Source organism: Alcaligenes aquatilis (genome assembly GCF_003076515.1).
GTDB lineage: Bacteria > Pseudomonadota > Gammaproteobacteria > Burkholderiales > Burkholderiaceae_B > Alcaligenes > Alcaligenes aquatilis.
This window is the reverse complement of record NZ_CP022390.1, coordinates 747,687-863,029: the sequence shown is the minus strand read 5'-3', so window position 1 is coordinate 863,029 and position 115,343 is coordinate 747,687. Positions and strand designations below refer to the sequence as shown.

Below are 115,343 nucleotides of genomic sequence, written 5' to 3'. Positions count from 1 at the left end.
TGCTTTACGCCTGCAGATCATCGATCTCGTCTGAAACGGATCTGCGGCCGCTACGGGACACCTACGCACATGACTTGCTCTTCTCTCCCGCCTACCCCGACTCAACTGCTGGATTTACCTGGCGTTCAGGAAACCACACTGGAGACGGTGCTTTATACGCCTCCCAATGACGAGATTTTTGATGAAAACCCCTGTTTAAGCTGCGGCGTGTGCTGTTCACATTTTCGGGTCTCTTTTTACAGCGGTGAACTAAGCGGCGAGACGGGCGGTACGGTGCCGGTCGAGTTAACCACCCAGGTTGGCCCATTACGCGCCTGCATGAAGGGAACCGAGCAAGGTGAAGGTCGTTGTATCGCCTTGCGCGGAACGTTGGGCCAGCCCGGGATTCATTGCGCTATTTATCCGGATCGCCCCACCCCCTGTCGTGACTACCAGATCTGGGAGCTGGATGGCAGCCCCAATGTGGATTGCCAGCGTTTGCGCAGCAAGCACGGCCTACCTTTGCTGCCTAGTCGTCCTTTGCCTGCTCCACCTGCTTTGCCGGAGCATGATGAGGCGGCCTGAAATCGCTCAGTACTACAGCAGTACCTCAACACAAAACCATCGTAAATAACTTGCGATGGTTTTTTTATAAAGAATCAGTTCAATCAGCACACCGGCAAGCAGGCTAAATACGCTACCATGCACGGTTTGTAGGGCCGCCCGGCCCTGCGCTTTCGGGAGTCGAAGTAAATGAAATACCGCAAGCTGGGCAATACAGACCTGGACGTCAGCCTGATTGGTTTGGGCACCATGACGTACGGGGAACAGAACAGCGAGGCCGATGCGCACGCTCAACTGGATCTTGCCCTGGAACTGGGTGTGAATCTGGTGGATACCGCCGAGATGTACCCTGTTCCCCCCATGGCGGCCACGCAAGGTTTGACCGAGCAATATATCGGCACCTGGCTGGCTAAAACCGGCCGCCGCAAGGACATTGTTCTGGCCAGCAAAATTGCCGGTCCCCAACGTGACCCCAAGCGCCCTGGTCATATCCGCAATGGCGGCACCAGCCTGGATCGCAAGAATCTGGAGCAAGCCCTGCATGACAGCCTGCGTCGGCTGCAAACAGACTATCTGGACCTGTATCAATTGCACTGGCCAGATCGCAGTACGGTGACGTTTGGACAGCGTAGCTACCCGTGGAAAGAAGAAGACACCATCCCTATCGAAGAGACCCTCTCGGTACTGGACGAGTTTGTGCGTCAAGGCAAGGTGCGTCACATCGGTGTGTCCAATGAAACGCCTTGGGGTGTCTCACGCTTTCTGGAGTTGTCTCGCTCGCGCTCCCTGCCTTTGATTGCCACCATCCAGAACCCCTACAACTTGCTGAACCGCGTGTTTGAAGAAGGTCTGTCCGAATTTTGCCGTTATGAAGGTCTAGGTCTGCTGGCGTATTCGCCATTGGCGATGGGAGTGTTGACGGGTAAATATGACAACGGCGCTCGCCCCGAAAAAGGACGTTTGACCTTGTACAACCGCTTTACCCGCTACGATGCACCGCGTGCCCGTGAAGCCGCGCTGGCCTACAACGAGCTGGCTCGCGAATACGGTTTGACGCCCACTCAATTGGCCCTGGCCTGGGTGAATCAGCAAGCCTTTACCAGCAGCAATCTGATCGGTGCGACCACACTGGAACAACTGCGCGAGAACATCGCCAGTGCGGATGTTCAACTGAACGATGAGCTGATCGCCAAGATCAACGCGATTCATCACCACACACCGAATCCCGCGCCTTAACAGGATCTCCCCCTGCTTTGGGCACATAAACCCAAAGCAGGGCACCCCTCTTTTTTATTCCTCTGTTCCGTTCTTGCGCTTGCACAATGCTGATTTTTTATTTATGCTCAAAAAAAGCATAACAAGAGAGACATACGACTTCCCGTTCAGAAATTCCCATTTCCCATTTTTTTCATCCATTTATGCTCAAAATGAGCATCAAGGACAAACATGATACAGCGCTATCCCATTGATGTCTGCCAGCCGGACTCTCAGGATGCTTTGAGTCGTCAAATCACCTGGCACGACGTCCCTCCCAAACTCAGCGTGCAAAGCGATAAAGCCGCGCTGAAGCAAGCCTTGGCCAAGCAGTTGAAGGAGCAAGACGCCGTGCTGGTCGCCCACTATTACACGGACCCCGATATTCAGGATCTGGCCTTGGAGACTGGCGGCTGCGTGGGTGACTCCCTGGAGATGGCGCGCTTTGGGCAGGAGCATACGGCCAGCACGGTGTTGGTGGCCGGCGTGGGCTTCATGGCCGAATCGGCCAAGATTTTGAGTCCTGAAAAACGCGTGCTGGCTGTACATGACGAGGCGACGTGCTCGCTGGATCTGGGTTGCGCCCCCGAGGATTTCAAGCAATTTTGTGCTGTGCATCCAGACCGGGAAGTGGTGGTGTATGCCAATACCAGCGCAGCCGTCAAAGCACAGGCGGATTGGGTTGTGACGTCCTCCATCGCCCTGGACATCGTGCGGCATTTACACGCACAAGGGAAAAAGATTCTGTGGGCACCGGATCGTCATTTGGGCTCCTATATCCAAAAACAAACCGGCGCAGATATGCTGCTCTGGCAAGGCTCCTGCCTGGTGCATGACGAATTCAAGGCCGATGGTTTGAAGGCTGTGATGAGTGAGCACCCTGATGCCCAGGTTCTGGTTCATCCCGAATCACCCGCTTCTGTTGTTGCGCTGGCGGATGTGGTTGGCTCGACAACGCAGCTACTGCGCGCTGCCATCAATCATTCTGCCGACACTTTTATCGTCGCCACCGATCAAGGAATCTTGCATGCCATGCGCCAGCAGGCGCCGGGCAAAACCTTTCTGGCAGCACCAACTGCGGGCGAGAGTGCCACCTGCAAAAGCTGTGCCTATTGCCCCTGGATGGCGTTGAACAGTCTGGAGGCTTTGCGTCAACGTCTCAGTCAACCAGGCCCTGGTATTCAAGTGGCCCCGGATTTACGTGAGGGCGCACGACGCTCCTTGCAACGCATGATGGATTTTGCGGCTGCTCAGCAAAGCAATTTACGCGTCAGTGCGGACTTGGCCGAGCACAGCCAGCAATTCCAACATGTAGGAGCCGCTTAATGCTGCAGTCAGGCTCAACACAGACGCAGGTGCTGATCATCGGTGCGGGGCTGGCAGGCACCAGTCTGGCCCTGTCCTTGCCTTCCTCGATGCATGTCACTTTACTCAGCAGCGCCCCCGTTCCTTGCGGGGCCAGCCCGATGGCCTTGGGCGGTCTGGCGGCTGTGCTCAGTGCCCAGGACAGCCTGGAACAACACATTGAAGACACACTGGAAGCCGGCGCTCGGCACTCGGATAAGGAGGCAGTACGCGGGATTTTGCAAGCCGCGCCAGATGCAGTGCATTGGCTACTGGAAAGGCAGGTGCCTCTGGACAGAACCGAAGATGGCCAATTGCATCTGACCCGTGAGGGTGGGCACAGTCGGCGGCGCATCGTGCATGCGGCCGATGCCAGCGGCTACGCCATCATGCAGGCTTTGGCTCCTCAATTGGCTAAAGCCCCTCATGTTCAGCAGCGTACAGACTGTCTGGCATTGACTCTGCGCCGCAACGAACAAGGCGCAGTGGCTGGCGTGGATATTTACGACAAACACACCCACCGCTACGAAACCATTTTGGCGGACCATGTCGTGCTGGCAACAGGCGGGCTGGGCAGCCTGTATGCGCACAGCACCAATCCCGATAGCGCCTTGGGCGAAGGGGTTGCCTTGGCCTGGCGCGTAGGTGCTGCCATACGGGATCTGGAGTTTGTGCAGTTTCATCCGACCTGCCTGCATGCAGAGGGTCCAACCTTTCTGCTGACTGAAGCCTTGCGTGGTGAGGGTGGTCATTTATTGGACAAGCAAGGTCGCCGCTTCATGCCAGCTTACGACGCCAGAGCGGAGCTGGCTCCACGCGATATTGTGTCGCGTGCTATTGCCGCACATATGCGGCAAGAAGGCAGTAGCCATGTCTGGCTGGATGTACGCCATCTTGGTGCGGATACCTTACAGCAGCATTTCCCCAAAGCCCTGGAAGAAGGTTTATGCCGGGGTCTGGACTTACGTCGGGACTGGGTGCCGGTTGCGCCTGCCGCGCACTACAGTTGCGGGGGAATTCAAACAGACATGTCAGGCCGCACGACGGTGCCTGGTCTATATGCCGTGGGGGAAGTAGCCTGCACAGGTTTACATGGAGCAAATCGCTTGGCCAGCAACTCCTTGCTGGAGTGCGTCGTCATGGGGCGGGCGGTGGCCGAGGCGATTGCTAGAAGCAAGAGGACCCAGCGTTCAGCTTTGGTCCCGGAGACAGATGCTGCAACTACAAGTTCGATTTCAAGTTCATGTTCATACACAAACTCAAATCCAAGTTCCAGTTCCAGTTCACAGGCTAGTGTCGGCCCCAATTGGGGTTTGAGTTTGAACTCTAGTTCGCACTCGAATCCACGACCTTCCCTTATGACAGCCACGGCAGCCGATGCAGTGGAAAACGCAATCATCGCCAACAACGACAAAGCTTGCCAATATGACGGAAACAATAGCTATAGCAACGGCAGCCATAAAAACCACAGCTCATCCACCAACAATCCCCCTTCTCTGCCCGCCTTGCGCAACTTAATGCAAGAGCATGTCGGCTTGCTACGCAATCACCTAGGACTGCTTCAGGCCTTGCACACCCTGGACCATTGGCGCGGGCAAATTAGCCTTCTGCCCCCCAGCCTGGATCAACGGACCCTCAGCCTGCAACTGGACACCGCCTGGCTGCTGACTCAGGCCGCCCTGGATCGACCACGCAGTCTGGGTGCGCATTACCGCCTGGACTAAGTCCATAAAGAAACAAGCACCGGTCGGGAATCAACGACATGTCGGGCCCACATTAAGCGAAAAAGTAAGTAATAACTCGGTATCAAGGACCGGCAGTCTCAACAATTTTCCGGGCTTAGCCAACAATTGCATCTATCCATAGAAATCCCCCAAGCGCTGCATGCAGCTCCCGGTTTACCCTGATTGCAAACTTTTGTAAGCACGGCTACTGTAGTTGCGTCACTACAGGCGGTATGAAAGAGACCTGTTCAGTCAGGCGCCGACGGAGCAACCACCCCGGAATCTCTCAGGCAAAAGGATCGTACCAGCCCGACACTCTGGAGAGCGGCGCATGACGCCCACCGAAGGAGCCCAGCCTGAAACATCGGTTGGATAAACTCTCAGGTCACAGGACAGATGGGGTATTGCCACTACTCGGTGGTAATTCACCTGTCAGGAGCCTGTTATGTCGCATATTGCCGTCATTGGCGCCGGTATTTCCGGAATCACCACCGCCTACGCCCTCAGCCTGAAAGGCTATCAAGTTACCGTTATCGACCGCCTGCGCTACCCCGCCATGGAAACCTCGTTTGCCAACGGCGGGCAGTTGTCCGCGTGCAATGCCGAGGTCTGGAACAGCCGCAGCACCATACTCAAGGGCTTGAAGTGGATGATGCGCAAAGACGCCCCGCTGCTGTTCAACCCCAAGCCAAGCTGGCACAAATACAGCTGGATGGCGCAGTTTGTAGGCGCGATTTCCGGTTACGAGCGCAACACCGTGGACACCGTCAAGCTGGCCATTACCGCCCGCGAGAATCTGTACCAATGGGCTAAGGACGAAAACATTGATTTCGACCTGGAACAGCGCGGTATTCTGCACATTTACCACACCCCCGGCGGCTTTGAGTCTGGCAAGAAAGTCAGCCAACTGCTGCAAAAAGGCGGTCTGGAGCGCCGAACCGTTACCAACGAGGAAATCCACCAGATTGAACCTGCCTTGCAAGGCACCTATTACGGCGGTTTCTTTACGCCTTCGGACGCCACGGGCGATATTCACAAATACACACGCGGTCTGGCCGATGCCTGCGCCAAGCGCGGCGTGAAGTTCCTGCAAGATACAGAAGTTCTGGGTATTGATTGTGGCCCACCACACCGTATCCAGCTGCGTACCGGTGAAGGCGCTGAAGCCCACACCCATACGCTGTCTGTCGATTCCTTGGTGGTGTGCGCTGGCGTAGGCAGCCGTCACTTGGCCCATATGCTGGGCGACTACATCAATATCTACCCCGTCAAAGGCTATTCGATTTCGGTGTATCTGGATACGCCCGAAGCCCAACATGCCGCCCCTTGGGTCAGCTTGCTGGACGAAGAAGCCAAGATTGTGACCAGCCGCCTGGGCAAAGATCGTCTGCGCGTGGCCGGTACGGCGGAATACAACGGTGCCAACAAGGACATTCGCGCCGACCGTATCGCCCCGCTGACCAACTGGACCCGCCGCAACTTCCACGATGCCGCGACCGATCGTGTTGTACCGTGGGCTGGTTTGCGTCCCATGATGCCGGACATGATGCCGCGCGTAAAAGCAGGCAGCCGCCCGGGCGTGTACTACAACACTGGCCACGGTCACCTGGGTTGGACGCTGTCAGCGGCCACCGCGCAAATCATTACCGAAGTGATTGCCCAGAACGAGCGTCAGTCCGCACCTGCTCAATTTGCCACCAGTCCGGCAGCAACTGCTGCACCCGCCGCTGCCCATAGCGCTCGTCAAGCAGATACACAAAGCCCTGATCCTGTTCATCGCGAATCACACGACCCGCGGCCTGTGTAATCTTGCGTAGTCCCGGATACAGATAGGTATAGTCATAGGCCCGCCGCTCCCCAAAGAGCCGGGCCATGACTTGCCGCACAGACTCATTGGCCGGGTTGAATTGCGGCAAACCCAGGGTGGCAATAAAAGCACCGATCAAGCGTTTACCGGGTAAATCTACCCCTTCTGAAAACGCCCCTCCCAGCACTGCCAAACCTACTCCCTTTCCGTCCAGCGTAAAGCGGTCCAGAAACTGCGTTCTTTGCAGATCGCTCATGCCCGGCTGCTGATGCCAAAGCGGCATATCCGGCCAGCGCTCCTGCAAGGCCTGGCTAACCTGCTCCAGATAGTCAAAACTGCTCAAGAACAAAAGATAGTTACCCGGCTGTGCCTGATAGGCCTGCCCGACAATATCGCAGACCCCGCTCAGACTCTGGGCCCGGTCAGCATAGCGCGTAGACAGACCGGCATATTGGCGTACCCGTAGTTGCTCGGCCCGATACGGCGATGCCACGTTCAACTCAGCCGTACTTGGCGGCAAACCCAAGACATCACGATAAAACTGTGAGGGATTCATGGTGCCGGAGAACAGCACCACACCGTGCGCGTCGCCATAGCGTTCAGCCAGAAACGGAGCAGGCACAATATTGCGCAGGTTCAGGAGCACACCATCGCGCTGCGCCAAAATATCGAATAAGGAATGCGAGCCGAACTGTCCGGCCAGGTCCACAAAGTACAGCAGCTCAAAATAAAACTGCAGCAAGGGGCTGTCTTGCGGCATGGGATTCTCAGCCACATAGGCCCCTAAGCGGGCTGCCAGATAGTCGCACTGTTCAAGCAGATCCTCCGGGATTTTTTCCAGCCCCCATTGATCGCCCCCTTCCTCGGGTATCAAATCCTCCATCAAGCGAGTCAACGGCGTGAAATGACGCTTCAAGACCGAAGGCGCGGCTTTACGCGCCATGCGCAACTGCACTTGCGAAAAGGACGCGGAATACATGGAACGGGCGCGTTCTACCAAGTTGTGTGCTTCGTCCACCAGAACAGCGCTGCGCCATTGCTGAACCAGAGTCTGGCTATACAGCACCGCATGTGTGTCGAAAAAATAGTTGTAGTCACCCACAATGGCGTCCGCCCAACGCAGCATTTCCTGGCTCAAGTAATAGGGGCAGACCTGGTGTTTGCTAGCCACTTCTTGCAAGCGCTGGCTAGTTAGCATGGGTTGCTCCAGAGCCTGCTGACGGGCCGCAGGAAGCCGGTCGTAAAAGCCTTCGGCCAGAGGGCAGGATTGGCCATGGCAGGCTTTATCCGGATTGGGGCACTGCTTGTCGCGGGCCACCATTTCCAGCACCCGCCACGCGCCCTCACCTTCTGGGTTTAAACGCTGCAAGGCGTCCAAGGCCATTTGCCGACCCGAATTTTTAGCCGTCAGATAAAAGAGCTTATCCAGTCCCGCCTCCGGCATGGCTTTCAGGCCGGGAAATACGACTGCCAAGGTTTTGCCGATACCGGTTGGCGCTTGGGCTAACAGGCACTGTGCATCGCGCTGAGCCCGGAACGCGGCTACGGCCAGTTGCCGCTGACCCGCACGAAACTGATCAAAGGGAAATTGCAAAGCAGTACAAGCTTGATCGCGCGCCAGCCGATGCTTTTGCTCCTGCCGCCCCCACTCAAGATACAAGCGGCATTGCTGCTCAAAAAAGGCCCACAGATCCGCGCGCCCCAGGTATTCAGAGACACTGGTTTCTTTGTGCTTGTCCACGTGGTAATACACCACGCTGACGGTCATTCCCGGCAAATCGCGCGCCTGACAAAGCATGGCCGCATAGACTTTGGCTTGCGCCTGATGCAGGCGTCTATGGTGCTTGGGAATGGCATCAAAAGCACCACGATAGGTTTTCAGCTCTTCCAGGCAATTGCTGACGGGATCAAACCCATCGGCCCGACCACGCACCACTAGCCCTTCCATCTCATAGGACAGCGGTACTTCGGCTTCATAGTGGTCGGGGCGACGTAGCGTTAACTGCTGGTGGCCCAGGATACCTTCCTGTGCCGTGGCCGCAGGCGTAAAGCGCAAGTCCAGATCCCCGCTGCGGGCGGTAAATTCGCATAAGGCGCGTACACCTACGGTCCAGGCTTTCATGACGACTCCGGCCGGGTCACATAGCAGACACGCGCAGGGATGGCATGCTGCTCGAAATAACTGAGCCAACGTCGCTGGTTATCCTGCAAGCGGTCTCCGGGGCCTTTTACCTCAATCAATTCATAGCTTTGCTGGGCAGGCATGAAGCGCACCAAATCCGGCAGGCCGGAACGGTTGTCCCGCCAATCCTGCAAGATACGCTTGAACACCAGTTGCAGATGCTGAGCCGGGATGCACTGCAAGGCCTGCTCGATCAAGGACTCGTTCAAAGCTGGCCAGATCAGCAAGGGGCACTGTATGCCACGCTTTTCCTGCCAGCGTTGCCAGATCACGGTTTTATAGTCTGCGCCGTCCAGCACACTCAAAGACTGCTCAAACAAGTTTTGCCTGCGCGATACAAAGTCCGGGTTACCCCAATCGGCCGGACAAGCTTGATAGGGGTGGAAAAACGCACCAGGCAAGGGAGCGAAAATAGCCTCCCAGCTCAACAAGCCTAATAAGGCCGGGAACAAGGCATTTTCTACGTAAAACACAGGTGCCAAGGGGCTGTCCCAATGAGCCAGCACCTGCGATTCGACCCGATTGCCGTCATCGAACAAAACCAGATCACTGCGTTGTGTGCGGCTTGCGGGTTTATTGGAAGGCGAGCTGGGCGGAGCGTCTACCGCCAGTTTGCGACGCATGCGAGGCAACATACGCAGCAACTTCTGGGTTTCGCTTTCATTTTCGGGCTGGTTCCACGCCTGACAAAACAAGGGCCAGGCACCTTGATGATTCTCCTGACGCTCCAATACCCGCAATTGGCGGTAACGGGCTCCCGGCCAGCTTGTCTGCAAATACGCTTGTTCGGCTAAGGCCCACCAATGTTGACGTTCGGCTTGCTGGCCTAGCTGGAACAGGGTTTTTGCCTTACGTCGTTGCAGCCAGTCGCTGTCAGTCTCAACTGCTTGAACGGCGGCAAAGCGCTGTATCCAAAGATCGGGGTCGGCCTCATCCTGTGCGTCTCGCAGCTCGGACAAGGTTTCATACAAGCGCACGTCCTCATTGTGGCGAAACGCCCGACTGGCCTGATCCAGAACCACGGTTTCGTAGCGATACAGGCCCAGATCGCTCAGCACAAACTCGGACCAGTCCTGATAATGGTTGCCAAAGAACAGCAACTGCAAACGCTGTGCCCAATGCATGACTTGCGGTGATAGGCGCAGTGTGGGAGCTTGCAGGACTGGATCGGCACACCACTGCGTAAAAGGCCGAGCCTGTTCGCCGTGAGCCTGCCCAATCCATTCCAGATAGTCCGATTTGCGCCCGGCGGCTGGCAGATCACTGAACAAACGGCGCAGCTCAGGCACTGTATGGACGGCAAACAAGGTTTCCAGATCCAGCTCAGGATCGGTTTCTATTAGCTCGCAAGCAGCCAGCTCTTGCACTGCCGCATCCAGGTTTTCGATCTCGGCATAACGCAACTTGTCGATACGAAACACCGGGCCTTTACGCATCAGCAAGCGCACCAACAGGGCTTGTGCAGGCTGGGAAGCATGCACAAAACGATGGCCGCACTGGACGTGTTGGGGCTCCAGCAGGTCGGAACTGGTGTGTTGTACCCACTGCAAAACCTGATGGAAATTATGCAGATAGTAAAAAGGAGGAAGCTCGGGCGGGGTCATAAGCAGGCTGTGTATATATCCAGCTACTTTAGCATTCCTTCAAGCCTGGCGCGACTCTAACAAGCGCATCCAGTCGCGCAACAAGGTATCCAGACTTTGCCGCTGCGTGGGATCCAGACCTTCCAGCAAATTTTCTTCATTGGTCAAATGGTCCACCACAACCGCATCCACACAGGCCAGACCCGCTGGGCTCAAACGCACCAGAATACGGCGGGCATCTTCCGGGTCGGCAATGCGTTCGATCAAGCCCTGCTTTTCCAGGCCCTGCAAACGATGCGTCATAGTGCCGGAGCTGACCATCAAGGTGGAAAACAAAGCGGTGGGTGCCAAGGTGTACGGCGGGCCGGAGCGGCGCAGGCTGGCCAGCACATCAAACTCGCCCAACTGCAGGCCGTGACGTCTGAAGTTGTCGCTCATCTGTTTTTGGACCAGTTGGAAGCAGCGCGTCATGCGGCCCAGCAAGGCCATGGCGTCCAGATTCTGCAAGTCTGGCCGCTGTTCGCGCCATTGATTGATGATCAGGTCTACCGCGTCGTGTTCTTCGCTCATGATTTCTCGATTTCGATATTTATCTTGATATTAAGATAAATCATCCCTACACTGACATTTATCTCGACATCAAGATACTTTTATCATGAACCGACTTTCTCTCTGGCTGGTGACGGCCTTGACCGCATTAGGCCCCGCCATCTGGGGTTCCACCTACATTGTGACCACCGAAATCCTACCGCCCGATCGCCCTTTCATCGCGGCCTTTTTGCGCTGCTTTCCCGCTGGCGTGATGCTGCTCTTGTGGAGCCGACGCATGCCTGCCCGAGGTGATTGGGGGCGTACCCTGATTCTGGCGGCCTTGAATATTGGCGCATTTCAGGCGCTGTTATTCGTTGCGGCTTACCGCTTGCCGGGTGGTTTGGCCGCCGTCGTAGGAGCAGCTCAACCCTTGGTGGTGATTGCCCTGGCCTGGGCGCTAGAAGGTAAACGCCCTGTCACCCTGGCCTTGGTCGCTTGTGTGATCGGCATCATGGGCATGGGTATTTTGCTACTTTCGCCAGAGAGCCAATGGGATACCTGGGGCATGGTCGCGGCCATTGTCGGGGCCTTGTGCATGGCCATGGGCACCTACTTGTCGCATCGCTGGCGTAGTGGCATGCCGATTCTGGCTTTCACGGCCTGGCAATTGATGTTGGGCGGTTTGATGCTTGCCCCTCTGGCCTTATGGCTGGACCCACCACTGGACAGCTCCTTGAGCGGCGTACAAATCGGCGGCTACCTCTACCTGTGTCTGGTCGGTGCGCTGCTGGCCTATACCCTGTGGTTCCGCGGGATTGCCGTCTTGCCCTCTGTGGCCGTGTCCTCGCTGGGCCTGCTCAGTCCGCTGACCGCCGTGATTCTGGGCTGGCTGATTTTAGGTCAGGCCATGACAGGCTCCAGCCTGCTGGGCATTATTTTGGTGATGGGCAGTGTGCTGGCAGTACAGTGGATCAGCAATCGCCCGGCCAAATAAATATCTTGCGCCCATAAAAATAGCGCCCCTTTTAACGATCTGGATGGGCGCGTAAGAGAGTTCACTATCTTGCTACTCCGTTAGAAGCAGCAAGATAGTGACTAATAGCGTTCTTGCAGGACTTGGGCTAAATCTGTCGCAAAGCGCTGGGCGTCTTTGGCATTCAGATTCGCAAAACTGACACGCAAGCCTTGAGCAGGACTGCTCACACCAAAGACTTGCCCGGATCGCACCAGCCAGCCACGTGCAGCCAATCCTGCCAATACCGGCTCGGCTTCCCGATCCAGCGGAATCCACAGATTGAAGCCTTCCTCGCTATCCCAAAAAGGAATGCTCTGCTTTTTCAAGGCGTGCATCAAGTCGGCGCGAGCCTGCACATAGGCAGCTTGCGCAACACGAGTCTGCGCCTTGATCTCGGCATCCGTCAGCCCATGAACCACCATTTGCTGTAAAAGATGGCTGACCCATTGCGCCCCCGAAGCCAAACGTTGCGACAAGCGTTCGCTGGTTTGCAGATCCGACGCCACCAGAGCCACGCGCAAATCCGGCCCCAGACCCTTGGACACTGAACGAATCAAAGCCCAGCGCAAATGATCGGCAGGAATCACGTTTCGGTAAGGGCTGCTGGCCAGCATCCAGAAGTGGTCGTCAATCATCAACAGCAATTCGGGATACTGCTTCAGAATTTGCTCGATCTGCTTGGCACGAGCACGGCTCAGTGAGCATCCCGTGGGGTTGTGCGCACGTGGTGTCAAGATCAAAGCGCGCAGGCCATCCTCCAAAGCGGCTTGCAGCGAGGCCGGCACAATCCCCTCGCTATCGACCTCAATACCCACTGGCTTGTAGCCCAGCGTATGCACCGAGTTGATGCTGTTCAGATAGCCAGGATCTTCAATCCCGACTTTATCGCCCGCCAGCAAAAAGGCTTGCAGCAAACGCTCGATTGCATCGACCGCACCGTAGCTGACGTGATAATCGGTGTCTGGCGGTGTGTCTTTATGAAACACCTGCTGACACACGGCACGCAACTCAGGCACCAGAGGGTCCGCACCGTACAGAGCCTGGGTTTGACCGCGTACCCCAGCCGTCAATTGGGTGGGCGCAGGCAAATAGCCCAGCGCCGGATTGCCGCTGGCCAAATCCTGCAAGGCCGAGCTGGCGCCATGCCCTTCGCGTGCCAGCTCCCGGATCGCCTCACGGATCCGTGTGCCACGACGTCCTTGTGCATCGGCCACCCCGGCCGAGACCAGGCGCTTGTATGCCAGGGCTACCGTATTCCGGTTCAATCCCAGTGTTTGAGCCAGCTCGCGTACCGGCGGCAAAATCTGGCCCGGAGCAATTCGCCCCAGTGCCACTTGCTGTCGGATATCATCGAAAAGTTCCTTCGCGTTGCTTCCCTGGATATTCATTTTGACCTATGACATAATAGTTTATGCGCGACCCGCAGGGTCGAGTTTATCTTTTTTTTCTTCCTTACTGGTGCGCCATGTCCGAATTCGCCCCTGATCTACTTCACACCGAGCATTATCCCACCTCCACCAGTGTAGAGGCATTTCGGGAACGCATTGCCCTGGTACAACAAAGAATTGATGCTGCCTGCGTACGCTATGGGCGTGCTGCTGGCGATGTCCGTTTACTTACTGTCAGCAAAACCTTCGGGATTGACCGCATCCGCCTGGCCTACCAGGCCGGTTGTCGCTTATTGGGCGAGAACAAGGTGCAGGAAGCCGAAGGCAAGTACGAAGCGCTACGCGAAGAACTGCCAGATTTGGAATGGGCTGTTATTGGACACCTGCAAAGCAATAAAGCCAAGTCCGTTGCGCGCTTTGCCTCTGAATTTCATGCGTTGGACAAGCTCAAGACCGCTGAAGCGCTGGACCGCCGTCTACAAATTGAAGGCCGCAGCCTGGACGTCTTCGTGCAAGTAAACACCTCCAGCGAAGACAGCAAGTTCGGTTTGCCACCCGAAGAAGTACACGCTTTCGTGCGCGAATTGCCACAATTTTCTGCCTTGAAAGTCAAAGGTCTGATGACCTTGGCTTTGATGGACGCCGATCCGGAGCGGGTACGGCCCTGCTTTGCCCTGCTGCGCAATTTGCGTGATCAACTGCGCAACGACATTGCCCACGCTGAAAACATTCGTGAACTATCCATGGGTATGTCGGGTGACTATGAAGTCGCCATTTCCGAAGGCTCCACCATTGTGCGCGTTGGACAAGCCATTTTTGGTGCACGCGCCACGCCCAACAACTTTTACTGGCCCGTCTCCGATACGGCAACAACATCATGAATCCATTACGCCTGATCCTGCGCCAAAACGGTAAAGAAGTCGGACATTTTGAATCCAGCCCCTGCTGCCCGCCCGAACAACTGATTGCCGTGGCTCGCCACCTGATGACGCTGCCTGACAGCGAGCTGGAACTGCAACAAGCCAAAGGCGAGCACCGTATTTTGGATAGCGGCCCGCACGGCTTGCGCGTTCTGAGCGCACAGGTTCTATACGAAACCGCTGATTTGCAAGCCTGGTTGCAGCAAGGCAGCAAGGTTTCTGCCTGATCCTGATCAGTGGTCGGCCACAAACCCGTCACTGCGGTTCGTCAAAGCGGCGTTCTCAAGACGCCGCAACTATAAAAAACCATACCCGGCCAAGAGCCAGGTATGGTTTTTGTGTTTCAGCCTGCAGGAACAAACAGCAACTTAGCGGTTCACCTGCTTGGCAGGCAAGGCGTATGCCAACAAGCAGCTCACCATCAAACTACCGGCAAACAGCCACAAAGCGGCGCTGCCCGAACCGGTCAGGTCGGTAACCCAACCAATCAAGGAGTTACTGACCAGACCGGCAATATTGGCCAAGGAACATGCCAGCGCAAAACCCGTTGCTGCTGCAGTACCTTTCAAGAAGGTAGCCGGCAAGCTGAAAAACACAGGCACAGCACCCATAATCACAGCCGAGGCCACCGTAAAGGCCAGAACAGTCAACCAGGCGTGATGAGCCACAAAAGTACTGGCAACCAAGGCAATCGCACCGATGGTCAGCGGCACGATCAAGTGCCAGCGACGTTCACGGCAACGGTCCGAGCTGGCACCAATCATCAACATGCCTGCTACACCGGCCAGCGAGGGAATCGCCGTCATCAAACCAATCTGGAAGGGGTCTTGCACACCGGCAGCACGAATAAAGGACGGCATCCAGAAACTGATGGAGTACGTGCCTAGCAGAATGGAGAAGTCAATCCCGCCCAGCATCCACACTTTCAGGTTGAAGAAACCATCTTTAAAGCTGTGCTTGACGCCCTTGCCTTCGGCATCGTCGGCAGCCAGATCAGCAGCCAGCCGAGACTTCTCTTCCTTGCTAAGCCACTGCGCAGACTGATAGTTGTTCGGCAAGGCCCAGAAAGTCAGAATACCAAGCAGCACGCTGGGAATCGCTTCCAAAAGAAACAACCACTGCCAACCACGCCAGCCGTTCATGTGATCAAAGTGACCGATAATCCAACCGGACAAAGGACCACCAATCACGCTGGACAGGGGCAAACCGATCATGAACAAGGCAATGATCTTGCCGCGTCGGTAGGTAGGGAACCACAGGGTCAGGTAGTACAGCACACCTGGCAAGAAACCCGCTTCTGCCGCACCCAGCACAAAACGCAGAATGTAGAACTGCGTAGGTGTGGTGACAAACATGGTCAGGCCAGACAAGATGCCCCAAGTAATCATGATGCGGGCAATCCACAGCTTGGCACCGACACGTTCCAAAATCAAATTGCTGGGCACCTCGAACAGGATGTAACCCAGAAAGAACAGCCCGGCCCCCAGGCCGTACGCTGTCTCACTCCATTGCAAATGATCGAGCATTTGCAGCTTGGCAAAACCGACGTTGATGCGGTCCAGATACGCTGCCAAATAACAAAAGCACAGGAATGGGATCAGACGCCAGACGATCTTTTTGTAGAGATCCCCGTTTCCGTCCCGGCCTGCAGGCACCGCCGTGGGACTTTGGATGGATGAATGCACCTTGTATATCTCCAGATAATTATTGGTATGCCTGGTGAACCAGAAAACTGCCTAAAAACAGCGCCTGACAGAACACAGCAGGACCCTGAACACGTCCGCACTCCCCCCATTGGGCTGCAGACTGTTTACGGATGAGAAATGATGTATCAACAGTGACTCCCGACTGCACATGCCCAGCTCTATCCCTATAGAGAGGCCATGCACAGCGGGACCCGATCAGATTGATGCGCTGCACCCGGATCGCTCCCGGGTTCAGCGCAGCGCACGGCTTAGCTGGACTTCAGGTCCTGGCCGTACAGGTCGTAGCCGTAAACCCAGGCCGGATCTTCTTGCGTGCGCAAGAAGGTATTGGCGTTGGACACGGACTGAACACGCGTCGCGCGCTCTTTGCGGTTGAGCTCGTACAGATCGAAGGCTGTGCGGAAATCCGACAAACCGGTCTCTTGCAAGCAGCGAGTCAACATGGCGGCATCTTCAATCGCCATGCAAGCACCTTGGGCCATATGTGGCTTCATGGGATGACATGCATCACCCAACATGACCAGACGACCACGGCTCCACAAAGGCAGCGGATTGCGGTTGCGCAATGGCCACTTGGTAATGCTTTCGGTCGATTTGATCAGGTTCTGAACCGTGGAATGATAGCCTTCAAATGCGGCCAGCATCTCTTCTTGCGAGCTGTCTACGTACGCCCCCTGAAAATCCCAGGCCGGATGTGGCACGCCAGTCACAAAATAGTACTCATCGCGCTTGCCAGTGGTGTAGTACACCATCATGTGACGGTCATCGGTCCACCATTTCACACAGTCCTCGAACTCATCGGCAAAACGGGCCAGATTCTCACCACGGATCAGGGCACGGTGGGCCACCCAGCCGCTGTAAATCGGATCTTCGACACCCAGCAGGGTTTCGCGGATCTTGGAGTGAATACCATCAGCCCCAATCACAATGTCAGCTGTCACGCTGGTGCCATCGGCAAACTCCAGCAGCACGTCGTCACCCCGATCCACCAGATTTTGCAAACGCTTGCCAAAGTGCACGGTGCCGGGCTTGATGCTGTCAATTTGCAAAGCATGCATATCACCACGATGCACGGTAATGTACGACGCACCGTATTCTTTCTTGGCAAACTCGCCCAACGGAATACGGGACAGGTAGTCGCCCGTTTCGCCATCGCGGCTGAACCAGAAGTCCGGGTGCGAGCCCATATCATCCAGCGCTTTTTCCAAACCCATACGGCGGAAAATCTTCATCACGTTGGGGCCCACGTGGATACCGGCACCCAAACGCGAGAATTCTGGCGCCTGTTCAAATACTTCTACCTCAAAGCCAGCTTGCTGCAACAGAGTCGCCGCAGCGGCTCCGCCAAGACCGGCCCCTACAATCGCAATCTTGACTGTTTTTTCCATCGTTAGCTCCAAATCACGGCACAAATTAAAAGTGCTCACTACATGTTTTTTTAGTAGTGTACACACTAAGTTTAAGCATGAAAACAGGTGATTGAGCTAGGGTTTATACCTACCATCAGCTATCGCAAAATTGCTTATAACCTTAGTTTTAAAACCAATTACCAGATTAAAATCAACAGCTTAAAACAAAAATTTAAAACAAAGGCAAGCCTTGACCATCGAAGCATAAAATTTATTTAATTTATGAATTTAACAGTGTGTAGACTTGTTTATTGCGGCGCACACCCTGAAATAGCAAATACTTTATATGCATAGCAACTGATCTGAATCAGGCGTGAACGGCTCCTTGGACAGGTATACTTTGCCCAGTTGTTACGCAACTGGCCTGCCCACTCCACAACAAGACAGAAAGACTATGCAGCCTACCTCCCCCGTTTCTGAGCCTCAAACCTTGTCCTACGATGTCACCGAACAAATCGGCCACCTGCTGCGCAAGGCTGGCCAACGGCACACGGCCATCTTTCAGCATTACGTGGGCGACACCCAGCTAACCGCTATTCAGTTCGTGACTTTATGCGCCCTGCGCGATCACGGCCCCAGCTCGCAAACCGAGCTGGTCGAAGCCACGGCGGTAGACCAGGCCACCATACGGGGCATTATTCAGCGCCTGAAGTCGCGCAATCTGATCGAACTGGCACCGGACAAAGATGACAGACGCAAGGTGATTGTGGAGCTGACCCAACAAGGGCAGGAACTGCTCGATCGCGTCATCCCGCGCGCCCATACCATCAGCGAACTGACCATGGGCAATCTGAACCCTGCAGAACGCGTGGCCATCGTCTATCTGCTGCGCAAAATGATCGATAGCACGCTGGATATGAGCGACAAGGAATAAGGCCAAACATCACTTGAAGAGACTATGTTTTATTCGGCCTTTAAGATATATTTAAAATACATCTTTTAACTGATCTGCCATGACTCCTTTAACTGCCTCCCCCGTCTCTACTCGCCCACAATGGCGCGCATTCCTGGAACTGGGGTTTCGACCCCTCTATCTTTTAGCCACGCTTTGGGGCGCGGCCAGCATTGCGCTCTGGCTCTATGCGCCCGGCTGGCTGGCCAATGCAGCCATCCCCTCCCTGTACTGGCATGCTCATGAAATGCTCTGGGCCTTTATCGGCACCATTGCCGTGGGATTTTTGTTGACAGCCAGTGCCACCTGGACAGGACAGCCCACCCTGCGCGGCTCCTCTTTGGGGGCCTTGTGTTTGATCTGGATTCTGGCACGTTTGAGCCTGTTGCTTCCCAACGGCTTGATCGCCGCCTTGCTGCTGGATGCCTTGTTCTTTGCTGTTGCCGCCGCTGAACTGGCCCGTGTGATTCTGATCGCTCGCAACAAACGCAATTACGGCATCCCCCTTGCCATGCTGGCCTTGGGCCTGAGCCATGCCCTGTTCATGTACAGCCTGCTGCAAGGGCAAGATCCCATGCCCTACTTCTACAGCGGTTTCTGGACCATGGGTTTGATCACCTTGCTGATTGCTCGCCGCATCATTCCCTTCTTTGCCATGCGTGCCTTGCCGGGTTTGAGCCTACCTGCTCAAACTCGTAGCGGTCATTGGCAAATGGGGTTGAGCGCCATCGCCATTGCTTTGTCACTGAGCCCCTGGCGCTTGGCTTTGGCTATGGTTCTGGCTGCGTTGGGCTTGATTGCCTGCTTTCAGTGGGTACGCTGGAAACCGTGGGCCAGCCGTCACACCCCCCTGTTGTGGATTTTGTACCTGGGCTATGCCGGTCTGGCTATCGGCTTGTTAAGTGCTGCTGCCTATGAAGCAGGCTGGATTCTACGCGCTGCCTGGCCGGTACATATTGTGGGCTTGGCCGGTTTCAGCATCATGATTATCGGCATGCTGACCCGTACCGCTCTAGGTCATTTGGGTCGCCCCTTGCGTGCCACGCCCAAAGTCGTGCTGGGTTACGGTTTTCTGATTGCTGCCTGCGTCTTGCGTTTGTTGGCCCTGATCCCCAGCAGTTGGAGCCTGCCTTTGTTGCATGTCTCTGGTCTGTGCTGGATTTTGGCCATGCTCAATTACCTGCATCAGTTTGCTCCCATGTTGATTCGCCCCAGACTGAACTGAGCGCAGCATCGGCGCCACACTTTAAAAAACAAAGCCCCTGGCGCCATGTATCTTTATTTTCTGCCTGACAGTGCCTGCTTATACTAAGCAGGCACGTTGTTTGCATCCTCTGCAAGCAACGCGGGACGGATCGTTCTGATCCTTGTTTATTCCGCGCACTCATCCCATGTTTCTTGCCTGTCTGGCTGGCCCCTTCTTGAAACGCATTCTGCTTGGCGGACTGTGTGCTTTGCTCTGGCCGCTCTCTACCCAAGCCGCGGATGCCTGTCATGGCAGTCGGGACCTGGTCGTTGTTGGCCATATGGATGACGACCTGCTATTCATGAACCCAGACCTGTCCAGCAGTATCCAGGCCGGTGCCTGCATGCAGGTTCTGTACCTGACCGCCAGTGAACGCAAAGGTGGGCTGGAGTATATGTACCGCCGCGAACAAGGTGTACGCGCCGCCTATGCCTTTATGGCCGGGCTGGTCAACGAATGGCAGCAAACCCGCTTGATGGTCGGCAGTGCCTCGATCACGCAATTTACCTTGCGGTCCAGACCGGGTATTCAGCTAAGCCATTTACGTCTGCAAGATCCCTGGCTGGGCCCAGGCTGGGGGAGTCTGACCCCGTTGAGCCGCGCAGAGTCGGTACCTGGCCAAACCGTACAAACACTGGATAGCCCGCAACAGACACTGAACCGCGAGCAGTTGGTCCAAACACTGGCCGCCTTGATACGGCTGTATCAGCCCACCAGTGTTCGCTATCTGGATGACACCAACCCCGTGCCTTACACCCAGCTGTGCTGGCGTTGTACCGGACACGGACACCCGGACCATATCGCCAGCGCCCGTCTGGTTCGGGAGGCCATGCTGGCGGCCCCCGGCAATTACGCACAAATTGGCTATGTGGACTATCCCATTCAAGAGCAGGCTCGCAATCTGACCTTGAATGAAATCCACAGTAAAACCGAGATTTTCCGACGCTACGCCTGGCACGACCAACACGCCTGCAAAGGCCCCGCTGTGTGTCAGGAACCCGCCGGCCCCGCCGCCGAATGGGTACAGCGCAGTTACTACACCAGCCGTGCCGACTATCCGGCCAGCCTGTTAAGTGACAAGGAAGGCAAGCTCAGCTTTTTCGCCTCGGGCGAACAAAACGACGCCATCAACCAATGGGATGTGCAAGAACAACGCTGGATGACCTTGGGCGGACGCACAGCCGAAGCCTTAAGCGCCTTTCACTACGCAGACGGGAGCCCCGGTCTGTTTGCGCGTGATGCTACCGGACAGGTCTGGTTCAGCCGCTCCCCCGATGAGAACGATTGGCTGGCCTGGCAAAAAATACCCGGCCCTCGCATGTTGCATACCCCTATCGTCAGCCGCCGTGACAGTCAGGCGGTCGCCATGGGAACCGATGGCCTTTTTTATTGGAGCGCCGCGCGCCAGCCCGACTACGGTTGGGGGGCCTGGACAGCACTGCCTGCGCTGGAACATGCCGCCTACCCCGCCACTCTCAGCCTGGATAGACAAGGGCGCCCCCATATATTTGCCAGCAATTTGCAGGGCCAGTTATTCCAGACCTATCAGCAAAGCGACTTGACATGGCAGGACTGGCAAGCGATTCCTGCTCCTGCCAGTAGTGGCGGCTTGGCTTCTATCCTGAATGCACAAGGGCATATTGAGTTGTATCTGCGCGACCGTCAAAGCCAGCAGTTGCAGCGTCTGATACAAGGCAGCCAGCAAAGCTGGACGCGCCCCCAAAACCTGGGCTTGCAATATGTAGGAACGCCTGCGCTTAGCCTGGACGAGAAAGAACAAGTCATTGTCGCGGTTCAGAAAAACCCCGGCGGCGCGATTGTGCTGCTTGATCAAGGGCAGGAACGGGAAGTGGACAAACAGTCTGCCTCTCAGCCTGCGCTATACAGACTGAACGGCACCTTGTATCTGGCCAGCCGCCCGGTCGGTCCCGAGCAGCGCTATCGACTGCTGGAGCGCCGGCACGGCCAATGGGTGCAAGTTGCCCTGACCCAGCCCCCACCACCGGGGGGAGGACAGTCCTTTCGTGAAGCCCCCGCCTTTATCAAGCAGCCTTATGTGCAGCCTTGAGCTCCACGCTGCGTTTTAAAACGTAACAAAGTACGCTAAGACGGCCCTTGCTCCCAAGGGGGGGCCGGGCCAACAAGCGAATCCAGTTATTGATTCACGCCTCAGCAGTCAACCCGAAACTCCGGTCCAGTTCGTAACATATGATTACGACAGTGTGCGCTCATTGTCCTAGCTCCAGTACAATCGCCCGCTAACCATCGCCGGCTTATCGGTGCCTTACTCTTTTAGCTACTCTTCAGAGATCATGAAGCCAACTACCTTATTTGCAGCCCTGTTGGGCGTGGCCATCGGCGCCGGTGGCGCTATTTACTACGCCAAAAACGTACCCGTACCGACAAGCGGCCCGGTCAGTACCCCCAGCACCGTCGATGCTGCCCAAACCCTGGTATTGGGCCAATCTGTCTCTGGCGAACTAACCAGCAAAAGCTTTTTGAACCTGAGCGATGGCGTGCGCAGTAGCCTGTTTGATGTGAAAGCCGAAGCGGGCCAACTTATCAAGATCAGCGTCACCGGTCCCTTACGCCCACAAATCACTGTGCTGCGAAACGGCGAGCTGGTGACACGTACCCAGCGCTGTGAGGACTGCCCAGAGAGCGAAACCAAGGGTCAAGCCACCACACTGGGCTTCAAGGCTGATTTCAACGACACCTACCAGGTGGTGATCAGCGGCTTTAACACCAGCTCCTTCGGCCCTTTCCAAATTATGGCCGACACCTTGAAAGCCTACACAGGCGAGCCTTTGACCCCAGACCAGACTATTCATGACTGGGCATTGGGAGGTCAAAAACGCTACCGCTTGAATATTGACAAAGACGGCTTGTACAGCTTGGCCATGAAGGCCGAGCAAAACAGCCTGGATGCCTATCTGAAACTGATGGACCGTCGTGGCATGGAACTGGCTTCGGACGATGACAACGGTGGCGGCACCGATGCACGCCTGCAGGTTTACCTGAAAGCCGGTGAATACATTGTGCAGGCCAGCTCGGCCATGGGTTCGCAAAACTTCCAGGGTGGCTTCTCGCTGCAGATCAAGCCAGAGGAAATGACTGGCGAGGTCGAGCTGAAAAATGGCGATAGCCTGGTGCTGGACGGCGAAGGCAGAAGCGGCTTGTTTACCGGTGAGACCCAAACCTACAGCTTCACATTGCCCGAACCCAAACTGGTGACGGTGCTCATGGACGCCCAAGGCTTCCAAGCCACCATGGAAGTGGATTCCACCAGCGCCAACCAATACGGCGATGAAGCCGGCCAACAACGCGTCCGTGGCGTACTGGCTGCAGGCGAACACCAGGTGAAGATTTCTGGCGCCAATCAAGCCGGTTTGTTTGCCCTGTCCGCCGTGGCTGATGACGTCCCTGCCAATGCTGGCGGCGGCACCATCCGTGTAGGCGAACCCCGCCAGGCACTGATGCTGCAAGGCATCACCAGCGACAGCTACCAGTTGACCGTGCGCCAGCCTGGCAGCTACATCATTGATATGACTTCGCCTATCTTTGACACCTACCTGGTACTGCGCAAAGACGGCCAAACCGTTGCCGAAGACGATGATAGCGGCGGCGATATGAATGCCCGTCTGGAAGTCCAGCTGGAAGCGGGCGACTACGAAGTCAAAGCCATGTCCTTGGGCAGCTACGAGCAGGATATGGAATATGAGTTGTCAGTAAAACGTCGTTAAGACGATTCAGACAAACTGATATCAAGGCTGAACGCCCCCGGGCTTTCAGCCTTTTTTCTTGTCCTGTAGCCGACGTGAACTTGATTTGGAACAAGCATCCGGGCGCTACAGGGTATACACCTAAACACGTCAACCAAGCCCGAAAAGCCGCAGCACCACTGGCTTCAGCGCCCCCGCCCCGCTCCTTTCCAACTGACGTTTGATCTGCTTACGATTTGCTTTTTGGATTTCCTTGATAATATAAATGCAAATCATTATCATTAATTTCATTATTGATGCGCTACCTTTTATCAGGAGCAAAGCATGCAGACCGTTACCCAACAGCCCCAACACGCTCTTACCCAACGCGACGAGCTCGCCTCTTGGCGTAGTTTGATTACGCAGGGAAACCAGGCCTTTCAATCTCGCAATTACACCGATGCCATCGCGCACTACCAACAGGCCCGCGCCTATGTAAAACCGCTGCTGTTTGGCGCTTGTGAAGGGGCCGACGCCACCATTGCCGCCTGGGTCATTGCCCATTTGAATCTGGCCGATGCTTGCGAACAGCTAGATCAAAGTGACGAACAAGGCCTGCTCTTGTGTACCGCACACGAAACCTTGTGCTGGGCGGCGGCCAACACGCACCTGGCCGATGATTGGCGCATGGCCGCCTGGCAACACAGCCGACGCACCTATGCCGAGCTGGCGCGCTATGCGCGTCGCTACCCCCATCATGTCCCCACCTGCTCTGCCCTTTTCTTAGGAGCCGTCAGCCCGCAGGAACGCTCTTTTTCTCATTAAGTTTCAATCTGTCCCCCAGGCACCGCTGGCCGGGGGTTTATCGAGGAGTGCGTGTTGTCTTACACCTTACCTGCCCTGCCTTATGCCTACCATGCTCTGGAACCCCATATCGACACCCAGACCATGGAAATTCACTACAGCAAGCATCATCAGACCTATATCAACAATCTGAATGCGGCATTGGAAGCAGCCAACTTACCGTACCCGCCTATTGATGAGCTGATTGCTGGGCTGGACACCCTGCCCGAATCCGTACGCAATGTGGTGCGCAACAACGGCGGCGGCCATGCCAACCACAGTTTGTTCTGGACGGTGATGACACCGGATGCCGATACCACTATTCCCAAGGACCTGGCCCAGGCCATAGACCGGGATCTCGGTGGATTCGAACAATTCAAGGATGCCTTTACCAAAGCAGCAATCTCACGCTTTGGCAGTGGCTGGGCCTGGCTCAGTGTCACCCCGGAAAAGAAACTGGTGGTAGAGAGCACCGGCAATCAGGACAGCCCACTGATGCACGGCAACACGCCCATTTTGGGTCTGGACGTGTGGGAGCATGCCTACTACCTGAAATACCAGAATCGCCGGCCTGAATACATTGCCGCCTTCTTCAATGTGATCAACTGGCCCGAAGTGCTGAGACGATATCTGGAAGCCGTTAAATAAGACGGTTCTGCCGCCGGTCGTTTTACCACCAGCCCTAAGCTATCTCCCCGCCCGGAGATGGGCGGTATCAAGCAGTTTGGCTTGCCGCCTTTTTCAAGCAACCCTCCACGTCTGGAGGGTTTTTGCTTTGGGGGTGCATCCATACTCGGAACCACTTCCAAGCCTGGGTTTGGCCCAATTGCGCTCTCAATCACCAAACGCTATGTTGATTGTTAGCGCCCTTACCATACTTATCCTCAGGCCCTGCCATGTTCAGTCTCGGCGATCGTATTCAATCCCTGCGTTCCCTGTTTCACTTCGATGCGGTGCAACTTCTGGGTTGTGCACCTCAAAGCCGTACCCATCTGGAGTTGCATTGCGAAGGCTATAACCTGAACTGCGCGTCGGCCTTGGGAACCGGCTTTCCACAAATCTACGCACCGGGCTTTACAGCACAGGCCTCTCCGCACGATTTGCTGCCGCCTTCTATTTCCGAGTGCTCGGACACCATGGATCCACCCTTTCGCAGTACTGCCATCTATACCGATGCCCTGCTGCGTGGCGGGTTTCAGGATGGGATGACGGTAGAACTACAGCGCGGGGACTCGTATTTGGGAATGATTCACTTCTCTTCCCAACAAGCAGGATGCTTCAATCGCCATGTCCGCACACTGGCGCTGGGCGCGAAAATCTTGCTGGAAGAGGCCATGCAGAACATGGTCTCGCAAAACGGCATCGTCTTGCATCTGGTGCCACAGGCAGGCGGGCTGATCATGCGTGAGGACATGCTCTCTGACGCTTCCCAGTTCAGCCCCGCACTGGCTAAAGCCTTGTCCTTCATGGGCCAGGAAACCTCGACCTTGCAAGCGTTCTGGCTGGAAGGCAAACGAAGCTATCGACTGCAAGCGCAGCGCTTTCCCAAGGGCGATGTTCTGGTGCGACTGCTGCCCGCCCCCTTGCCCGCTGCGCTCAGTGCCAAGGAAATGCAGGTGCTGGGCTGGTTGGTAACGGGCTACACCGACCGGGAAATTGCGGCCAGCCTGTTTTTGAGCGAGCGTACCGTGCATTCGCATGTCACGTCCTTGCTGCGCAAACTGGGTATCACCCGACGAACAGAAGCCGCTGTCACAGCGGCTCTGAATCATTGGTATGTGCCGGATGCACAGGGTGCGATCCTGGCGGCAGTGCCCGGACTGTGCCATTAAGAGACACGATCCGGGACGCCGCTTAACACTGGCACATCAGGAATTAACGCAGTCCGCTCAACAGGGCTGCGGCCTCATCGATGCAGGCGCGTTCCGCGTCCAATAGCGTGTCGCCACCCATCCCGCCCAGGAACTCCGCATAAGGATCAGCCAGCGTACGCACGCCTGTCAGTTCCTCAATCACGGCCTGACCGCAAAATGGCAGATAGTGCGGGCTATAGCCACCCTCCTGCACAAAGGCGATACGACCTTCGCAGACTTCCTCGGCGCAGTCGATCACCTGACGCGCCATTTGCCGGAAACCGGAAGCCGTCACCATCATGCGTGCCAGCGGGTCCATCATGCTGGCATCAAAGCCCGAACCCACAATAATCAGCTGCGGTTTATAGGCGCGCAGCGCAGGTAACACCACTTTTTCCATGGCATAGAGGTAGGCGGCATTCCCGCCGCCAGGAGGCAGGGGGATATTCAGGTTGTAGCCCAGGCCTTCACCCTCACCACGCTCAGTCGTAAAGCCGCTATTGGCCGGAAAGCACAGATGCTGGTGCAGGGAAATAGTCAGAACCGAAGGATCATTCCACCAGATATCCTGCGTGCCATTCCCGTGGTGCACGTCCCAATCCAGAATGGCGACACGATCCAGACCCAATTCCTCGCGCGCATACGCCGCCGCCACCGAGGTGTTATTGAAAATGCAAAAGCCCATTGCCCCGGCACGGGGGGCATGGTGACCAGGAGGGTTCACCAGCGCATAGCCATTGCTGACTTCCCGGCTGACCACTTTCTTGACCATCTCAATGGCGCCACCCGCGGAAAGCATGGCAATTTCAAGGCCACCATTCCCCATGGTGGTTATGCCATCGCCCGTATCGCCGCCGGTTGGCAAGGCGCTGACACGCTTCATGTTTTCCAGATGCTCGGCCGTATGAACACGCAAAATATCCTTGTCGCGTGCAGGCTTGGCCTGGATGCTGGTCAGATGATCAATTTGACCGGAGGCACAAACCAGCTCGTGAAAGCGGCGCTTCGTATCGGGATGAGCCAGGTGGTGGCTGATCGGCTGTAAACGGGCACCCAGATTAGCCGAGGCAAGGCTGCCCGTGCCGGTATCTACCCAGCCGTAAAGAGTGTTCCAAATATATCCTGTTGCCATGTCGTCTCCTTTGTTTTGGTTTGTTTGGCTTAACCATAGTAGGGATCTGGACAACTGAAAGAATCCGTAGGATTGCCGAATTTATGAACTGATCAGGAAACACCCACAAAAAAAGAGGCAGAGGACGCTCGTTTTCCAAAGCGTTCTCTGCCTCTTTCTTGAAGCTGATTGACTGATAGATGAGGGGCACTGCCCAAGGACTACACCAGCTCGGCAATATTGATGCTGTGTGCTCCACAGGCCTCTACCAATTCCGCATCGTGACTGGCAAACAGCACAACACGGTCTTGTGACCAAATCTCGAATTGCTCTGCCAAAGCGGCACGAGCCTGTGTGTCCAGGCCATTGCTGGGGCCATCGGCAATGATCACAGCCGGCGCACCCAAAGCCGCTGCCGCCAGAAACACCTTGCGGCGCGTTCCTGTGGACATCTGCTCAAAACGCTTGTCCAAGTGTGGCTCCAGGCCTAGCCGGTAGGCAAGATCCAGCGCAGTGTCATCAACACGGGTTTTCTTTTCAGCGGCCACTTGCTCCAGCAACTGGCGGCCTGTTTGAGACGGAAACAGCAGGCAGTTATCGGGGACATAGGCCATACGGGCGCGGGCTTGTTGGGGCGCTTTCATCAGCGAATGCCCGTCTATCCACACTTCGCCTGCATCTGGTTCGAGCAAGCCAGCAATAATGTTCAGCAAGGTGGATTTGCCGGTGCTGTCTTCTTCACAGAGCGCCACGCAGCCAGGCTGAAAGGTATGAGTCAGCCCCTTGAAAACGGGGTAGTCGCCATAGTTTTTACTGAGATTGTCTATGCGTAGCATGCTGGAAATCACTGCCAAAGAAGCGCCCGAGCAGACACAAGATGCGCTGACAGGCGGGATAAAAAACAAGTACGGGAGCTACCCCGAACAGGGGCCTTAGTATAGGTCTTTAGAACCTACTTATCCCAATGCCGTATCCAGCAACATCATCAAAACAAAACCGATCATCAAACCGCCGGTCGCAAAGGTTTCATGTCCTTGCCGGTGCGATTCGGGAATGATCTCGTGGCTGATCACAAACAGCATGGCACCCGCCGCAAAGCCCAGACCAAAAGGCAGAAGCACCAGCGAACTGCTGACTGCCACTGCCCCTAGCACCGCACCGACCGGCTCAACCAAACCACTGGCCATGCCCAACACAACAGAGAAAGTACGGCTGTAACCGGCGGCCAGCAAGGCCAGCGCCACTACCAAGCCTTCAGGCACGTCCTGAATGGCAATACCCGTGGCCAGCGCATTGGCGCGCACCCCTTCATTGCCCACATAGCCCACACCAATGGCCAAACCTTCTGGGAAGTTGTGCAGCATAATCGCGATCACAAACAGCCAGGTACGGCGCAGCTTGGTCGATGAGGCATTACCGGGCCCCTCGCGCCCTTTAATGAAATGCTCGTGCGGCAGGATGCGATCGAGCAGCATCAAGGCCGCGGCCCCCAGCAAGATGGAAAAGCCCACTGCTAAGCCCGCCCCCCAGGCACCACCGCCAAACACCTGCTGCTTTTCTGCCGCTTCCAGACCCGGCAAAACCAAGGAGAAGGCACAAGCGGCCAGCATCACCCCTGCCCCAAAGCCATACAGCGTATCCTGGGTGCGCTGCGACATGGTTTGAGAAAACATGACAGGCACCGTGCCCAGTGCCGTGGCCAACGCTGCGATGGAACCGCCTAGCAGGGCCTGCAAGACCACCGGGTGATCTTGTGCATATAGCCAGAACTGATGACAGAGCGCCCAGATGCCGCCCATGGAGATGATCAGTCCAATCCATAGACGCAGGTGTTGGTGCCAGTGAGGCGAAGTCCCTTTATTAGGTAAAAAGTAGTGGCTTGTTTTCGGTTTCATCGCCGTGCGCCCCCAGAAAATTACGCAATCCAGGTTTGCCTTGTACAGACACCAAAAGCCGTAAAACGGCTCTTGGCTAAGGCGTGGATGCTATACAAACCATCATAGCGACTTCACCTTCGATTTAAAACACAAATATCGAAATGCTAACAATTCTCATTAGAATTTCAACAAATAAGCCACAATTCCATGAAATCAGCTTAAAGTTTGACCGCTATCCAGCCGGTTTTCTGTGTTTTGCATGGCAACGAAAAACCGATTTAATGCTACCTCACGCCGCGTGCAATTGACGCTTGATCGCCTCCAAAGCCTGGACCTGATCAGCCACAGCATTTTCCAATTCAATCAGCTCCTGCTTGAGCTGTTCCAGGCTTTGCTCAGCCTGCTCCACTACCTGTTCCGCCAGCTCCTGGGCACCAGTCATCACCCCATCACTCAAGCTCATGTACAGGCGGTTGTAGTCAATCAGCGGCGCTTGCCCTTCCCCCTGCTCCTGGAACACTTCATAGCCAATATGAGCAGGCAGATTCAGTGTCGGCACGTCCGGCTGGGTCAGTTGAAAGTTGACCAGAACCGTCTGGCTTAGATCTGCAAATGCCTTGCCTATGTTCTGGCCAAGCTCGGTACGTACAGCCGCCACATCTTGCTTACCGGCATGCTTTTCCAGCACCTCGGGCAATTGGGGCACCACTCGCCGCCAGGTGCCTTCGGTCAGGACCTGTACAGCGCCTTGCAAAACTACCGTTTGTTCTTCAATACGCTGACGCAATTGAGCAGCGCCCTGCTCCAGCGTTTGCATCAAAGGACTCAGAATCGCCTCTTCAATATGGTGCAATTGCAGTTCGGCAGGTTTGCGCTGCTTGTAGGCCAGGGCAGGCGTTAGCAGGTTCTGCACGGCCAGATACAAACGCTCGAAACCCGCCTGTTCCAAGCCCTGATCTTCGTCCTGCTGACTACGCGCCATATGCACGGACAAGGACAAAGCGGGTTTGAGCAAATCACGGCTCAATCCCCAATGGTTCAGAGCCTGCGCCGCCCGTGTCATCACGTCCTCTTCCTGCAACTGGCGGTTATCCGCTGTCTTGTTGCAAAGCACTTTGACGATCTCGTTGTCGATCTCATCTTCTTCGATGCGATCGCTGCGGGTAATTACCGGCAGCAAGGGTTTGTTGCGGCGCAGTTCCACCAGCAAATCGCCCAGTTCCTGAACCTGCCCCGGTGCGCTGGAGCTGCTCAGCCACAAAAGCGCGTCGGTACTTTCCAGAAACTGCTGTGTCAAAGCAGCGTTATGCGCATTGGCCGAGTGCAAGCCGGGGGTATCCAGCAAAACCAGCTTCTCGCCCAGACATACCCCTTGCAAGGCAACCGTGGTTTCTGTTGCCCCTTCCTGAAAACCTTCAGGCATGGGCTGCATCTGCCCATCGGCCAGGCGAAAAAAATCCACGCTATGACCCTGACGACGAAAACGGTCCGCCAGGAAGTTACATAAGGAGCTTTTACCAGCATTAAAGGAACCAAACACCAGCAGCATGATGCGATCGCGGAAACGATCCGCCAACTCCTGCGCTGGTGCCAATGCCGACCAGGAAGCCGCCCAGGCTTTTCTTTGTGCCTGCAGTTGCTGATTTAATTGTTGAGCACTTTGCGCCAAGGTGCCCTGCTCGACCAAAGCCGTGCCGGACAAGGATTGCGCCACGGTCGTCTGGCCCAAATCCGCCAGCCACTGCTCCATCCTGGCAATAGCAGGCTGCCTATCCTGACTGGCAGGATTGAGCTGCGCAACCGCCTTGATAAACGTGCTTTCCACCGACATTAGGCATGCTCCAATGTGGACAGACTTTCCAAAGCCTGACGCGTTTGCTCAAGCTGGTTTTCAGTCGTTTCGATCTGCTTTTCCAAGGCCACACGGCCATCCGAGACGTCAAAATAATGGGTGAAGTCCTGAACCAGCTTGTCGCGCCCAGCCTGTTCGCAGAAGATGCGGCGCAGGTCAGCACGGTACTTCACCGACACGCCCATCACCGCAATCATGACGGTATCCATGCTGCGCACCGAGGTACGTTGCGCCGCTGGCAAGCCTACGGCACCGTACTCCACCAGGTGACCATTGATCGCAATACACGCACGCGAATAGGCAATCTGCAAACGGGCACGCTCTTGCTTGCCTGCCGTCATCTTGAAACCAAACTCGAAGGTATCCGGCACCAGAGAATGATCCACACCGGGCGCATTGACCACTGGCTCCAGATCCTTTGCGATGCCTTCCAGAATTTTGCGCAGACCTTCAACAAAATCAATGTGCTGCTGCTGTTGCGTCTGCTGCAGGCTGTGCAGGCTTTGCTCTTGCGTTTGCTGCAAGGCATTCAATTCTTGTGTCAGCTCGGTCAGCAAGGCTTCGCGCTCGAACTCGCGGGCTTGCGGCACACGCGTCAAGGCGGCTTCCAAAGAAGCCTGCAAAGCCGGAATTCCGCTTTTCTCCAGCATGCGCTGCTTGCCACCTTCACGCCCCTGGCGATAGCGGGTGCTGGACACCGGATGCAACGTCACACCGGCACACTGCTGCTGAATGGCGCCCAACACTTTCTCTTGCTGCTCGTCATCGGCCAACTGGTCAATCTGGCTGATGACCATCAGGTTCTGACGCTGCGAGCGCTGATGATCCGCAGCCAGCTCTTGCAGCAAATTGCTTTCCAAGGCATCCAGCTCACCTTCTTTGGCAGCGTGGACGAACAGGCGAATATCCGCCTGCAAACCCATAGCTTCACGTGCCAGGGCATCATCCTGCAAGGCCACGTCTGCATACAGACCCGGCGCATCCAGCCAGCGCACGCCTTCATGCACGTGCTCGGCCAGCGCGACGGTTTCGCGACGGTCCGCCACATTGAAAACATCACTGCCCATCAACTCATTGAGCAGACGACTTTTGCCATGATTGTATTTACCAACTACGGTCACCGTTGGCGGCACATTCAATTGCAAGAGAACGCGCAAGCGATCCAGATCCCAACGGCGCTGTGGCAATACGGCCAGCACAGGCTCCAATATGTGATCAAGGGATAGTGCCAACTGATTCATGTCTCTTCCTTTTTTACTTATGTCTGGACCCAAGCAAGCGATACGCCACCAGGCCAAACACCACGCCCCAAAATGCGGCGCCCAGTCCAAACAGGCTCATACCGGATGCGGTAGTTAGAAATGTGATGACAGACGGCTCGATATAGCCGCTTTCGCTGACCATCACCCGCACATTGGCCACAATGGCCCCAATCAAGGCCAGGCCCGCCAAGGCTGCAATCAAGGAGGCGGGCAAAGCGGTGAACAAATACACAATCGAGCCGGCAAAAGTGCCGCCCAACAGATAAAACACGCCATTGGCCATACCGGCCACATAACGCTTGTCCGGATCGGGATGGGCATCCTTGCCCGTACACAAAGCGGCGGTAATGGAGGACAGCACAATGGTGATGCCACCAAAACAGGCCACCAGCATCGAGGCCAAGCCGGTGCCTGCCAACACAGGACGCGATGGCGTGGGGTAGCCCGCCAACTGCAAGACCGCCATGCCGGGCAAATACTGCCCCGTCAAACTGACCAGCACCAAGGGTAAAGTCAGGCTCAATAAGGTCGCGATATTGAATTCCGGACTAACCCAAACCGGGCGGGCCAGCTCCAGCTTGAACGCTTCCATATGCACTTGGCCGGTGAGCATGGCCATCACAAATCCGGACAAGGCCACCAGCACAATCGCGTAGCGCGGCAAGAAACGTTTACCCAACAAGTACACCGCCAACATGAGCAGGACGGTGGCGGGCATGTCACTGCTGGACTTGAACGCAGCCATACCGAACTGAAGCAAAATGCCAGCCATCATGCCCGCAGCAATGCCTTTGGGGATGAAGGAAAGAATCTTTTCAAAACCGCCTGTCAGACCAATGACGACGATAATCAAGGCGGCGCTCAGATACGCCCCCACCACTTCAGGCATGGTGATGCCTGGAAACAGGGTCAGCAGCAAGGCCGTGCCCGGCGCGGACCAGGCCGTAATAATGGGCAGCTTCAGATACGCGCTCAGGAGCAAACCGCTCAAACCGGCGCCTATGGAAATCGCCCAGATCCAGGAGATCAGCTCTGCATCGGCAATTTGGCCTACTTGTGCAGCCTGAATAAAGATCAGCAAAGGCCCGGCATAGGCAATCAACACCGACAAAAACCCAGCCACCCAGACCGACGCCGATCCACTTTTCAATCCCATCGATTTGTCTCCCCAGTCTTGTTGTTTGAACTCTCAACTGTACTCGGTGCTCAGACTGCGCTGGGATCACAGCCTGAGTTTTTTTACCGCTGGACCGCCCCAAGGCTCGGCGCCCCCGGTAAAAAGCGTCCCCTCAAGGATGAGCCGGGACACACAGTAGTCCATTGCGGACTGCTGTGTGCCTGGCGAATCCGAGCGGCATGCAGGCCGCGAGGTGGAGCAGCAAGCCAAAGGCGCAGCGTGGGGGCCCTTTTTACTTCTGTGTAACTTAAATAGCCGACGGGTGTGTCGCCAAGGGAGTCACGGAAATCTGCATATAAGGGAACAAAGGCAAAGCGCTAAGCAAATTGTGCAGCTCTTCATTGCTCTCGACATCGAACACGCTGTAGTTGGCGTACTGCCCCACCACGCGCCAAATATGCGGCCACTTGCCCGAACGCTGCAGATCCTGCGAGTAGGCTTTTTCTTCGGCCTTGATACGGGCAGCCTCTTCGGCAGGCAGGGAGTCAGGGATATCAACAATCATGTGAACCAGATAAAGCATGGTGTTCCTTTCTAAAAACAAGCGCTCGGGCACTTAGGCCTGGGCTAAAAAATTCAGTACGGCGCGCTCGAAGGCTTCGGGCGCTTCCAGATTGGACAGGTGCGAGGCCGGTACAACAGCCACTTTGGAGCCAGGAATACTGGCTTGCATGGCCTGGGCATCGGCCACCGTCGTGACGGGATCCCACTCGCCGGCGACCAGTAAAGTCGGTGCCGCAATACGGCTGATCTGATCTCGCAGATCCGACTCGGCCAAGGCATCGCAGCAGGCGGCATAACCCAGTGGGTTCAGCTTGGCCAGACCATCCTGCATAGCTTTGACCAACTCCGGCGATTGCTGAATGAAGGCCTCCCCAAACCAACGCGAAGGTGCCGAGTCCGCCAGGGCCCGCATCTGGGCGGCACCACTTTGACGCAACGCTTGGGCACGTTCCTGCCAGGCTTGAGCGGTACCAATTTTGGCCGCGCTATTGCACACGATCAGCGCATTCAAACGCTCCGGTGCATTCACCCCCAACCACAAGCCAGTGTGACCGCCCATGGACAAGCCGCAAAACGCAGCGCGTTCAATATCCAACGCGTCCAGAATCGCCAGCACATCACGCCCCAAATCCTTGAAGCGGTATGGGCCGGGAGTAACCGGGCTGCCGCCATGACCGCGAGTGTCATAACGAATCAGACGGTAGGACTGGGCGAAACCGGCCACCTGCGGGTCCCACATTTCTTGGGTGGTACCCAAGGAGTTGCTCAGAATCAAGGCCGGGGCCAGCGGATCACCTTGCACGCTGACGCGAAACATGCCCCGCTCGGTATTCAAGGCGCTGGGGCTGACCGTCATTGGCCCTCTCCTTGCATTGCCACGGCAATGGGCAAACCAATCATTTCTTCCAGTGCTTCATGGGTCAAACCGGGCACCAGATCAATCAGTTGCAAACCCTCTGGCGTGCAAGCCAAGGTCGCCAAATCGGTATACACACGTTTGACGCAAGCCAAGCCAGTCAAGGGGTAGCTGCATTGTTCAACCAGTTTGCTGACACCTTGCTTGGTCAGTACATCCATCATGACCCAGGTCTGTTTCGCGCCAATCGCCAAATCCATAGCGCCACCCACAGCCGGAATCGCGCCAGGCTCGCCCGTGCTCCAGTTGGCCAGATCCCCGGTTGCCGACACCTGAAAAGCGCCCAGCACACAAATATCCAGATGGCCGCCACGCATCATGCCAAAGCTGTCCGCATGATGGAAAAAAGCACCACCGGGCAGCAGCGTGACCGCCTGCTTGCCCGCATTGATCAAATCGTAATCTTCCTGCCCGGCTGCCGGAGCCGGGCCCATGCCCAGAATACCGTTCTCGCTGTGCAGCACCACTTCCACACCAGCGGGCAAATGGTTGGCCACCAGAGTTGGCATGCCAATACCCAGATTCACGTAGGCGCCGTCATGGATGTCCTGGGCGACGCGCTGCGCCAATTCGTCTTTACTGCGGCGCTGATAAGTAAGCGTCATGCTGTCCCCCTTCATGCTCTGTTCGTTCATGCCTTGAACCCACCTGCCTCTGTGCGGCTGCGCGGCACCACCACGACGCGGCGCACATGAATGCCGGGCGTCACAATGGTTTCAGGGTCCAGCTCTCCCAGTTCTGCCAGCTCAAACACACTGGCAATGGTGGTGCGAGCCGCGGTCGCCATGACCGGACCAAAGTTGCGCGCCGCCATGCGGTAGGTCAAATTCCCCCAACGGTCCCCCCGCTCGGCCTTGATCAGGGCGACATCGCCATGAATGGGCTCTTCATAGACATGCCAGCGACCATTGATCAAACGTGTTTCCTTGCCCTTGGCCAGTTCTGTGCCATAGCCTGTGGGGCAGAAAAAGCCACCGATACCCGCACCGGCGGCGCGCAATCGTTCGGCCAGATTGCCTTGTGGCACCAACTCCAGCTCGATCTTGCCGCTGCGATACAAGTCATCAAATACCCAGGAATCAGCCTGACGGGGGAAGCTGCAAATGATCTTGCGTACCCGGCCTGTTTTAAGCAAAGCCGCCAGCCCCACATCGCCATTACCCGCGTTATTGTTGACGATGGTCAGGTCACGAGCGCCTTGCTCGATCAGGCCGTCGATCAACTCCGTGGGTATGCCAGCCGTTCCAAAACCACCGACCAGAATCGTGGCGCCGTCCTGCACATCCTGCAAAGCCTGTGCAACACTGCTTACCTGTTTATCGATCACTCCGTTCTCCGTATAAAGCACTGACGCTACGGATGGGCTTAGCCCTTACGTCAGGCACAGCAAAAACAAGTCAGCCCAGGGCCTGGTTTGACGAGGCAAACACAGGCGCTGGGCTACAGCAAGACTTAGGCAGCCAGACGTGGACGATTCACGATCTGGTTGTCCTTGCCATCGACCAAGGGGGTCAAGGAAATATCAAACACGATCTCTGCAAACGGACCATCCAGGTTTTCGGCAGCGATGCGGGCAGGATCCGTGTGCTCGGTCAGTGGTGGTACCAGACCGTCGCGAGTGGCGTAGGCGAAGTCGTCGTACACCAGCGGATCGCCGTCGATGTTGATCTGCGTGGTCAGCTTGCGGTGGCCAGGAGCGGTCACAAAGAAATGAATGTGCGCAGGACGGTTACCGTGACGGCCCAGCTCGTTCAGCAAGCCTTGGGTAGGACCATCCGGAGGACAGCCGTAGCCCTTGGGCACAATGCTCTGGAACTTGTAGCGACCATTTTCGTCGGTAATGATGGTGCGACGCATATTGAAGGGCTGTTGCTCGCCAGTGGGGTCAAAGTGCGAGTAAAAGCCTTTGGTGTTGGCGTGCCAAACTTCAACCTGGGCACCCGCGATAGGCTTGCCGTCCGCACCAGCCACGACGCCGTGCATGATCAGGGTTTCGCCGGCGGTATCGGAACCATCGTCCAGGCGAACAAAACCTTGGGCCACAGGCGCGCCCGATACGTACAAAGGACCTTCAATAGTGCGAGGGGTACCGTTGTCCAGACCCAGTTCCTTGTCCATGGCGTCCATGCGCATGTCCAGGAAACGATCAAAGCCCAGACCGGGAGACAGCAAACCGGCTTCACTGGCCGTGCCCAAACGGTTCAGGTAAGCCACGGCTGCCCAGTACTCGTCGTTGGTGATTTCCAAATCTTCAATGGTCTTGAACAGATCGCTGATGATGCGGTGCATGATCTGCTTGACGCGTGGATTGCCACCGGGCTGATCCAGGCCAGAGGCCAAACGCAGGAAGTCTTGTACATCGGGGGTATCAAAAATTTTTACGCTCATTCTGTGTCTCCTAATATCCTGAAAAAAGTGTTCCAAGCAAAGCCGTTACGACTGGCTTCTTATTGCGCCTAGGCAGCCGAGCCAACACTAATGTGTGTCTTGTCGCGACGGAAATACTGGACACGATCCTCGTCCAGTACGATACCCAAACCCGGCCCTTGAGGTATCTGTAATTCAAAATTGCTGTAATTCAGTGGCTCTGCCAGAATTTCCTCGGTCAAGAGCAAAGGCCCGAACAACTCAGTGCCCCACTGCAACTGGTTCACTGTGGCAAACACATGAGCTGCCGCAATCGTACCGATCGCGCCTTCCAGCATGGTGCCGCCATACACTTCAATACCAGCCGCTTCGGCAATCGCGGCGACTTGCAAGCCCGCACGCAAACCACCGGACTGTTCAATCTTGATGGCGAACACATCAGCGGCACAGTCACGGGCCAGCGCAAAGGCCGAGGCCGGGCCGGTCAGGGATTCATCGGCCATCAAGGCAATCGGGAAGCGCCCCTTCAGATCGGCCAGCGCATCAGCTCGCCGCACCGGCTGCTCTACCAGGGAGCAACCTGCATCAACCAAGCCCGCCAAACCATGCTGAGCCTGCAAGGGGCTCCAGGCCATGTTCACGTCCACACGCACGTCGGCACGGTCGCCCAACGCCTTCTTGATGGCCGCCACATGAGCCACATCGTCCTTTACCGGGCGGCGACCAATCTTGAGTTTAAAAATACGGTGACGAGCCTGCGCCAACATGCGCTCGGCTTCATCAATATCCTTGGCGGTATTACCGGAAGCCAGCGTCCATGCCACGGGCAGGCTCTCGCGCATGCGGCCACCCAGCAGGTGCGAAACCGGCAGACCCGTACGCTTGCCCAAGGCATCAAACAGGGCCGTTTCCACTGCACTTTTGGCAAAACGGTTATCCTGAATCGCCGTATTCAGGCGGGCCATGATGGCAGGCACGGCATTGGCATTGGCGCCCAGCAACAAGGGAGTGAAATAGGTGTCGATGGCCAGCTTCATGCCTTCGGGCGACTCGGCGCCGTAGGCCAGACCACCAATGGTCGTGCCCTCGCCGACACCCACCGTACCGTCCGAGCAGTACAAGCGCACCAGCATCAAAGTCTGGCCTTGCATGGTCGTCATCGCCAATTGATGAGGACGGATCGTAGGCAGATCCAGCAGCAAAGTCTCCACCCGTTCGATCAGGGCCGGAGTTGCTAATAGTTGAGAAGATCGCGTGTGTTCCATGGCTTGATTGAACACGAAGCAGGCCCGTTATTTCCAAGACTAAATAGGTCTAGTTCTATACCTTATGGGTATAGTTTCTGATATAAATATTAAAAATCAAGAAACTAAACCCCATCAATTCAGACTAGGTATGGTTTTCCCTTATGGATCTACGCCAGCTCAAATATTTTGTGGCCGTTGCCGAAACCCGCAACTTCACCCGGGCGTCCGAGCGCCTGCATATGGCCCAGCCCCCACTGAGCCGACAAATCCAATTGCTGGAAGAAGAGCTGGGCGTCACACTGCTGCTGCGCAATAACCGGCCCTTGCGGCTGACCGAAGCCGGACGGGTATTTTATGAACAGGCCTTGCAGATACTGAGCCGGGTGGATCAGTTGGTGCATACGACACGGCAGATCGGGCTGCATCAACGACAAACCCTGTCGATAGGCTTTGTGGCTTCTACCCTGTATGGTGGTTTGCCCGCCTTGATGCGCAAGCTACGCCACCAATATCCGGAAGTGGACTTGCAAACGGTGGAGCTGACCTCCATGCAGCAGTTGGAGGCTTTGAAGTCGGGACGGATTGATGTGGGCTTTGGGCGAATACGGTTAAATGATGCGTCGGTGCAAAGAACCGTATTACGGGAAGAGCAACTGGCCCTGGCCATTCCACCCAGCTCGGATCTGGCCGATTCGGACACGCCTTTGAGCCTGAAAAAAGTGCAAGGCCAAAAGCTGATTGTTTACCCGAAAGAGCCCCGACCCAGCTTTGCAGACCACGTTCTGCACCTGCTGCATGATCACAGCGTGCGCCCGGCGCAAGTCTATGAGGCCGGGGAAATTCAAGCCGCCTTGGGCCTGGTGGCGGCTGATTCCGGATTGTGCCTGATCCCGACCTCGGCACGCCTGCGCAACGACCTGCACTATCGTTTGATAGAAGAACCACAGGCGACTTCACCGATTATTCTGACTCACAGGATGAATGATCAGGCTTGGTATATCGAGGCGATCAAGGGCTTGGCGGAAGGGATGTAAGGCCTGGCTGCCCCGTTGAGACTGGATTGATTCACTTCTCAGGCCACTCCGATATCGTTAACACCTTAACTAGAACCAGCAACAAGCATTCATCAGGTGATGATTCAACAAGCTGACAAAGCTATAACTCAGAAGGCTGAGCAGCCTGCCTAAGCGCCTGGCCTTGAATGTGGCCCGCACTGATTGGTCGATTAATCAAGTAGCACGGACCACCGCACACCGTTGACTGCTTACGCCTTGACCTCCTCAAATCGCGCCGCCGCATTCATGACCGCCATCACACTGGCCGTGATGATATTCGCGTGTTTGCCCACGCCAAATTTCGATCCAGGCACACCCGGCATGACCGCTTCCACAATTGCCATGGCGCAGGCGTCTGCGCCAGAGCCCAGGCTGCGTTCCTCGTAGCTGTCAATACGCAAAGGCAGATTCAAGGCTGCCACCGTCGCCGCAATCGGGCCATTGCCTGCTCCGGTATAGGTTTCAGTCTGGCCATTGGCATTCACGCATTGCAGCTCTATACCCTGCTGCCCTTGTGCCTCATCGAACAGACGATGCGTACGGTAGCTTATGTTGCCTTGGCGCTGATTGGCTTGCAGATAGGTGGTTTCAAACAGTTCCCAGATCTGCTGGCTGTTCAACTCCGTTTCGCTGGAATCGGCAATCTGCTGAACAATGGCGCTGAACTCCACTTGCATGCGGCGCGGCATCACAATGCCGTAGTCGCGTTCCAGTAGAAAAGCGATGCCACCTTTGCCGGACTGGCTGTTAACACGCACGATGCTGTCGTAGGTGCGGCCCAAATCCTTGGGATCGACCGGCAGATAAGGCACGCGCCACGGGGCATCTTCTTTCTGCACCGCAAAGCCCTTGGCAATCGCGTCCTGATGAGAACCGGAAAAAGCGGTGAAGACCAGATCACCCACATAGGGGTGACGCGGGTGGATGGGCAAGGAAGTCGCCTCTTCCGCAATACGGGCTACTGCCGAAATATCGGAGAAATCCAGGTTTGGCGAAATGCCTTGGGTATACAGATTCAATGCCAAGGTCACCACATCCAGATTGCCACTGCGCTCGCCATTGCCAAACAGGCAGCCCTCAACACGCTGTGCGCCAGCCAGCATGGCTTGTTCGGCGCAAGCAACGCCTGTGCCACGGTCGTTATGCGGATGCACCGACAAGACGATATGTTCACGTCTATCCAGATGGCGATCCATCCATTCAATCTGATCGGCAAAAACGTTCGCAGTCGTCACTTCCACCGTGGTGGGCAGATTGATGATCATGGGTCGCGTTGGCCCCGCGTCCCAGGCATCAATGGCCGCGTTGCAGACAGCCAGCGACACGTCCAGTTCTGCCATGCAAAAGGTTTCAGGCGAATACTGCAACACCCACTCCGTTTCCGGGTGCTGGGCGGTCAGGCGCTTGAACAGCTCCACATGCTGCCGCACCATGTTTATGATTTGCGGCACTTCCATACCAAAGACAATGTCACGAAACGCTGGTGCGATGGCATTGTAGAAATGCACAATCACACGACGCGCCCCCGCCACGCTACGTACCGTGGTTTCAATCAGATCTTCACGCAGTTGGGTGATCACCATAGGCGTGACGTCATTCGGGATCATGCCCTCGTCAATCAGTTGACGAACGATATCAAAATCCGTTTGCGAAGCAGACGGAAAACCCACTTCGATTTCATTGAAACCAATGCGGACCAACTCCTGAAACAGGCGCAATTTGCGGTCGCGATTCATGGGCTCGAACAGGGCCTGGTTGCCGTCACGCAAATCGGTAGACAACCACACGGGCGCCTTGTTCAGGGTACGTTGTGGCCACTGGCGATCGGGCAAGTTGACGACGGGAAAGGGACGGTATTTGTGGGAAGGATCAGTCAGCATGAGAACCTCGAATATAGGGAATGACATACCTGGCTTCCCTGCTCCAAGGAGCTGGCTACAGTCGGGGTCAGGGGAAACCAGGATAGGACCATTCGCACACACAGGCGTACGGACCCCGACCGGATGTCAGGGCTAGTAGGCCTAGCGATAGCAAGTGCAAATAAGTCACAGCAGCTTCAATCCCAAAGTGCTTGATGAAGACGATAAAAGCACTTTAGACTGCAAGTCACTTGGCCTTCTATCAAAAAATAGTCATTTGTTTTATCTTTTTGGACATTTCTGAATATGGGCTACGCATCCCCTGAACGCGGTGGGCGGGCGCTGGACTTGTCGCACTCCGATACCTCGCCCTTGCTGGTCAGCGGGGTGATCGAGCATTACCCGGCCGGGCATGAAGTGCCCCGCCATCGCCACCACCGTGGGCATCTTTTGTATGCCACTGAAGGAGTGCTACTGGTGCAGGCCGATACCGGCCAGTGGCTGGTGCCGCCTACTACGGCCGTCTGGTTGCGCCCCGGTGTGCCGCATCAGCTCAACGCCACCACCGCAGTGAATGTGCATGGTTTGTTTATTGATGAAATTCTGGCCGCACAACTGCCGGACCATGATTGCGTGATCCATGTCACACCACTGGTGCGTGAACTGATTGCCGCGCTGGTGCAGGTAGTTCCGCAAGAGAACCCACCTTTACGAGACGCACTGCTGGGGCAACTACTGATCGAAGAGCTGCGCGTGCTCCATCCCCTGCCTTTTCATTTGCCCTGGCCGGAAGATGATTTGATGCGGCGAATTTGCGAAGACCTGGTGCGCTGGCCCGCCCAACAAAAAACGATGGATGAGGTGGCGCAGCAATATGCCTTGACGCCGAAAACCCTGCATCGGCGTTTTCTGAAAAGCACGGGGATGAATCTGGGGAAATGGCGGCAACAGATGCGGCTGATGGCCTCGATCCAGTTTCTGCTGCAAGGCAAGTCCATCACGCAGGCGGCGTTGGAAAGCGGCTATGAAAGCCTGAGCGCGTACTCAGTGGCCTTTAAAAAGACCTTTGCCTATCCGCCTTCAGAGTTTTTGGCGACCTTGAGCCAGTCTCCTGATAGGGAGCATGATACTGGCATGGTCTGAAGCCGATCTCTACGGCAAGAATGCTTGGCAGACTGCAGTAACTACTCAGTCCGCCAACCTGCTTCCTGCTTGATTGAATGCTCGATGTGGATATTCATCCGACTACCCCTAGGCCCATCTACAAGACCCATCACCCTCTTGAGCACTTCAAAAAACAAACCGCTCAGCAGAGACAAAAGTACGGCGCCAGCAGACTAGAACCGCGATAGCAACCAAGTATCATCAACTCTTGCAGACTTCCTGCCGCAATTGCTCTGCCGAGAGCTTGATCATCTTGCCGTTCTCCACCGACACCACCGAGGTATTGGTTTGCATGGCCACAAAACGTGCCGACTGCGCGGCACGCTCCAAGGCGGCCAGGGACGCCCGCAAGTCCGGGTTCTTTGCTTTGGAAATATCTTCTTTATTCATCTTTCGCTCCCCACTCCAACAGGACTGGCGCACTGCCTGCGTTATCGTACAAAATCCAAAGCAGTTTTTCAGGCAATAAAAAAGCTCCTTGAGCAGGATAAACCTTCCCAAGGAGCAGGCGGGGATGCCCCGCTATCAGGCAATAGGGGCTGACCTACTGACGCTTTTTCAGCGGGCAGGTGCTCAGACCCAGCATGGGGTACAAGGGGCAAAAACCAACCAGGCCCGTGATCAGGGGAATCAGGCCCAGCCAGCCCCACCAGCCGATGACATTCGTGACTGCCAGCGCAATCAGCACCACACCGACAAGGATACGGATAATACGATCTACACTACCGACGTTGCTTTTCATGGCTCATCCTCTCAACAAAAAAGTAAGGAAAAAACGGAGCGGGTGAAGGTACCTACACGCAGGATACTGATGCTGCCCAGCCCCCTAACACCCGCCGGTTCAGGGACAAAAAATATCCTTCAAGGTGCCAATCAACTTGGCGACGTTCGGGTCCTCAATCCGGTAATACAAGGTTTGCGCCTCGCGCCGGTAGCTGACCAAACCTTCCTGGCGCATGCGTGCCAGATGCTGCGACAAGGCCGAAGGGCTAAGCGTCACCATCTCGTTCAAGGCTCCCACACTCATCTCGCCTTGCTGAATCAACAGACACAAAATGACCAGACGCTTGGGATTACCTACCGCCTGCAACAAGGCGGCCGCCTGATCAGCACTTTCTTGCAAAAGCTCGATGTCGGATTTGCGTTGCATCATGGTTTATCCAACTTTTTACGCATTAATTTAGATAAATCTTAATTTAGCATATACTGAATTAATGCAGTCAATAATTTCAGCATTTCTTTGCTTTTATTAAGTACAAAGGACCTTACGCATGAGTGAAACCAGCTACAAACAATTAACCCACGGTATTTCCAGCAATCTGGCGCAACTGCGCCAGACACAACCCGATGTCATGAAGGGCTTTGGGGAAATAGGCAAGGCAGCCATGAGCGGTGGCGCTATTGATGCCAAAACCAAGGAGCTGATAGCCTTGGCAATTGGCGTGGCCACGCGCTGCGAAGGGTGCATTGGCTTTCACAGCAAGGCACTGGCGCACATGAACGCCAGCCTGGAGGAAGTCCATGACGCCTTGGGCGTTGCCATTTATATGGGCGGTGGCCCGTCCGTGATGTACGCCGCCAATGCGGTTGCCGCTTTTAATGAATTCAAGTCTTGAACCGGAAACAAGGAGAACTGTGATGCCTAAACCCGCTGCTTTCGTATCCACGCTGTTTCATGCACAGGGCAATCCCGACAAAGTGACCGTGGCTCTGACCATGGCGGTCAATGCCGTTCAGAAAGGACATAGCGCCTGCCTGATTCTGATGGCTGAAGGGGTCGCCCTGGGTGTACCCGGCGCCGCTGACCCGATCCGTATTGGCGAGCCTTTTGAACCGGCAGCAGATCTATTGAAGAAGTATCTGGAGCAAGGTGGACGTATCGCTGTGTGCAAGTCCTGCATGGTGCATAACGGTCTAAGCGCCGAGCAGATGGACCCACGCTTTGAAATTATTACCGCACCGGATGTGATCGACCTGCTGATGGGGGCAACAGGGTCCTTACAGATTTCCTGATTCGCTGCATCGCCCAATGCCATGCAGGCCAACACCCTTTCTGTGTGTTGGCCTGCTTTTTCTGCACGACAGGATATTGCTATTGCGTACGGCAATCGTGCTTGGCATCCTCGTTTTATGGACCGGCCTTAGGCCAGGAAACGTACACCATCGATTTCGCGGCCCCCTCGATCACGCAAAGGGGCAAGTAACCGAACTATCAGTCCATCAAGCCAAATGCGCCAACAAAGCCTCCAGCAAAAAGAAGCTGGCGCAAGCCGACTCCACTAACTCCGACTGCCCCGGCGCAACCTTATAAAGATGCCCCACAAAACGACCTGTCTCACTTAACTCAGGGGTCAGCAAGGCATCCAGATACAGGCGCGATTGCTCGTGCAGCCATTGTTGCTCCGGCAAAATCTGCCACAGCTCATACATAGCCAAAGAAGCAATCGCCCAGGCCGAGCGGTCCACAGGACTCAGTGGGGACTTCTGCCTCAAAAAACCATGTGCATATTTCCCCCAACGCTCGTGCCAATAGCGACAAGCCTTCAAAGCCGCGTGAGCATAGGACGCTCTGTCGTACAGACGCGTGGCGCTTGCCATGCCCAACATGGCCCAGGCTTGCCCTCGTTGCCAGGTTTGAGCGCCCTGCTCGGCCAGCACATCGTTCCCGCGTAGCAAGACGGTATCGCGCCAGGCTCCGCTACGCTTTTGCAAGTAACGCAGACAAGCATCCACATGCCATTGCCCAAATTGACGCGCCACCGGCCCACCCTGTGCATTCAACACCAACAGCGTCGGCGCCAACGCATCCACATTCAACAAGTGATTACCTGATTCTCCGCCCCCCATCCCAGAACCCAGGGGCCAGAAGCCACTGGAGGCATCGAAACTGTTCAGCAAGGCTTGGGCAGCCAGATCTACATTCGCTTCCGCCTGCCTATTCCCATGCCAGATACTGCCTAAGCCAGCGCCATACCAGAACACAAAGCTGCGATTGATACTGGGCTCTTGCAGCCAGACTTGCAGCTTCTGGCTCCAGCGCAGCGCCTGGCGTTTGTCCTGCTCCCGACCGCTGATCAGGGCACGTCGCCACCATAATCCAGCCCAGAAGCCCCCCAACCAGGATCCACGCCGCGACAAGGTCCATTGCTCGGACGAGGACTGTCTGAACAAGGGAAACTGCTCCCCACATTGCTCGGCAACCTGATCCATATTGGCAAAGATAGCCTGTATGCTGACTGATCCCAAGACATCGACAGACATTGCATCACTCTCCTTTCGCGATGCGACGCACCTGGTACAGAATCAGGCACAATAAGCTGGCGCACACCAAAATACCCATCAAAAACGGCCAGGTGGCGGCAAAACCTTCGGGCGAGCGCAGCAGCACGCCAAACAAGGGCGGGCCAAAGGCGAAGCCACCAAAAAACCCGACGGACAAAAGCCCTGCCGTGCGGGCGGGAGCACCAAAGCGGGCATCACGCAACAACATACTCATGGCAATTGCATTGGTCGCAACCAGGGTCAAGCCAATCACCAAAACCCCTACCCCCAAGGGCCACAGCCTGTCCGCGGCGGCCATCATCATCAGCAACAAGGCCACAATCGGGATCACAAACAGGATGCCAAGCAGCAAGGTTTCATCGCCGAAGCGGGCGGCGATAGGCGTCAAAAGAACGCGGGACACAATCCCCATCACCCCAAAGCCACTGACCAGCATCCCGATCCAGTACGGCGACACACCCAACTGCTGGGCAAAAACGCCCAGAAAAGTGATGAAGGACGACAGCACCAGCCCCGCGCACAACTGAATGGCCATCAACAGCCAAAGCTGTGGGCTGGGCCAAGGCAAGCGCCAGGACATGCTGCCGGCGACGGTATTGGCTCTGGCAGGCAAAAGCTGCAAGGCAAAATAGGACAGGCACAACATGGCAGGCACCCACACCACAAACGCCCCCCGCCACCCCAGCTTGTAGGCCAGGGTGGGCAGGACCAGACCGGCCAGCAAGGCCGAAGCCTGCACGCCGGATTGCTTGATACCGACCAGCCCGGCCTTGCGCTCTGCCGGAACCAACTGGGCAATGGCCTGATTGGTCACCGGGTTCGCCAAGGACTGCGCCAGGCCGCACAAAAGCAAGGCTGTCAGCACGCCCCAGAAACCCGGCAATACCGCGATCAAACTAAAGGACATGGCCACCAGCAGGAACAGCAAAAACAAACCTTGCCGATTACCCATGCGCTGCACCAAGGCCCCCGCCCACGGCGAGAGCAAGGCAGCCAGACCAAAGGTGCTGGTGGTCAACCAGCCCAATTGTTCACGCGAGATGTCCAGATCCTGAATGATTTGCGGACCCAGGACGCCGATAGCGTAAAACACCATCATGGGCATGCCCATCGCCAGCGTCATCAAACTGGCCAGCACCCAGGGTGAACGACCTGCCCGTGTCGATAACATCATGCGACTGCCTTGTTCATCTCTACTGTTTCTTGAATGGCGGAGTGCGCTTGCAGCAAGTGCTTGCCAACCGTGCTGATCAAGGCATCGTCCGCCCCATCCAGAATATGCGTGGTACGCGCTGCCCGGTAGATGCCGGACAAGGGACTCCAATCGGCCAACCCTTCGGCCCCCATGATCTGGATGGCGGAGTCTGCCGCCTCGCTGACCGCATCCGACGCCGCCAGCTTGGCCACATTCACCTCCACCGAATTGGGTAAACCCGCATCGAACTTGATGGCTGCTTCGCGCAGCAAGCAGCGGGCCGAAATAATGGCGCGGTACACCTGATAGACCCGCGCCCGAACCAGTTGCTTGTCCGCCAGACGGGCCAATTCTCCGCGCTCTGAATGAATGCGCTCGCACATGATGTCAAAGCTGCGTTGGGCCAAGCCCAACCATTGCACGGATCGCAAAATGCGGCCCAAGGCCAGACGCTTTTGCATCAGGGCAATGCCCTGCCCGGCGCTGCCCAGAACATAGTCCTCTGGCACGGTCACATTGTTGAACAGCAGCTCGTTTTGCCCCTGATAACGTCCCAGCAAGGGCAAGGGGCGTACGACTTTAAAGCCCGCTGCGTCTGTGGGCACGATCACCATGGACAAGGACTCATTCACTGGGCCATCCGCGCTACGCGCCACCACGGTCGCAAAGCTGGCCAGTTGCGCCCGGCAAATAAACCACTTGCGGCCATTCACATGCCATTGCCCGTCTTTCAGGCGAGCCTGACATTGCATGGTGGCGGGAATCGAACCAATGCTGTCCGGCTCGGACATGGCATAGCTGGACACCGCATCGCCCTTGAGCAAGGGTGTCAAAAAGCGCTGTTTGACGCTGGCCGAGCCATGATGACTCAACATATACGCGTCCAGCGTGGCATCCGCCCCGAAAATACCGGGGCCATATTCAGAACGCCCTTCTTGTTCAGCCACGGGCAAGTATTCGACCAAACTGGCGATTCGACCACCACGATGCATGGGGTAGAAACTGCCAAACAAACCGGCCTGTTGGGCGCGACGCGTCAGGTCCAGGGTCAGCTCGCGGGCCAGATTGTCCCCCTGAGCCAGAATGCCCTCGTTAGGAATGATCTCGGTATCCACAAACTGCCGCAGCTTGCGGCTCAAGGCCGCACTGGAAATAGCAAAGTGACTCATGCGGCCATCCCTGCTGCAGTCTTGGCCCCGGAACCTAAAGCGGCAGCGTCAGCAGCCAAGGCGCGCTTGTCAATCTTGCCCGCAGGCGTCAGCGGCAAGCTGCGGTAAAAACGCAGATACTCGGGCAGCTTGTTCACTTCCAGGCCCTGTTCACGCAAGAAGTCGGTGATCTCTTTCAAGGAGAAACGCGGCACGCCTTCCCGCACCGTCACGCACAAGCAAATACGCTGGCCCAGGTCCGCATCGGGGACCGGCACGCACGCCACGGTAACCACATCCGGGTGAGCCATGACCAGCCCTTCAATTTGCACCGGACTGATATTGGCACCACCACGAATGATGATGTCTTTCTTGCGACCGGCCAACACCAACTGCCCTTGCGTATTGATATAGCCTAGATCACCCGTTTTCACCCAACCCTGCTCGTCCCGATACTGCGCATCCAACTCCGGGGCATTCACATATTGCATGGGGCTCAAGGGACCGCGTGCCGTGATTTCGCCTACTTCACCGTGCGGCACTTCGGCACCCTCGTCATCAATCAGACGGATCTCGCACACTTGCGGATTGGGGGCCCCCACACTGCTCAAGACCACGTCGATGGGATCGTCCAGCGTGTTGTGGCAGTTAACCCCATCAGCCGAGCCGTACAGGCTGATAAAGCCGCACTCAAACGCTTCCACGCAACGGCGCACGGTAGCTTCGTCAATGACGGAGCCGCCCACAATCAAGCCGCGCAAACTGGCTTTATCGGCTTTTTCCAGCTCGGGCGCTGCCGCAATACGCTGGAACATGGTGGGCACGCCCAGAATGAAGCTAGGCTTGAAGGCATTGATGGCGGCAATCGCACTAGGTACATCAAACTTGGGCAAGACCACCAAAGAACCACCTAACCAGCACAGCACGCCAAAGGTGGCCGTAGAGCCAAACGACGAGCCCAGCGGCACCAGATACATGCCCCGGAACTCCACATCGTTGGGGGAAATGCGTTGCAGGAATCGGCCGCGCCCGCCCACCAGGGCATTGTGCGAATACGCCACCAGCTTGGGCTCGGATTCGGTACCGGAGGACACCAGCAAACGTACCGGCGAATTGGGGGACACCTCGGGTAATTCGGACAAGGCCAAAGGCTCGCCCTCGAACAGGGAATCCAAGGTCAGCCAGCCCGGACGCGATGGGCCTTGCACGATCAGAACACGCAAGGACAGCAACGTCGGCCGCAAGGACTCGATCACGTCGCACAAATCAATGCCTGCATATTCATGCGGCACAATCACCGCCCGTGCATCGCAACGACGCACCAGCGATTGAATATCCAGCTTGCCCCGTCCGGGTGGGAAAGGCGCCACAATCGCCCCCAACGCGGCGGCGGCCAGGTCAATGGCGCAGCACACCCAATGGTTGCTAAGCTGATAGGCCACCACATCGCCCGCCATAATGCCCGCACGACGCAGATTAGCTGCCAGACGCAGGGCCGCATCCATCAAGGCGCTATAGCTGATATTGCCTTGTGGCGAGAGCACCGCCAGCTTGTCCGGATGCGCCTGGGCTTTTTCCGCGAACAGCGTAAAGACCGGCTTGTTCGGGTAGGTACCGTCCTCTATCCAGCGTTGGCGCAATGACGCGGGGACCAGATCGATGATGCCAGCGTGATTCATACAAACCTCCAGGGAGAATTAACAGACGAATAGCCCTTGTCATGGAAATGGGACGCCAGGCGTGGATCAGCACGCAGTTGCGCCAGATTGCCTGGGACGTGGCGGGCCGGTATGCCCAGCACATCCAGTTGCGCCTCCAGGCTCAGGGCAGACTGGGACAGAAGACGATCCGGCAAGACCGTCCAAACGGCATCGGGCGACACATTCAGCCACCCGGCCAGCGCGTGCAAATGCGTTTGATCCTGGCAGTCGATGACCATAAAGCCATCGCCCGTCTGGAACACCGCCGACACGCCGGTTTTACTAATAGGAGAGGCGGCCTGGGCCAGATGATCGGCCGTGGCCAGCAAGGAACTGTCTACCCGCAAGCCCGACCCGCTCAGGCCCCGGCGCAGCAAGGCGGCACTGATACCCAGCGCGGCCATCACGCCGCCCAGCACATCCAGCACCGTAAACAAAGACCCACCCCGTGCATCCGAGGTTTGAGAAATGGTGTGAGCAATGCCCGACCAGGCTTGCACCGTGAAGTCCGTGCCCGGTGCGTCCACTTGCTCCTGCCCCCAACCGCCCGCATAGGCGTAGACCAGATCCGGGCGCACCGCATGCAAGTCCTGAGCATCCAGTTGCAGTTCGGCCGCCTTGCCCGGCGCCCAGTTATGCAGGAACACATCGGACTGACTCACCAGCTCGTAAATGGCCTGGCGGCCTTGAGCCGACTTGATGTCCACTTCCTGCACCGTCTTGAGTTGATTGAGCGCATCAAAACGCACCGAACAACCATCCACGCAAGGCGGCATAGCACGCAAGGGATCGCCACCGGGCGGTTCCAGACGGATCACTTCCGCCCCCAGGAGCGCCAGCAAATGACCGGCAATCGGCCCTTGAATCCGGCGGCAAGACTCCACTACCCGCAAACCGCGCAAGGGCAAATCGGCGTTGGACGGCAAGGCGCGCAAGAAGGAGTCAGACGCGGCATGAATCTGATGCTGCCACAGACCAGCCAAGGCCGCGTAATCACTATCGCTCTGGCGTTGAGGCGGTGTACGCACCGGCAAAATGGCCATTCCTGTTTGCACGGCCAATTCCTGCAAGCGGGCAAAGTTCAACGCTCGCAAACGGCGTAAACACGTCTCTGGCATAGGGCACACCGCCTTGGCATAACGCAGCAAAAAGGCTTTCCAGGCCTGACCAGCCAAATCAGCCGGTACGCCCACCGCTTCCCAAAAGGCGCGCCAGGGTCGGGGGTCCAGCGTTTCCAACTCGAAGATCACACCGTCTTGCGAGACAAAGGGCGGCCGCAAGCCGGGATCGTAGCTGCCTGCCAATAACTGCTCGGGATCCTGGGCCGCCGTTGCCCCGGCCAAATACTGACCGATACTGAGCAAGCCACAAGCCAAGGGCGAGACCGACACCGTGGAGAAACGCCCGCCACGCAACTGGCCCAAGGCGGCTGCCAAGGTCGCCTGCAAGCTCATGGCTGAACTGAGCACAGCCAGATAATCCAGGCCCAAGGTACCCGACGGACCACTGGAGCGTCCATGCACGGACAAGATACCGCTGGCAGCCTGCATGCTCAGCTCGCTGATCGCGGCTTGCGTCATGCCGCCCGCCTCGGTTTCCAGACGCGTGCTAATCGTTCCAAAATCAGGCGAATGCAGGCTGAATGCTGCTTCGTCTTGCTGGCCTGCGGCTTGCTCGGACAAACCCAGCAATCGGGCCTGACGGCTCAAGGCAGCGGGCAAGCCCTGCCAGTACGGGGGCGGTGAGCCCATCTGCCAACGTAATCCGCAGCCATGTAGTAATTCAGACATAGTTCCAAACCAGAGTGATGCACACGCCAAGTGCTGATTGCAGAAACCAGCACTTGCACCATGAAAATCCAGACCAGGCGGTCTTAGCCCCCTGCCACGGCAGGCAGTACGGTCAGGCTGTCGCCAGCGCAGGTGGCAGTTTTCAGGCCATTGCTGAAACGGATGTCCTCTTCGTTTACGTAAATGTTCACAAAACGGTGCAGGTCTTCGCCGCTCATCAGACGTGCCTTGATGCCGGGAAACTGACCTTCAAGATGCTCGATCACTTCGCCTACCGAAGTGCCCTGGGCCTGGACTTTCTTCTCGCCATTCGTCAATGGACGCAGCAAGGTCGGGATAGAGACTGAAATGGACATGCTTAAAACTCCTTTGAAATAGTGGTTTCCAACAGCCGGGACGCACGCCCCCTTAGGAGCGACGCTGTTCCCTAGACAATCACAATGGTTTCTTCGGTCACACCGCCATCGATAATCCGGAAGGATCGAACCGGCACCGTGGCCTGATCCCAGGTGGACACGATCAGGTAATGCAGTTCGGGATGGCCCGCAAAATCAATGTCGTCCTTGCTGGGAAAAGCCTGGCTGGCGGTATGGGAGTGGTAGATCACGCAGCACTCCTGATCGTCCTCATCCAGACGGCGGTAGACCTGAAATTGCTCGCGCGAATCGAACTGATAAAACACCTCCGAGGCCGCCCGGTTTTGCATGGGCAGCACACGTTCAGCCACCAGCGAGCCTTCCTGGGCGGCAATCAGTCCGCATGCCTCGATGGGGTGATCCTGCTTGGCATGATTCAGAACTTGTTCCAAGGCAGAACGACGAATCTGCAAGGCCATGATGTGCTCCTTCCCGAACTTAGTAAGACGCCAATTCGGGAGCGACCTGCTCTACCCAAGCCAGCACGCCACCTTCCAGATTGCGCACCTTGGGGGCATTCAACTTGATCAACTCTTCGCACACGGCCTTGGAGCGCGCACCGGAGCGGCACGAGATCACCAGATCCGCATTCGGACCAAAGGCAGCCAGAATCTCGGCAGCGACGGTGGGAGACTTGGGCATCAGAATGGCGCCAGGAATGTTCACGATTTCCCATTCATTGGGATCGCGTACGTCCACCAGGACGGGGGCTTGCGCTTGGTCCAGCCGTTCTTTCAGCTCCAACACCGTCATGACAGGCACGGGAATGGTCATAGCATCAGCAGGTGGGTTCAGGCCGCAGAAGGTTTGGTAGTCACCCAACTCAGTGACCGGCGTACGATTGGGCAGGCGACGGATAGGCAGTTCGCGGTAGCACATATCCAATGCGTCATAAGCGATCAGACGACCGATCAAAGGATCACCAATGCCGGTAATCAACTTGATGGCTTCGGTGGACATGATGGAGGCAATCGAGGCGCACAAGACACCAAACACCCCGCCCTGCGCGCAAGAGGGAGCCAGCTCGGGGGGTGGCGGTTCGGGGTACAGATCACGATAGTTCAAGCCTATTCCACCGGGCGCGTTTTCCCAGAACACCGAGACCTGGCCTTCAAAGCGGAAAATCGAACCCCAGACATAGGGTTTGTCGGCCAGCATGCACGCATCATTGACCAGATAGCGGGTCGCGAAGTTATCGGTGCCGTCCAGAATCAAGTCGTAGCGCGAGAACAGCTCGACCGCCGTATCCGGTTCCAAGCGGTCGGTATAGGTTTCTACCTTGATGTGGGGGTTGAGCTTTTGAATCGCACGCTTGGCGCTTTCCACTTTCAGCTCGCCAATGCTGTCTACGGTGTGAATGATCTGGCGCTGCAGGTTGGATTCATCCACTCGGTCAAAGTCGATGATGCCCAGTGTGCCCACCCCGGCCGCGGCCAAGTACAGCAAGGTGGGCGAACCCAGGCCCCCCGCCCCGATGACCAGCACTTTGGCATTTTTGATGCGGCGCTGGCCTTCCATGCCCACATTGGGAATCAAAAGGTGACGGCTATAACGGTTCACCTCTTCGCGGCTTAAGGGCTCACCGGGTTCAACTAAAGGGGGCAAGGTCATCATGACTCCTGGTTAAATACATATGAATACGAACAAGACTTATTCTCAAATATGACCGAACATGGCACAATAGCCTTCGGGCTCTAATTTCTATGCAAAACGGAGCAAAAACGATGAACGCCAACGCAGCCTATGTACGCCGGCGTTTTCAGCAGAGGATTTACTGGCTGCGCAGCAACACTTCAGTGCTGGCACCAACGCTGTGGCGGACGCGCCAAGCCAGTACAAAGGCGAACAGAACGCCTAAGGTCAAGGCACCCAGCATGACGACTTGCCCGAAGCGGTCCAGCACAATGCCCGCCGCAATCGGGACAGCCATGCGCGCCAAGGTGAAGATGGTCGACTGCAAACCGTAGTCGGAAGCATTGCGCTGTCTACGGGTGAAAAACATAGTCAGGCCAAACAGCAAGGCCGACACCGCCCCCATGCTGGCAGCAATCAATAGGGCACTGCTGATCAGCCACACCGGGCCCAGCTTGGCCCAGACCGAGACCATCAGCAGAACCAGAGACAGCAAAGCCGCCAGCAGATAAATAGGAATGGCACGCGCGGCACCCAGGAATGAGGCCAAACGACCACCAATCAGGCTGAACACGGCACCGGTAATGCCACCAGCAATCCCGACCGTCCAGGCTACCTCTTCCAGGGGCATGCCCTGGTCCAGCATCAAGGGTTTCAAGTAAAACCAGACGGCACCAATAAAGGGAAAGCTGGTCAGCAGCAAGCTGGTCCATTGCTTGGCCCCTTCCTGCCCAAAAAAACTGACCCAATCAGCGACAAAACCAGGCGGCGCCTGCTCGGCCTCTGCCACGTGCAAGCCCGCTTTAGAGCGCAGAAACACAAAGGGCAAACAACCCACAACCAGCCCCAGGCCCATCAAGGCGAACGGTGCCTGCCAACCCCAGCGGGCCTGCACCAGCACCATCACCCCTGCCCCAACAATCGCGCCCAGAAACAAGGCGGCAGAACGAATACTGCCCGCACGCAACTGTTCCTCGCGCGGCAGGTATTGCACGGCCAAGGCATTCAAAGGGATGTCCATCCAGGTCGCCACAATGCTGATGGCAAACGTCAGGGCAAACAGCAGGGTCCGCTGATCAATCAGATTCTCGCGGCCTATGCCTACATACAAAGCCAGCAACAAGACCGCCATCAACCACAGCCAATGCACAAAATGCCCGCCCCCCAGGCGAACGCGCTGCACCGGCATGGCCAGCACCAGCTTGAAAACAGCGGGCAAGGCCGCCAACTGAAACAAGCCTATCTCAGTGCCGGACCAGCCATGCTGGCGCATCACCAGGGGCAGGCCCAGCATCAAATAAATACTGGGGACAGCCAGCACCAGATTCATCCAGCCAAACAGCAACTGTGCCCCCCACGCTTTCCACGTCTTCATTCTCATCACCCTTTGCACGCCTTGCGCGCAATCAATGCAGTGACGGGCGCAACCGGAAAGCGCACCTCATCAAACTGCTGAACCTCATCAAATCCGGCTTGTTCCAGCAACTGGGCCAACTGCCCTTCCGGCAGCACCTGGCGGCCTTGCATACGCATATGCAGGTAGTAATGCAAAATCCGTTTGGCCTTGCTGACTTCCTTATGCACTTCGGCGTGACAGCACACCAGCACCCCACCGGGGCGCAAGGCGCGATACAGACGGGCCAGCAAAGCGGGAATGTCCGGCACAAAATGCAGCACGGAGGAGCACCAGATCAGGTCGTAATCCGCCCCGAAATCGTCCACCAGCAGATCACCGGCCAAGGTGCTGACACGCGTTTCCAGGCCGGCATCAAGAATTTTTTGCTGAGCGACGGCCGCCGCTGCTTCGTACTCGAACACCACGGCATTCAAGTCCTGCTGCTCTTGTGCCAAGGCAATAGCCACCAGGCCCGGCCCACCGCCCAAATCCAGCAAACGTTGCGCCCGCCAGAACTGCGGCACGGCCCCAAAAATCTCACAGGCCACCTCAGCCGTTACCGCCGTTTGCTCCTGGGCAATTTGCGAGCGCGCCGCCGCTGCCCAACCTTGCTGAATCAGGGCCGGATCCGCCGGAGGCGATTTGCCATTACGCAGCAGCTCTTCCAACTGATTGCCCACCTGGCGCAAAACGCCATGCCGAAACAGCAAGGCATCGCCACAATATTGCGCCGAACCCGGATTCAGATAACGCGCCGTTTGGGGCAGGCTGCGATAGCGTCGCGGACAGGTCCACTGACACTCCAGCAATTCCAGACTCCACAACAACTCCAGCAGATAAGCGGTGTTGTCAGCGTCCCACTTGAGCACAAGCGCCAACTCCTGGGCAGCGATAAACTGATCCAGATGCGCAAACACCCCATACCCCAAAGCCAGGTTCAAGGCATCGGCACTTAAGCCCGCCAATTGCGCGTCCCAACAGGCTTGCAGCGCATGCGACTGCAACAATTGCTCCGGCAAAACAACGTCTCCTTGCGATCGATCCAGCACTGTTTTTCCCTCCGTAAATTCCACAATGGCCCTTCCCTCTGCCATGACAGCTAGAAATGATATATATTTAATGAGAATTATTTGCATTAAGATCTATGCTGAACGGAGCAATTCATATGCGAGGCGCTTTTAGCAGGAGAAATGATGAATACGCGCAAATGTGGCTATCGCTTAACCACGGATGAACCCAGATCATGCCGCGCTCTGAGCGATGGCCGAGTCCGGCTGCAACTTCCCGAAGAACTGGGCCACTGCTATTCCGAATGCGTGGAGCTGGAACACGGGTTTTTGTTAGGCCGTTTGCACTATCACCCCAGCCGATCGCTGGTTGAAGAAAGCAACGGCCCTCATGCGGGCCGTGTCATTGTGGTGACCGTGGGTCTGCAAGGACAGTCGGCCTATCAGGGACGGGAGAGTTCAGACCTGCTGTTCAAGGCAGGCCATACCACGGTGACAGCTTTCCGATCTCTGCGGGGGGAACGCCACTATCAAGAGGACCAGTCCGTATCGCAATTACGTCTGGTCATCAGCGAGGCGGCCTTGAACAAATACGTGGGCTCGGAACGCGCCACCCAATTGATGGATTGCGTGGGACTGCATCGTCTGTCTTTTCATGCCAGCAGCCAGGCCACCATGGCCCATGCTGCGGCACTGGCACGCTATATGCAGCCGTGCACCCCGGAGCAGCCCATTCATCACCACAGGCTGAACCTGCAAATCCATGCACTAAGCTTGCTGGCCGAGCAGTTCAACCGCCTGGCTCCGCCCGACGCCCCCAACAGCGCCCCGCTGTCGGTGGATGATATTCAGCGGGTTGAGCGAGCACGCGATTTGCTCAGTTCGCAACTGGACCAGCCAATCACGGTGGAGTATCTGGCTACGACGGTAGGCATTAACGAGCACAAACTTAAAGAAGGTTTTCGCTATCTGTACGACAACACGCCTATCGGCCTGCTGCTGGAACTGCGTATGCGCAAAGCCTATACCTTGCTGGAGTCCGGCCAACAAGTGGCCCAGGCTGCCTGGCAAGTGGGCTACAAATACCCCAATAATTTTTCCGTCGCCTTTACACGCTACTTTGGCCGCTCACCCAAATCCATTTTTGGCAACAAGCGCGCCTAAACCCTTGTATTTCCGCTGTTTTCGGCCTCTTTATTCATAGAGGCCCACCCTTCTTTTCGGGCCGCCCCCTGCGGCCCTCTCCCTGAAAAGTTCCCCTTCTGCTTTGACAAGTTCCTGCCATTGCAGCGGATTTCCGGTTCTGCATAGGAATTGCTCCGTCCCGCATATCAATCTAAGTGATAATTATTCTCATTAATAGGAATAATATCCCCGTGCCATTCCCCACCTTTTGAGACAAGGGGTGAACCTGGCCAACAAACGGGAGCCTTTCCCCACGACAGATTGTTATTTTTCACACGGAGCCCTGGTTCGTTCTATGTCCGCTACCCTTTCCCCCCTACACAAAAAACACGCGCTCAAGCCGCTGGTGTATGCCTTGATTCTGGCCTCCTGGGCCGGGCAGACACAGGCTCAAAGCGTGGGCAGCGCCCCACCCTCTTCCCGTCAGGATGAGAGCCAGGAAGACACGGACCGAGCCACTCGCCTGGACACCATTACCGTCGTACGAGAAACCCGCGATGAGGCGGGTAAAACCGATGTATTCGAGAAAGACGTCTCCAATGTGTACGCCGGCAAGGAGGAAATCGAGCTATACAAGGGCAGCTCCGTGGGGGACTTGTTCAAGGGCCTGAATGGTGTGTATGCGGGGGACTCGCGCAATAGCGGCGCGCTGGACCCGAACATTCGCGGTATCCAGGGTGAAGGCCGCATTCCACTGACGATTGACGGCACGGAACAGGCCACATCAGTCTGGCTGGGACCGGCCGGGGTCGCCAACCGCAACTATGTTGATCCCAATATGATCAGCAGCATTCTGGTGGAAAAAGGCGTGTCGGCAACGTCGGGGGCCAGCGGGATTGGCGGATCGGTGCAGATCCGCACGCTGCAGGTGGAAGATATTGTCAAACCGGGTGAGACCTTCGGGATTGAGCTGAAGGCGGAGACAGCGACGAATTCAACCAAGCCGAATGAGCGGGCTTTTGGGATTTTCGGAAAGGACTATCGCGATATTCCGGGGGCGGTCTTTGATAGAGGAGGCCTCAACAGCGTTGTTCTACCTGAGTACATTTCTGCAGACCGTATGCCGAAAGTCGGGAATAGCGGCAAGAACTTCAACTTTGAAGATCACTCCTATCGTCTGGCCATCGCCACGCAACAAGAACATTTTGACCTGTTGGCCGCCTACAGCTACCGCAGTCGCGGCAACTATTACAGCGGTAAAAAGGGTAGCGAGAAGTACGAGAACGACACTTGGCAAGAGGACGCAAATAGCGACTACAACCCGTCGTACTCCTTCCCCAGAGTGAGCTACATCGCCAAGTACTACCGTCCTGGTGAAGAAGTTCTGAACACATCCAGCGAACTGGAAACCACGCTGCTGAAAGGCACGTTGCGCCTACCTCATGATCAAGCCATTGATATGAGCTACATGCGCAGCAACCATACCTTTGGCGAAAACGTGCCATGGAACGTGGTCTGGGCCATCCACGCCCTGGATGGCTATGGCGAAAAAAATATCCTCCAAACCGAAAACCCGTATAGCAAGGTCAAACAAGACACCTGGAACCTGAACTACTCCTGGAATCCCGAAGGCAGTCGTTTCATCAACTTGAAGGCCGGAGCCTGGATTACCCAAAGCGATAGTGAGCGTCATCAGAATGGCGACGTCATTTATGGGATTCAAGGCCAAGGTCTTAATTACGGACGCGATGGTGACTGGGACAACTACACAAATTGCCATGTCCTGGGCACAAACGGCTCTGAATGCGCTTGGGTACCGCCTACCGCCCCAGAAAAGCTGCCCAATACAGACGGACGTTTCAACATCATCCCCAGAGCCTTGCAAATTACCGACCATAGGCGTAGCGGGCTGAACCTTAGCAACGCCATGACTTTGCACCCAACTCTGGATCTGAGCTTATCGGCTGATTTCACACGAGAAAAGCTCAAGCAGCATGACGCGTCGGAGAAGCTCGAGCACCTGAATGAATTGACCTGGGGCGTGAACCACATGGGGCCTCGCTCGGGGACACGTCAGCAATGGAATTTTGGTTTTAACTTCGACTGGCGGCCTGTGGACTGGCTGCAGGTGAATGCTGGTGCACGCTATAGCGACTACTGGTCGTACGACGACAAGCTGGCCGAAATGCGTAGTCAGCAGCATAAAAACTGGGCAATTCAGCCTGCTCTGAAAGGCTATAACTACCAGGTTCAGCGCTTAATGAGCAACCAAGAAGTTGCTGATTACGAAGGCCAAATCATTGAAAGAGAACTCCCCCTGTACAAGCAATATGAAGAAGACTGGCAGTTCATTTCCGATTTAGATCCGAGCATGCTGGAGGCCGTTTTCGGGCATACAAGCAAAAAATCATTTGAAGAAATACTAGGCGATTCATTTCATAAAGGAAAAATTAACGGCTATCGCTATACCGAAGAAACGGTTTTTGTTCCCTCTGGCGAAAGTCACAAAGGTTTTACTGCCAATAACCCCTTTACCAATGGCGAAATTGACTCAACAGAGCAAGTCACCGATGCGCAGGGACAAAAAGGCACAGTAGACAAATACATTGCCTCGATAAGCAATCGCAAACCTGTTTACCAAGACGAATCTGAAATACCCAACAAATGGGAAGAACCTAAAAAACAAAAAGACCATGCTTGGGTTCCTCACATCGGGCTGACAGCCTTCATTACAGACGATATTCGTCTTTATGCCCGTTACAACGAATTTGTACGCTTTCCAAGCCTGTTTGAATCCTCCATGGCATTGGCTGGCGGCAGCAAGCGCTCGACCGGGGCAGCTACTCGTCCTGAACATGCCTACAACTGGGAAATCGGCTATGTCCACAATCTGAGCAGCTACTTCCCAAGCCTGGAATATGCAGACGTCAAGATCAATTACTTCAACAACCGGATCAAAGACTATATAGACCGGGACTGGGACTTCAATACCGTGCAGTTTGCCGAGAAGAAAATGTCCGGTATTGAACTGCAAGCTCGCGTGGATAGCGGTAAATACTTTGCGAACTTTGGCGGCACATACCGCTTGAAGCAACAGCTCTGCGACGCCGACTACGCCCAGACGTTTATGCCCATCCCTGGAGCCGCAGGAAGCGACAACATTCCTGCCTGCGTTGATGGAGGCTTCCCTCGCACCTTTGCCAGAACCAGTCTGCAACCGCAGTACTCCCTGAATCTGGATGTCGGTGCACGCCTGCTGGAAAAGAAACTACTGCTCGGAGCACGTGCGGTGTATCACAGCGCTGCGAAAAACAAAGATGAAGGCCATTTTGGTGGCCTTGGCTGGGCATTTAACAGAACGAACTACTGGAACCCCATTTTGGTGTTCGATGCCTACGCCAGCTATCAGGTACAGAAAAACCTGAATGTGGACGTGGCAATCAGCAATCTAACTAATCAGTACTACCTGGACCCTATGGCCCGCACCTCTATGCCGGCCCCTGGACGGACAGTGCGTGTCGGTATGACAGCACGTTTTTAAGTTAATCGGTTTTTTTGGTCGTTTTCGTAAAAACGCCCTTTTTCTTCACTTAATGGAGTTCGTAATGAAAGCAAGTCTGAATGTACAAAAACTGGCTATTGTTTCGGCTTTCCTGCTGGCCTCCGCCAGCAGCTTCGCTGCCCCCGTCGCTGGTGGTTCCTCGAAAGCATTTGTAGTGGCTAATAAAGAGTCCACAATGATGGCTCAAGGCGAAGCTGGTATCTCCATGCCAGGTACTGACCCATATGACGCCACCAAACAATCGGGTGTGGTGAGCTTCAAAAGCGGTCCTCTTTGGCAAACCAATCAAGTGCTGGGTGGTGCTGATGGCAACGGATATATTCAAATGCCCTTGGGAACAAACATTGCTGAAACATGGCGCCATACCATCACCAGCGGTGTAGGAACAGGCACTCAAATTTACGCCTATCGCCAACTGAACAATCCTCTGCCGGGCTACCCCCACTTCGGTGGCGAAGTAGTTGCCAAGGTTTCCGGCCAGGAAGTGTATTTTGGTGAGTGGGCTCCCCGCATAGCCGGCACACCTCCAGCAAGCAGCACGGATCTGAACCTGAGCCATGCTGACCGCACGGTGTTCTACACTGGCGAAAACCCAACTACAGCCATGCCTAACCTGGTCAATGCCAAGTACGATGTTGTAGGCGTCAACCAGTACAACCCTGGCACTCAAGCAGGTATCTCCAAAGGCACCCTGACCGCCAACTACGGTGGTGGTACAGGTACCCTGGCTGGTCTGGTTGGTACTGTTTTGTTTAATGGCACAACCATTGCTTCCGATGGCTCTTTCGCTAAAAACTTTAGCGGTAGTACAGCCAAAATTGAGGGCCAATTCTACGGCGCAGCCGCTGACGCCTTGGCAGGTATTTACTACAACCCAGCCAACGGTGCCAATGACATGGCCTTCGGCGGTGCAAAACAGTAATCCGCCTCTGACAACACCCTAGTGTTGCCATAAGAAAAGGGGGATCGACAAGCTCGATCCCCTTTCTCTCCGGACCCTGCGTCCATCTCCCCTTTTTCTTGCAAGGTTTTCATTCATGCATGGGCGAGCCCTTCCCCTTTTGTGCCTGCTGCTGGCCATGGCATCCAGCGCGGTGCAAGCCAACGACGACGATACGCGCCGACTTTTGAATCAAATCGACCGCAATCTGAACGAACGCGAACGCTCCCATTTAGTGGAAGAAACCCCGCCCGATGGGGACCCCTCGGCCCTGATCACCATCAACGGCACAACCTATAGCGTCGATGCCACGCTGACCGATCTGGAACCGGCCATTTATGTCGCCATCAATCTGCAACAGTGGGCCAAGGTGGATCAGTTTGTAGAAAAGTATCAGGAGCTGCCCGGCCACAACCCTGCCCTGGTGCTGATGGCTCAAGGGATGGTGGCCCGTAGCAAGGACAATCACAGCCTGGCGATCAGCAAGCTGCGCCAGGCTCAGGAAAGCGATCCCACTATGATGCGCGCCAAGCTGGAGCTGGCACGCCTGCTGTTCGAGGACTATCAATCCAGCGAAGCCAAGGAACTGTTCAGCCAGATTTCCTCTGCCGGTATTCCGGATGAAGTGCGACCCGTGATCGAAGGCTTTCAGGGTGCCCTGCAAGACCGCAATGCCTGGCACGGTTCAGCCTCGATTGGACTGGGCTACAACAGCAATATCAACAAAGAAAACGGCCAGGAAGACACCTTCTTTACCTGCTATTTCTTTGGGTGCTTTCCGTCAGTGCGCAAGATGCCGGACCCGGTCAAATCCACGGCCATGGTCTACGACCTGACCTTGAACCGGCGTTTCCAGCTAAGCGGCAACCACAATCTGCTGCTGCGCGGCCTGAGCTACGGCAATCTGTACGACAAGCACAAGCAAGCCGAGCCCAAGGACATTTATTACAGCGACAACACCAGCATTATTTACGCGGGCTACAACTATCAGGACGCTAAAAACGACCTGTCGATTACGCCCTTGTTCGAGAACAATTACACCAACCGTCGCACCAGCTATCAGTCCTGGGGTGGGCGCGTGGACTGGAAGCACAATCTTAGCGACAGGCTGCAAGTGGGCGTGAATGCCCAGCACAAGAGCCTGTCCTACAAAGGCGATTTACGGCAGTACTTTGAAGGCGTCAAAGAGAACCAGATAGGCTTGTACGGCTCGTATCTGATCGATGCAAAAACCGTGGTCTACGGGGGCCTGAATTACACCCGTAATCTGCAGTCTCAGCAAACCGCACAAAGCCGCAGCTATATGGCAAATCTGGGAATTTACAGGGCCTTTGATGCAGGCTTGAACATCAACGCCACGGCACTGTACCGGCAGACCCGTCACGATGCCGAGGACTTGTTCTTGGGTGGGCTGCGCAAGGACCGGCAACAGATTTATATCCTGAACGTGGGCATGCCACGCTTTGCGTTCCAAGGCATTACGCCCAATCTGTATCTGAAGCACACCTTCAACAACAGCAATATCGACTGGGCCTTCAAATACAAGCAAACCGAAGTCGCGCTGAAGCTGGAAAAGCGTTTTTAAGCAGGGACTTCTTCGACCTTGGCAACTGATCTGGTGCAGTCCCGTTTTAGCATCAAGCGCCTGAAGCGACAGGTATCTTTTTTAGTGACAGGGGGCGTCGTGTCACTGTTGAGAGAAGCGTTTCCAATGAGCTATCGGGGTTCTGTGGCAGGTCTCCAGGCCCAGCCACAGCTTGTAGATCAGCGCCTTTCTCGGATGCTGATCCAAGAAGCAGGACGATAGGGTCTTGTTCTCCCGATCAAATACCAAACAAGCATGAGACTATGACGAACATGCAGGGCAAACCACCCTGCTGTTGATTTGTCTGCCTGCTCGGAACGCGCTTGGGCGCCCCCAGCCCGGACAAAAAAAACCACAAAAATTGCCAAGTGAAAGCCCGGTTGATCATCAGTCGGGATATAGTCGAGCAATCGATTTTCCTTAGCAGACAGAACACGTATCCCTTGGAGTCTTCACCCATGCTTGGCCAAGAAAAAGAAACTCGCTCTGATACCAGCCCTCAAGATAGCGCCTTTCTGGAAGAAAAAGCCTTCCGCGCCCGTACTGTGCTGGTCTTTGGCACCATCACGGATAAGCTCGCCTCGGAAACCGTGCGCAAGCTGCTGGCGCTGGATGCCGAATCCACCGCCCCCATCACCATGATCGTGTCCTCGCCCGGTGGTCACCTGGAATCGGGCGACGCCATCCACGATGTGGTGCGTTTTATTTCCTCGCCCGTCACCATGGTCGGTACCGGTTGGGTTGGCAGTGCTGCCACCCACCTGTTCCTGGGCGCGGCTCGCGAGCGCCGCGTATGCCTGCCACAAACCCGTTTTCTGATTCACCAGCCCAGCGGTGGCGCCGGTGGTCAGGCCAGCGATATGGCCATTCAAGCCCAGGAAATCATGAAAGCGCGCGAACGTATCGCTCAAGTGATTGCCCGTGAAACCGGCCAACCTATCGAGCGTGTGCGCGACGATATCGAACGCGACAAATGGATGAGTGCCGAGGAAGCCATAGAATATGGCCTGATCTCACGCATCATTGAACGCCGTGACGAACTGCTGCCTGCCAACAAATAATCTGCGCCTCAGAGCCCCCTCATGCTGACCATTCTTGGCAGAGAATCCTCCATCAATGTGCGTAAAGTCATGTGGACCTGCGCGGAGCTAAGTCTGGAGTTTGAGCGGCAGGATTGGGGCCTCGGTTTCAAGGACGTCAACACGGACGAATTCCTTGCGCTGAACCCCAACGCAAAAATCCCCGTCCTGCTGGATGGGGATCGCGTGCTGTGGGAGTCCCATACCATCGTGCGTTATCTGGCCAATCGCCAGTCGTCAACGGCCTTGTATCCGCAAGATGCCTGGCAACGGGCCAAGGTAGATCAATGGATAGACTGGCAGGCGTGCGAGCTGAACCCATCCTGGTCCTATGCGTTTATGAGCCTGGTACGGCAGTCACCCCAACACCAGGATGCGGGGCAGGTCCAGGCATCGTTATCGGCCTGGGCACAGATGATGTCCATTCTGGATAAACAGTTGGCTCAAACCCAAGCCTATGCAGCCGGACCGGCGTTCAGCCTGGCCGATATTATTCTGGGCCTGTCCATTCACCGCTGGCTGAATACGCCGTTTGATCGCCCGAAACTGCAGGCGGCCGAAGACTACTACCACCGCTTGGCCTCACGGCCTGCGTTTCTAGAACAATGTGCCGGTTTTCCCTAAGCGCTGCTTTGTCTTAGCTAACCAAAGCCGCCCCCTGTGTTCGCGGCTTTTTTTACGTGTGATTGACGCTCGGGGCCACTTGACGCCCTTTTAACAAACTAGAGACGTAGACATGGACGAAACCATACGAGTGGGCTGCGGTGCAGTCATTATGCAAAACGAAAAAATCTTGCTGCTCAAGCGCGTACGTGAGCCGGAAGCCGAGCACTGGGGCATCCCGGGCGGCAAAGTGGACTGGCTGGAAACCCTGGAGCAAGCCGTCAAACGCGAAATTATGGAAGAAGTGGGGTTGCGTTTGGATAGCCTGGAGCTGCTGGTCAATGTGAACCAGATTGATGCCAACAAAGGAGAGCACTGGGTTGCGCCTGTCTATTGGGCGACATCTTTCACCGGCCAAGCGGTGGTGCAGGAGCCAGAAAAGCACAGCGGCATGGACTGGTTTGCATTGGACCAACTGCCAGGGCCTTTGACGGTGGCGACCCAGCTAGCCGTCACCGCTATTAAACAGCGTAAAGAGTGAAACACTTAAAGTTTGGCGCCAGATAACTGACAAACACCTCATCTGTCGGCCACCTCTTTTGTAATATACTTTTCCGCATGCGCGCCCTGGGTCCCCATTTCGTTTTTCGCGAAATCCGAGTCTGGCAATTTCTGTTTTGCCTGGCTCTGCTAGCCTACGTCTGTCGCGCCATCGTCCCAGCAGGCTATATGCCTAGCCACTCTGCACAAGATAATGGCTTTGCCATTACCTTCTGTACAGCAGGCAATTCAGCCAATACGCTCTGGATTGATCTGATCGGCCAAGATGGCCAGGCGGATTCCGATACACATCAAAACCAGCAGGATTGTCCCTTTGGTATCGCGGCGTCCCCCGCCTTGTTGCCGACCTTGGATGCGCCTGTCCTGATCAGCCTGATTACATATCGGCCGGTTTTGTTGGCCGAGAGCAATCAAACCCGGCCCCCGCTACCTGCACAAGGCCCGCCTTTAGGTTCACGCGCCCCGCCCTTACTCCTCGCTTGATAGGTCCCCGTCCTTTGACGGTCTCTTTTTTCTTATCTAGCCGAGGTTTTCAATGTCAATTTCTTCTATGTCTTCCCGTGCCATTCTGGGCATGGCTGCTGTGCTGTTCGCCTCTTGCGCTGTTGCACACGTTTCCCTGCAAACCAAGCAAGCCCCGGTGGGCAGCAGCTACAAGGCTGTTCTGTCCGTGCCGCATGGCTGCAAAGGCTCTGCCACCACCAAAATCCGTGTCCGTATTCCTGAAGGCGTGGTCGGCGTCAAACCACAACCCAAAGCAGGCTGGACGCTGGAAACCGTAAAAGGTGACTACAAGCAGGCCTATACGCGTTGGGGTGCCAAAGTCAGCTCCGGTGTTCAGGAAGTGGTCTGGGCTGGCGGCCCTTTGCAGGACGAGCACTATGACGAGTTCGTGTTCATCAGCTACTTAGGCGATGAGCTCAAACCCAATAGCACGCTCTACTTCCCGGTTGTGCAGGAATGCGAGCAAGGCGTGGAGCGCTGGATTGATCAAGCGGCACCGGACACCCAGAAAGCGGCTGACCATTCCGACGCCCCTGCTCCCGCGCTGCAACTGTTGCCCAAACCGTAGACACCCAGGCGGCGGCTGCCCTTGGACATCCGCCTAAAGGAGATCTTATGCAAACCCAGTCCCTGCATAGGCAGGCATGCTGCCACCCATTGCTTGTGCTGCTGATCGCCTTGCTTTTGCTGGCCTGGGTGCCAGCTCTGCATGCTCATGCGTCCTTGGTGGCCAGCAAGCCCGATAGCGGCACAATACTGGCCCAGTCGCCCAGAACCGCCAGCCTAAGTTTCAATGAGTCCGTCTCCCCCTTGCTGATGACCTTGATTCGTCCCGACGGTTCCTCCGAAGAACTGGGGGACGTTTTGATGCAAGACCAGCGGCTGGAACTGGCCTTGCCGCCCATGGAGACCGAGGGTACTTATGGACTGAGCTGGCGAGTCATCTCTGCCGACGGCCATCCCGTCGGCGGAACACTGACATTTGCCATTGGAACGCCCAGCGCAAACCTGATGGACAGCACCCGCAGCAATCCCGTCAGAAACGGCCTGATCTGGCTGGCTCGACTCTTGGGCTATCTAGGTCTGTTTACAGGGATAGGCTGGGTGGTCTATCGGGCGCTGACCTCAACATCAAACCAGACCTCAGCCCAGCAAAGTCGTCTCGCACCGCGCATGCTGGCTTTAGGTGCCATAGCCTTATTGCTAAACCTGGGTTTGGTCGGTGTCGATGCGCTGGACTTGCCGCTGTCCGCCTTGTTCGGCACGACGGCCTGGAAAACGGCTGTATCGACCTCGATGGGCGTGGCCGTGCTGCTGGGCTGGGTCGCCCTGGCCTGTGCCGCCCTTTCCTGGCAGGCAAGGAGTCCCACTAGCCAGAAATGGCTGGCCGCCTTAGCGCTGACTCTTTTGGGGGCTTCTCTGGCTTCCAGCGGTCATGCCAGCACGGCAGATCCCGCCTGCTTGTCCCGGCTCAGTGTCTGGCTGCATGTTGTGGCGCTGGCATTGTGGATGGGTTCTTTCCTGCCTTTGGCCTACGCGCTTGAACAGGCTCAGGAATCCCGCTTGCTGACCCTGTTCTCGCGCTGGATTCCCGCCATCCTGCTGGTCCTGATCCTGAGCGGAGCCGCACTGATCTACGTGCAATTCGATCAGCTCGCCTCGCTATGGGAAAGCCGATATGGGCAAGTGCTCAGTGCCAAGCTGATTCTGGTTCTGCTCTTGCTGGCTCTGGGAGCCTACAACCGCTATCGCCTGACCCAAGCCGTCTTGCAGCAGCGTAGCAATGCTCGGCAAGCTCTGCGGCGTGTGGTTCGTCTGGAGTATGTGCTGGTGGTGCTGATCTTGGCCGTGGCCGCCTTGTGGCGCTTTACCCCACCTCCGCGCGCCTTGGCCCAGCTCGTCTCCCCCACCATTTCCAGTCATATCCATACTGAAGCAGTAAGGGCGGACCTGTTGTACATTCCGGCCACCGCCCAGCGCCCGGCCATTCTAACCGTCTCTTTATACGAGCCCGATTTCAGTCCCTTGAAGGCTCAAGAGGTGGAGGTCATTTTCAGCAACCCGCAGGCTGGAGTGGAATCCATTACCTTTCCGGCGAAACTCACGCGACAGGATCAATGGGAGGTGAGTAATGTCGAGCTGCCGCATCTGGCCAGCTGGGATATTCGTATTCAGGTGCTGATTTCAGACTTTGAACGCATACACCTGGATAGCACGCTGGATTTGCAAGCCAACTAAATCGCACACAAAAACAGGCCGCATCACACGGCCTGTGGTCCCTCTTTTGATCTGACTTCCTCTTTCTGGCAGCCATGCCGCCCGCAATTTAACGGGCCAGCAAACGGCTGGCTTCAAGCCGTGCCTCGCCCTCATCCACAACAAAACTGAATTGCAGGCCCAACACCCGGCCCAAGGTTTGCTGCGCCAAGCGTGCGGCGGCAGGGATGGTCCGCCCCTTGCTGATCACCACCATGCCAGCGCACAACGCCTTCAAACGCGGCTTGTTCTGCTTGAAAAACAGGGCACGTTGCTTGCGATCTTCATGGCTTTCTTCATGAGCAGGATCTTCACCGCCCATTCTGTCAGTCAACAAGACAAAGCGTTGGCCCCGATTCAACAAGGCCTCTAATTGATCCTGCGCCTGTTGCGGTGTTTGCTGCGGGCTGTGTTCTCTTAAAAACACCAATGGAAACTGCGTGTCATCGACTTGCATAAGCGGCTCCTTGCCATCAATAAAGACAGCCACTATCAAAGCGGCGCACGCCTAAATAGGGGATGCCTCCAAAGGCACGCATCAAGCCGCCGGATAAATACAAGCAGGCGGTATCGCGCAGCCAATACGGACGAACCGTTGCGCCTTCACCTCTCATCACAGCCTAGACTCCACAAAATCACGCAACTGAGGGTCCCGAATCTCCAAGGCATCAAACAAGCCCAAGGCTTTCAAGGCTGGCAAGGCCGCCACAATATCGTTCAAGGCACGCTGACGTTGTGCATCGCTGACACCAGGCTGGCGCAACGTCGCTGCATTGGCCAGAAAGGCGCCAACCGTGCCTTTGCGAATAGTGGTGCCAGCAATCTGAACTTCGCTGGCGTGATCGGGAAGAATGTCATGTGCTTGCATGTATCGCTCCTTTGTTCATCAAGGCCTTCAGTGTAAGCACAAAGGTTTTGGCAGATGTACACTGTATCGGTCAATGAATAACAAAATTACGCCATGCCTGAACGAAAAATAGGTCTGCATGATTTTCTGAACTTCCCCGAGCATCCTGTGCTGTTCGCCGTCACCGGTAATCACGACTCGGAGCTATCCTCGCGCCCCCATCAGCACGCTCGCGGGCAGTTGTTCGGTTCTCTGCGCGGCTTGCTTTCCGTCGGGGTGGAAGACGCCGTTTGGGTGGTGCCCGCTATCCATGCCGTCTGGTTGCCGCCGCATGTCCTGCACTCGGGCCAATCGCACGGCCCTTATCATGGCTGGAGCGTTTATATAGACGAAGCGGCCTGCGCCGACCTGCCCGCCCACGCCTGCACCTTGCGTACCTCGGGCCTGTTGCGTGAAGCCGTGCTGCGCGCCTGCTCCTGGGAGTTGATTCCCGCTGCCCCCTTGCCCCAAGAACAAGCGCATATTGCCTCCGTTATCCTGGATGAAATCCGTACCCTGCCCGTCGAGCCTTTTGGGCTGCCGCTCCCCCGGGACCCGCGCTTGCAACGCATTGCTCGCGCCCTGATTGCCGACCCCAGCAACAACCAGGGCATGGAGCACTGGGCGAGCTGGGCAGCGGTCAGTCTGCGTACCTTAAGCCGCCGTTTCGTGACAGAAACCGGCTTTAACTTCACCGCCTGGCGGCAACGTGCCCGCCTGATGCGCTCCCTGGAAATGCTGGCGGCCGGTGTTCCAGTAGCCACCATTGCCTATGATCTGGGTTATTCCAGCCCCAGCGCCTTTATCAGCCTGTTTCGGCGCAGCTTTGGGCATACCCCGGCCAATTACCGTCACCAACTTTCAACCTAGCCCCTTCTGCGCTGTACGACGCATCGGAAATGTCATAAAGTGATTGAACGAAAACCAAAACATCACTTTTAGACATAGGACAGCCGGTATGGAAATGCGCCAATTACGGATTTTTTGTGCGGTTGCCGAGCATGGCAGCTTTACGGCCGCTGCCCAGAAAGTGCACACCGTGCAATCCAATGTCACCATGCGCGTCAAAGAGCTGGAGACAGAGCTGGAACAGCAATTGTTCATACGCCAGAAAAGCGGCGTGGTGCTAACTGCGGCTGGCCATACTTTTCTGGACTACGCCCGCCGTATCTTGCAACTGACCGATGAAAGCCGTGCGGCCCTGCAAGACACGGGCACGCCCAGCGGTCTGCTGCGCCTGGGTTCCATGGAAACCACGGCTGCCATCCGCCTGCCCCAGGTTCTGATCCAATACCGCGAGCGCTACCCCCAGGTTCAGTTGTCCTTGCAAACCGGCACCACGGCAGAGCTGATTAAAGCCATCGAGACCCACCAGCTAGATGGTGCTTTTGTCGGTGGTTTTCATCAAAACCCGGCCCTGATTCAAGAAGAGGTGTTTGAGGAAGAGCTGGTGCTGGTCAGCAGCAAGACGGTGGAATCCTTGTCTGCCCTGATCGAAACAATCCCCCAACAAACGGTTCTGGTCTTTAGAACCGGCTGCTTTTACCGCTCTACGCTGGAACACTGGTTTTACCAGGCCGGGCTGGTGCCCAACCAGATCATGGAAATGGGGACGCTGGACGGCATTCTGTCCTGCGTGGCCTCGGGCATGGGCATTACCTTGCTGCCCAAAGCCATCGCCCAGAACAGCAGCTTGCGCTTGCCCGTGCAATGCCACGCGCTGCCGCCTGAGCTTGCGCGGGTGAAAACCGTGTTTATCCGTCGTGCCGATACCAATCCTGGCTCGGCCCTGCGCAGCTTTGTGGCCCTGGCTCAAGCGCAGTTCGCCCAATTGCCCAAGCCAGATCAAGGCCATGCCGAACTGTCTGATCTCACTGAGCAACCTGTGGATCTGTCCAACAGCGTCGCACAGACCTTGCCACAGTAAGCCATCAAGGCAGCCCCAAAACCAGCTCCGCAACCCGCTCTGCCGCTGGCACAATGCTGTGAATCTTGCCCACGCCCTGACCAGCATACAAAGACAGTTTCCTGGCCATTCTGTCCTTGTCAATCGCCCGCGCCCCGCCCCCGACCCAACGCAGCACATTCCACTTGTCGCGGTTGGGAATCACACGATGCGGGGTGCCATAGGGCCAGCCAAAGGAATAGCCGGTGCGATATTGCGTATCGTCCGTACTGGCTTGCAGAATCTTTTGCTTGTAGAGCGGATGTGCATTGGACTCCTCGCTGGCCAGAAAGGCCGTGCCCACCAGTACACCAGAAGCCCCCAGGGTCATGGCCGCCCTGACATCCTGGCGGGTAACAATTCCGCCTGCGGCCAGTACGGGACGGCCCTGCGCACCGTCCAGAATTGCAGGTAGTAAAGACATCAGGCCAATCGTGCCGCGATTCAGGTGACCACCGCCCTCACTGCCTTGGGCGACGATAATATCAGCCCCCTGCGCCATCGCTTGGCGAGCCAGTGCCACCGTGCCGGTTTGCACCATCACGATCATGCCGGCGTCTTTGGCGCGGGGAATCAGGTCGGCGCAATAGTCCTCGGCATAGAACAGCGACAAGATGCGGGGGCACTCCTGCAAGATCACCTGGAACTGGGCCTCGAACACTTCCGGGCCACCAAACTGCGGCACGATATTCACCCCAAAAGGCCGGTCCGTCAGCGCTTTGGTTTCCCGCAGCCAGTTACGCAGCATCAAGGGAGCCAGACGCAAGCCGCCCAGCACGCCCACCCCGCCCGCATTCGCTACCGCCGCCACCAATGGTGGCCCTGAAATCGCAGCCATGCCCGCCAAAAAGATCGGGTATGGCACACCACACATCTGCGTGATGACATTGCCCGCAAAGACTCGGTTTGCTTCGCTCATGATTTACAACTCCACCTGTTTGCCCAGCATGCGCCGCAGGGCCAGATTTTTGAGCACAATATGGTTTTTGAATGCCCCGAAAAGGTGCAAGGCCAACCCCAGTAAAAAGGCAGTGGCGCCAATATTGAACAACACATCGACCACGGCTTTGAGCTGCTCATTCGGGCTGATCAAGGTCGGCAAGGCCAGACCACCGGGCAGTTCCACCGCCACTCCCGCTGCCGCTCGGGACAGCCAGACAGCAACGGGCAGCAGCACCATCGCCAAGGCCAGGGCTATCGCCACGCAACGGGCCACTATCACCTCTACCGGATTGGGCGAACCCACCGGCAAGGGATGAAAAGACGTCACCCGCGCCCAGAAACGGTAGATGGAGATCAGGAACAGCAGCGTCCCCAGCAGATTTTGCAACAGCACCAGCCGCACCTCACCGGGGCTTTGGGCGATGGCCACCCCCAAACCCAGAATGGAAAACAGCAAGGCCGCAATAAGCCAGTGCAACACAATCGTGATGGGCGAGAACCTGAGTCCGTTGTCTCGCAGTTGCATGATTAGCTCCTTGAAAAGGTCATCGAGGACAAGTCCTTTACCGTGCAATACCCAACGTGATACGTCGTGGGCCGCCTACCCAACACGCACAAGCGGCCAGCTTCGGTCATCACCTTGCCTCCTGCTGGTCTGGGCCTGGGTCACGGTGTTCTCAGAGCCTTGACGATAGGCGCAGTCATCAATCAAGTAAAATGATGAATATTGATAAATAAAATCTTTTTCAGTGATCAATGAGCAGATAGTTTTCCTCATGCCCTTACGCGACAGACGGGCAACCCTCATCATCTCAGCCCTCTGGTACTGGCTCCTACCTGCAGGCCGTCCGCAAGTACGCCTAAAGCTCGTCCAGGCAACACTTATAGGGATCGCCTTTTAATCATTATTAATGATTCATAAATTCACTATTCATCATTTTACTTGATTCATTCAGTCTTCTATCTTCCCTATGGATAGCGCCGCTATCTCAACCTCAAACTAGGAGACTGATACCGTGACTCACCCTGCTGCCTATCTCGTTGACTGCACAAATGGCCACATCTTGCCTGGCTTTTGACTTGTATGTTGACAGACGCTCAACGCGACATCATCAAGGCGGCTGTGCCGCTGCTGGCAAGCGACGGTGAAGCCTTGACCACCTATTTTTATGAATTGATACTGCGCGACTCCCCACCGCTGAGTCCCTTGGCCAGCCAGATCACCAACAATCGCGTTGCTCTCCAAATCCAGTCCGAGCGTGCCCCACATGGGGACACTTTCCTGCTGCAAGCCCTACGCGAAGAGCTGAGCGAGAGGATAGCCAGCAACGAGCTTATCGATGAATGGGCCGCCGCTTACCAGCAACTATCAACCTTGCTCATCGAAGCCGAACGCCTGATGTACGACGATATGGCTATCACTCCCGACGGCCTTGCAGACCGCACTTCCTATCAAGAATGACCCACCATGCCACTACTGAAATTTGACCTGATCCAAGGCCGCAGCGACGACGAACTACGCCAGCTACTGGACACCACGCACCAAGCCATGGTGCACGCCTTTGATGTTCCTGCCAGCGACCGCTACCAATGCGTCACCCAGCACCGTCCCGGCGAGCTGTTGCTGGACGACACCAGCCTGGGTTACCCTCGCAGCGACAAAGTAGTGCTGCTGCATATCGTGTCCCGCCCCCGCAGCGAGAGTCAGAAAGTCCAGTTCTACCGTTTGCTGGCAGAGCGACTGGAACAAAACTGTGGCGTATCGCCCGAGGATCTGATCATCGCTCTGGTCGAGAACAGCGATGCAGACTGGTCCTTCGGGCGTGGGCGAGCGCAGTTTTTGACGGGGGAGTTGTAGGCGAAAGACAGGTATACTCGCCCAGACCGTTTTAACAAGAACGGTCTTTTCACCGAGGGGAGCCTGGCGAGCAGGCTGAGAAACTGCCCGAGCAGATTGCACCGCAGTGACCCGTTGAACCTGATCCGGGTCATGCCGGCGAAGGGACGGGTATGTACCTGCTCGCCGCTTGCTGCCGGATGGCTATCCTTGACTAGGAGTTGCTATCTTGTCGTCTGACCACTCTCCCGCCCCCGTCGGCCCGGTTGCCGCCACCCTGGCTGCCGTCATCCGTCAAGACCAGATTTTGCTGATACGCCGCGCCAATCGGCCCGATGCCGGACGCTGGGCCTTTCCGGGCGGCAAAATCCGCGCGGGCGAAACCATCATGGCGGCGGCCCATCGGGAGTTGGCCGAAGAAACCGGCATACAAGGCCAGGCCTTGCAGGTCTTTGATGCGCTGGATGTGTTTGACCGCGAGCCCAGCACCACACCCTTGGCCTATTCACACTTCATTCTGATTGCTGTGCTGTTTCGCTGGCAGCAAGGTGAGCCACAGGCAGGCGATGATGCCCTGGACGCACGCTGGTTCAGCAATGCGGAACTGAACAGTCTGGATGTGGCACACAGTTTTGACGTCGTCCGAGTTGCCCGTCAGGCATTGGCATTGGCTGCCACTCAAGATCAAGCAGGCCAAGCATGATTCCGAATGTATTGAGTATTGCGGGCACAGACCCGACCAGCGGCGCTGGTATTCAGGCTGATCTGAAAGCCATGTACGCCTTGGGTGCCTACGGCATGAGCGTAATTACAGCCGTGGTCGCGCAGAACACCCAGGGCGTGCGGCGTTTTGTGGCGCTGGAGCCGGACTTTGTGGCGGACCAGTTGGACGCGGTGTTTGAGGATGTGCGCGTGGATGCCATCAAGATCGGCATGGTCGCCAATGCAGGGATTGCGGAAGCGATTGCAGACCGCCTGCACCATCACGGCCTGGACTGCCCGATTGTGCTGGACCCGGTCATGGTTGCCAAAAGCGGGGACCGTTTGCTCAGCCCCGAAGCCGTCTCCGTGGTGCGCGACAAGCTGCTGCCCATGTGTACCCTGCTCACCCCCAACTTGCCCGAAGCAGGCGATTTTCTGCAAAAACCGGAACCCGCCTCGCTGCAAGAAATGCACAGCACTTTAAAGGAGTTGTGCTTGCTGGGCCCTGAATGGGTGCTGCTCAAGGGCGGCCACCTGGACGGCCCGGACAGTGTGGATCTGTTGCAAGGTCAGGGGCAGAGCCATGTTTTTCAGTCGCCCCGCATCCCGACACGCAACACACATGGCACGGGCTGCTCGCTATCCTCCGCCATTGCGGCCCTGCTACCGGGGCGCAGCGTGCCAACTGCGGTGGGTTTGGGCAAGGAATATCTGAATGGCGCTTTGGCCGCTGCCGACCAATTGCAGATCGGCCTGGGGCAAGGTCCGGTGCATCATTTCCATGCTTTATGGCCTCTCAAGTAAGCTCTCTCCCATTACAACTGATCGCTATGCGATGTTCAGTCTGACTGCCCTGCAGTTTTACGAGTGCGAACAGTCAAGCGGCTCCATTGAATGAAACAAACACTACAGCACAGTGGGATTGGGCACATCCCCATACACTTCTTTGGGATCAAAGGTCTTGGCGGACTCCACAAAGACCAGATCCTGACCTTTGCTATGCTCGGCACCCACCGGCACCTGCCGGTAGAAACAGGAGTAATAGCCCACGTGGCAACTGGCTCCGGAACCGGCTACCCGCACACGTAGCCACACCGCGTCCTGGTCGTCGTCGATACGCATTTCCTCTACCGTCTGCACCAGTCCACTGCTGGCACCTTTATGCCAGAGCATTTGACGCGAGCGGCTCCAGTAATGGGCTTGCCCTGTCTGTATGGTTTTTTCCAGGGCTTCCCGATTCATGTAACCCAGCATCAAAACCTCGCCATTGCTAGCGTCTGTCGTGATGCAAGCAATCAGGCCATGCTCATCAAACTTGGGAGCCAGCGCACAGCCCTCTTCCACTTGTTCTACCGAGACTCGACGGCTTATTTGCACCGTCACGTTTTCAGCAGACCTTATGTCTTGTCCTTCAGTCTTCACGTTTTCTCCTTGTCATCATGGGTTCCGGGCGATATTCGCAATCCGGTGTCAGGCAACGGCCATACAGCACATGGCTATGTTCCAGAACCTGAAAGCCCCGTTCTTGAGCAATCGTTTTTTGTCGCTGCTCAATAGCTTGGTCATGAAACTCCTGCACACGTCCGCAGTCCGTGCAGATCAGGTGATCATGGTGTTCGCCGTCATCCAGCTCATACAGCGCCCGGCCAGATTCAAAATAAACCTGCTTTAGCAAGCCTGCCTGTTGCAACTGGGTCAACACACGGTAGACCGTCGCCAGGCCGATCTCGCTGCCTTGTCGTATCAATTGGCGATACACATCGTCTGCCGTCAAATGACGAATACCGGGGGCCTGGAATATCTCAAGAATCTGGATACGGGCTGTGGTCACCTTCAAGCCACGCTCTTTAAGCTCTTTTGAATCCGTCATGGCGCACTCCTGATTGAATGGGCGGCTAAGGGACGTCCAGAAAACGCAGCGGCCTGCCTTGCGCCTGCCCTTCCAAGGCTTCATCACGAACCACACAATGGCCGCGCACAATGGTGTGAATTGGCCAGCCTACAACGGGCATACCGTCGTAGGGAGACCAGCCGCTGACACTGGCAATCCAGTCATTGCGGATACGGCGGCGTGCCTTCAAATCCACAATGCTGAAATCCGCATCAAAGCCCACAGCGATGCGTCCCTTGCCTTCCAGACCAAAAATCCGGGCAGGCCCGGCACTGCTCAAATCCACCAGCCGTTGCAGACTCAAGCGACCTGCATGGACATGGTTCAACATCACGGGTAGCAAGGTCTGCACGCCGGTCATGCCGCTGGGTGAAGCGGGATAGGCTTGGGATTTCTCCAGCAAGGTATGCGGTGCGTGATCGCTACCAATGACATCCACCACACCCGAACGGATCGCCTGCCACAGCGCATCTTGATGAGCTTGCTCGCGCACCGGCGGATTCATTTGCGCCAAACTGCCCAGACGCTCATAGCATTCAGGGGCTTGCAAACTGAGATGATGCGGGGTCACCTCTACGGTCACGCGGTGTTTGTGGGCGGCCAGAAACTGCATTTCCTCTGCGGTGGACACATGGAGCACATGCAAGCGGCGATTCACCTCTGCCGCCAGACGAACAATGCGTTGCGTGGCCTTCAAGGCACTTTCCTCATCACGCCAAACCGGATGTTGGCGCACGTCGCCGCTATCCAGAGCGATCTGTTTGCGTTCACGCAGCCTGGCCTCATCCTCCGCATGCACCGCCAGCCGTCTACGGCCATGACGCAAGATGCGACGCAAGACGTCGTCCTCATCCGCCAACAGGTCTCCAAAAGAGCTGCCCATAAAGACCTTGATGCCTGCGCAGCCTGGAAGCTGCTCCAATTCCTGCAAAGACTCGGCATTCAAGGCAGAGCCACCGATATAAAAGGCGTGATCACACCAGCTACGGCCTTGAGCAGCATCCAGCTTGGCTTGCAAGTCAGTGGCTCCCAAGGTCAAGGGATGGGTGTTGGGCATCTCGAAAACCGCCGTCACCCCGCCCAGGACCGCGCCCCGTGTACCCGCTTCCAGATTCTCTTTGTGCTCCAGCCCCGGCTCTCGGAAATGCACCTGGCTGTCGATTACCCCTGGCAATACGTGCAACCCCGTAAGGTCCAGCACGCAGTCCGCACTCCAGCCGGGCTGCAAATCGCCCAGAGCCATAATCCGACCTTGCACACAGGCGATATCGATAGGCTCGGCCCCGTTAGGGGTCATTACCGTACCGCCACAGAGCAGCAAATCAGCATGGCGCAGATTATGCCGCTTGGTCGTTTCTGCGGTCCGGGAGAGAGGGGCCTTCGGGATTGCTGGTGTCATGGTTTTGCCTTTGCGGCTTCTGCATCCAAAGCGGCTTGCGCCTCCAAACGAATCCGCTCCATCATGTGAAACAGGCCATTGGCACGATTCGGTGACAAGTGCTGCTCCAGTTCAATTGCCTGTAAAAAGTCAGGGGGATGGGACAGGATTTCTTCAGGCAAACGCCCCGAATACACCTTCATCAATAACGCCAACAAGCCGGTGACGATGGCGGAATCACTACGAGCTTGAAAAAACAGCTTGTGATCACGCAATTCAGAGATCATCCAGACCTGTGCCTGGCAGCCATGCAAGCGGTTCGCCTGCGTACGCCATTTTTCTGGGAAGTCCGGCAAGGAGCGTCCCAGATCAATCAGATATTCGTAGCGCGCCATCCAGTTACCCAGGCACTGGAAACTGTCCACAATGGATTGCTGCGCCTGGAGTATGGACTCTTCTGGTACTGCTCCCTTATCCACGGCCATCTCCTGAATGCTTGGGCGTTTGGCTACCCTGATCGCCACGAGCCGGAACAGGATCATGCCCGCCCGGATGCCAGGGGTGACAACGGACAATACGCCGTGCGGCCAGCCAGCTTCCTTTGAGTGGGCCGTGCGTCTGCAAGGCTTGAATCGCATATTGCGAACAAGTCGGATAAAAACGGCAGCGTGGGCCCAGCAATGGGCTGATAAAAAGTTGGTAGCCGCGAACCAGCAGGATCAGGGCAGAGGCAAGAAAGGTTTTCATCGCCGCTCCGATACACGGAAGCGAACCACTCGCTCAGACGGATTAATCGTGATCTGGTTTGCCCTCTCCAGCGGCAAGGACGCCTGAGGGTGCAGTTGTGTTTGGCAAGGATTGATAAATACTAAAACACTCATGGCGCCACGCCCCCGTTCAATCGCGCAAAAGGCGTCTCTGACATCAAAGGCGTTTTAAACGCCACCGCATCATGGGGGTGCAAACTCTCCAGATGGCGGACCTGAATGCCAGCGTTCTGATAGTCCACCAAGGCCGCTTCTATACGACGCGCCGCGTCCTCCACAAACATCAGGTTCTGGCCATTCAAAGCCGCAAAGGCTTGCTCATCGGCCCGTTTGACGGCCGTTTGCAAAGGTGTTGCCAGTGCCTTCTCGACACGATCAATCAAGGCTAAAAATCCGAAATCCTCGCTATCTTCCGATACCTGAACCTGAACCAGAGCCTGACTGCGCTGGCTGTGCGCAGTAGCCAGGCTGGCGTGCTTGTGCAGCCAGGCCGCTACCTCCTCAGCACGCAAGTCAGGCTGCCGTCCAAAGGCCTGCATAAAGCCCTGTTCAATCAATTGCCGAGCCAGCGCAGCGGAACAAGGACAGGTCGACGAATAGCCAATCTGAACCTGCATTTTGCACACAAAACTGCCGTCCACGAGACGGGCTTCCAGCACAACGGGATAGGACTTCCATCCTGCCAAGTCCTGCGTCACCAGGGCAGGCCGTCGCAGCAATAAATCAAAGCTGAAACCCAGTCGCGCACTGCGCGTGCCGCAATCCTCCTGGCTATCCACCATGCTTTGCAAAAGACGCCGCAGCCCCAACAGCGACAAGGCCTGTTCTGGTGGCACGTCATTGAGCAAGCGATACAGCCTGGACATGTGTATCCCTTTCACATGCGCCAGCGGCAAATCAACCTGGGCATCGACACGCGCATGAAGTTGGCGCGTATAACCCGGTTCGACCACGGTAATAGGTAAATCGATTCCCTCCATGCCCACCCAGGACAGCGGAGTCAGGCCATAAGTGGAATCGTTCAAAGCCGGGTCGGGAAGGACAACAGTCATACTCAACATCCAATCAAAAGGTCTTGCCCAAGCCGACAGGGACTAGGCAAGACCTCATTCCATCAAGGCCAGTCTGAGAACGGATTCGTCCATGTTGTCCAGGTGCTGGGACCGCTGGCCATTTCTTCATCACTTAACAGGCAGGCATCGAAACGGGCACGTAATGCGGCCTCGTCCATATCCATGCCAATCAGAACCAGCTCCTGACGCGCGTCCCCGACGCGCTCATCCCATTTTTCCTTGATCAGGGCTACCGCTTCGGGGTCTTCCGGCCAACGTTCGGGCGGCATGGAAGCCCACCAGTAACCCGCCACGTGATAGCGAGCCACCGCACCCGCCTGTGACCAGGAACCGGCCAAGGTCGGGAAGTTCGCCAACCAGAAAAAGCCTTTGGAACGCACCACGCCGGGCCATTCGCTTTCAACGAGCTCCAGAAAACGCTGCGGATGGAACGGGCGGCGGGCGCGGTACACAAAATTGCCTATGCCGTACTCCTCCGTTTCCGGGGTGTGAGTGCCACGCAATTCCTGCAACCAACCGGGGGCTTTGGATGCCTCTTCAAAATCGAACAAACCGGTGTTAAGTACGCGATCCAAGGGCACCTTGCCGAACTCGGCTGTTTCAATACGAGCACGGGGATTAAGGCTGTTCAGAATTGCCATCAGGCGTTCACGCTCTGGTTCGCTGATCAAGTCAATCTTGTTCAGAACCAGCACATCACAGAACTCGATCTGCTCAATCAGCAGGTCCACGACGGTGCGCGCGTCGTCTTCTCCCAGGGATTCGCCACGGGACTGAATACTGTCTTGCGAACTGTAATCGCGCAGAAAGTTAAAAGCGTCTACCACCGTGACCATCGTATCCAAACGAGCGACCTCACCCAGGCAACGGCCATCCTCGCCTTCAAAGGTGAAGGTTTCAGCCACGGGCAGCGGCTCTGAAATACCGGTGGACTCAATGACCAGTTGATCAAAACGCCCTTCCTTGGCCAGACGGTCCACCTCCAGCAACAAGTCCTCACGCAAGGTGCAGCAAATACAGCCGTTACTCATCTCCACCAGCTTTTCATCCGTGCGCGATAGCTCCGCCCCACCATCACGGACCAGAGCGGCATCAATATTGACCTCACTCATATCGTTCACGATGACGGCGACACGGCGGCCTTCGCGATTGTTCAGGATGTGGTTCAGCAAAGTCGTCTTGCCCGCTCCCAGAAAACCGGACAAAACCGTTACGGGAATGCGGGCCGAGGGATCGACCGGCGTGTTATCGGGGTTCATCGTCATTTCTCTTCGTCCTTGAGCCATCAATGGGCGGTTCCTTGCAAAGGACTCTCGCCAATTATGAGATGTTATAACATAACAACAATTGATCAGGAAAAAACCCTCTTGTAAGGAGGGCTTGAAGCGCAGGACGGAGAAACTGGTTCTCACAGAGCGACGTAGCAGTGATCAGGAAGCAGGTGTCAGGTGTCAGGCACATAGCTTAGCTCTGTTTGTATTGCGCGCCACTGCTTAAACAAATCAGCCCGATGCCGAGGATAAGACTCTTCCAGACTGATCAATCCTCGTATCCTGTCCGTGCGGAAGTGCCGGAAATCCCCTTTCAATTCACACCAGCCCACCAGAATCCGAAAGTGCTGAAAGTAGCCCAAGGAAAAAGGCCAGATCACTCTCTCCGATTCTTGCCCTGCCCCATCTATATATGTGATGCTCAGCTTGCGCTGCAAACGAATCGCTGTACGCGCAATGCCAAGATCAACACGCTCAGTATCCTGAATCACCCTGGGCCCAACCCGTAAAGCGGTACTGTCCAGGCTGTCTCTCAAGCTATCCGGCAAGACCGTCGAAATCTTGGCCATGGCATCGCCAGCCGCTTTAGTCAGCGGTTCATCCGCGAACTTTTCTACCCAGCGAAAGCCCAGTATCAAGGCCTCCAGCTCCGCTTGAGAAAACATCAAAGGGGGCAACATAAAACTGGGTCGCAGCACGTAACCCACACCGGGTTCCCCTTCTATATCAGCACCTTGTGCCTGCAAGGAAGCAATATCTCTATACAGCGTCCGAATGCTGATGCCCAGCTCTTGAGCCAGCCGCGCACCACTTACCGGACGCTTATGTCGGCGTAGCACTTGTAAAAGGGAAAGAAGTCGTTCCGCTCGGGCCATGCTAGATACTGCCATTTTTTGGCAGTATGGTCACCCATAATGATCTGCTCAATAACCATGTTGGAGCGATCATGAATCACCCAAATCTTTTGCTACTCTACGTCCAAGACCCCGCCGCCAGCGGCCTTTTTTACGAAAAACTGCTACAAAAAGCGCCTGCTGAATCCTTCCCCACCTATGTCGCCTTTGAGCTGAACAAGGGCTTGACGCTGGGTTTGTGGTCTACCCAGGCAGCCAGCTTTGTATCATCCGGAACCGGCCATCGCTCCGAGCTCTCTTTTTTAGTAGACGATGATGCGGCTGTTGATCAACGGCATCAAACCTGGGTAACAGCGGGTATCCCCATAGAGCAGGCACCCAAGACAGCCGTTTTTGGGCGCACATTTGTCGCTCTGGACCCCGATGGGCACCGACTAAGGGTCTGCACGGCAGCGTAAAACGGAAGCTGCCTTGCCTGCAAAGCCGCCAAGATCAAGCAACAAGGGCTATCCAAGACTTAGTCCTGATAGCCCTTTGCTCACTCCATACTTAGTAAGCCGCACCAATCAATCTGCCACCATCGCTCTGCGCATGATTTTCTGCGCGACTGACAAGGACGTTGTCATTCCCAAAGTGCCGTAATGCGCCCCCCAAGTTCCAAGCTCGCCGGAACTACGCGTACTTAAAAACACATCCGCCACTTCCTGCGGGCTATAGCGCAACAGCTCAGCGGCCTGCAAAACACGGGCGACGGCTTCGGTCATAGGGCGGGCCAGGAACTCATCCTCAATCGCGGCTCTCACCAGACGTTCAGTGTGCTGTACCAGGGCATCGAAGCGCTTGTCTTGCCCGGCCAAGGGTCTAATTTCATTGAAAACCGCCTCCACCGTGAGCGGATCTCTGATCATGGCGCGCCGCACATCCATACACATCATATTGGCCGTCCCTTCCCAAACGCTGTTCAAGGGGGACTCTCGATACACACGAGCCATGGGGTTTTCTTCAATAAAGCCATTGCCGCCGTGACACTGCAATGCCTCGTTCGCAATAGAGGGCGCGCGCGAGCAATTGAAGTATTTAGCCGCAGGCGTGGCCACCCGCGCCAGCAGCCTTTCGTGTTCACTGCCTTGCATCAGGTCAGTGGCCTTGGCGACTCGCAAGGACATCAAGGTTGCCGCTTCCACTTCTACCGCCATATCCGCCAGCACATTGCTCATCATGGGTCGGTCGGCAATAGAGGTCCCAAAAGCCTTGCGTGATGTGGTGTGACGCAGGGCCAAGGTCAGCGCCTGCCGCATTAACCCCGCCGAGCCAATCGCAAAATCCAGACGTGTCAAATGCGAGTGCGACAGAATTTCCCGAATACCGCGCCCCTCTTCCCCTACCCGAATTGCCAGCGTGCCCGCATATTCCACCTCACTGGATGCGTTGGAGCGATTACCCGCCTTGTCCTTCAGACGCTGCACAAAAAAACGGTTATAGCTGCCGTCCGGCAAGGTACGGGGCAAGAAGAAACACGTGACATCCCCATTGACCTTGGCCAGCGTAAAAAAACCATCGGACTGCGGCACCGAACAAAACCATTTATGCCCCGTCAGCTCATACCAATGCGCCGTGGCACCGTGATAATCCACACTATGGGAGAAGCGCGCGGTCGTCTGCGTCTCGCGCAGATCTGAGCCGCCCTGCTTTTCTGTCATCGCATAACCAATCACCACCGAGGGCTTGTCCCCCACTTCGCGGCGACTGTATTCATAGCGTGTCCCTTTGAGCTTGTCCGCCCAGATCGCCAAAGCAGGCTCGGCCTCGAAACCGGCATAAGCCGCATAAGCCATGCCAGTCGGGCAGCCCGTACCGTGCTCCACCTGATTCCACAGATAGGACAAGACGGCGCGGGCGAGGTGGCCGTTTGCCTCTTGGGTACGCCAGCTTAAATTGGGCACCTCGTGCTGCCAGGCCAGGCCCATCAACTCATGCCAGCTAGGGTGAAATTCCAACCAATCAATCCGGTTGCCGAAGCGATCATGCGTTTTAAGCTCAGGAATATGGCGGTTCGCCAAACGAGCCAGTTCCTGCACATTCTCATCACCAGCTACCGCCCCCAAAGCCTGACAGCGCGATGCGGCCCAAGGGGCTTCACGGCTGATGGCATCACGTAAAACCTGATCGCCCGTAAAAGCATTGAAACCACTGGCGGGCAAGGCCTGATTCAAAACCTGATGTGTGCTGTAACGATCCTCGGGCGCATTCAACATGCTGAGGGAGAGCGGCTGGTTCATGGTTGTCTCCAAACTGTTTTTCTAAGACGTGGCAGAAAGGACTGCCACACTGGCACACGCCATCTGGGCAATCTGGTCAGCCAGCGCGGCCACTTGGCGCTGGTAACTGTCCGTGCCATCGTGCTGCTGACGGCTTAAAGGAGAAAGCGGGCCAATCAACCCTTCCATGAAACCGCCCACGATGACGGTCGCCGCAATATCGGGCTGCACATCCTGGCGCATTTCCTGCGCGTCCTGACCTGTGGAAACAATGGAGTGGATGACCTGGCTGATCGCGGCGCGGTACACCAGACGAGCCGCGTCGATTTCCTTGTCGCAAGGCTCGGCAATCAAGGCATAGGCCAAACGAGGATTACGCATGGCGCGCTTCACAAAAGTGGAGACAGCGGCATGCAGGCGCAACATGGAGGAACCATCGGCCTGTGCAATGTCCGTGAGCACATCGACCTCGCGCTGGGACACCAGCGACAGGACTTGCGCGAACAGCTCGGCTTTGGAGGGGAAGTAACGATAGACCGTCCCCGTGGCAATACCGGCAGCGGCCGCCACACTGGCCACCTGCGCTTCCTGCCAGCCTCCTTCACTGACCAAAGCGCGAGCGGCTTCCAGGATACGGCTGCGATTGTCTTGCAGACGGGCTTGAACGGCGGGGGTTTGACGGTAGGCCATAAAGAAGTGAACCAAAATTCATTACATGAGTGAATCCTAGTTCATTTCTTTGTCATGGACAAGAATTTCTTTAATCAGGGGTGTAAATAGACTCGCCTACTGGCATTGCAGGCTGCTCGGGAGCATCTGTTATTTGAAACCCAGTCCCTAGGGCCTAGGGTTTGGCGTTTGGGCAGTGGAATTACTCATCGCTCTGCCCTTTCTTCCGCCTGTCCTCCCTTTATGCCCGACCCGCCTTAACACCAGGAGCACTGAAGAAACAAACCCAAGGCCCCCAGCAGACCTCCGAAACACGCTGCATTATGTTGCCAAGGCCGGCGCACATGGAAGGATCAACACAATCAGTCGCCCCAATAAAACTGCCCCCAGTCACAGCGATGGCAAAGCCATCAATACTGTTTGCTGGGGGCAGTCTGAACGAGCTAGCGTGCAGGCATCAAGCCTATCAGGCCGACAGTTCCTTACGAACGATTTCAGCACCGGCGCTCAGGGCGTGCAACTTGCCGCGAGCCACGGCACGTGGCAAAGGTGCCATACCGCAGTTGGTGCAGGGGTACAGCTTGTCCGCGTCTACAAACTTCAGCGCCTTGCGCAGTGTGTTGGCCACTTCGTCAGCGGTTTCGATCACGTTGGTGGCTACGTCAATGGCGCCAACCATCACTTTCTTGCCACGGATCAGTTCGATCAAATCCATAGGAACGTGGGAGTTCTGGCACTCCAGGGAAATGATGTCGATCTTGGATTGCTGCAGCTTCGGGAAGGACTCTTCGTACTGACGCCATTCCGAACCCAGCGTCTTTTTCCAGTCCGTGTTGGCCTTGATGCCATAGCCGTAGCAGATGTGCACAGCGGTTTCACACTTCAGACCTTCAATGGCTCGTTCCAGAGTCGCAATACCCCAGTCGTTCACTTCGTCAAAAAACACGTTGAAAGCGGGCTCGTCAAACTGGATGATATCCACGCCTGCAGCCTCCAGCTCTTTGGCTTCCTGGTTCAGGATCTTGGCAAATTCCCAAGCCAATTTTTCACGGCTCTTGTAGTGGTTGTCGTACAGCGTATCGATCATGGTCATGGGGCCAGGCAGCGCCCATTTGATCGGCTGCGAGGTTTGCTGACGCAAGAATTTGGCATCATCCACAAACACGGATTTGGGACGAGTCACGGCACCCACAACGGTAGGAACACTGGCGTCGTAACGGTCACGAATACGCACAGTCTCGCGCTTTTCGAAGTCCACACCTTCCAGATGTTCGATGAAGGTGGTGACGAAGTGCTGGCGGGTTTGTTCGCCGTCGCTAATCAGGTCGATACCGGCGTGCAATTGTTCTTGCAGGGACAGACGCAGTGCATCTTTCTTGCCTTCGACCAGGTCCTCACCGTCCAGTCTCCAGGGCGACCACAGCTTCTCGGGTTCAGCAAGCCAGGAGGGTTTGGGCAAACTGCCAGCGGTGGAGGTGGGTAGCAATTTTTTCATAATTAAATAACCTTGTTGTTTTTGATGAATCAAAGCGCGTAACTGGCTGCCCATTGATCAAGAATCACTTTGTATGGCTTGATAAAACTTTCTTCGGTAAACCGGCCCTGCTCAACCGCCAGACGACTACGTTCTTCGCGATCGTAGACAATTTGCGTGATCGAGTGATCGGAATTTTTCAGGCTGGGCTGATAGCGCATTCCTGCGGCCGAGTTGGCATTGTAAATCTCGGGGCGATAGATTTTCTGAAATGTTTCCATCGTGCTGATGGTACTGATCAATTCCAGATTCGTGTAGTCACTGAGCAAATCACCACGAAAGTAAAAAGCAAAGGGCGCAACGCTATTTGGGGGCATGAAATAGCGAACCTGCAGGCCCATTTTTGCGAAGTACTCATCCGTAGGCGAAAACTCATTTTGCTGATACTCAATGCCCAATACCGGATGCTGGTTCCCCGTACGGTGGTAGACCTTGCTGCTGGACACGCTCAGGCAAATCACGGGGGACTTGTTGAAGTTTTCTTGGTACAGCGCAGAATTCACGAAAGACTTAAACAGTTTGCCGTGCAAATCACCAAAGCCTTCCGGGGCGCTGAAGCCATTTTTGTTCTTGTTGTGCTCCTGCAGAACCACGCTGAAGTCGTAGTCACGCACATACGAAGAGAAGTTGTTGCCGACAATCCCGTCGATACGCTTGTTTTCTTTGTGATCGACGATATTGGTTTTCAGGATTTCAATGGTAGGGAAAGTGGAACCATTACCTTCAATATCAATATCAACAGAGACAATATCCAGTTCGACCGAATAACGATCTCCATTAGGATTGTCCCAATGCGCCAGATTGTTGAAGCGATTGTTAATCATCGCCAGGGTATTGCGCAAGTTTTGCTGACGGCTTTCACCACGGGCCAGGTTGGCAAAGTTGGTGGTGATGCGTGTGTTATTGGATGGCCGGTAGTTTTCATCAAAACGAATGCTTTTGATGCTAAACGCGAATTCTTTATTCATTTTTTATGTATGCCCTGATTTCTGATTTCAATCTCGAATTTATTTTTAGTTAATACGTTGATGCATAAAAATAAATTCATCTTATTTATGTATGCCTTGCGCTGATTGTCTGGCCGACTGCTGGGGCCACACTGTTTGCTCTCTTCTTCCTGGTAAAACCAGAACACAGTGTTGAATCGCCTCCAAAAAAAGTCCCGGCTTTGGCCGGGACTCACCGCCAAAACGGTTCCCGACTCAATCAGGCACTTGCCCGCAAGACTTTGGCTGCCGCCACCATATTGGTCAAAGCCGGAATCACCTCAGCCCATTGACGCGTCTTAAGGCCGCAGTCGGGGTTCACCCACAGACGCTCTGCTGGCACGCGCTCGGCGGCTTTCTTCATCAAATTCACAATGTGCTGCTCGGTCGGAATATTGGGCGAGTGAATGTCATACACGCCGGGGCCAATCTCGTTGGGGTACTGGAAATTCTCGAAGGCTTCCAGCAACTCCATGTCCGAACGGCTGGTTTCAATGGTGATCACGTCCGCATCCATATCCGCGATGGAGGAAATGATGTCGTTAAACTCCGAGTAGCACATATGTGTGTGGATTTGCGTCTCGTCACCCACGCCGTTGGCGGCGATGCGAAAGCTCTCCACCGCCCAGTCCAAGTAGCTTTGCCATTGCGATTTACGCAGCGGCAAGCCTTCACGCAAGGCAGCTTCGTCGATCTGGATCACATGCACACCGGCCTTTTCCAGATCCAGCACTTCTTCGCGAATGGCCAGCGCCAGTTGCAGGCAAGAAGCCGAACGAGGCTGATCATCACGCACAAAGGACCAATTCAAAATCGTCACGGGGCCGGTCAACATGCCCTTCATGGGTTTTTGAGTCAGCGACTGGGCGTAGGTAATCCATTCCACCGTCATAGCCTGAGGGCGGCTGATGTCACCAAACAGGATGGGTGGTTTCACGCAGCGCGAACCGTAGGACTGCACCCAAGCAAACTGAGTGAATGCGTAACCGTCCAGTTGCTCACCAAAGTATTCGACCATGTCGTTGCGCTCGGCTTCGCCGTGCACCAACACGTCCAGACCCAGTTTTTCCTGCTCACGCACGCTGCGCTCAATCTCGGCACGCATGGCGGCCTGGTAGCTGTTCTCGTCCAGACGACCCGCCTTGAACTCACTACGAGCACGACGGATTTCTACTGTCTGCGGGAAAGAACCAATCGTGGTGGTGGGGAATGCAGGCAACTTCAAGAACTCAGCTTGCTTGGAAGCGCGCTGTGCGTAAGCACTCTTGCGCTTGCCCAGCTCGGCCGAAATACGAGCCACCGCCGCCTTCACTGCAGGATTGTTCACTCGGGGCGAGTTGCGACGGGCCGTCAACGCGGCCAGGTTCTCGGCCAGCTCTTCCTTGACAGCCTCACGGCCTTGGCTCAAGGCTTTGCCCAATACGCGCAGTTCGTCCAGCTTTTGCAAGGCAAAGGCCAACCAGGACCTCACATCGGCATCCAACTGTTGTTCGCTGTCCAGATCAACTGGCACATGCAGCAGCGAGCAGGAAGGAGCAATCCACAGACGATCGCCCAATTGCTTGGCGATAGGCTCAACCCAGTCCAGTACGGCGGTCAAATCTGTTTTCCAGATATTGCGACCATTGATCACGCCCAGAGACAAGACTTTCTCGTCACCCAAAAGCTTAAGCAATGCCTCCACGCCATCACGATCGTTGATGGCATCCACATGCAGACCGGCAACAGGCAAGCTGGCGGCCAAAGCAGCATTTTCCAGCAGCTGACCAAAGTACGTCGCGACCAGCAACTTCACGTCAGCAGACTTCAACTGCTGATAAGCGGTCTTGAACGCTTGCTGCCAATCGGCATCCAGCTCGGTAACCAGAACAGGCTCATCAATCTGCACCCACTCCACGCCTGCTTTGGCCAGCGTATCCAGCAATTGAACATACACAGGCAACAAGCGATCCAGCAGGGCCAGCTTGTTGGATTCATCCTTGGCCTTGCCCAGTGCCAGATAGGTCACGGGGCCAATAATCACAGGCTTGGCGTTCACGCCTTGCGCCTTGGCTTGCGCCAGTTGCTCCAGCAGATGCGAGGCATCCAGCTTGAACTGGGTATCAGCCGTAAATTCAGGGACGATGTAGTGATAGTTGGTGTCGAACCATTTGGTCATTTCACCAGCAGCCACACCACCGCAGCAGGCGCCGTGATCTTCCAGACCTTTGGCCGAACGACCCCGTGCTACGCGGAAGTAGTTATCCAGCTCGTCACCCTGAAAGCCCTGAACACGCTCAGGCAAGTTGCCCAGCAAGAAGCTGGCATCGAGCACCTGATCGTAAAAAGAGAAATCGCCCACGGGCACCAGATCCAGACCGGCCTGGTTCTCCCAATGACGCTGGCGCAGTTGGGCACCCAGAGCCTTGAGTTCGTCACGCGAAGACTCGCCCTTCCAGTAGGACTCCAAGGCGAACTTCAGTTCCCGTTTGGCGCCAATGCGCGGAAAGCCAAGATTATGAATCGTCGTCATGTGCTGCTCTCAATAGGCCAGTGGATTAAAGAATGACTTGCATTGTAGGAAGCCCAATCAATGAAGTAAAATGGTCTTATCTCACCAACCCATGAATATCATTCACGTATCATGTTAGAGCGCATCCATCTGGCCGTCGTCCAGCAAGTTGACAAGCAAGGCTCCCTGACCGCCGCCGCCGGCGTGCTGCACGTTACCCAATCCGCCCTTAGCCACACCATGCGAAAACTGGAGCAGCAACTGGGCACCGAAATCTGGCGCCGCGAAGGCCGCAACCTGCAATTGACGCAAGCTGGGCAGTATCTGCTGGCCGTTGCCAACCGCGTCCTGCCCCAGTTGGATCTGGCCGAAGAACGCCTGGGCCAGTTCGCCCAAGGCGAGCGAGGATCACTGCGTATCGGCATGGAGTGCCACCCCTGCTATCAATGGCTGCTGAAGATCGTCTCGCCGTATCTCAGCGCCTGGCCAGACGTGGATGTGGATGTGAAGCAGAAATTCCAGTTTGGCGGCATCGGCGCGCTGTTTGGCTATGAAATTGATCTGCTGGTCACCCCAGACCCGCTCTATAAACCCGGTTTGAAATTTGAGCCCGTGTTCGACTACGAGCAGGTACTGGTGGTCAATAAAGACCATGCCCTGGCGAACGTGGACTATGCCAAGCCCAAGGACCTGGACCGGGAGGTGCTGATCTCCTATCCGGTGGACATAGACAGGCTGGACATCTACAACCAGTTTCTGCTGCCCGCCGGCATCGCCCCCCGACGCCACAAAGCGATTGAGACAACAGACATCATGATGCAGATGGTAGCCAGTGGACGAGGGGTCGCAGCCCTACCCCGATGGTTGGTGCAGGAGTATGCAGAGAAACTGGATGTGGTGCCGGTAAAGCTGGGCAAGCACGGCATCGCCAAGCAAATTTTCCTGGGAATGAGGGAAACGGAAGCAGTGATTGATTATCTGCAGGCGTTTATGGATCTGGCTCGGGGGGCTGGGCCGGACGGCGTGCCAAGCAGTCCTAACGCCTAAGCTCAGGCAGTCAACGCTAAGGCATAAGATGGGCTGCCAATGAGCGGGGTGGCCTCGTTACAAGCCCTCGGCGGGATAATCCGATTGTCAGCGTCCAGGATATTAGGTTTCGTTTGGCAAGATTGAGGGCCTGACGTTGCCAAAGAACAATAGCGATCTGTCAGCTTGCTAGGATGAGGCATTCCGTGTCCTGCACACCCATTAACATGAAACCATCACTGCCGTTTTCAACGATCGTATGCGCCAACGCAATCAGGGAACTGGCTTTTCATCGTTAGCGAGATTCTTGCGAAAGAAAGCAAGCACTGTGCTATTGAGCTCCGTATGGAAGACCTGACGGTCAAACCCAGGGGGATCTGAACAAATTTCGGGGGCCCGCTTCGCCATTTCGGGAGTGCACGGCGCTAAGAAAGCAAAATGTTCGGCAGCAGCCACGGTATGAAACTCGACTCTTTCTGACAATGCGTGAGCGATGGCAGCAACGCTTTCGGGCGTTACGCCATCACCACCCTGCTCAGAGCGCCAGAGTTGCACGGGCACCTTCACATTTTTGAAACTCTCAACCGTGAAAAAGTCACTGAGCGGATCAGCGACCACGGCAGCCTTGATGCGCGGATCATGGGTAAGTGTCAGCAATTCCCCCTGTTTCGCCTGCTCGCAGGCCGGGTTGTCTTTGTGTTTGCATAACAACTCACCAAGTGGATTGGCACCGATGCTAACCAACCCGGTGTAGCCGCCACGTGAAAACCCAAAAAAACCGACACGCTGGGCATCAAGCTTGGGCGCATCGGGCCATGAGTCAAGCATGAAGTCAATCAAACGCCTGATATCAGTTGGCCTTTCGACCAACACAGACAGGTCTCCGTAACGCCTTGGATTCAGTGCGTTGTCACCATGATTAATGGCGGCAACGACAAAACCAGCATTCGCCAAAGTCTCGGCAATGCCCCGATGACCAAGGAACGTGCCACCCCAACCGTGCGAGATCACCACGAGCGGAAGATGGCGACCAACGACTGGGCAATCCTTGGCAACGGACATGACGTAAGGACCAATCTTTACCTCCTCCAAGGGCTGCGAACATGGATACCAGACAGCACCTTTTAGTGCAGGACTATCCGATTCGGCCGGAATTTCAATACGATGAAAGCCAGCCGCATGGGCAACGATCGTCGTAAAGCTCAAAGCAGCAGCAAGAACAAGTTTTAGAGGATGCATTTATGTATTTTATTCTGAATATGAATCATCCTTAGCGCAAAACTGGACTTCGATTTTTATCTATTTGCTCATGATGTAGGCTGTTCACAGGGAGCTAAATAATTTCACTCTGTCTGAACGCAGCTCACCCCGCGACGATAGGTGCCTATACCCGGCCCACCTCGCTACACAAAGCTCTTGGCATGGATCGCAGACCTCGATGTCGCACTACCCTATTACCATTTCCGACGCCAAACAGCCCGCCATTGGCATTGGGTGACAGAAACCCAAAGGAGGCCTTTCCTTGGCGAAGGTGACGCACAACAGTTCCTGAAGGGTAAGAACACGCCGAGTCAGAAATGCAGACAAGTGCTCACACCGAGCTGCCCACCGCCTGGGCGCCTTCGCGTAGCAATGAAATTGATAAGCAGCCAAAAGAAAAGACAGGCAAGACGGGGAGCTGCTTGAAAACAGAGAAACAGCAACACTTATGTTTGAAACTGACTCACTCTGCCGAGCAGCACCACTCCAAAAACAAAAAAAGCCCGCAGTTACGCGGGCTTAGCGGCTTTTTATGCCATCAAGTGCCTGGCCGTGCCAGACGGGGGATCATTCCCACTCAATCGTCGCTGGCGGCTTGCTGCTTACGTCGTACGTCACACGGTTAATGCCACGCACTTCGTTGATGATACGGCCAGAGGTACGCTTGAGCAGCGAGTATGGCAGTTCAGCCCAGTCAGCCGTCATGAAGTCGGTTGTCTGTACTGCGCGCATGGCAACAACGTATTCGTAGGTACGGGCGTCGCCCATCACGCCTACGCTTTTCACGGGCAGGAAAACAGTGAAGGCCTGAGAAGTCAGGTCGTACCAGTTCTTGCCGGTTTCTTGGTCGACGGTGTTGCGCAACTCTTCGATGAAGATGGCATCAGCTTGGCGCAGCAGGTCTGCGTATTCGCGCTTGATTTCACCCAGGATACGGACACCCAAGCCTGGGCCTGGGAAGGGGTGACGGTAGACCATTGCGGGTGGCAGGCCCAGGGCTACGCCCAGTTTGCGCACTTCGTCTTTGAACAGTTCGCGCAGGGGCTCCAGCAACTTCAGGTTCAGCGTGTCTGGCAGGCCGCCCACGTTGTGGTGGGATTTGATGCCAGTGGCTTTACCGGATTTGGCAGCGGCAGATTCGATGACGTCCGGGTAGATTGTGCCTTGGGCCAACCAGCGGGCGTTGCTGAGTTTCGCGGCTTCTTCCTGGAAGATTTCCACAAATTCGCGGCCAATGATCTTGCGCTTGGCTTCTGGATCGGTAACACCGGCCAGTTTGCCCAGGAAGCGGTCGGAAGCGTCGATATGGATGATTTTCAAACCCATATTGTCGGCGAAGGTGCTCATGACTTGCTGGGCTTCGTTCAGACGCAGCAGGCCGTGATCCACGAATACGCAGGTCAGCTTGTCGCCGATAGCCTGGTGGATCAAAGCGGCAGCAACGGAGGAATCTACACCACCGGACAGGGCCAAGATAACTTCTTCGTCGCCAACTTGTTCACGAATATTGGCAATAGCCTCTTGCACGTAGTCCGGCATGTTCCAGTCGCCCACGCAACCGCAGATGTCGCGCACAAAGCGTTGGAACAAGGCAGCACCTTGGACGGTATGGGTGACTTCGGGGTGGAACTGGACAGCATAAAAGCCGCGATCTTCATCGGCCATACCGGCGATGGGGCAGGTGGGCGTGGAAGCCATCAGCTTGAAGCCAGGGGGCAGCGCGGTGACCTTGTCACCGTGGCTCATCCAGACTTTAAGCATGCCGTGGCCTTCTGCCGTGGTGAAATCCTGGATACCGTCCAGCAGCTTGGTGTGGCCGTGAGCGCGGACTTCGGCGTAACCGAATTCACGCTTGTCCGAGCCTTCCGTAACGCCACCCAGTTGGCGGGCCATGGCTTGCATGCCATAGCAAATGCCCAGAACGGGTACGCCGGCATTAAAAGCAGCAGCGGGCACTTGAAGGGCATCTTCGGCGTAAACAGAAGCGTGGCTGCCCGACAGAATGATCCCTTTCAGGCCTTCTTGGGAACGGATGAATTCATCGCTGACATCACCGGGGTGAATTTCACAGTAAGCACCGGCTTCGCGTACACGACGCGCAATAAGCTGGGTGACCTGGGAGCCGTAATCAAGAATCAGAATTCGCTGGTGCATGAAAGTATCGAGCCAATAATAAAGCGGTAAAGGATCTATTTTACGCTGTGTAGCGCCGCTTAGGGAGCCGCAGAAATACTCCAGGCTGAAATTGTCCTGCATCACTGGTATTCATGCGGCAAGGCAGCTACAGTACATGCAGCCATTTTGGGAGTTTCAGCATGTCTTCGAGTCGTACCCCTCATCCGAGCGAGCTCAATGAACACCATGAATCCCGACCTGCACAGGCCGGTCCACAGCAAAGCGGCGGCAGCTATATCCCTGTTCCCGGTCCCGCCAGCGATCGCTCGCACAGCTTTGCCTACGAATGCCAGGAAGATACCGACGAGGTATCCGACAGCCTGACGTTTGTGCTGGTTCATGGCGCCTGGCATGGTGGTTGGTGTTGGTCCCGACTGGCCTCACGGCTGCAGGCCAAAGGCCATAAAGTCTATACCCCTACGCTGACCGGCCTGGGCGAACGCAGCCACTTGCTCAACCCAAACATCACCCTGAATACCTTTGTGGACGATGTCGCTAATTTGATACGTTGGGAGGAACTGTCCAATGTCATTTTGGTGGGCCACAGTTTTGGTGGACTGGTGATTAGTGGTGTGGCCGATGTCATGCCCCGTTGCATACGCCATCTGATTTATCTGGATGCCTTTATCCTGCCCAATGGTACGAGCACGTTTGATACCCTACCTGAAAAAATGGTGGAAAACATGATCGCCTCGGCCGGCCAAAGCACAATCCCCGCCGTCCCCCCTCCTCCCCTTAGCGCGTTGGGCTTGCATGCTACAGAGGATTTGCACTTCGTTGGAAACCGCCTGACGCCGCAGCCGCTTAGCGTTTACAAATCGGCTTTGCTATTGCAAAACCCGGTTATCGGCAATTCCCGGCCCTGCTCCTATATTTCCTGCACGCAGCCGACTTTTCGCGGCGTAGACACGTCTCGCGAGTGGGCCCGCCAGCAGAAGGATTGGGAGTTCCGTGAATTGGAAAGCGGACATAGCGCGGCGATTACCCACCCGGATCTGCTGAGCCGCTTGCTGTTAGAGATTGCAGACTAGTCAGCCTGTGGGAAAACCTGGCCGCCAGGACAATAGAATTTGCGTGGAGCACTTTCTCATGTCGCCGGACAGCGGCGGCCCTCATGCACTCAATGGTATCGACCTGGAGCCAAGCCTCTGAATAACAAGCTTACGGCCCAACTTTTCAAACCCTACCATAAGCGCTATTCCCCAAAACGGCTTCTTCAATAAACTAAAAAACCTGAGTCCTTGCACTGGACTCAGGTTAAAACACATCATGACCAGAATCGGCTATTGAATCGATTCAATCCTTCTCCCACGCAGCGTCTGCGATATGGAAAAGCAATCAAAGCGAAAGAAGCTATTTCTTAGGCTTACTAGGTTTAAGGGCTGACGTATTTCCAGGGGTTTGTTTGTTGTCACGACGACGCTGATCGAGCTTACCCGTTGATTTGGCAACAGGTTTAGGGCCAGGCTTAAGTTCCATACATACTCTCCTTTACATATCTGAATGATGAGTAAAAACAGGAAAACAAGGAGCGAAGCTAGTCATGAAAATCGCGTTAATTGTGCAGGCCGCTAGATACATTACCCGCACGGTGCTCCACACGATAAGCCATGGTAATAGAGTTTGACTGTTGTGCCAGCATCCCCAAACAGTTAGCTAGCCACCTTCACGCCCTGATCAAAAACAAGGCCACCCTCTATCATCCGATCAGCCAAATTTGACATAAAAAAAACCGCCAACCCAAAGGCTGGCGGTTTCTGGCATGCAAGAGACTGGCTAAGATCAGTCCGCGCGGTAGTTCGGCGCTTCCTTGGTGATCTGCACATCATGCACGTGAGACTCACGTACGCCCGCAGCCGTAATTTCCACGAACTCGGCCTTGGTGTGCAATTCCTCAATGGATTTGCAACCGCAGTAGCCCATGGAAGCACGGATGCCGCCAATCAGTTGGTAAATAATGGCAATAACACTGCCCTTGTAAGGTACACGGCCTTCAATACCTTCTGGAACCAGCTTGTCAGCGTTGTTCGAAGGATCCTGGAAGTAGCGGTCAGCCGAACCATCAACCATGGCGCCCAAGCTACCCATACCGCGATAGGACTTGTACGAACGGCCCTGGAACAGCACCACTTCGCCGGGAGACTCTTCGGTACCGGCAAACATACCGCCCATCATGCAAGCGGATGCACCCGCGGCCAAAGCCTTGGACACATCGCCGGAGAAGCGGATACCGCCGTCAGCGATCAAAGGTACGCCAGTACCTTCCAGTGCCTTGGCAACGTCAGCAATTGCTGTAATTTGAGGGACCCCCACACCGGCCACGATACGAGTCGTACAAATAGAGCCAGGACCGATACCGACCTTGACGCAATCTGCACCGGCCTCGACCAGAGCACGAGCGGCATCAGCGGTAGCAATGTTGCCGCCAATAACCTGAATGCGAGGAAAATTCTTCTTGACCCAGCGAACGCGTTCGATAACACCACGGGAGTGACCGTGGGCAGTGTCCACCACCACCACGTCCACACCGGCTGCGGCCAGTTTTTCGACACGTTCTTCGGTACCGTCACCCACACCGACCGCAGCGCCAACGCGCAACTGACCGTGGCTGTCTTTGCTGGCCAGAGGGTGCTCGGTGTTTTTGACAATATCCTTAACCGTTGCCAGACCACGCAGCTGGAACTGATCGTTAACGATCAGCACGCGCTCCAGGCGGTGGCGGTGCATCAGGGCCTGCGCCTCGTCCAGCGTGGCGCCTTCGTGCATGGTGATCAAACGCTCTTGAGGCGTCATGACATCACGCAAAGGCAGATCCAGGCGGTCTTCAAAGCGCAGGTCGCGGTTGGTAACAATACCTACCAACTTGCCGGCTTCCACCACAGGCAGACCGGAAATTCCGTGTTGACGCTGCAGATTGATGGCATCGCGCACCTTCATGGTGGGCGTGACAGTAACCGGGTCAATCACGATACCGAACTCGTGACGCTTCACACGTGCAACTTCACGTGCCTGGGCATCAGCCGTCAGGTTCTTATGGATGATCCCAATACCGCCTTCCTGTGCCATGGCAATAGCCAAGCGCGCTTCGGTTACCGTATCCATGGCAGCCGAAACCAGCGGAATATTCAGGGTGATGTCCCGCGTAAAGCGGGTGAGCAAGGATGTATCACGAGGCAGAACCTCGGAGTAAGCGGGAACCAACAACACATCGTCGAAGGTCAGTGCTTTCTTGATGAGACGCATGCTTTTATAACTCCGTCCAAAAATCGATTATACGCGTAAGCAATTACGCAATCCAGACCCGAGCGTTGCGAAACATCCGCATCCAGGGAGTAAATCCACCATTTGCCATCTGATCAGCCCCCTGATCGGCGGCGCCCCACTGCTCTGGCGTCCAGGACATCATGACGTTACGCGTCACGCGTTCCGGGTGAGGCATCATGATGGTAAAGCGGCCATCTGCCGTGGTGACACCCGTCAAACCGTAAGGGCTGCCGTTGGGGTTCAGTGGGTATTGCTCGGTGTGTTGACCACGGTGATCCACAAAGTGAACCGCAGCAGCGACCTTGGAGACATCGCCTTGACGCTGGAAGTTGGCAAAGCCTTCACCGTGAGCAACAGCCACGGGCAGGCGCGTACCTTCCATGCCCTTGAAGAACAAGGATGGCGAAGCAGCGATTTCCACACTGGAGAACCGAGCCTCATACTTTTCCGACTGGTTACGGGTAAAGCGTGGCCAGAACTCCGCACCTGGAATCATGGGAGCCAAGGCAGCCATCATCTGGCAACCATTACAAATACCCAGACCGAAGGTGTCGCTGCGACCGAAAAAGGCTGCAAACTGGTCGGACAATTGATTGTTGAAACGAATGGTCTTGGCCCAGCCTTCACCCGCGCCCAGAACGTCGCCGTAGCTGAAACCACCCACAGCCACCATGCCCTGCATGCCTTCCAGCGATGCGCGACCCGACAGCAAGTCGGTCATGTGTACGTCCACAGCCTCGAAACCGGCGGTGTCAAATGCCCAGGCCATTTCGACTTGGCTATTGCACCCCTGTTCGCGCAAGATTGCCACGCGGGGGCGCTTGCCGGTAGCGATGAAAGGAGCAGCAATATCTTCCTGCGGGTTGAACAGGACGCGCGGCGTAATACCGGGGTCTTGCACGTCTTCCCAGCGATCAAATTCAGCCTGTGCGCAAGCGGGGTTATCGCGGCGCTCCATGATGCGGCGGCTAACTTCACTCCACTGTTGTGCCAGTTCCACACGAGGGGCCTGGTAAATGCAAGCGCCATCACGGTAGAACTCGACCTGATCGGTCTTGTTCAAGCCACCAATCACGTGGGAGTGGGCCGACAAGCCCGCTTCACGCAGGGTTTGCATGACCTGATCACGCTGGGCCAACGGCACCTGAATAACCGCACCCGCTTCTTCATTGAACAAGGCACGCAAGGTGATTTCATCACGCTGTACGGAAACCTGTTCGGCGCGAATCTTGTAGTCACCCCAATCGGCAGCATGCGGATCGATGGTCAGCATATCCAGGTTCACGGACACGCCTGTGTGACCGGCAAAGGCCATTTCGGCCACAGTCGCGGCCAAACCCCCGTCGGAACGGTCGTGGTAGGCCAGAATCAGATCCTGGTCGGCCAATTGGCGAATCACCTTTACAAACGCCAGCATGGCTTCGGCATCCTGCATATCCGGTACGGACTGGCCAACCTGATTGAAGGCATGAGCCAATACGGAGGCGCCCATGCGCTGCTTGCCCTGCCCCAAGTCGATCAAGACCAGCGCGGTGTCGCCCACATTGGTTTGCAGTTGAGGGGTCAGTGTGCGACGCACATCGGCCACTTGGGCAAAAGCGGTCACAACCAGGGAAACGGGCGAGATCACCTGACGGGATTCACCGTCTTGTTCCCAACTGGTACGCATGGACAAGGAGTCCTTGCCCACCGGAATGGACAGACCCAGGCTCTGGCACCACTGGCTGACAGCCTGAACGGTGTCGAACAAGGCAGCGTCCTGGCCATCTACACCGCAAGCGGCCATCCAGTTGGCGGACAATTTGACGTCTTTCAGGTCACGCACATCGCTGGCGACCAAGTTAGTCAGGGCTTCAGCCACAGCCATACGGCCCGAGGCAGCAGCGTCGATCATAGCGCTAGGGCTACGCTCGCCCATGGACATGGCTTCGCCACGCACGCCTTCAAAATCGGCCAGCGTCACAGCACAATCGGCCACAGGCACTTGCCAAGGGCCAACCATCTGATCGCGGCTGCACAGGCCACCCACACTGCGGTCGCCAATGCTAATCAGGAAAGTCTTGTTGGCCACGGTGGGGTGGCGCAGCACCCGGTGCATGGCTTCAGTCAAGGGAAGAACGGTCAGGTCCAACTGTTCGGCCACGCCGTCCAGACGCTTGACGTCACGCTCCATGCGCGGGGCTTTACCCAGAATCACATCCATAGGCACGTCAACAGGACGCTCCTCGATGCTTTTGGGGGTGTGCACTTCGTCCACACCCGGCAGGCCCTCGCCGAAAGTCACGCGCAATTGACGCTCTTCGGTTGCCACGCCCACTACAGCAAAGGGGCAACGCTCACGCTGAGCGATACGCTCGAAGCGCGACAAGTCCTGGGGCAGAATGGCCAGGACGTAACGCTCCTGGGATTCGTTGGACCAGATTTCAGCAGGCGACAGACCCGACTCTTCCAACGGAACGCGAGTCAATTCAAAAATGGCGCCACGCTCGGCATCGTTCACCAGTTCAGGGAATGCGTTGGACAGACCACCCGCCCCCACGTCGTGGATGGCAATAATGGGGTTGTTCTGGCCTTGCTGCCAGCAGCGGTCGATCACTTCCTGGGCGCGGCGTTCCATTTCCGGGTTGCCACGCTGCACGGAGTCAAAATCCAGTTCGGCACGGTTCGCCCCCACACCCATACTGGAAGCAGCACCGCCACCCATACCAATACGCATACCGGGGCCACCGAGCTGAATCAGCAAGGCGCCCACGGGTAGCGGGTCTTTGTGAGTCAGGCGATCGTCAATCGAGCCCAGACCACCGGCAATCATGATGGGCTTGTGGTAACCCCAGCGCTGATCGCCTGCCGTTTGTTCAAAGGTACGGAAGTAGCCCAAGAGGTTAGGACGACCAAATTCGTTATTGAAGGCAGCACCACCAATCGGGCCTTCAATCATGATGTCCAGCGGGCTGGCGATACGGTCAGGAATGCCATGGGAGTCTTTTTCCCAAGGTTCCATTTGCTCAGGGAAACACAGATTGGACACGGTAAAGCCAGTCAAACCCGCTTTGGGCTTGGAACCACGACCGGTTGCGCCTTCGTCCCGAATTTCGCCACCGGCACCAGTAGACGCACCAGGGAATGGAGCAATTGCGGTGGGGTGATTGTGGGTTTCCACCTTCATCAAGGTATGCACCAGCGCGTCATGGCGCTGATACACGGGCTCGTTGGCCTGATCGTTGATACCGGCGTGGAACAAGGTGGCAGGGCCACCCGTCATGATGGCAGCGTTATCCGCATAGGCCACCACGGTGTTTTCAGGCTGAGCGGCGTGAGTTTCGCGGATCATGCCAAACAAGGTCTTGCCCTGGTTTTGACCGTCAATTACCCACTGCGCGTTAAAAATCTTGTGACGGCAGTGTTCGCTATTGGCTTGTGCGAACATCATCAGCTCCACATCGTGCGGGTTACGACCCAGACGTGTGAAGGCATCCATCAGGTATTCAATTTCGTCCTCGGACAGCGCCAGGCCCATTTCCTCGTTGGCCTGCTTCAAGGTTGCCACGCCACCGCCCAGCACATCTACGGTCTGAATAGGTTTGCCTTCCAACTGCGTGAACAGGTCCTGTCCGTCAAAATCCAGGCCCACTACCGTCTCGGTCATGCGATCGTGCAGCAAGGCAGCCAGTTGCTCCAGCTGCGCCTGATCCAGCTCTTTAGCGCCTAACAAGCCACGCTTGGGGGTGATGATGTAGCGCACGCCACGCTCGATACGGCGTACCGCTTGCAAGCCACAGTTATGGGCGATGTCAGTCGCTTTACTGGCCCAGGGCGAGACGGTCCCCAAACGAGGAACGACTCGCAGAACCAGGGCGCCTTTAGGCGGCTCAGGGTCCAGCGCAGGCAGACCATCGTCCAGCAGATCGCTCAGGTGCTGGCGCGCACTGGCATCCAGACCGGACTCTTCAGTCCAGACATAGTATTCGTGCAAGGCAAGAATGTCGGCAACAGGCAGTTGGCGCTGCTCGACACGCTCTAGCAAACGCTCACGACGAAATGCGGAGAGCACGGACGAACCGGGGAAGTACAGGATTTGGCTCACGATACGGGAGGGGCAAAAAAGGTGGGAGAAATAGAAAACACGCCATTTTAACCGGAAGCGACACAAGAGGTCACATCGGCAAATGGCGTGCAGAAAAAGGGAAGATTCAGTTCAAACAAAGGTGACGCGACCCGGGCTGAAGACACAGCGCACCCGACAAGCTCGACAAGAGGTCTTGAGGGGCCGGAGCGATTGGCGCCCCGTAATCTCCAATACGGACCCGGTACGGCGTTCAAATCGGGCTGTCTCCATCCAGATCAGGGGCTGGCGCAGGCTCGGGATAGGACACTTCCAGAATATCCAGCTCTTCCTTGCCAGCCGGGGTACGCAGCACCACGGTGTCGCCTTCACGCGCTTTGATCAGAGCGCGGGCCACCGGAGAAATCCAACTGATCCGGCCTTGCAGCGGCTCGGCCTCGTCCACCCCCACAATGGTGATGGTGAACTCTTCGCCCTGACTATCGCTATAAACAACCGTTGCGCCAAAAAACACCTGATCAGGATTGGGCTGCAAGCCGGGATCGACCACCTCGGCAATTTCCAGACGCTTGGTCAAGAAACGGATACGGCGGTCAATTTCCCGCAGGCGCTTTTTGCCGTACAGGTAATCGCCGTTTTCGGAACGGTCACCGTTGGAGGCCGCCCACGAGACAATCTGCACCACTTCGGGACGTTCTTTGTTCATTAAATGCGTCAGTTCGCCACGCAAGCGGCGGTAGCCCAAGACTGTCATGTAATTCTTGGTGCCACTGGGCAACGCACTGGCCGGGGAGTCCAGATCGTCGTCATCGTCCTGATCGGACTCTTTCACAAAGGCTTTATTCATCGCTTTCAAGGCTCCTGCTAGAGCCACTCCTGCCAAACGGGTTTCAACCCCGAGGGCAAAGGTGGTAGACCGCCTAAATCCACACGCCCTTCGTTGGGACCATGAAAATCCGACCCACAGGACACTTCAAAACCATAGCGACGTGCTACCTGGGTATACACGCTGTATTCCTGCGGTGTGTGGCTGCCCGTCAGCACCTCAATACCCACGCCGCCCAGTTCTAGAAACTGGGCATATAAGGCATGACTGCGGGTATCGTCCAATTCATACCGTGCGGGGTGAGCAATAATGGCCTTGCCGCCAGACTCGCGTATCCAGCCCACCGCCTCTTCCAGCCTGGCCCAGACCGTTTCTACTGCGGCGGGCTTGCCATCTGCCAGATAGCGGCGAAAGGCTTCATTCATATCAGCGCAATATCCTTTCTGCACCAGGAAACGGGCAAAGTGCGTACGGCTGATCAATTCAGGGTTGGCCGCAAATGGGACGGCCCCTTCATAGGCATCGGGGAAACCCAGATTTGCCAGGCGCTCACCCATTTGACGCGCGCGCTGTCCACGGCCAGCACGCACATCATGCAGCGCCTGCTGTAAGGCAGAATGATCGGGGTCCACCCCCAAACCCACAATATGAATGGTCTTATTTGCCCAAGTGACGGAGATTTCCACCCCATCCACAAAACACATGCCCAGTTCCTCGGCATAGTGCCGGGCCAGTTTCAAGCCACCGATTTCGTCATGATCCGTCAGGGCCCACAGTTTCACACCGTTAGCATGCGCACGCGCGGCTAGCTCCGCCGGGCTGAGCACACCATCTGAATAAATGGAATGGCAATGCAAATCAACGGGCAAGCGGGCCTGAACACTCATAAGGGGCTATCCAGCAAGAAAATAGTCGATGGGGTCGATTTGCTCGGCATTGCGCAGCATGGGCGCATGCCCCACATTGGGAATGGTCACCAGTTGCGAATTGGGATTGCGCTGCAACATGTCCTGTACCACTTCCGGTTTCAAAAGATCGGACTGTTGGCCGCGTACGATCAGAACCTTGTCAGGCAAACTTTCATAAGCGCCCCACAATAAAGCCTGTGCCGCGTCCAAATCCACGTCCGCCTGGTGAGCAAAGGCAAGCGACAGGCGCAAGTCGTAATGGCGGCGCCATTTGCCTTCATGCTCCACAAACACATGGCGGGACATTTCCGCCCACTCTTGGGCCGAATGCTCGCCAAAGGAAGCCGAAACAGAGCGTACATACTCCACCGCCTGCTCGAACGTATCAAACAGCACGGACTGACCGACGTACTCACTAATGCGTTGCAAGCCTGTCATATCCAGCACCGGGCCTACATCGTTCAGAACGACTCGACCCAAGGGCAATGTCAGTGGCTCGGTACCCAGACCGGGGCCGGGGCGAGCCGGACGCAACAAGGCCGACATCGTTTGCGCTCCGTGTAAGCCCAGGGCAATCAAACCGCCCATGGACGTGCCCACCCAATCCAGTCGCGTCGGTTGCAAACGGGCAATCAGCACCAACATGTCGGCGACGTATTGGGGGATAGCGTAAGCGGTCGGGTCAATCAGCCAATCCGAGCGACCACGCCCGACAATATCGGGGGCTACTACGCGGTAGCGTTTAGACAGACGCTGGGCCAATTGATCAAAATCCCGGCCCGTGCGCGTCAAACCATGCACGCACATCAAGACGTGGTCGTTACTTGGATCGCCCCACTCCCAGTACGCCATACGGTGCGTACCCGAGGCACTGGCACACATAAGCCAATTAAGGCGCGGCTCCTGAAGATCAGTTGTCATGAACGCTCAGACCAGAATTTGACGGATAAAGAACCATTGTAGCCCAGCCCGAAGGCTTTACTGTGCCGTTTCTATCCTGCTGTCAGGGTGGCACAGGAGATTGCCAGTAGCGAGCATAGCGATCACGCTCTCCAAAATAATAGAGCGCCGAGGGGCGCGACTCCACCGTCAGGGCACCCCATTGATCAGTACGCAAGAATAAAGCGCCGGACCGTTCCCAACGCGCTTGTACCAACGGATACGGATGGTTAAAGCGGTTCCACCAACCCAATTGAGCAATCGCCAACCCGGCCTGCATCTGTTTGACGAAATGCGCCCCCGAGGACGTGCGGGACCCATGATGCCCGACCACCACGACATCAATAGGTCCCAAACCCGCCGCCACAATGGCCTGTTCCTGTGCCACGCCCGCATCGCCCAACAGCAAGGCACTGTGTCTGTGGCCCTGGACCTCCAGCACACAGCTAATGGCGTTTTTGTCTTCCTCGCGCCCATAGGCAGCCTTGAAACTGGCCTCGTCAGCAGGCGGCCACCAGAACCGGAAACGTACACCGTCTACCTCCCAGCTCACATCCTGCTCGCAACGCAAGGCCTGCTGCGGGCGCATAGAGGAGCCAGCAGGCACACTCAGTAAACGCTCCTCCCGACTCAAATGAGCGTCCAGGTCAAAGCTGCTATAGGAGCGACCAACCGGCACCGCCGCTAATACGCTGCGCGCTCCACCCACATGGTCCATATCCGCATGAGACAGTACCAGCGTGTCTACCCGCCCTATTCCCTTGGCCTTCAACCAAGGCGCAATGCTGCGCTTGCCCTCATCAGAATCGGGGCCATAGCGGTTTCCAACATCAAATAACAACACCTGACTTCGAGTACGCAGCACCACGGCACTGCCTTGGCCGACATCCAAGGCGAACAGGTCCCAATCCCCTTCCTGTAACAAGGAGGGGCGTAAGGTCAGTGCGGGCAACAACAAAGACAAGCCGCTCAAACGGGACACGAAACCTTTAGGCAAGAGCATCAACAAGACCCCCAGCAAAGCCAGAACCGTCCACGCCCAATGCTGGGCAGGCACGGGCACGCTGGCAAGACTGTGCTCGGCCAACCAGACCGTAGGCTGCATGGTGAAGTCCAACACCGCATGAGCAAAATAGGCGACAGATTCGCACCAGGTCGGCGGGGCCTGCAGCGCCGCCAGAAGCAACAAGAGCAGCACCAAAGGCGTCACAATCGAACCAATCAAGGTGATGGCGTAGGCGTTCGCAGGCAAGGAGGCTAACGAAATCTCATGAAACAAGGGCGCCAGTGCTGGCAATAAAGCTAAAGTGATCAGCACTTGCAGTTGCGTCGCAACCCAGATTCGCCGCCCCCAGCGCTGCCACCACGATCCCGGCTGCGGCACTTGCCCCATCAAATAGCCAAAAGCAAACAGCACGGAAACAGCGGCGAAAGAAAGATAAAAACCCGTGGTCAACCCCGACCACGGATCGTGCAAAACCACACAAAGGGCGGCAATCAGCAAGGTACGGCTGGCTCCCAAATGCAATCCCCGAATACGGCAGACGCCCAGCACCAGCAACATCAAAAACGTACGCTGCGCGGGGACGCCCCAGCCCGCTATCACGCAATACGCGCCCGCTGCAGCAATACCTATGTAAGTGGCGGCAACTGGAGCGGGTATCTGTTGGGCCAATACCCAGCGCCCCCAACGAAGCCGTCGCCAGCACCAGGACACGACCGCAGCCAGCAACACGGCCAGGAACGTTACGTGCGTGCCGCTGATGGACACCAAATGCGTCAGCCCAGTGCGATTGAAGATCAGCCAATCCGACGGGGCAATACTGGCCTGGTCACCCAAAGACAAGGCCAGCATCACCCCGCCCCAGCGCCGTTCTTGCACATAGGGCCCCAACGTGCCGCGCAAATGGTGACGCAGGCGCTGCGTCCAGGTGGACCAGGACTGCGCCGGATCAAAGGCCAAGCGTTCGGGCTGACCTCGCACACTGCCCACCGCCCGCCAGCCCTGAATCATGGCATGACGTTCCGCATCAAATCCATGGGGATTGCGCGCCCCTTGAGGCGGGCGTACTAATAAAGACATACGCCAGCGTTGACCGGGCATCAACTCCGGAAAGTGCTGCACAGGCGGTTCGCGGTATAAGGACCGATGACCTTGAGCCGCAGTCCAGCGAACCAGAATCTGCTCGGGCAGACCGGGGGGCTGAGAGCGCAAGACCTTGGCCTGAAACTGTCGGTAGTTCGATCCGGCCTGTATCAAGGACTGAATTTCCAGCTCTACCCGGCTGACTTTATTGATATCCGCTGCCGGGACAAATTGAGCAAGTCGATCTTGTATATGCCAAACGCTATAGCCTGCCCCCACACAGGCGAAGACCAACACGTAGAAAAAAGAAAAACGCTGGGCCAGCAAAAGGCTCAAAACAGCGCCACCCATCCACAGCCAAACAGGAAAAGCAAGATAAGAAGGCTTCAGGAAATGGGTGAATGTTGCTGCAAGCACAAAAGCGGCTAAACACGCACGCCCTATCATGGGCACTGCCCTGTCATCGCGAACTCCATGCAAATCTATAGCGTAGAGTTCAAGGCTGCTTCAGACCGCTGGGAAAAGGACTCTTTGCTCACATCGGCTTATACCCATAGACAAGAAGACCCTCTTAGCTAAAAGATGGACTATGTGCAAAGACACAGGCAAAAGTAGCAAGAAGAAGAGCAGGAAGTTTCACCGCAACCTTAGTGGGCAGAGTTAATGGCAGCGGCCTGCCCTAAATAGAGGCAGCGATAGAGCCGGGGGAATGATGAGGCTGAGGAAAAGGTAAGAAACGAGAAAGCTAGATGGCTTGAGATGAAGCGATTGGACAAGCAAGCACAAAGTCAGCCTCAAACACCTCAGACTGCAGAAAAACAGTCCCGACAAGCTAAAAAAAACTGAATTCAGCTTAAAGCCCTTGGCTAGCTAAAAACGCATCCAGTCGTGGCAAGACTCGTCGTGCTGTCGCCCCGGTCTGGGCAATAACGTCGGCCACGTCCATCCCTCTCAGTAGCGCCAGACTTTCCGCGATACCCTTCACTTCAGCCGGCTCATTACGAACCGAAGCCAGCGGCGTTCCCGGCTCCACCAGCCAGGACGGCGCCAGATCCGGCGCATCGGTCTCCAGCACCATATCAGCCAGGCTCATGTCCTGCGCCAGACGGCGAATCTGCTTGGCCCGGCCAAAGGTCATGGCCCCGCCAAAACCCAAGGCACAGCCCTGACGTACAAACATCTGCGCCTGCTGCTCGCTCCCGTTAAACGCATGAGCGATTCCGCCTACTCCCGGAAACTGCCGCAGATATTTCAATACCCTATCCTGGGAGCGGCGTACATGCAGAAGTACAGGCAGGCCATAGCGTTGCGCCATGGCCAATTGGGCTTCATACAACCATTCCTGATGACGGCTGGCCTGATCGGTTTTCAGCTCTGGCACAAAGTAATCCAGACCGATTTCACCCAGAGCAACAAAACGCGGATCATCCAGACGCCGCTGGATTTCCTGCTCCAGGGCTTCCAGATCCGCTGCCCCCGCTTTAGGTGTAAACAGGGGATGAATACCCAAGGCATACACACCACCGGGCGCCGCCATGGCTGTCTCGCGGGCGGCCTGAAAATCGAATACCCCTACGGAAGGCACCACAATCGAACAGACGCCCGCCGCACGGGCACGCTCAATGACCTGCTCTCGGTCTTGAGCAAACTCGGGAGCATCCAGATGGCAGTGCGTATCGATAAGCATAGCGAGACTCTCCCCCAAAACCAGGCCGAGCCGACAAGGAACGGGACGCGGCGCGACGGGCCACGTCCTTGCTAGCGATCAAGACCGACGATCGGCCTTGATTTCCTGAGTCAGGTAACCCTTGTCCATGACCAATTGACGATGGGCCAAAGAAGCCAAGGCCTGGTCATGGGTCACGATGACAAACGCCGTGCCGAACTCTTCATTAACCCGGCTTAACAGCTCAAACATGCCCTCAGCGGTGTAACGATCCAGATTACCGGTAGGCTCATCGGCCAGCACGCAGGCAGGTCGTGTCACCAAAGCACGCGCCAAGGCAACCCGCTGGCGTTCGCCCCCAGACAATTGGCCCGGATAATGATGCACACGCTGCGACAAACCCACTTGCTCCAAAAATTGCTGGGCCTGTTCGCGTGCGTCTGCACGCTTCATGCGGCGCACGATCAAAGGCATGGCCACATTATCGAGCGCATCAAACTCAGGCAACAGGTGGTGGAACTGGTACACAAAGCCCAACACTTTGTTGCGCAAGTGACTGCGCTCGCTTTCATTCAAGCTTTCCGTCTGGGTGCCGTTGACCTCGATGCTGCCTGTATTGGGTTTGTCCAGCAGACCCAACGCATGCAGCAAGGTACTTTTACCCGAGCCGGAAGCACCAATAATGGCCACCATCTCGCCACGGCACACTTCCAGATTTACCCCGGAAAGCACGTGGATGGTGTTGCCGCCTTCCTCGTACTGGACGCTGACATCACGGGCGCGCAAGACGGTTGGAGCGATAAGATCAGTCATGGCGCAGTACCTGTGCAGGTTGAAGCTTGGACGCACGCCAGCTTGGGTACAGCGTGGCCAGAAAGGACAGAACCAAAGAAACGATGGCAATCAGCACAATGTCGTAGACCTGCGGATTGGACGGCAGCTCGCTGATGAAGTAGATCTGCTGAGGCAGGAATTTACGGCCCATCAGGTTTTCAATAAAGGGCACGATGACGTCAATATTGTAGGCAATCAAGGTGCCCAAACCGACGCCCAGCAAGGTGCCCACCACACCAATCAAGGCCCCTTGCACCAGAAAAATACGGGCAATCTCACTGGGGGTAGCACCAATCGTGCGCAAAATCGCAATATCCGACTGTTTGTCTTTTACCGCCATCACCAGCGAGGACAGCAGGTTGAACGCGGCCACGGCCACAATCAGCGCCAGGATCAGAAACATCATGCGTTTTTCAGTTTGAACGGCAGCAAACCAGGTGCGATTATTGGCTGTCCAGTCGGACACCAGCACGTTACGCGGCATTTTGCTGGCCAACTCCTGAGCCACCATCGGCGCCTGCTGCATGTCTTTGATACGCAGACGCACGCCGCTATTGCCGCTGTCGCGGAAAATCTTGGAAGCGTCTTCCACGTTTACAAAAGCCAGGCTGGCATCGTATTCGTAATAGCCGGAAGAAAACACGCCGCTTACCGTGAACTGGCGCATGCGGGGCGAAAAACCGGCCGGTGAGATCGATCCTTGCGGAGCCATCAGCATGACCGTATCGCCCATGTTGACACGCAACTGATTGGCCAACTGCTCTCCCAACACAATGCCGAACGTGCCTGGCTGCAGACTTTCAAGTCTGCCCACCACCATTTGCTGGGCCAGCTCGGACACCTTGCTTTCCTGGTCAGGCTCAATGCCACGGACCTGCACACCCATCAATTGATTGCTGCGCACCAGCATGCCCTGCCCGGCCACATAAGGGGCCGAGCCCACCACCGCCGGATTGGTCTGGGCGTTTTGGGCCAGCGTTTTCCATTCATTCAACACTTGTTGATGGTCTGCATTGCGCACAATCAATTCAATATGCGGCAAGACCGACAGCATGCGATCGCGCACCTGAGTCTGAAAACCGTTCATGACAGACAGCACCACAATCAGCGCGGCAACACCTAAGGCAATCCCCGCCATTGAGCTACCCGCAATAAAGGAGACGAAACGGTCTTTTCGTCCCCCACGCCGTTTGCGGCCCTTAGCCAGGCCGGCATACCGCGCCCCAATCCAAAATTCGTATCCCATGCGAGCTGCTATCGCCTCAAAGAAAACACTACAATCGCTATCATGCAGATCGTAATCAACGGTGCGCTGCCGGAACCGGCCATCGCGCGCGAACTCATCAAACACTTGCCCCAGACGGCCCCTTCACTGGTTCAGTTACTGACTCAGGGCAAGGGGACGCTGTCGGTACGTGATCCGTCCGAGGACCTGTGCACGCCAGCACAATCCTGGCTTTTGCACGCCCATCACTTTACGGCGCACCAAGCCCAGCATCTTAGCGCAGGTCTGGCCCCTTTGCGGCTACGCCAGTTGAAACAAATCCACTCAGTAGCACCGGACCAAGCGGTCTGGCTGGCAGAGCTGGTTCACATCGCCCCTTCTCGCGAGGGCGCCATGCTGATACCGGCGCCACAACTGACCTTGTCCGAGTCCTATAGTCGGGCCCTGCTGGCGGCTATTGGCCCCTATCTTGAGGACACCGGCTTTCAGTTCGAGTACGTTAGCCCCGAGTTATGGCGCGTCACTCCACCGGCTGATTTTACGGTGCATGCGGCCTCTACAGAATTGGTCAGCCAAAGCAATTTGAATAATTGGTGGACACAGGATGTGCAAACCCGCCCCTGGCGCCGCCTGATCAATGAGTTCCAGATGCTGACCTTTGCGCTCCCGGACAATCAGGAACGCGAACAGGCGGGCCTGCCCAATGTGAACAGCTTGTGGCTGTTTGGCGGGGCCACCCCTCAACAGCTAGGCCCCGAGCCTGCCGGGCTGCGCATTATTGATGATTTGCAAGACAGCCTGATACGACAAGACTGGGGGCTTTGGCTGCAACAACTGGCCGAGCTGGATCGTACCGTGCTCGCCCCCCTCACGGCAGGGCCCATGCCTGAGCTGGTGCTGACCGGACTGGACCGCTACGCCCACGTCGGTCCTGCCTCGCGCCGTCTCTGGCCTCTGTCCCTGTTCAAACAAACCTCTAACTGGAGTCAGTGGTGGTCACCCCTATCCTGAAAAACCGTCCCGCCCAAGAAGCCGCCAGCCAAGCCCTGAAGCAGGCCGGGATTCACGATTTAATGGCCCGCTTGCTGGCCTCTCGGGGTGTGACCGATGCCGCCCAGATCGATCCGGCCTGGCGCAACATGATTCCGCCCAATATGCTGACCCAGGCGCGTGAAGCGGCCGTCTTGCTGGCCGATGCCATTGCCCGTCGGGATCGCATGCTGATCATTGCCGACTACGACTGTGACGGCGCTACCGCCTGTGCCGTGGGCCTGCGTGCACTTCGCAGCATGGGCGCTGTCGTGGACTTTCTGGTGCCAAACCGCTTTGAAACCGGCTATGGCTTATCACCCGCCGTGGTGGAGCTGGCTGAGCAACACCCCTCGGGCAAGCCGGATCTGCTGATTACGGTGGATAACGGCATTGCCAGTATTGATGGCGTGGAAGCCGCCCATATGGCGGGTATGAAAGTTCTGGTCACAGACCATCACTTGCCTGGTGATGAATTGCCCGATGCTCTGGCGATTGTGAACCCCAATCAGCCCGGCTGTGAATTCCCCTCCAAGAACCTGGCCGGTGTGGGCGTTATTTTTTACCTGATGCTGGCTTTGCGTGCCGAGCTGCGCCAGCGCGGAGTGTATGAAGCCAACGCCGGCCCACGCCTGAACGAGCTGGCTGATCTGGTCGCCCTGGGTACTGTGGCCGATGTGGTCAGCCTGGATGCCAACAACCGCCTGATCGTCACTCAAGGGCTGGAGCGCATGCGCAAGGGCCAGATGCAAGCCGGACTGCGCGCCCTGTTCCAGGTTGCAGGCCGCGATCCGCGTCAGGCCAGTGCCTTTGATCTGGGTTTTGCCTTGGGCCCACGCATCAACGCCGCTGGTCGACTGGCCGATATGGCCTTGGGCATACGCTGCCTGATCACGGACGACGAGGATGAAGCCGCCGATCTGGCCCGCGAACTGGAAGAAATGAACCAGGATCGCCGCTCGATTGAGCAGTCCATGCGCGAAGAGGCGCTACGCGCGGCCGAGCTGGCTGAACCGGACACCAGTGCCACGGTGTGCGTGTTTCACCCGGAATGGCACCAAGGCATCGTCGGACTGGTCGCCTCACGTCTGAAAGAAAAGTATTGGCGCCCTACCCTGGCCTTTGCCCAAGGTGACGAAGGCGAGATCAAAGGTTCGGGCCGTTCTATTCCCGACGTGCATCTGCGCGATGCGCTGGACTTGGTCTCCAAACGCTATCCCGGTCTGATTCTGAAGTTTGGTGGTCACGCCATGGCAGCCGGCCTGACCATTGAAGAGGACAATTACGATGTATTCGTGCAGGCTTTTGAGGAAGCAGTGCAGGAACTGACAGGCCGCTTTCAATTTGACCCTATCATCGAAACCGACGGTTCGCTGGAACCTGAACACATCAATATTACGGTGGCGGGCATATTGCAAAAACAAGTCTGGGGTGCAGGTTTTCCAGCGCCAGTATTCCGTGACCGGTTCTTTGTGCGCCAGCAGCGCCTGCTGAAAAACAAGCATTTGAAACTGAGCCTGGAGCGTAACGGCGAATACTTCGATGCCATTTGGTTCAATCGCGATACCTTGCTGCCCGAGCATATCGAGGCGGCTTATCGTCTGGATCAGAACGAATGGAATGGAAACGTCAGCGTGCAATTCATTATTGAATTTGCTCAGGGACAAGACTAGGCCTTATCGCTTCCGCCAATATTTCTCTTCCTGAACCGCTGCTTATGCAGCGGTTTTTTTACGATTTCACCCGAGCCGGCAAAGTCGCCAACACCAAGCCCGCCAAAGCCAGGATGAAAGCGTATACATGCACGGTGGTAAAGCTCTCGCCCAGCACCAGCACACCCACTGCCGCCGTGCCTAAAGGCATCAAAACCATAAATACGGCGGCTTGTGAAGCAGGCACGGAACGCACACCCGTCATCCACAGCCAAACCGTCCAGACACTGGCGGCCAGGGAATAAAACACCAGCAAAGGCCAGATCCAGCCTGCCGGTGCTGTGAAATCAAAATCCCAGGCGGCGTATAAGCCTAGCGGCGTAATCAGGGCCAGACTGCACAGATTGATAATGGCGCTGATACGCTTGGGGCTAAGCACAGCGGTCAAACGCTTGCCAATGACGGCATAGGCTGATTCGCACAAGACGGCACAAAAGATCAGTGCATTGCCCAACCACATTTTCCCCGTATCCAGTTGATCCACACCGTGGTCATCAGCCTGCACCAAAGCGAGCAAGGCAATACCGCCCATACCCAGGGCCAGCGATGCCCACGTACGCGGGCCTATGCTTTCTTTCAGAAAATACCAACTAAACAAGGCCACCATGCCGGGGATAGCTGACAAGATCACGCCTGCCGACACCGCGCTGGTCATGCTGATGCCCGTCACCATGCACAGGGTGAACAGAAAATTGCCCAGGAAGGACTCCAGAAAGATCAAGCCACGGGTGCGCAAATCCAACGTGGGTTCATTCGCGGGTTTACGTAGCCAGCGCAGCATCGCTAACCCACCAATCCCAAAGCGCAACCAAGCCAACAAGAACACCGGCAGTGCCGTCACCAAGGGCCGAGTCAAGGCGATATAACTGCCTACCAAAGACATGGACAAGGCCAAACAGGCGTAAGCCGCCAGACGTGATCCCGCTCTATTCACCCACCTTCTCCCAATACACACATTTGCAAGCAAGCTAATCAAAATACCCTGGTGACCAGGGTCTACAATACGCTCGAGCCCGGCCTTCCAGGATAAAAAAACATGGCCTGCCATGTTGCCCGTTTCGCCCACCACCCCCTGTACAACTGACCTTACCCAGATCTGCCCGTACAGCCCCGTGCTGCCAGCGCTTTATCCCACCCTACCGGAAAGTCGTATCGCCAGTCCTTAAGCAGGTCTGCGATGGACGGTCTACACCTGGCCCGCCCCATGCTGCTCCCCATAACAGACTAATCCGCACCACGCCGGCCTACCGGCCTGCCGTGCTCCTTGAAGGATATTTCATCATGCAGGCTATCGCCCGCCTGAGCCGTTTTGTTGGCAATACCTTTGCCATCTGGGTTCTACTGTTTGCCATTTTGGCCTTTTACTTTCCCGACCACTACCGCTGGTTAGGCGCTTATATTGTTCCACTTCTGGGCATCATCATGTTCGGTATGGGGCTGACTTTATCGCGCCAGGACTTCGCTGAGGTGTTCGTACGCCCGGGCCGAGTGGCTGTGGGTGTTCTGGGTCAATTCCTCATCATGCCCGTCTTGGCCTGGTCCCTGGCCTATGCGTTTTCCTTGCCGCCCGAATTAGCGATTGGCGTCATTCTGGTTGGCTGCTGCCCTGGCGGGACCTCATCTAACGTAATGACCTTCCTGGCACGTGGTGACCTGGCCCTGTCGGTTGCCATTACCTCGGTCTCCACTTTGCTGGCGCCTATCGTCACCCCCGCCCTGATTTACATGCTGGCCAGCCAATGGCTGGAGGTCAGCGCCTCGGCCATGTTCTGGTCCATTGTTCAGGTCGTGATTCTGCCCATTGCCCTGGGTGTTATTGTGCAGTCCCTGCTGGGCGAAAAAATCAAAGCGGGCGTGGCTGCTCTGCCCCTGGTCTCTGTCGTGGCAATTGTGGCTATCGTAGCTGCGGTTGTAGCCGGCAACCAGGCCAAGATTGCGACCAGCGGCCTGCTGGTATTTTCGGTCGTTGTCGTGCATAACACCCTAGGCTACATACTGGGCTATGTATTGGCCCGCCTGAGCGGCATGCCGTTGCCACAACGCAAAACCCTGGCAATTGAAGTAGGCATGCAAAATTCCGGTCTAGGCGTAGCTCTAGCCAGTGCCCACTTCTCGCCTCTGGCCGCCGTGCCCAGCGCCATTTTCAGTGTCTGGCACAATATTTCCGGTCCTTTGGTCGCGACGATTTTCCGCCGCATGGGTAATGGCAAGTAACCCTCTGCTGGCACGTTCAAGAACTTGATCCCGAGCCTACAAAGTAAAAAAGGACGCTCTACCGGGCGTCCTTTTTTCGCTGGAGCCCCCCAATACCAGGTGCTCTCAGGCCTTAGCTTTTACGTGACGATACATAAATTCCGCCCACAATCAGAAGGAACGCCGCGCCGTGGTAAAGCTTGGGGGTATCGCCCAGAATAAAAACGGACATCAAGGCCGCAAATACCGGCATCAGGTTCACGAAAAAACCGGCGGTTGCGGCACCGACTCGTTGGACAGCCACCCCCCAGCAGCGCAAGGCAATCAAGGCGGGACCGGTGCCCACATACAAAATAGCCAGCAGTAAGCCCCAAGACCAATCGATATGCCAGTCCGTGAATGTCCACTCCATGGCGGCAAATGCACCGGACCAGATCAAGCCAAAAAACACCTGCGCCATCACGACGGTGGCCCATGTCTGTGCGATGACACCCTCATGGCGACGCGTACTGAGCATCCAGCTATAGATCGCCCAGGCAA

The 115,343-nt window shown here is 56.2% G+C and carries 103 protein-coding genes, 1 pseudogene and 3 riboswitches (1 of these 107 only partly in view); of the genes and pseudogenes, 41 read left to right on the top strand and 63 right to left on the bottom strand.

All coding sequences use genetic code 11. The features are described 5' to 3' along the window. Nucleotides 1–147: 147 nt before the first annotated feature. The 5 genes from CA948_RS04025 to CA948_RS17755 all read left to right on the top strand — a co-directional run bounded on the left by CA948_RS04025 (nucleotide 148) and on the right by CA948_RS17755 (nucleotide 6,672). On the top strand, nucleotides 148–564 hold the full coding sequence (locus CA948_RS04025; RefSeq protein ID WP_094196532.1) for a YkgJ family cysteine cluster protein: 417 nt from the start codon (nucleotides 148–150) through the stop codon (nucleotides 562–564). A gap of 168 nt (nucleotides 565–732) precedes the next feature. Next, nucleotides 733–1,779 (top strand): NADP(H)-dependent aldo-keto reductase, encoded by a 1,047-nt coding sequence (locus tag CA948_RS04020; protein WP_108727397.1) that lies wholly within the window; start codon nucleotides 733–735, stop codon nucleotides 1,777–1,779. A gap of 210 nt (nucleotides 1,780–1,989) precedes the next feature. Beyond that, entirely contained in the window at nucleotides 1,990–3,123 is a 1,134-nt protein-coding gene (nadA, locus tag CA948_RS04015) for a quinolinate synthase NadA (protein ID WP_108727396.1), read from the top strand. Then, nucleotides 3,123–4,865, top strand: a complete 1,743-nt coding sequence (gene nadB / locus CA948_RS04010; RefSeq protein ID WP_238988650.1) for an L-aspartate oxidase — start codon at nucleotides 3,123–3,125, stop codon at nucleotides 4,863–4,865. Before nadA ends, nadB begins: the two co-directional genes overlap by 1 nt. Before the next feature lie 224 nt (nucleotides 4,866–5,089). Next, a riboswitch (glycine riboswitch) is annotated at nucleotides 5,090–5,177 on the top strand. A gap of 4 nt (nucleotides 5,178–5,181) precedes the next feature. Further along, nucleotides 5,182–5,262: riboswitch (glycine riboswitch) on the top strand. A 48-nt stretch (nucleotides 5,263–5,310) separates the two neighbouring features. Continuing rightward, a complete protein-coding gene (locus CA948_RS17755; protein ID WP_108727395.1) occupies nucleotides 5,311–6,672 on the top strand; it encodes a D-amino acid dehydrogenase in 1,362 nt (453 codons plus the stop codon). Here CA948_RS17755 and CA948_RS17750 read toward each other — a convergent pair. The 3 genes and pseudogenes from CA948_RS17750 to CA948_RS03990 form a co-directional block, all read right to left on the bottom strand. Next, nucleotides 6,617–7,993 (bottom strand): annotated as a pseudogene (locus CA948_RS17750) (ATP-dependent DNA helicase); the annotation flags it as partial. The gene CA948_RS17755 and the pseudogene CA948_RS17750 sit on opposite strands and share 56 nt — an antisense overlap. Before the next feature lie 797 nt (nucleotides 7,994–8,790). Continuing rightward, nucleotides 8,791–10,458, bottom strand: coding sequence for a VRR-NUC domain-containing protein (locus tag CA948_RS03995; RefSeq protein WP_108727393.1), 1,668 nt, complete (start codon nucleotides 10,456–10,458; stop codon nucleotides 8,791–8,793). A 39-nt stretch (nucleotides 10,459–10,497) separates the two neighbouring features. Beyond that, complete coding sequence (locus CA948_RS03990) at nucleotides 10,498–11,007, bottom strand: MarR family winged helix-turn-helix transcriptional regulator (protein ID WP_108727392.1); 510 nt, start codon at nucleotides 11,005–11,007, stop codon at nucleotides 10,498–10,500. A gap of 85 nt (nucleotides 11,008–11,092) precedes the next feature. On the opposite strand from CA948_RS03990, the gene CA948_RS03985 reads away from it, so the two are divergent. After that, on the top strand, nucleotides 11,093–11,962 hold the full coding sequence (locus CA948_RS03985) for a DMT family transporter (RefSeq protein ID WP_108727391.1): 870 nt from the start codon (nucleotides 11,093–11,095) through the stop codon (nucleotides 11,960–11,962). Nucleotides 11,963–12,063: 101 nt separating this feature from the next. Here the strand turns inward: CA948_RS03985 and CA948_RS03980 are convergent, their stop codons facing one another. Continuing rightward, a complete protein-coding gene (locus CA948_RS03980; protein ID WP_094196523.1) occupies nucleotides 12,064–13,371 on the bottom strand; it encodes an aminotransferase class I/II-fold pyridoxal phosphate-dependent enzyme in 1,308 nt (435 codons plus the stop codon). Between the two features lie 77 nt (nucleotides 13,372–13,448). On the opposite strand from CA948_RS03980, the gene CA948_RS03975 reads away from it, so the two are divergent. Both CA948_RS03975 and CA948_RS03970 read left to right on the top strand, forming a co-directional pair. Beyond that, on the top strand, nucleotides 13,449–14,252 hold the full coding sequence (locus tag CA948_RS03975) for a YggS family pyridoxal phosphate-dependent enzyme (protein ID WP_108728703.1): 804 nt from the start codon (nucleotides 13,449–13,451) through the stop codon (nucleotides 14,250–14,252). Then, entirely contained in the window at nucleotides 14,249–14,518 is a 270-nt protein-coding gene (locus CA948_RS03970; protein WP_094196522.1) for a hypothetical protein, read from the top strand. Before CA948_RS03975 ends, CA948_RS03970 begins: the two co-directional genes overlap by 4 nt. A gap of 141 nt (nucleotides 14,519–14,659) precedes the next feature. Here CA948_RS03970 and CA948_RS03965 read toward each other — a convergent pair whose 3' ends face one another. Beyond that, complete coding sequence (locus tag CA948_RS03965; RefSeq protein ID WP_094196521.1) at nucleotides 14,660–15,976, bottom strand: MFS transporter; 1,317 nt, start codon at nucleotides 15,974–15,976, stop codon at nucleotides 14,660–14,662. Between the two features lie 269 nt (nucleotides 15,977–16,245). Then, nucleotides 16,246–17,385 (bottom strand): FAD-dependent monooxygenase, encoded by a 1,140-nt coding sequence (locus CA948_RS03960; protein WP_009454531.1) that lies wholly within the window; start codon nucleotides 17,383–17,385, stop codon nucleotides 16,246–16,248. A gap of 415 nt (nucleotides 17,386–17,800) precedes the next feature. Between CA948_RS03960 and CA948_RS03955 the strand changes: the two genes are divergently transcribed. The 7 genes from CA948_RS03955 (at nucleotide 17,801) to CA948_RS03925 (ending at nucleotide 25,920) form a co-directional block, all read left to right on the top strand. Further along, nucleotides 17,801–18,280, top strand: a complete 480-nt coding sequence (locus CA948_RS03955) for a MarR family winged helix-turn-helix transcriptional regulator (RefSeq protein WP_094196520.1) — start codon at nucleotides 17,801–17,803, stop codon at nucleotides 18,278–18,280. A gap of 79 nt (nucleotides 18,281–18,359) precedes the next feature. After that, nucleotides 18,360–19,523 carry an NnrS family protein gene (locus CA948_RS03950; protein ID WP_094196519.1) on the top strand — a complete coding sequence of 388 codons (1,164 nt, stop codon included), beginning with the start codon at nucleotides 18,360–18,362 and terminating at the stop codon, nucleotides 19,521–19,523. A 166-nt stretch (nucleotides 19,524–19,689) separates the two neighbouring features. Then, nucleotides 19,690–21,612 (top strand): DUF8189 domain-containing protein, encoded by a 1,923-nt coding sequence (locus tag CA948_RS03945; protein ID WP_159086114.1) that lies wholly within the window; start codon nucleotides 19,690–19,692, stop codon nucleotides 21,610–21,612. A 244-nt stretch (nucleotides 21,613–21,856) separates the two neighbouring features. Beyond that, a complete protein-coding gene (locus tag CA948_RS03940; RefSeq protein WP_108727389.1) occupies nucleotides 21,857–23,287 on the top strand; it encodes a hypothetical protein in 1,431 nt (476 codons plus the stop codon). Between the two features lie 303 nt (nucleotides 23,288–23,590). Continuing rightward, nucleotides 23,591–24,070: a hypothetical protein gene (locus CA948_RS03935; protein WP_094196515.1), complete on the top strand. Its 480-nt coding sequence runs from the start codon at nucleotides 23,591–23,593 to the stop codon at nucleotides 24,068–24,070. Between the two features lie 54 nt (nucleotides 24,071–24,124). After that, a complete protein-coding gene (locus tag CA948_RS03930) occupies nucleotides 24,125–24,736 on the top strand; it encodes a superoxide dismutase (protein ID WP_108728702.1) in 612 nt (203 codons plus the stop codon). A 248-nt stretch (nucleotides 24,737–24,984) separates the two neighbouring features. Further along, the gene (locus CA948_RS03925; RefSeq protein ID WP_108727388.1) at nucleotides 24,985–25,920 is read left to right on the top strand and encodes a helix-turn-helix domain-containing protein; all 936 of its coding nucleotides are present in this window, start codon (nucleotides 24,985–24,987) and stop codon (nucleotides 25,918–25,920) included. A gap of 43 nt (nucleotides 25,921–25,963) precedes the next feature. Here CA948_RS03925 and CA948_RS03920 read toward each other — a convergent pair whose 3' ends face one another. The 12 genes from CA948_RS03920 to CA948_RS03865 form a co-directional block, all read right to left on the bottom strand. Then, a complete protein-coding gene (locus CA948_RS03920) occupies nucleotides 25,964–27,073 on the bottom strand; it encodes a class II histone deacetylase (RefSeq protein ID WP_108727387.1) in 1,110 nt (369 codons plus the stop codon). Nucleotides 27,074–27,273: 200 nt separating this feature from the next. Then, the gene (locus CA948_RS03915; protein ID WP_108727386.1) at nucleotides 27,274–27,888 is read right to left on the bottom strand and encodes an ABC transporter ATP-binding protein; all 615 of its coding nucleotides are present in this window, start codon (nucleotides 27,886–27,888) and stop codon (nucleotides 27,274–27,276) included. A 120-nt stretch (nucleotides 27,889–28,008) separates the two neighbouring features. Next, on the bottom strand, nucleotides 28,009–28,851 hold the full coding sequence (locus tag CA948_RS03910) for a ZIP family metal transporter (protein WP_230018805.1): 843 nt from the start codon (nucleotides 28,849–28,851) through the stop codon (nucleotides 28,009–28,011). Between the two features lie 367 nt (nucleotides 28,852–29,218). Next, nucleotides 29,219–30,760 (bottom strand): GTPase, encoded by a 1,542-nt coding sequence (locus CA948_RS03905; protein WP_108727385.1) that lies wholly within the window; start codon nucleotides 30,758–30,760, stop codon nucleotides 29,219–29,221. Beyond that, nucleotides 30,760–32,022, bottom strand: coding sequence for a GTPase (locus tag CA948_RS03900; protein ID WP_108727384.1), 1,263 nt, complete (start codon nucleotides 32,020–32,022; stop codon nucleotides 30,760–30,762). Before CA948_RS03900 ends, CA948_RS03905 begins: the two co-directional genes overlap by 1 nt. 13 nt (nucleotides 32,023–32,035) lie before the next feature. After that, nucleotides 32,036–33,199: a benzoate/H(+) symporter BenE family transporter gene (locus CA948_RS03895; protein WP_108727383.1), complete on the bottom strand. Its 1,164-nt coding sequence runs from the start codon at nucleotides 33,197–33,199 to the stop codon at nucleotides 32,036–32,038. A gap of 268 nt (nucleotides 33,200–33,467) precedes the next feature. Then, on the bottom strand, nucleotides 33,468–33,743 hold the full coding sequence (catC, locus tag CA948_RS03890) for a muconolactone Delta-isomerase (protein WP_009454559.1): 276 nt from the start codon (nucleotides 33,741–33,743) through the stop codon (nucleotides 33,468–33,470). A 33-nt stretch (nucleotides 33,744–33,776) separates the two neighbouring features. Further along, the gene (gene pcaD, locus CA948_RS03885) at nucleotides 33,777–34,580 is read right to left on the bottom strand and encodes a 3-oxoadipate enol-lactonase (protein WP_108727382.1); all 804 of its coding nucleotides are present in this window, start codon (nucleotides 34,578–34,580) and stop codon (nucleotides 33,777–33,779) included. Next, nucleotides 34,577–35,245 carry a 3-oxoacid CoA-transferase subunit B gene (locus CA948_RS03880; protein ID WP_199827888.1) on the bottom strand — a complete coding sequence of 223 codons (669 nt, stop codon included), beginning with the start codon at nucleotides 35,243–35,245 and terminating at the stop codon, nucleotides 34,577–34,579. The genes pcaD and CA948_RS03880 overlap by 4 nt, the downstream gene beginning before the upstream one ends. Nucleotides 35,246–35,271: 26 nt before the next feature. Beyond that, the gene (locus CA948_RS03875) at nucleotides 35,272–35,967 is read right to left on the bottom strand and encodes a 3-oxoacid CoA-transferase subunit A (RefSeq protein ID WP_108727380.1); all 696 of its coding nucleotides are present in this window, start codon (nucleotides 35,965–35,967) and stop codon (nucleotides 35,272–35,274) included. 125 nt (nucleotides 35,968–36,092) lie between these two features. Then, the gene (gene catA / locus CA948_RS03870) at nucleotides 36,093–37,028 is read right to left on the bottom strand and encodes a catechol 1,2-dioxygenase (RefSeq protein WP_094196504.1); all 936 of its coding nucleotides are present in this window, start codon (nucleotides 37,026–37,028) and stop codon (nucleotides 36,093–36,095) included. Between the two features lie 68 nt (nucleotides 37,029–37,096). Beyond that, nucleotides 37,097–38,272 (bottom strand): muconate/chloromuconate family cycloisomerase, encoded by a 1,176-nt coding sequence (locus CA948_RS03865; RefSeq protein ID WP_199827887.1) that lies wholly within the window; start codon nucleotides 38,270–38,272, stop codon nucleotides 37,097–37,099. A 143-nt stretch (nucleotides 38,273–38,415) separates the two neighbouring features. Between CA948_RS03865 and CA948_RS03860 the strand changes: the two genes are divergently transcribed. Next, nucleotides 38,416–39,288, top strand: a complete 873-nt coding sequence (locus CA948_RS03860; RefSeq protein ID WP_094196502.1) for a LysR family transcriptional regulator — start codon at nucleotides 38,416–38,418, stop codon at nucleotides 39,286–39,288. A 230-nt stretch (nucleotides 39,289–39,518) separates the two neighbouring features. On the opposite strand, the gene CA948_RS03855 is transcribed toward CA948_RS03860, so the two are convergent. Next, nucleotides 39,519–41,189, bottom strand: coding sequence for a 2-isopropylmalate synthase (locus CA948_RS03855; RefSeq protein WP_108727379.1), 1,671 nt, complete (start codon nucleotides 41,187–41,189; stop codon nucleotides 39,519–39,521). A 285-nt stretch (nucleotides 41,190–41,474) separates the two neighbouring features. On the opposite strand from CA948_RS03855, the gene CA948_RS03850 reads away from it, so the two are divergent. Further along, complete coding sequence (locus tag CA948_RS03850) at nucleotides 41,475–42,311, top strand: AraC family transcriptional regulator (RefSeq protein ID WP_094196500.1); 837 nt, start codon at nucleotides 41,475–41,477, stop codon at nucleotides 42,309–42,311. A 222-nt stretch (nucleotides 42,312–42,533) separates the two neighbouring features. On the opposite strand, the gene CA948_RS03845 is transcribed toward CA948_RS03850, so the two are convergent. From CA948_RS03845 to CA948_RS03835, 3 genes are all read right to left on the bottom strand, one after another. Then, the gene (locus CA948_RS03845) at nucleotides 42,534–42,722 is read right to left on the bottom strand and encodes a hypothetical protein (protein ID WP_108727378.1); all 189 of its coding nucleotides are present in this window, start codon (nucleotides 42,720–42,722) and stop codon (nucleotides 42,534–42,536) included. Nucleotides 42,723–42,876: 154 nt separating this feature from the next. Next, on the bottom strand, nucleotides 42,877–43,074 hold the full coding sequence (locus CA948_RS03840) for a YgaP family membrane protein (protein ID WP_094196498.1): 198 nt from the start codon (nucleotides 43,072–43,074) through the stop codon (nucleotides 42,877–42,879). Nucleotides 43,075–43,173: 99 nt separating this feature from the next. Then, on the bottom strand, nucleotides 43,174–43,485 hold the full coding sequence (locus tag CA948_RS03835; protein WP_094196497.1) for an ArsR/SmtB family transcription factor: 312 nt from the start codon (nucleotides 43,483–43,485) through the stop codon (nucleotides 43,174–43,176). Nucleotides 43,486–43,603: 118 nt separating this feature from the next. Here CA948_RS03835 and CA948_RS03830 point away from each other — a divergent pair, with 118 nt between their 5' ends. Together CA948_RS03830 and CA948_RS03825 are read left to right on the top strand one after the other, a co-directional pair. Then, a complete protein-coding gene (locus CA948_RS03830; RefSeq protein WP_108727377.1) occupies nucleotides 43,604–43,948 on the top strand; it encodes a carboxymuconolactone decarboxylase family protein in 345 nt (114 codons plus the stop codon). A 22-nt stretch (nucleotides 43,949–43,970) separates the two neighbouring features. Beyond that, nucleotides 43,971–44,345, top strand: coding sequence for a DsrE family protein (locus CA948_RS03825; protein WP_094196495.1), 375 nt, complete (start codon nucleotides 43,971–43,973; stop codon nucleotides 44,343–44,345). A 207-nt stretch (nucleotides 44,346–44,552) separates the two neighbouring features. Here the strand turns inward: CA948_RS03825 and CA948_RS03820 are convergent, their stop codons facing one another. The 10 genes from CA948_RS03820 to CA948_RS03775 form a co-directional block, all read right to left on the bottom strand. Continuing rightward, on the bottom strand, nucleotides 44,553–45,593 hold the full coding sequence (locus CA948_RS03820) for a glucuronyl hydrolase (RefSeq protein ID WP_108727376.1): 1,041 nt from the start codon (nucleotides 45,591–45,593) through the stop codon (nucleotides 44,553–44,555). A gap of 4 nt (nucleotides 45,594–45,597) precedes the next feature. After that, nucleotides 45,598–46,788 carry an MFS transporter gene (locus CA948_RS03815; protein ID WP_238988649.1) on the bottom strand — a complete coding sequence of 397 codons (1,191 nt, stop codon included), beginning with the start codon at nucleotides 46,786–46,788 and terminating at the stop codon, nucleotides 45,598–45,600. Then, nucleotides 46,785–47,978, bottom strand: a complete 1,194-nt coding sequence (locus CA948_RS03810; protein WP_108727375.1) for an acyl-CoA dehydrogenase family protein — start codon at nucleotides 47,976–47,978, stop codon at nucleotides 46,785–46,787. Before CA948_RS03810 ends, CA948_RS03815 begins: the two co-directional genes overlap by 4 nt. After that, nucleotides 47,975–49,636, bottom strand: a complete 1,662-nt coding sequence (locus CA948_RS03805) for an AMP-binding protein (protein WP_108727374.1) — start codon at nucleotides 49,634–49,636, stop codon at nucleotides 47,975–47,977. Before CA948_RS03805 ends, CA948_RS03810 begins: the two co-directional genes overlap by 4 nt. Then, nucleotides 49,633–51,447, bottom strand: coding sequence for a CoA transferase (locus CA948_RS03800; protein WP_238988648.1), 1,815 nt, complete (start codon nucleotides 51,445–51,447; stop codon nucleotides 49,633–49,635). Before CA948_RS03800 ends, CA948_RS03805 begins: the two co-directional genes overlap by 4 nt. A gap of 83 nt (nucleotides 51,448–51,530) precedes the next feature. Beyond that, complete coding sequence (locus tag CA948_RS03795; protein ID WP_094196490.1) at nucleotides 51,531–51,803, bottom strand: MoaD/ThiS family protein; 273 nt, start codon at nucleotides 51,801–51,803, stop codon at nucleotides 51,531–51,533. 71 nt (nucleotides 51,804–51,874) lie between these two features. Next, a complete protein-coding gene (locus CA948_RS03790) occupies nucleotides 51,875–52,282 on the bottom strand; it encodes a M67 family metallopeptidase (RefSeq protein ID WP_003801262.1) in 408 nt (135 codons plus the stop codon). Nucleotides 52,283–52,301: 19 nt separating this feature from the next. Next, the gene (moeB, locus tag CA948_RS03785) at nucleotides 52,302–53,477 is read right to left on the bottom strand and encodes a molybdopterin-synthase adenylyltransferase MoeB (RefSeq protein ID WP_238988647.1); all 1,176 of its coding nucleotides are present in this window, start codon (nucleotides 53,475–53,477) and stop codon (nucleotides 52,302–52,304) included. A 157-nt stretch (nucleotides 53,478–53,634) separates the two neighbouring features. Further along, nucleotides 53,635–54,870: an MFS transporter gene (locus tag CA948_RS03780; RefSeq protein WP_230018474.1), complete on the bottom strand. Its 1,236-nt coding sequence runs from the start codon at nucleotides 54,868–54,870 to the stop codon at nucleotides 53,635–53,637. 5 nt (nucleotides 54,871–54,875) lie between these two features. Then, on the bottom strand, nucleotides 54,876–55,910 hold the full coding sequence (locus tag CA948_RS03775) for a class I SAM-dependent methyltransferase (protein ID WP_108727370.1): 1,035 nt from the start codon (nucleotides 55,908–55,910) through the stop codon (nucleotides 54,876–54,878). 174 nt (nucleotides 55,911–56,084) lie between these two features. Between CA948_RS03775 and CA948_RS03770 the strand changes: the two genes are divergently transcribed. The 10 genes from CA948_RS03770 (at nucleotide 56,085) to CA948_RS03725 (ending at nucleotide 68,095) form a co-directional block, all read left to right on the top strand. Beyond that, nucleotides 56,085–57,062: a helix-turn-helix domain-containing protein gene (locus tag CA948_RS03770; protein ID WP_108727369.1), complete on the top strand. Its 978-nt coding sequence runs from the start codon at nucleotides 56,085–56,087 to the stop codon at nucleotides 57,060–57,062. A gap of 316 nt (nucleotides 57,063–57,378) precedes the next feature. Further along, the gene (locus tag CA948_RS03765; protein ID WP_108727368.1) at nucleotides 57,379–60,564 is read left to right on the top strand and encodes a TonB-dependent receptor domain-containing protein; all 3,186 of its coding nucleotides are present in this window, start codon (nucleotides 57,379–57,381) and stop codon (nucleotides 60,562–60,564) included. 64 nt (nucleotides 60,565–60,628) lie between these two features. Continuing rightward, a complete protein-coding gene (locus CA948_RS03760; protein ID WP_094196484.1) occupies nucleotides 60,629–61,507 on the top strand; it encodes a Slam-dependent surface lipoprotein in 879 nt (292 codons plus the stop codon). 115 nt (nucleotides 61,508–61,622) lie between these two features. Further along, nucleotides 61,623–63,110 (top strand): surface lipoprotein assembly modifier, encoded by a 1,488-nt coding sequence (locus tag CA948_RS03755; protein ID WP_108727367.1) that lies wholly within the window; start codon nucleotides 61,623–61,625, stop codon nucleotides 63,108–63,110. A 458-nt stretch (nucleotides 63,111–63,568) separates the two neighbouring features. Further along, nucleotides 63,569–64,171, top strand: coding sequence for an ATP-dependent Clp protease proteolytic subunit (locus CA948_RS03750; protein WP_094196482.1), 603 nt, complete (start codon nucleotides 63,569–63,571; stop codon nucleotides 64,169–64,171). 21 nt (nucleotides 64,172–64,192) lie between these two features. Further along, nucleotides 64,193–64,813: a glutathione S-transferase family protein gene (locus tag CA948_RS03745; RefSeq protein ID WP_108727366.1), complete on the top strand. Its 621-nt coding sequence runs from the start codon at nucleotides 64,193–64,195 to the stop codon at nucleotides 64,811–64,813. A 112-nt stretch (nucleotides 64,814–64,925) separates the two neighbouring features. Then, nucleotides 64,926–65,333 (top strand): NUDIX hydrolase, encoded by a 408-nt coding sequence (locus tag CA948_RS03740; RefSeq protein ID WP_108727365.1) that lies wholly within the window; start codon nucleotides 64,926–64,928, stop codon nucleotides 65,331–65,333. A 188-nt stretch (nucleotides 65,334–65,521) separates the two neighbouring features. Further along, nucleotides 65,522–65,836: a DUF2946 family protein gene (locus tag CA948_RS03735; RefSeq protein WP_159086113.1), complete on the top strand. Its 315-nt coding sequence runs from the start codon at nucleotides 65,522–65,524 to the stop codon at nucleotides 65,834–65,836. Nucleotides 65,837–65,888: 52 nt separating this feature from the next. Then, on the top strand, nucleotides 65,889–66,425 hold the full coding sequence (locus CA948_RS03730) for a YcnI family copper-binding membrane protein (protein WP_108727363.1): 537 nt from the start codon (nucleotides 65,889–65,891) through the stop codon (nucleotides 66,423–66,425). A gap of 47 nt (nucleotides 66,426–66,472) precedes the next feature. After that, the gene (locus CA948_RS03725; protein ID WP_108727362.1) at nucleotides 66,473–68,095 is read left to right on the top strand and encodes a copper resistance CopC/CopD family protein; all 1,623 of its coding nucleotides are present in this window, start codon (nucleotides 66,473–66,475) and stop codon (nucleotides 68,093–68,095) included. An 88-nt stretch (nucleotides 68,096–68,183) separates the two neighbouring features. Here CA948_RS03725 and CA948_RS03720 read toward each other — a convergent pair whose 3' ends face one another. Genes CA948_RS03720 through CA948_RS03715 form a run of 3 tightly spaced genes read right to left on the bottom strand, consistent with a single transcriptional unit; the run spans nucleotide 68,184 to nucleotide 68,981 of the window. Beyond that, nucleotides 68,184–68,570: a hypothetical protein gene (locus tag CA948_RS03720; RefSeq protein WP_108727361.1), complete on the bottom strand. Its 387-nt coding sequence runs from the start codon at nucleotides 68,568–68,570 to the stop codon at nucleotides 68,184–68,186. 16 nt (nucleotides 68,571–68,586) lie between these two features. Then, nucleotides 68,587–68,730, bottom strand: coding sequence for a hypothetical protein (locus tag CA948_RS17580; RefSeq protein ID WP_159086112.1), 144 nt, complete (start codon nucleotides 68,728–68,730; stop codon nucleotides 68,587–68,589). Then, complete coding sequence (locus tag CA948_RS03715) at nucleotides 68,727–68,981, bottom strand: hypothetical protein (RefSeq protein WP_094196473.1); 255 nt, start codon at nucleotides 68,979–68,981, stop codon at nucleotides 68,727–68,729. Before CA948_RS03715 ends, CA948_RS17580 begins: the two co-directional genes overlap by 4 nt. Nucleotides 68,982–69,074: 93 nt before the next feature. Here CA948_RS03715 and CA948_RS03710 point away from each other — a divergent pair, with 93 nt between their 5' ends. Both CA948_RS03710 and CA948_RS03705 read left to right on the top strand, forming a co-directional pair. After that, nucleotides 69,075–69,869 carry an AraC family transcriptional regulator gene (locus tag CA948_RS03710; RefSeq protein ID WP_108727360.1) on the top strand — a complete coding sequence of 265 codons (795 nt, stop codon included), beginning with the start codon at nucleotides 69,075–69,077 and terminating at the stop codon, nucleotides 69,867–69,869. A gap of 88 nt (nucleotides 69,870–69,957) precedes the next feature. Further along, nucleotides 69,958–70,926 carry a LysR family transcriptional regulator gene (locus tag CA948_RS03705; RefSeq protein WP_203226748.1) on the top strand — a complete coding sequence of 323 codons (969 nt, stop codon included), beginning with the start codon at nucleotides 69,958–69,960 and terminating at the stop codon, nucleotides 70,924–70,926. A gap of 4 nt (nucleotides 70,927–70,930) precedes the next feature. Here CA948_RS03705 and CA948_RS03700 read toward each other — a convergent pair whose 3' ends face one another. Together CA948_RS03700 and CA948_RS03695 are read right to left on the bottom strand one after the other, a co-directional pair. After that, the gene (locus CA948_RS03700; protein WP_108727359.1) at nucleotides 70,931–71,863 is read right to left on the bottom strand and encodes an NAD(P)H-dependent flavin oxidoreductase; all 933 of its coding nucleotides are present in this window, start codon (nucleotides 71,861–71,863) and stop codon (nucleotides 70,931–70,933) included. A 3-nt stretch (nucleotides 71,864–71,866) separates the two neighbouring features. Then, entirely contained in the window at nucleotides 71,867–72,412 is a 546-nt protein-coding gene (locus CA948_RS03695; RefSeq protein WP_108727358.1) for a cytochrome b, read from the bottom strand. Between the two features lie 558 nt (nucleotides 72,413–72,970). On the opposite strand from CA948_RS03695, the gene CA948_RS03690 reads away from it, so the two are divergent. The 4 genes from CA948_RS03690 (at nucleotide 72,971) to thiD (ending at nucleotide 75,229) form a co-directional block, all read left to right on the top strand. Next, nucleotides 72,971–73,348 (top strand): NO-inducible flavohemoprotein, encoded by a 378-nt coding sequence (locus tag CA948_RS03690; RefSeq protein ID WP_108727357.1) that lies wholly within the window; start codon nucleotides 72,971–72,973, stop codon nucleotides 73,346–73,348. Nucleotides 73,349–73,354: 6 nt separating this feature from the next. Next, a complete protein-coding gene (locus tag CA948_RS03685) occupies nucleotides 73,355–73,744 on the top strand; it encodes a tautomerase family protein (protein ID WP_108727356.1) in 390 nt (129 codons plus the stop codon). Between the two features lie 45 nt (nucleotides 73,745–73,789). Then, nucleotides 73,790–73,908, top strand: a riboswitch (TPP riboswitch). A gap of 44 nt (nucleotides 73,909–73,952) precedes the next feature. After that, nucleotides 73,953–74,426, top strand: a complete 474-nt coding sequence (locus CA948_RS03680; protein ID WP_108727355.1) for an NUDIX hydrolase — start codon at nucleotides 73,953–73,955, stop codon at nucleotides 74,424–74,426. Next, nucleotides 74,423–75,229 carry a bifunctional hydroxymethylpyrimidine kinase/phosphomethylpyrimidine kinase gene (gene thiD / locus CA948_RS03675; protein ID WP_108727354.1) on the top strand — a complete coding sequence of 269 codons (807 nt, stop codon included), beginning with the start codon at nucleotides 74,423–74,425 and terminating at the stop codon, nucleotides 75,227–75,229. Before CA948_RS03680 ends, thiD begins: the two co-directional genes overlap by 4 nt. A gap of 102 nt (nucleotides 75,230–75,331) precedes the next feature. On the opposite strand, the gene hisI is transcribed toward thiD, so the two are convergent. The 8 genes from hisI to CA948_RS03635 form a co-directional block, all read right to left on the bottom strand. Continuing rightward, nucleotides 75,332–75,847, bottom strand: a complete 516-nt coding sequence (hisI, locus tag CA948_RS03670; protein WP_108727353.1) for a phosphoribosyl-AMP cyclohydrolase — start codon at nucleotides 75,845–75,847, stop codon at nucleotides 75,332–75,334. After that, the gene (gene fur, locus CA948_RS03665; protein WP_108727352.1) at nucleotides 75,837–76,295 is read right to left on the bottom strand and encodes a ferric iron uptake transcriptional regulator; all 459 of its coding nucleotides are present in this window, start codon (nucleotides 76,293–76,295) and stop codon (nucleotides 75,837–75,839) included. Before fur ends, hisI begins: the two co-directional genes overlap by 11 nt. A 25-nt stretch (nucleotides 76,296–76,320) precedes the next feature. Next, a complete protein-coding gene (locus CA948_RS03660) occupies nucleotides 76,321–77,715 on the bottom strand; it encodes a dihydroorotase (RefSeq protein WP_238988646.1) in 1,395 nt (464 codons plus the stop codon). Then, complete coding sequence (locus CA948_RS03655; protein ID WP_203226747.1) at nucleotides 77,712–78,173, bottom strand: SufE family protein; 462 nt, start codon at nucleotides 78,171–78,173, stop codon at nucleotides 77,712–77,714. The genes CA948_RS03660 and CA948_RS03655 overlap by 4 nt, the downstream gene beginning before the upstream one ends. Continuing rightward, entirely contained in the window at nucleotides 78,166–78,441 is a 276-nt protein-coding gene (yidD, locus tag CA948_RS03650) for a membrane protein insertion efficiency factor YidD (protein WP_108727350.1), read from the bottom strand. The genes CA948_RS03655 and yidD overlap by 8 nt, the downstream gene beginning before the upstream one ends. 130 nt (nucleotides 78,442–78,571) lie before the next feature. Then, the gene (gene folE2, locus CA948_RS03645; protein ID WP_108727349.1) at nucleotides 78,572–79,513 is read right to left on the bottom strand and encodes a GTP cyclohydrolase FolE2; all 942 of its coding nucleotides are present in this window, start codon (nucleotides 79,511–79,513) and stop codon (nucleotides 78,572–78,574) included. 62 nt (nucleotides 79,514–79,575) lie between these two features. Further along, complete coding sequence (gene zigA / locus CA948_RS03640; RefSeq protein WP_166727098.1) at nucleotides 79,576–80,793, bottom strand: zinc metallochaperone GTPase ZigA; 1,218 nt, start codon at nucleotides 80,791–80,793, stop codon at nucleotides 79,576–79,578. A gap of 185 nt (nucleotides 80,794–80,978) precedes the next feature. Next, the gene (locus CA948_RS03635; RefSeq protein ID WP_108727348.1) at nucleotides 80,979–81,680 is read right to left on the bottom strand and encodes a helix-turn-helix transcriptional regulator; all 702 of its coding nucleotides are present in this window, start codon (nucleotides 81,678–81,680) and stop codon (nucleotides 80,979–80,981) included. Between the two features lie 71 nt (nucleotides 81,681–81,751). Between CA948_RS03635 and CA948_RS03630 the strand changes: the two genes are divergently transcribed. Beyond that, on the top strand, nucleotides 81,752–82,117 hold the full coding sequence (locus tag CA948_RS03630) for a VOC family protein (protein WP_108727347.1): 366 nt from the start codon (nucleotides 81,752–81,754) through the stop codon (nucleotides 82,115–82,117). Between the two features lie 108 nt (nucleotides 82,118–82,225). Here CA948_RS03630 and CA948_RS03625 read toward each other — a convergent pair whose 3' ends face one another. From CA948_RS03625 to metE, 5 genes are all read right to left on the bottom strand, one after another. Continuing rightward, nucleotides 82,226–83,938: an acyl-CoA dehydrogenase family protein gene (locus tag CA948_RS03625; protein WP_108727346.1), complete on the bottom strand. Its 1,713-nt coding sequence runs from the start codon at nucleotides 83,936–83,938 to the stop codon at nucleotides 82,226–82,228. A gap of 21 nt (nucleotides 83,939–83,959) precedes the next feature. Then, entirely contained in the window at nucleotides 83,960–84,607 is a 648-nt protein-coding gene (locus CA948_RS03620; RefSeq protein WP_094196455.1) for a TetR/AcrR family transcriptional regulator, read from the bottom strand. Between the two features lie 445 nt (nucleotides 84,608–85,052). Further along, a complete protein-coding gene (locus CA948_RS03615; protein WP_108728699.1) occupies nucleotides 85,053–86,081 on the bottom strand; it encodes a methionine synthase in 1,029 nt (342 codons plus the stop codon). 29 nt (nucleotides 86,082–86,110) lie between these two features. Next, complete coding sequence (locus tag CA948_RS03610; RefSeq protein WP_108727345.1) at nucleotides 86,111–87,088, bottom strand: DUF1852 domain-containing protein; 978 nt, start codon at nucleotides 87,086–87,088, stop codon at nucleotides 86,111–86,113. Between the two features lie 238 nt (nucleotides 87,089–87,326). Continuing rightward, the gene (gene metE, locus CA948_RS03605; protein ID WP_108727344.1) at nucleotides 87,327–89,618 is read right to left on the bottom strand and encodes a 5-methyltetrahydropteroyltriglutamate--homocysteine S-methyltransferase; all 2,292 of its coding nucleotides are present in this window, start codon (nucleotides 89,616–89,618) and stop codon (nucleotides 87,327–87,329) included. 111 nt (nucleotides 89,619–89,729) lie between these two features. Here metE and CA948_RS03600 point away from each other — a divergent pair, with 111 nt between their 5' ends. After that, on the top strand, nucleotides 89,730–90,644 hold the full coding sequence (locus CA948_RS03600; protein ID WP_108727343.1) for a LysR family transcriptional regulator: 915 nt from the start codon (nucleotides 89,730–89,732) through the stop codon (nucleotides 90,642–90,644). A gap of 252 nt (nucleotides 90,645–90,896) precedes the next feature. On the opposite strand, the gene CA948_RS03595 is transcribed toward CA948_RS03600, so the two are convergent. Both CA948_RS03595 and guaA read right to left on the bottom strand, forming a co-directional pair. Then, nucleotides 90,897–91,862: an alpha/beta hydrolase family protein gene (locus CA948_RS03595; RefSeq protein ID WP_108727342.1), complete on the bottom strand. Its 966-nt coding sequence runs from the start codon at nucleotides 91,860–91,862 to the stop codon at nucleotides 90,897–90,899. A gap of 588 nt (nucleotides 91,863–92,450) precedes the next feature. After that, nucleotides 92,451–94,037 carry a glutamine-hydrolyzing GMP synthase gene (gene guaA, locus CA948_RS03590; protein WP_094198327.1) on the bottom strand — a complete coding sequence of 529 codons (1,587 nt, stop codon included), beginning with the start codon at nucleotides 94,035–94,037 and terminating at the stop codon, nucleotides 92,451–92,453. 161 nt (nucleotides 94,038–94,198) lie between these two features. Here guaA and CA948_RS03585 point away from each other — a divergent pair, with 161 nt between their 5' ends. After that, nucleotides 94,199–95,089 carry an alpha/beta fold hydrolase gene (locus tag CA948_RS03585; RefSeq protein WP_108728698.1) on the top strand — a complete coding sequence of 297 codons (891 nt, stop codon included), beginning with the start codon at nucleotides 94,199–94,201 and terminating at the stop codon, nucleotides 95,087–95,089. A 751-nt stretch (nucleotides 95,090–95,840) separates the two neighbouring features. On the opposite strand, the gene guaB is transcribed toward CA948_RS03585, so the two are convergent. The 9 genes from guaB to CA948_RS03540 form a co-directional block, all read right to left on the bottom strand. Continuing rightward, nucleotides 95,841–97,301 (bottom strand): IMP dehydrogenase, encoded by a 1,461-nt coding sequence (gene guaB, locus CA948_RS03580; RefSeq protein WP_094196447.1) that lies wholly within the window; start codon nucleotides 97,299–97,301, stop codon nucleotides 95,841–95,843. A gap of 43 nt (nucleotides 97,302–97,344) precedes the next feature. Continuing rightward, nucleotides 97,345–101,406, bottom strand: coding sequence for a phosphoribosylformylglycinamidine synthase (gene purL / locus CA948_RS03575; RefSeq protein WP_108727341.1), 4,062 nt, complete (start codon nucleotides 101,404–101,406; stop codon nucleotides 97,345–97,347). Nucleotides 101,407–101,638: 232 nt separating this feature from the next. Continuing rightward, nucleotides 101,639–102,232: a transcription elongation factor GreB gene (greB, locus tag CA948_RS03570; protein ID WP_094196445.1), complete on the bottom strand. Its 594-nt coding sequence runs from the start codon at nucleotides 102,230–102,232 to the stop codon at nucleotides 101,639–101,641. Nucleotides 102,233–102,249: 17 nt separating this feature from the next. After that, on the bottom strand, nucleotides 102,250–103,098 hold the full coding sequence (locus CA948_RS03565) for a PHP domain-containing protein (RefSeq protein ID WP_094196444.1): 849 nt from the start codon (nucleotides 103,096–103,098) through the stop codon (nucleotides 102,250–102,252). 6 nt (nucleotides 103,099–103,104) lie between these two features. Next, nucleotides 103,105–104,001 (bottom strand): alpha/beta fold hydrolase, encoded by an 897-nt coding sequence (locus CA948_RS03560; RefSeq protein ID WP_108727340.1) that lies wholly within the window; start codon nucleotides 103,999–104,001, stop codon nucleotides 103,105–103,107. Nucleotides 104,002–104,122: 121 nt separating this feature from the next. Next, the gene (locus CA948_RS03555) at nucleotides 104,123–106,480 is read right to left on the bottom strand and encodes a DNA internalization-related competence protein ComEC/Rec2 (RefSeq protein WP_238988645.1); all 2,358 of its coding nucleotides are present in this window, start codon (nucleotides 106,478–106,480) and stop codon (nucleotides 104,123–104,125) included. 517 nt (nucleotides 106,481–106,997) lie between these two features. Continuing rightward, the gene (locus CA948_RS03550; RefSeq protein WP_108727338.1) at nucleotides 106,998–107,831 is read right to left on the bottom strand and encodes a TatD family hydrolase; all 834 of its coding nucleotides are present in this window, start codon (nucleotides 107,829–107,831) and stop codon (nucleotides 106,998–107,000) included. A 78-nt stretch (nucleotides 107,832–107,909) separates the two neighbouring features. Next, a complete protein-coding gene (locus CA948_RS03545; RefSeq protein WP_108727337.1) occupies nucleotides 107,910–108,623 on the bottom strand; it encodes an ABC transporter ATP-binding protein in 714 nt (237 codons plus the stop codon). Next, complete coding sequence (locus tag CA948_RS03540; RefSeq protein ID WP_108727336.1) at nucleotides 108,616–109,890, bottom strand: lipoprotein-releasing ABC transporter permease subunit; 1,275 nt, start codon at nucleotides 109,888–109,890, stop codon at nucleotides 108,616–108,618. Before CA948_RS03540 ends, CA948_RS03545 begins: the two co-directional genes overlap by 8 nt. Nucleotides 109,891–109,932: 42 nt before the next feature. On the opposite strand from CA948_RS03540, the gene CA948_RS03535 reads away from it, so the two are divergent. After that, nucleotides 109,933–110,880 (top strand): hypothetical protein, encoded by a 948-nt coding sequence (locus CA948_RS03535; protein ID WP_108727335.1) that lies wholly within the window; start codon nucleotides 109,933–109,935, stop codon nucleotides 110,878–110,880. Beyond that, a complete protein-coding gene (gene recJ, locus CA948_RS03530; RefSeq protein WP_108727334.1) occupies nucleotides 110,862–112,571 on the top strand; it encodes a single-stranded-DNA-specific exonuclease RecJ in 1,710 nt (569 codons plus the stop codon). The genes CA948_RS03535 and recJ overlap by 19 nt, the downstream gene beginning before the upstream one ends. Nucleotides 112,572–112,629: 58 nt before the next feature. Here recJ and CA948_RS03525 read toward each other — a convergent pair whose 3' ends face one another. Beyond that, on the bottom strand, nucleotides 112,630–113,544 hold the full coding sequence (locus CA948_RS03525) for a DMT family transporter (protein ID WP_108728697.1): 915 nt from the start codon (nucleotides 113,542–113,544) through the stop codon (nucleotides 112,630–112,632). A 347-nt stretch (nucleotides 113,545–113,891) separates the two neighbouring features. Between CA948_RS03525 and CA948_RS03520 the strand changes: the two genes are divergently transcribed. After that, on the top strand, nucleotides 113,892–114,824 hold the full coding sequence (locus tag CA948_RS03520) for a bile acid:sodium symporter family protein (RefSeq protein ID WP_094196435.1): 933 nt from the start codon (nucleotides 113,892–113,894) through the stop codon (nucleotides 114,822–114,824). Nucleotides 114,825–114,936: 112 nt separating this feature from the next. On the opposite strand, the gene CA948_RS03515 is transcribed toward CA948_RS03520, so the two are convergent. Then, nucleotides 114,937–115,343, bottom strand: partial view of a DMT family transporter gene (locus CA948_RS03515; RefSeq protein WP_108727333.1) — the 3' portion only. The gene runs 499 nt beyond the window's last position; the window shows 407 of its 906 coding nt (coding positions 500–906); its start codon lies beyond the right edge, outside the window; its stop codon occupies nucleotides 114,937–114,939.

Excerpts from the sequence above, each read along its gene's own strand:
- CA948_RS03880 (WP_199827888.1), bottom strand. The coding sequence starts at position 35,245 with ATGACGCTTACTTATCAGCGCCGCAGTAAAGACGAATTGGCGCAGCGC.
- folE2 (WP_108727349.1), bottom strand. The coding sequence starts at position 79,513 with ATGACTGTTGTCCTTCCCGACCCGGCTTTGAACGATTCCACTTATGGC.
- CA948_RS03595 (WP_108727342.1), bottom strand. The coding sequence starts at position 91,862 with ATGCATCCTCTAAAACTTGTTCTTGCTGCTGCTTTGAGCTTTACGACG.
- CA948_RS03635 (WP_108727348.1), bottom strand. The coding sequence starts at position 81,680 with ATGGCCCGAGCGGAACGACTTCTTTCCCTTTTACAAGTGCTACGCCGA.
- CA948_RS03600 (WP_108727343.1), top strand. The coding sequence starts at position 89,730 with ATGTTAGAGCGCATCCATCTGGCCGTCGTCCAGCAAGTTGACAAGCAA.
- CA948_RS03755 (WP_108727367.1), top strand. The coding sequence starts at position 61,623 with ATGCATGGGCGAGCCCTTCCCCTTTTGTGCCTGCTGCTGGCCATGGCA.
- CA948_RS03740 (WP_108727365.1), top strand. The coding sequence starts at position 64,926 with ATGGACGAAACCATACGAGTGGGCTGCGGTGCAGTCATTATGCAAAAC.
- CA948_RS03630 (WP_108727347.1), top strand. The coding sequence starts at position 81,752 with ATGAATCACCCAAATCTTTTGCTACTCTACGTCCAAGACCCCGCCGCC.
- guaB (WP_094196447.1), bottom strand. The coding sequence starts at position 97,301 with ATGCGTCTCATCAAGAAAGCACTGACCTTCGACGATGTGTTGTTGGTT.
- CA948_RS03995 (WP_108727393.1), bottom strand. The coding sequence starts at position 10,458 with ATGACCCCGCCCGAGCTTCCTCCTTTTTACTATCTGCATAATTTCCAT.
- greB (WP_094196445.1), bottom strand. The coding sequence starts at position 102,232 with ATGAATAAAGCCTTTGTGAAAGAGTCCGATCAGGACGATGACGACGAT.
- CA948_RS03725 (WP_108727362.1), top strand. The coding sequence starts at position 66,473 with ATGCAAACCCAGTCCCTGCATAGGCAGGCATGCTGCCACCCATTGCTT.
- CA948_RS03900 (WP_108727384.1), bottom strand. The coding sequence starts at position 32,022 with ATGAATCAGTTGGCACTATCCCTTGATCACATATTGGAGCCTGTGCTG.
- CA948_RS03715 (WP_094196473.1), bottom strand. The coding sequence starts at position 68,981 with ATGCAAGCACATGACATTCTTCCCGATCACGCCAGCGAAGTTCAGATT.
- CA948_RS03710 (WP_108727360.1), top strand. The coding sequence starts at position 69,075 with ATGCCTGAACGAAAAATAGGTCTGCATGATTTTCTGAACTTCCCCGAG.
- CA948_RS03565 (WP_094196444.1), bottom strand. The coding sequence starts at position 103,098 with ATGAGTGTTCAGGCCCGCTTGCCCGTTGATTTGCATTGCCATTCCATT.
- CA948_RS03945 (WP_159086114.1), top strand. The coding sequence starts at position 19,690 with ATGTTTCTTGCCTGTCTGGCTGGCCCCTTCTTGAAACGCATTCTGCTT.
- CA948_RS03980 (WP_094196523.1), bottom strand. The coding sequence starts at position 13,371 with ATGAATATCCAGGGAAGCAACGCGAAGGAACTTTTCGATGATATCCGA.
- metE (WP_108727344.1), bottom strand. The coding sequence starts at position 89,618 with ATGACGACGATTCATAATCTTGGCTTTCCGCGCATTGGCGCCAAACGG.
- catC (WP_009454559.1), bottom strand. The coding sequence starts at position 33,743 with ATGCTTTATCTGGTTCACATGATTGTTGATATCCCTGACTCCCTGCCT.
- CA948_RS03990 (WP_108727392.1), bottom strand. The coding sequence starts at position 11,007 with ATGAGCGAAGAACACGACGCGGTAGACCTGATCATCAATCAATGGCGC.
- CA948_RS03795 (WP_094196490.1), bottom strand. The coding sequence starts at position 51,803 with ATGTCCATTTCAGTCTCTATCCCGACCTTGCTGCGTCCATTGACGAAT.
- CA948_RS03720 (WP_108727361.1), bottom strand. The coding sequence starts at position 68,570 with ATGCAAGTCGATGACACGCAGTTTCCATTGGTGTTTTTAAGAGAACAC.
- CA948_RS03975 (WP_108728703.1), top strand. The coding sequence starts at position 13,449 with ATGTCCGAATTCGCCCCTGATCTACTTCACACCGAGCATTATCCCACC.
- nadA (WP_108727396.1), top strand. The coding sequence starts at position 1,990 with ATGATACAGCGCTATCCCATTGATGTCTGCCAGCCGGACTCTCAGGAT.
- CA948_RS03620 (WP_094196455.1), bottom strand. The coding sequence starts at position 84,607 with ATGGCCTACCGTCAAACCCCCGCCGTTCAAGCCCGTCTGCAAGACAAT.
- CA948_RS03615 (WP_108728699.1), bottom strand. The coding sequence starts at position 86,081 with ATGAAAAAATTGCTACCCACCTCCACCGCTGGCAGTTTGCCCAAACCC.
- CA948_RS03535 (WP_108727335.1), top strand. The coding sequence starts at position 109,933 with ATGCAGATCGTAATCAACGGTGCGCTGCCGGAACCGGCCATCGCGCGC.
- CA948_RS03520 (WP_094196435.1), top strand. The coding sequence starts at position 113,892 with ATGCAGGCTATCGCCCGCCTGAGCCGTTTTGTTGGCAATACCTTTGCC.
- CA948_RS03685 (WP_108727356.1), top strand. The coding sequence starts at position 73,355 with ATGCCACTACTGAAATTTGACCTGATCCAAGGCCGCAGCGACGACGAA.
- CA948_RS03730 (WP_108727363.1), top strand. The coding sequence starts at position 65,889 with ATGTCAATTTCTTCTATGTCTTCCCGTGCCATTCTGGGCATGGCTGCT.
- CA948_RS03970 (WP_094196522.1), top strand. The coding sequence starts at position 14,249 with ATGAATCCATTACGCCTGATCCTGCGCCAAAACGGTAAAGAAGTCGGA.
- CA948_RS03935 (WP_094196515.1), top strand. The coding sequence starts at position 23,591 with ATGCAGACCGTTACCCAACAGCCCCAACACGCTCTTACCCAACGCGAC.
- guaA (WP_094198327.1), bottom strand. The coding sequence starts at position 94,037 with ATGCACCAGCGAATTCTGATTCTTGATTACGGCTCCCAGGTCACCCAG.
- CA948_RS03895 (WP_108727383.1), bottom strand. The coding sequence starts at position 33,199 with ATGGGATTGAAAAGTGGATCGGCGTCGGTCTGGGTGGCTGGGTTTTTG.
- CA948_RS03585 (WP_108728698.1), top strand. The coding sequence starts at position 94,199 with ATGTCTTCGAGTCGTACCCCTCATCCGAGCGAGCTCAATGAACACCAT.
- CA948_RS03920 (WP_108727387.1), bottom strand. The coding sequence starts at position 27,073 with ATGGCAACAGGATATATTTGGAACACTCTTTACGGCTGGGTAGATACC.
- yidD (WP_108727350.1), bottom strand. The coding sequence starts at position 78,441 with ATGAAAACCTTTCTTGCCTCTGCCCTGATCCTGCTGGTTCGCGGCTAC.
- CA948_RS03960 (WP_009454531.1), bottom strand. The coding sequence starts at position 17,385 with ATGGAAAAAACAGTCAAGATTGCGATTGTAGGGGCCGGTCTTGGCGGA.
- CA948_RS03810 (WP_108727375.1), bottom strand. The coding sequence starts at position 47,978 with ATGAGTCACTTTGCTATTTCCAGTGCGGCCTTGAGCCGCAAGCTGCGG.
- CA948_RS03695 (WP_108727358.1), bottom strand. The coding sequence starts at position 72,412 with ATGCAACTGCGAGACAACGGACTCAGGTTCTCGCCCATCACGATTGTG.
- CA948_RS03850 (WP_094196500.1), top strand. The coding sequence starts at position 41,475 with ATGGGCTACGCATCCCCTGAACGCGGTGGGCGGGCGCTGGACTTGTCG.
- CA948_RS03750 (WP_094196482.1), top strand. The coding sequence starts at position 63,569 with ATGCTTGGCCAAGAAAAAGAAACTCGCTCTGATACCAGCCCTCAAGAT.
- CA948_RS03705 (WP_203226748.1), top strand. The coding sequence starts at position 69,958 with ATGGAAATGCGCCAATTACGGATTTTTTGTGCGGTTGCCGAGCATGGC.
- CA948_RS03790 (WP_003801262.1), bottom strand. The coding sequence starts at position 52,282 with ATGGCCTTGCAGATTCGTCGTTCTGCCTTGGAACAAGTTCTGAATCAT.
- CA948_RS03700 (WP_108727359.1), bottom strand. The coding sequence starts at position 71,863 with ATGAGCGAAGCAAACCGAGTCTTTGCGGGCAATGTCATCACGCAGATG.
- CA948_RS03950 (WP_094196519.1), top strand. The coding sequence starts at position 18,360 with ATGACTCCTTTAACTGCCTCCCCCGTCTCTACTCGCCCACAATGGCGC.
- CA948_RS03660 (WP_238988646.1), bottom strand. The coding sequence starts at position 77,715 with ATGACACCAGCAATCCCGAAGGCCCCTCTCTCCCGGACCGCAGAAACG.
- CA948_RS03625 (WP_108727346.1), bottom strand. The coding sequence starts at position 83,938 with ATGAACCAGCCGCTCTCCCTCAGCATGTTGAATGCGCCCGAGGATCGT.
- CA948_RS03940 (WP_108727389.1), top strand. The coding sequence starts at position 21,857 with ATGAAGCCAACTACCTTATTTGCAGCCCTGTTGGGCGTGGCCATCGGC.
- pcaD (WP_108727382.1), bottom strand. The coding sequence starts at position 34,580 with ATGACGGTCAGCCCCAGCGCCTTGAATACCGAGCGGGGCATGTTTCGC.
- CA948_RS03825 (WP_094196495.1), top strand. The coding sequence starts at position 43,971 with ATGCCTAAACCCGCTGCTTTCGTATCCACGCTGTTTCATGCACAGGGC.
- moeB (WP_238988647.1), bottom strand. The coding sequence starts at position 53,477 with ATGATGACCTTGCCCCCTTTAGTTGAACCCGGTGAGCCCTTAAGCCGC.
- zigA (WP_166727098.1), bottom strand. The coding sequence starts at position 80,793 with ATGAACCCCGATAACACGCCGGTCGATCCCTCGGCCCGCATTCCCGTA.
- catA (WP_094196504.1), bottom strand. The coding sequence starts at position 37,028 with ATGAGCGTAAAAATTTTTGATACCCCCGATGTACAAGACTTCCTGCGT.
- CA948_RS03865 (WP_199827887.1), bottom strand. The coding sequence starts at position 38,272 with ATGGAACACACGCGATCTTCTCAACTATTAGCAACTCCGGCCCTGATC.
- CA948_RS03835 (WP_094196497.1), bottom strand. The coding sequence starts at position 43,485 with ATGATGCAACGCAAATCCGACATCGAGCTTTTGCAAGAAAGTGCTGAT.
- CA948_RS03760 (WP_094196484.1), top strand. The coding sequence starts at position 60,629 with ATGAAAGCAAGTCTGAATGTACAAAAACTGGCTATTGTTTCGGCTTTC.
- CA948_RS03560 (WP_108727340.1), bottom strand. The coding sequence starts at position 104,001 with ATGTGTGCCAGTGCCTCGGGTACGCACCGTATGGCGTACTGGGAGTGG.
- CA948_RS03765 (WP_108727368.1), top strand. The coding sequence starts at position 57,379 with ATGTCCGCTACCCTTTCCCCCCTACACAAAAAACACGCGCTCAAGCCG.
- CA948_RS03540 (WP_108727336.1), bottom strand. The coding sequence starts at position 109,890 with ATGGGATACGAATTTTGGATTGGGGCGCGGTATGCCGGCCTGGCTAAG.
- CA948_RS03805 (WP_108727374.1), bottom strand. The coding sequence starts at position 49,636 with ATGAATCACGCTGGCATCATCGATCTGGTCCCCGCGTCATTGCGCCAA.
- CA948_RS03955 (WP_094196520.1), top strand. The coding sequence starts at position 17,801 with ATGCAGCCTACCTCCCCCGTTTCTGAGCCTCAAACCTTGTCCTACGAT.
- CA948_RS03820 (WP_108727376.1), bottom strand. The coding sequence starts at position 45,593 with ATGTCTGTCGATGTCTTGGGATCAGTCAGCATACAGGCTATCTTTGCC.
- fur (WP_108727352.1), bottom strand. The coding sequence starts at position 76,295 with ATGACGGATTCAAAAGAGCTTAAAGAGCGTGGCTTGAAGGTGACCACA.
- CA948_RS03905 (WP_108727385.1), bottom strand. The coding sequence starts at position 30,760 with ATGTCGGTGGAAAGCACGTTTATCAAGGCGGTTGCGCAGCTCAATCCT.
- CA948_RS03910 (WP_230018805.1), bottom strand. The coding sequence starts at position 28,851 with ATGGGCGGCATCTGGGCGCTCTGTCATCAGTTCTGGCTATATGCACAA.
- CA948_RS03610 (WP_108727345.1), bottom strand. The coding sequence starts at position 87,088 with ATGAATAAAGAATTCGCGTTTAGCATCAAAAGCATTCGTTTTGATGAA.
- CA948_RS03830 (WP_108727377.1), top strand. The coding sequence starts at position 43,604 with ATGAGTGAAACCAGCTACAAACAATTAACCCACGGTATTTCCAGCAAT.
- CA948_RS03840 (WP_094196498.1), bottom strand. The coding sequence starts at position 43,074 with ATGAAAAGCAACGTCGGTAGTGTAGATCGTATTATCCGTATCCTTGTC.
- nadB (WP_238988650.1), top strand. The coding sequence starts at position 3,123 with ATGCTGCAGTCAGGCTCAACACAGACGCAGGTGCTGATCATCGGTGCG.
- CA948_RS03815 (WP_238988649.1), bottom strand. The coding sequence starts at position 46,788 with ATGATGTTATCGACACGGGCAGGTCGTTCACCCTGGGTGCTGGCCAGT.
- CA948_RS03860 (WP_094196502.1), top strand. The coding sequence starts at position 38,416 with ATGGATCTACGCCAGCTCAAATATTTTGTGGCCGTTGCCGAAACCCGC.
- CA948_RS03735 (WP_159086113.1), top strand. The coding sequence starts at position 65,522 with ATGCCTAGCCACTCTGCACAAGATAATGGCTTTGCCATTACCTTCTGT.
- CA948_RS03855 (WP_108727379.1), bottom strand. The coding sequence starts at position 41,189 with ATGCTGACTGATCCTTCCCACAAATACCGTCCCTTTCCCGTCGTCAAC.
- CA948_RS03845 (WP_108727378.1), bottom strand. The coding sequence starts at position 42,722 with ATGAATAAAGAAGATATTTCCAAAGCAAAGAACCCGGACTTGCGGGCG.
- CA948_RS03915 (WP_108727386.1), bottom strand. The coding sequence starts at position 27,888 with ATGCTACGCATAGACAATCTCAGTAAAAACTATGGCGACTACCCCGTT.
- CA948_RS03780 (WP_230018474.1), bottom strand. The coding sequence starts at position 54,870 with ATGAAGACGTGGAAAGCGTGGGGGGCACAGTTGCTGTTTGGCTGGATG.
- CA948_RS03925 (WP_108727388.1), top strand. The coding sequence starts at position 24,985 with ATGTTCAGTCTCGGCGATCGTATTCAATCCCTGCGTTCCCTGTTTCAC.
- CA948_RS03745 (WP_108727366.1), top strand. The coding sequence starts at position 64,193 with ATGCTGACCATTCTTGGCAGAGAATCCTCCATCAATGTGCGTAAAGTC.
- CA948_RS03550 (WP_108727338.1), bottom strand. The coding sequence starts at position 107,831 with ATGCTTATCGATACGCACTGCCATCTGGATGCTCCCGAGTTTGCTCAA.
- CA948_RS03800 (WP_238988648.1), bottom strand. The coding sequence starts at position 51,447 with ATGTCTGAATTACTACATGGCTGCGGATTACGTTGGCAGATGGGCTCA.
- CA948_RS03770 (WP_108727369.1), top strand. The coding sequence starts at position 56,085 with ATGAATACGCGCAAATGTGGCTATCGCTTAACCACGGATGAACCCAGA.
- CA948_RS04020 (WP_108727397.1), top strand. The coding sequence starts at position 733 with ATGAAATACCGCAAGCTGGGCAATACAGACCTGGACGTCAGCCTGATT.
- CA948_RS03545 (WP_108727337.1), bottom strand. The coding sequence starts at position 108,623 with ATGACTGATCTTATCGCTCCAACCGTCTTGCGCGCCCGTGATGTCAGC.
- CA948_RS17755 (WP_108727395.1), top strand. The coding sequence starts at position 5,311 with ATGTCGCATATTGCCGTCATTGGCGCCGGTATTTCCGGAATCACCACC.
- CA948_RS03690 (WP_108727357.1), top strand. The coding sequence starts at position 72,971 with ATGTTGACAGACGCTCAACGCGACATCATCAAGGCGGCTGTGCCGCTG.
- CA948_RS03985 (WP_108727391.1), top strand. The coding sequence starts at position 11,093 with ATGAACCGACTTTCTCTCTGGCTGGTGACGGCCTTGACCGCATTAGGC.
- thiD (WP_108727354.1), top strand. The coding sequence starts at position 74,423 with ATGATTCCGAATGTATTGAGTATTGCGGGCACAGACCCGACCAGCGGC.